This window comes from Streptomyces sp. NPDC037083 (assembly GCF_055606485.1).
The window spans coordinates 58,914-149,684 of the sequence record NZ_JBVJSQ010000004.1; the positions used below are offsets into that span (position 1 = coordinate 58,914).

Genomic DNA, 90,771 nt, shown 5'->3' on the forward strand with positions numbered 1-90,771 from the left:
CGCACTGCCCCTCCTCGCGCTGCCCCTCCTCGCGCTGCCCCTCCTCGCGCTGCCCCTCCTCGCGCTGCCCCTCCTCGCGCTGCCCCTCCTCGCGCTGCCCCTCCTCGCGCTGCCCCCTCCTCGCGCTGCCCCTCCTCGCGCTGCCCGCCCGCTCGCGCTGCCCCCCCCGCTCGCGCGGCTCCTTGTCTCGTCAGCCCTGTCAGTCGTGCCAGCCGTGGGTGCTTCTTCGCCGTGTTCCGGCGGGCGTCACGCCACGTGCTCGCGTGCGTGCAGGGCCGCCGCGACGACCGTGCGGGACTGGTGCTCGACCTGGTGCTCCAAGGGCACCCAGCGGGCCCGGAAGCGGTCGGCGAAGGCATCGCTCCAGGTCTCGACGAGTCGCTCCAGTCGCGGGGCCGCGTGGTCGTCGCTCTCCTGCAGGACCCGCCGCAGCATCGCCGCCGCCCGCAGCGGCAGCCGGCGGGCGAAGGCGTCGACGCTGCCGACGTAGGCCATCGTCGTGTCGGCCGGCGGAGTGTGGGTCCAGTCCGCGGCCAGCCCCGGCGCCAGCTCCAGCGCCCACCTGGCCGCGCGCAGCAGCGGTCCGTCCACGCCCTCCAGCCGCGGCAGCGCCTCGGCGAGGACGCGCTCCACCTCCGTGGCGTCGCGCAGCAGCCGCCTCGCCAGCCGCCGTATCGCCGCGGCCGGGGCGGGATGCGGGGCGGGGTCGTCCACCATGTCGCTCGCCCACATCGGCACCTCCACCACGGCGGTCAGGCCGCCGTACCGGTGCGCGTGGTACCAGGTGCTGCGCCGGGCGTCGTCCGGCATGCTCGGGTAGGCCGCGTCCGCACCCGCGGGCGGCATCACGTGCACGCCGGGCCCGGACGCGGGCCAGCCCGCCGCGTCGGAGGCGCCGGTCTCGACCGGGATGTGCAGCTGGGCGGCGGACTTGGCGAACGGCTCGGCGAGGCCCGGGATGTCCCTCGTCAGCTGCACCCAGCTGCCGCCCAGGTCGGTGCCGTGCAGGGTCACCTGGAGGTAGGGCCGCAGCTCGTCGATGACCCGGGTCAGCGCGCGGGTCTCGGGCGGCAGCCGGTCCGGCGGCAGCACCGCGGGCGACCACTCCGGCTGCTCGGCACCGGCGGGCCGGAAGAAGCCGAGGTGGTACTCCAGCAGGCTGCGCGGCGCCGGGGTCACATGCAGACTCGCGCCGTCGGGATCCGCGCAGAGCAGGAAGTGCCAGGACGTGCCGTCCCGCAACTCCCGCTCGTACAGGACCCGTTCGGCGAGCGCGAGCAGTGTCGAGCCCCCGGTCGGTTCGTTCGCGTGGGCCCCCGCGACGACCAGCACGGCTCGCCGGGCGCGCCCCACGGACAGCAGGTGCAGGGGCCGGCCCGCCCGGGAGACACCCACCTGTCGCAGCGCGCACACGCCGGGCTGGAGCGCGGCCAGGGCCCGTGCAGAGGTGGTCAGTTCGCTCACCGTGGGGTAGCGCAGCTCCGGCAGGAGACTCACCCCCGTATTCGTCCGCCCGGCCTTCGCCTCCGCAGTACCCCACGGCCGCTGTGAACTGTCAAGGACGCCTGGGGGGAGGCTCCGGGGGGCGCTCGGATGCGCGCGCCGGCGGCGGCCGGGGGATCCGGACGGGGAGGGGGAGGGGCGTCCTCTCCCCACGACCGCGACGCGCGTTCAACTCCGTTGACTTCAGATCGAGTTCCACGCCGACACGAGCGCGAAGGGTTCCCCCGACCGGCGCGGGCCCTCGTCCGCCGGCGCCGGCCTCGCCTGTCGGCGCCGGTGGTCGTCCCGGTGGTCCCCGGCGGTCGTTTCGGTGGTCCGGGTGGTCGTCCCGGTTGTCCCGGCGGTCGCCCCGGTGGTCCGGGTGGCCGCCCCGGGGGCCGGGGTGGTCTCATTCCGCCTGTTCCAGCAGGGCCACCGGCAGCTGCTCGAACAGGTCCGCCGCGCGCGCGTGCCCCGTGAACTCCCGGTCCGCGGACAGCACGTCGACCCACCTCCCCGGCGGCAGCGTCAGCCGCGTCTCCCGCCAGCCGCCCGCCTGCGCCAGCCGCAGCGACAGCCGTGTCACGGCCGTGACGACCCGGCCGGAGCGCGCGAACGCCAGACAGTGTTCCGCGGCCGCCCCCTCGGCGCGCAGCGGCTCGTACGCGGCCGACTCGCCGAAAGCCTCCGGCCGCCGGCGGCGCAGGCGCAGCGCGGCCGCGGTCACCGCGCCCTTGGTGCCGGGATCGTCCGGCGGGAACCGCACGGGACGCCGGTTGTCCGGGTCCACCAGTGCCCGGTACTCGCTCTCCGTGCCCTGGTAGAGGTCCGGCACCCCCGGCATCGTCAGGTGCACCAGCGCCGTGCCCAGCACGTTCGCCCGGATGTGCGGTTCCAGCGCGTCGCGCAGCGCGGCCACCCGCTCGCCCGGCTCCCCGCACGGCCCGGCCGCCACGAACGCGGCCACCGCCTCCTCGTACGGCGGCTCCTGCTCCGTCCAGCTCGTGTACAGCCCCGCCTCGCGCACGTGCTTGAGCAGTGCCTCCTGGACGCGCTCCGGGGCCGCGGGGCCGAGCCCGAAGACCGTCTGCCAGGCCGCCCACGCCAGCTGTCCGTCCGGGATCGCCTCCTGCCCGCGCGTGACCTCCTCCAGGAGGTCAGCCCAGCGCTCGGGGCACTCGGTCAGCACGGCGAGCGCGGCGCGCACGTCGGCGCTGCGCTTGGTGTCGTGCGTCGACACCACCGTTCCCGTGACCGGCCAGTCGCGCTGCACGCGCGCGCACCACGCGTGGAAGGCGTCCGGTGACACGCCCGGGTCGCCCGGGTCGCCGCCCACCTCGTTGGCCGCCAGCAGCGGCACGTACCGGTAGAACGCCGTGTCCTCCACCGACTTGGCGCGCAGCGCGGACGACGTCTGCGCGAACCGGGCACGGAACTCCGCCCCCTTGGGCCCCTCCCCGCCCAGCACCAGGCTTCGCACCACGTCGACGGCGCCCGCCTCCTCCGGGACGACGAAGGCCTGCCGGGCCTCCCCCGCCGCCTCCTCGGTGACGACGGCCGCCGGGTCGCCCGAGGTGTAGGGCCGGTAGACCTCCATCCGCACGAGCAGCTCCTCCAGGGCCGTGCGCAGCGCCCAGGGCGCCCGGTCGCGCAGCGCGGGATCGGCCGAGGCCGCGCACACCCGGGACGCCGCACGGGTCAGCCGGTCGGTCTCGGCCGCCAGCTCGTGGCCGACCACCGAGTACGCGGCCCGTCGCACCGTCGCCGCCCAGTCGCCTCCCCGGTCCGTCTGCGGGGCCGCGGAGCGCCGGTAGCGGGTCAGGAGCTCACGGGCCCCCGCCGGGTCCGTGAAGAGGCCGTCGACGCGCCGCAGGGCGTCGTAGCCCGTGGTGCCGGCGACGGGCCACGAGCCGGGCAGGCGCTCGCCGTCCGCCAGGATCTTCTCGACGACCGTCCAGCGGCCGCCGCTCGCCTCGTGCAGCCGCTCCAGGTAGGCGTCGGGGTCGGCGAGGCCGTCGGGGTGGTCGACGCGCAGCCCGTCGACGACGCCCTCGTGCAGCAGCCGCAGGATCGTGCCGTGGGTGGCCTCGAAGACCTCCGGGTCCTCCACCCGCACCCCGATGAGCTCCGAGATGCTGAAGAAGCGCCGGTAGTTCAGCTCGGTGCGGGCCAGCCGCCACCACACCGGGCGGTACCACTGGGCGTCCAGCAGCTGTGGCAGCGGCAGCTCTTCGGTGCCCTCGCGCAGCGGGAGGACGTGATCGTGGTAGCGCAGGACGTCGCCGTCGACGCGCAGGTTCTCCAGCTCCGCCCCGACCGGCCGGCCGAGCACCGGCACCAGCACCTGTCCGCCCTGCGCCGCCCAGTCGATGTCGAACCAGCGCGCGTACGGCGACTTCGGGCCCTCGCGCAGTACCTCCCACAGGGCGCGGTTGTGCCGCGGCGCCATCGCCATGTGGTTCGGCACGATGTCGACGACCAGCCCGAGGCCGTGCTCGCGCGCGGTGCGCGCCAGCGCCCGCAGCCCCTCCTCCCCGCCCAGCTCCGCACGCACCCGCGTCGGGTCCGTGACGTCGTAGCCGTGCGGGGAGCCGGGCACGGCCTCCAGGACCGGCGACAGGTGCAGATGCGAGACCCCCAGCGAGGCCAGGTACGGCACGGCCGCGGCCGCGGCCCCGAACGGGAACGCGGGCTGCAGCTGCAGCCGGTAGGTGGCCGTGGGCGTCACGGGGACAGGGGCGTCACGTCGCTCAGGGGTCATGACCACCTACGTACCCGTCCCGCCGCGTTTCGTGTCACACCCCCACCGGGCGGGTCGGGTCCGCGTCCTGTCCCCGGGCGGCCGGGAACCCCGGTTAGGTCGGCCGCTGCAGCACCGTCATGCTCCGGTCCACCAGCGTCAGCCGGGCCCCGGCCTGCAGCTTCGGGGCCGCCCCCGACGCCACCGCCTGCGGGTTCGCCGTGTCGACGACCACCTGCCACTGCCGCCCGTGGTCCACCGGGACCACGAATTCCAGGGGCTTGGCCGAGGCGTTGAACATCAGCAGGAACGAGTCGTCGGTGATCCGCTCGCCGCGCGCCCCCGGTTCGGAGATCGCGTTGCCGTTCAGGAACACCGACAGCGCGGACGCCTGCGCCCGGTCCCAGTCCCGCTGGGTCATCTCCTTCCCCTCGGGTGTGAACCAGGCGATGTCCGACAGCTCGTCGTGGGTGCCCTCCACCGGCCGCCCGTGGAAGAAGCGGCGCCGCCGGAAGACCGGATGCTCCTTGCGCAGCCACACCAACGCGCGCGTGAAGTCCAGCAGCTCGGCTCCGCCGGCGTCGGCGTCGGGCCACTGGACCCAGGCCAGCTCGCTGTCCTGGCAGTAGGCGTTGTTGTTGCCCTTCTGGGTGCGCCCGAACTCGTCCCCATGGCTGATCATGGGCACGCCCTGGGACAGCATCAGCGTGGCGATGAAGTTGCGCATCTGCCGGGCCCGCAGCCGCAGTACGTCGGGATCGTCGGTGTCGCCCTCGGCGCCGCAGTTCCAGGACCGGTTGTGGCTCTCGCCGTCCCGGTTGTCCTCCCCGTTGGCCTCGTTGTGCTTGTCGTCGTAGGAGACCAGGTCGTGCAGGGTGAACCCGTCGTGGCAGGTCACGAAGTTGATGGAGGCCAGCGGCCGCCGTCCGTCGTCCTGGTACAGGTCGGAGGAGCCGGTCAGCCGGGAGGCGAACTCGCCGACCGCGCGCGCCTCGCCCCGCCACACGTCCCGCACCGTGTCGCGGTACTTGCCGTTCCACTCGGTCCACAGGGGAGGGAAGTTCCCCACCTGGTAGCCGCCCTCGCCGACGTCCCAGGGCTCCGCGATCAGCTTCACCTGAGACACCACCGGATCCTGCTGGACCAGGTCGAAGAACGACGACAGCCGGTCCACCTCGTGGAACTGGCGGGCCAGGGTCGCCGCGAGGTCGAAGCGGAATCCGTCGACGTGCATCTCCAGGACCCAGTACCGCAGCGAGTCCATGATCATCTGGAGTACGTGCGGGGACCGCATGAGCAGCGAGTTGCCGGTCCCCGTGGTGTCCATGTAGTAGCGCGGGTCGTCCGTCAGCCGGTAGTACGACTGGTTGTCGATGCCCCGGAAGGACAGCGTCGGGCCCAGGTGGTTGCCCTCCGCGGTGTGGTTGTAGACCACGTCGAGGATGACCTCGATCCCCGCCTCGTGCAGCGCCCGCACCGCCGACTTGAACTCCAGCACCTGCTGGCCGCGGTCGCCCCAGGAGGCGTACGCGTTGTGCGGGGCGAAGAAACCGATCGTGTTGTAGCCCCAGTAGTTGTTCAGGCCCATGTCGACCAGCCGGTGGTCGTTGACGAACTGGTGCACCGGCATCAGCTCCAGGGCCGTCACCCCGAGCTCGGTCAGATGCTCGATGATCGCCGGGTGCGCCAGCGCCGCGTACGTACCGCGCAGCTCCTCGGGAAGCCCCGGATGGAGCATCGTCAGGCCCTTGACGTGCGCTTCGTAGATCACCGTGTGGTGGTACTCGGTGCGCGGCCTGCGGTCGTCGCCCCAGTCGAAGTAGGGGTTGACCACGACCGACGTCATCGTGTGGGGCGCGGAGTCGAGGTCGTTGCGCCGTTCGGGGGCGTCGAAGTGGTAGCCGTACACCTCCTCGCCCCACCGGATCGACCCGCTGATCGCCTTCGCGTACGGGTCGAGCAGCAGCTTCGCCGAGTTGCACCGCAGCCCGCGACCGGGGTCGTACGGGCCGTGCACCCGGAAGCCGTACCGCTGCCCCGGCATGATGCCCGGCACGTACGCGTGCCGGACGAACGCGTCGCTCTCGCGCAGTTCCACCGCCGTCTCCGAGCCGTCGTCGTGCAGCAGACACAGCTCTACTCGGTCCGCGGCCTCCGTGAAGACCGCGAAGTTCGTGCCGGCGCCGTCGTACGTGGCACCGAGGGGATACGCCTCTCCAGGCCAGACCTGCATGGACAAGACTCTTTCAGGTGTCCAGCCCCGTCGGGGGCGCCTTGGCTTTCGAGTCTCCAGGAAAGTGATGGAACCACTGGTGACTTACGACCCTCTTACCCAATGACCGGTGCATACGACGATCCATGTCGTAGGCCGAACCAGTGGGGCAGACGTACTCCCGGGTAACAGGGGGAGTAGGGGGAGATTGTGCGCACGACGGTGCGCCGCCACCTGGGCAAGGTGGTGGCGGGTACGGCCATCGCGGTGGCCGCGACGGCCGTGATGGTGGGGATCACCCTGCCGGGCACGGCGGGGGCCGACGACGCGGGAGGCGGCAGGGGCGGGCAGAGCACCGGACAGGCGGCCGGGCGGCAGCAGGGCGGCGCGGCGGGGGCCGTGGAGCCCGGCGTCGTCGAGGAGGCGCCCGCCGAGGGCGCCAGGGGCCGGGGCCGCGACCCGCTGACCGACGACGAGATGGCGCGCGTCGAGCGGATCGCGCTCAGCCGCCAGACCTTCAACGCGAGCGAGGACGTGGACGGCGACCGCGGCCCCCAGCGACTCGGCGTGGACCTCGCCGAGCCCGAGGCCGACGAGGTGGACGACCCCGACGCCCCCCGGCGCGCCGAGGTGACGTTCTACGACTACAAGAACGACACCCTGCTCACCCGGACGGTCAACCTCGACACCGGGAAGGTCGAGAGCACCGGCGCCCAGCACGGCGTCCAGCCGCCGCTCGGCGCCGCCGAGCAGAACGAGGCCGCGGCGCTGCTGATCGCCGACCCGCTCGGCGCGGGCCTGAAGGCGGACTACAAGGACGCCACCGGCAAGGAGCTCACCTCCCCGGACCAGCTGCAGCTCGCCAGCATGGTGTACCGGGCGGTGCCGGGCGCCGAGCCCGCCGTCCTCGACGCATGCGGGGAACACCGCTGCGCACGGCTGCTCACCAAGGTCAAGAACGGCCCCTGGATCGACACCCGGTCCCTGGTCGTCGACCTCAGCACCCGCAAGGTCGCCCGGCTCGCCGGCTGAACCGACCGCAGGCCCACCTCTCAGTTCCGTTTTCCGACGTGCCTCCCGCGCGGGGAGGCAAAGGAGTCGTGTCCTCATGCGCGTTCCCGATCCGATGGGCGGCCGGCGGCCGCGGGGTGTCAGCCGTGTCCGCAAGGGGGCCCTCGTCGGCCTCTCGGTGGCCGCGCTGGCCGCCGGCGCGACCGCCGGGGCCGGCCCGGCCGCCGCCCGGCCGAAGGCGGCCCCCGCCGCGGCCGCCGACTGCAGCGCCGCCTACCGCATCGAGCAGAAGCTGTCCACCGGCACGACCTGGCGCATGTGCTGGCGCTTCGAGGCCAAGTCCGGCCTGGTCCTGGAGAAGATCTCCTACCAGCCGCCCGGCGAGGCCAAGCCGATCAGAGTCCTCAACAGCGCCAAGATCGCCCAGATCCACGTGCCGTACGACGACGGCAAGAACGAGTACAACGACATCACCGACTACAACTTCGGCGCGGGGCTGGTGAACATGGCCCCCGCCGAGTGCCCAGGCGGCACCATCAAGACGGTGAAGGTCCCCGACTCGTTCTCCGACAACCCCAACGTCAAGGGCCTGTGCACCACGACCCGCGCGCGGGGCCACGCCTACCGCATGCAGGCCGACACGGGCAACAAGGTCTTCCAGGCCCAGGGCAAGGACCTGCTCATCTACACCGTCAACCAGGTCGGCTGGTACGAGTACATCACCGAGTGGCGCTTCTCCGACGACGGCGCGATCAACATGAACGTCGGCGCCACCGGCAGCCTCTCGCCGGTCGACTACGACGCCGGCGACGACCGCGGCTGGCCGCTGGGCAAGGGCGCCAAGGCCTACGCCACCAGCCACAGCCACAACGTCTTCTGGCGGCTCGACTTCGGTCTGGACGGCAACTCCAACGCCAAGGTGGAGCAGTACGACTCGGTGGTCAGCCCGCCCGCCGGGGCCCAGCAGGGCCCGACCAACAAGACCACCCGCACCGTCGTCGCCAAGGAACTCGCGGGCGACGCCAAGAACATGCGCTGGTGGCGCGTGGTCAGCGCGACAGGCAAGAACAAGGACGGCCACGCCCGCTCCTACGAGTTCGTCCCCGGCGCCACCACCAAGTACTCGGGGCGCGCCTTCACCCAGCACGACGTCTACTTCACGCAGTACAACCAGTGCGAGCAGTACGCCAGCAACAACGTGCGCAACTGCGGCTCCCCGCTGCACGGTTACTCGGTCGACAAGTGGGTGGACGGACAGTCCCTCACCCACCCCGTGGCCTGGGTGAACGTGGGCTTCCACCACATCGCGCGCGACGAGGACCAGCAGCCCATGCCGGTCCACTGGCAGGGCTTCTCCCTGGCCCCCAGGGACGTCACGGCTATGAATCCGCTCACTCCGCCCGCCCTCGCGGGACAGAACGGACGTCCCGACAACGGTAGTTGAGAAACGACCTGTCCATCCGGCTGCACCGCCGGGCGCTCGCGGAGTACCCTTCCTTGATCGTTGGGACGGGGAGAGCTCGGGGGAGCGGAAGGCGGTGCTTGGGTGGGCTCGGGAGGGCTGGAGCTGCCCCCTGGTGACGAGGGTCACGAGGGGGGCTCCGCAGACGTCCCGCCCGGCACGGTGTCCCTGGCCCGGCCGATGGAGACGAACGCCATCGGACCGGAGCTGGACTGGGACGTCGACGCCTGGCGCGAGGTACGCACCCGTGCCCAGCGGGCCGGCCGGGCCTACATCTGGCTGAACCTCGTCGAACAGCGGCTGCGCGCCGTCGTGGCCGCCGTGCTGCGGCCCATCTACGAACCCGTCCACGGCGACGAGTGGGTGGTCGCCGCGGCCGGACCCGCCGGGCAGGAGTGGGTGCAGCGCGCGGTCGCCGTGCGCGAGGTCAGCCGCCGCAAGGGCTATCTGCTCGACCCGGCCGACGACAACGTGATCTCCTTCCTCACGCTGCCGCAGCTGCGCGAGCTGATGGTGCAGCACTGGCCCTGCTTCGAGCCGTACTTCGACGACCGCCGGGACGTCGAACTCGCGCTGGACGAGCTGGAGGTGACCCGCAACGTCGTCTCCCGCAACCGGGCCCTGTCCGAGGCGGTCCTGAGCCAGGCCGAACGGGCCTCCGCGCGACTGCTGGAGATGCTCGGCACCAGCGGCGACGTGCCCTCCGCGCGCCGGCTGCCCGTGGACGCGGTCGAGGACCTCGTCGGCGATCGGTACGCGGACGTGGTCGCCGTCCACACCGACCGGGTGCGGCTGCTGCGGCAGTTCCCCGCCGAGGACATCTTCGACGGCTCCCGCCGCATCGACGCCATCGGCATCGGCCTCAACCTGCTCGTGCAGAACTTCTCCGGCCGCCGGCTGGTCCGGCTCGCCGAGGGCGGTGCCCGCGTCCGGCTGCTGTTCCTCAACCCGGCCTCCAGCGCGGTCAAACGCCGCGAGCGCGAACTCGGCATGAAGCGGGGCGAGTTGAGTCGGGCCGTGGAGATGAACATCCTGCACATGCGCCGGGTCCGCTCCCGGCTGCGCGACCCGGGCGCCTTCCAGATCCAGGTGTACGACGAGACGCCCCGCTTCACCGCCTACCTCGTCGACGGCGACGGAACCGACGGCATCGCCGTGATCCAGTCCTATCTGCGGCGCATGCGCGGTATGGAGGCGCCGGTGCTGGTGCTGCGGGGCGGCCACCGGGTGGTCAAGCCGGGCGAGGCGGACGAAGGCGGTCTTTTCTCGGCATACCGCGAGGAGTTCGAGCTCGCCTGGGCGGATTCGCGACCGGTGTCCTGAATGGCCCGTCTCGTCCCGGGAGTCGGTGCGGTGGTCACGGGGTAAGCGGAACGCGGCCCCCTGATTGTCAGTGGCGCATGCGAGGGTGGAGGCCACTGGGGGAAGCACCACCAAGAAGGGGGGCCACCATGGCCTGGTACCAGGAGCTGCTGATCGGCTTCGACCTGGAGACGACCGGGACGGACCCGCGCGAGGCGCGCATCGTCACGGCAGCCGTGATCGAGGTCAGGGACGGGCAGGTCCTGGGACGCCGCGAGTGGCTGGCGGATCCGGGCGTGGAGATCCCGGCCGACGCCGTGGCCGTCCACGGCATCAGCAACGAGCGGGCCGCCGCCGAGGGCGCCCCCGCCGACCGGGTCGCGGACGCGATCGCGAACGTCCTCGTGGATCACTGGAGGGCCGGCGTCCCGGTCGTGGCCTACAACGCCGCCTTCGACCTCACGCTGCTCTCCGCCGAGCTGCGCCGCCATGGGCTGCCCTCCCTGCGCGAGCGCCTGGGGGGCCAGGAGCCGGCGCCGGTCCTCGACCCGTACACCGTCGACCGCTCGGTCGACCGCTACCGCCGCGGCAAACGCAACCTCGAAGCGGTCTGCGCCGAGTACGGAGTCCCCCTGGACGCCGCCCACGACGCCACCGCCGACGCCCTCGCCGCGGCCCGCCTGGCCTGCGCGATAGCCGTGCGCCACCCCAAGGTCGCGGCCCTCGGCCCGGCGGAGCTGCACCGCCGCCAGATCGAGTGGTACGCCGAGTGGGCGGCGGACTTCCAGAGCTTCCTGCGCCGCAAGGGCGACGCGGACGCGGTGGTGGACGGGGCCTGGCCGATGCGGGAACCGGCGGGAAACACCGCCTGAGGCTGGCGGCGGGGGATGGTCTGTGGCTTCCGGCGGGAGAGACGGGCAGAGGCTCGTGGGAAGACCGTCTGAGGCTCTCGATGGGGCAGACGGACTGAGGCCCGCGTCGGGGAACACCGCCTGAGGCCGGCGGCGGGGCCGGTGTTCGGCGACGGCGTCGGTCGGCTGCTCTCGCCGGCCGAGGCCGTGCGGGACGTGCCCGAGCCGCTCACCGAGCCGACGACCCGGCCGCCCTCACCGCCCACAGGGCGAGCCGGGTCCCTTAGCGGGGTGTGCGGCGGACCGCCACGCCTCCTTACCGCTTCACCGCCCACAGGGCGGGCCGGGTTCCTTCCCGGGGCGTGCGGCGGACCGCCATGCCCGTAGCACCCGGATCAGAACGGATACCACCGCACCCCCTCGTCGCCGTCGCGCAAAGACGCCACCCGGCGTCGGAACTCCGCGAGCGCCTTGGGGTTCGTGGGCGCGTGCTGGGCCACCCAGGCGCAGCTCGCGGTCTCGCGGGCGCCCCGCAGCACCGCACAACCCGCCCACTCCCGCACGTCCCAGCCGTACGCCTCGGTGAAGGAGTCGTAGTCCGCCGCGGGCAGCCCGTACCGGTCGCGGGAGAGCGCCATGACCACCAGGTCGTGCTCGCGCAGATCGGCGGAGACGGTCTCCAGGTCGACCAGGACCGGGCCGTCGGGGCCGATGTGCACATTGCGGGGCAGCGCGTCCCCGTGGATCGGGCCCGGCGTCAGCCGCGGGATGAGCGCGGCGGCGGCCGTCGCGAACCCGTCGCGGCGCTCGCGCAGATACGCGGCGTCCGCCGGGTCGATCGCGTCGCCGGCGAGTCGCAGCCAGCGTTCGACTCCCGACAGCAGGTCGCGCGGCGGCAGCCCGAACGACGGGACGGGCAGGGCGTGCACCAGGCGCAGGAGTTCGGCCAGATCCCGCGGCCCGGCCGGCCGTACGGAGTCGGGCAGCCGGTGCCACACGGTCACCGGCTGGCCCTCCACCAGCAGCGGCTTCGGCTCGGCCGCCCGCACCGCGGGAACGCCCGCGCCGGCCAGCCAGGCCGCGACGTCCAGTTCGCGCCGGGCGCGGTCGAGGAGTTCGGCGTCGCGCCCCACCTTCACCACCAGGTCACCGGCGGCGAACACCGCGTTCTCGCCCAGGGCGAGCAGCCGCGCGTGCGCCGCCGGGCCGGGCAGCACTCCCGCCGCGGCCAGTACATGCCGCGCCCGTGCCTCGTCCATCGTCCGCCTCCGTGTCGTTGTGCGTCCGGCCCACCGCACGCCGTCGGGATCCGGCCATGCGACGGTCAGTGTCGCATTCGCGCAGATCGGACCGCGCGCGCGGTGTCTTGACGGGTACAAGCACCTTCACGACCATGGCGGAGCCCGTCTCAGCCGCGGGAAGGGGGACGTTCTTGGTGTCGTCGGCGCCCGAGAAGGAACGGCCGGTGCGCCTCGCGTCCGGCACCGGCCCGCAGCGCGGCGCCGCCGGCCACGGCGCGTGGTTCCTCGTCCTGCCCGCCCTCATCCCCATCCTGGTGCTGAGCGTCGGCCCGTTGCTGTACGGGATCGTGCTGGCGTTCACCGACGCCCAGTCCGGCCGTACCGCGCCCACCCGGTGGATCGGCGCCCTCAACTTCTCCGACCTGCTGCAGGACACGCTGTTCTGGGAGTCGTTCCGGATCGGCCTGGTCTGGGCGGTCGGCGTGACCGTCCCGCAGTTCCTGCTGGCCCTCGGCCTCGCCCTGCTGCTCGACCAGGACCTGCGGCTGCGCTGGCTGGCCCGCGCCCTCGCGATCGTCCCGTGGGCGATGCCCGAGGTGGTGGTCGGCGTCATGTGGCGGCTCGTCTACAACCCGGACGCCGGCATCCTCAACGAGACCCTGCGCGATCTGGGCCTGGGCGACGGACGGGACTGGCTCAGCGGGCTGGCGACCGCCCTGCCCGCGGTGATCGTCGTGGGCGTGTGGGCGGGCATGCCGCAGACGACGGTCGCCCTGCTCGCCGGCCTGCAGAACACCCCGCGCGAACTGCACGAGGCGGCCGCCGTGGACGGGGCGGGCGCCTGGCGGCGCTTCCGGACGGTCACCTGGCCCGCCCTCAGACCCATCGCCCTCGCCATCACGGCCCTCAACTTCATCTGGAACTTCAACTCCTTCGCCCTGGTCTACGTGCTGACCAACGGCGGGCCCGGCGGCCGGACCCGGCTGCCCATGCTCTTCGCCTACGAAGAGGCCTTCCGTTACGGCCAGTTCGGGTATGCGGCGGCCATGGGCTGTGTGATGGTCGCGGTGGTCTCGGTGTGCCTCGCCCTCTTCCTGGCGGGCCGGATCGCGGGAGGCGACGAACGGTGAGGACCCGACCCGCGGCCCGCGCCGGCCAGTACACGGCGCTGCTCGCCTACCTCGTCTTCCTCGCCTTCCCCTTCCTGTGGCTCCTCTCCGTCGCGTTCAAGCCGCCCCGCGAACTGGGCAGCCTGCACCCCACCTGGATCCCGAAGGACCCCACGCTCGCCAACTTCCGCCAGGCCTTCGACGAACAGCCGCTGCTGCAGGCCGCGTTCAACTCCCTGCTCGCCGCGCTGAGCGCCGCCGTCATCGCCGTCGCGCTCGCCACGCCGATGGCGTACGTCATGGCCCGCAGGCGCACCCGGCTCGCGCGGGCCGCGTCAGGGTGGGTGGTGGTCAGCCAGGCGTTCCCGTTCGTGCTGGTGATCATCCCGCTGTTCCTGGTGCTGAAGAACCTGCGGCTGATCGACTCCGTGCCGGGGCTGGTGATGGTGTACGTGGTGTGGTCGCTGCCGTTCGCGTTGTGGATGCTCGTCGGATACGTCCGGGCCGTCCCCGCAGAACTGGAGGAGGCGGCGGCGATCGACGGCGCGGGCCGGCTGCGGACCCTGGTGTCGGTGACCGCGCCGCTGCTCGCGCCCGGGATCGTGGCGACGGCGCTGTTCGCCTTCATCACGGCGTGGAACGAGTTCTTCTTCGCGCTGGTGTTGCTGAAAACGCCGGAGAAGCAGACGCTGCCGGTCGTGCTGACCCACTTCATCGGGGCGGAGGGAGCGGCCGACCTCGGGCCGCTGGCCGCCGCCGCGTTCCTCGCCACCCTGCCCTCGCTGGTCGTCTTCGCCCTCGTCCAGCGACGGATCACGGGCGGCATGCTCGCCGGGGCGGTGAAGAGCTGATGCGCACGAGAGCGCTGGTCGTGGTCGTCCTGCTGCTCCTCGCGGGCTGCTCCTCAGGCGGCGGGCGCGACGACGGCCCCGTCACCCTGCGCTTCCAGTCCCTGGCCTGGCAGGAGGAGTCCGTCGCGGCCAACAAGGAACTGGTGAAGCAGTGGAACGCGAGCCACCCCGGCATCAAGGTGGATTACGTGCAGGGCAGTTGGGACAGCGTGCACGACCAGCTCCTCACCTCCTTCGAGGGCGGTGAGGCGCCCGACATCATCCACGACGCCTCGGACGACCTCGCCGACTTCGCCTACGGCGGCTACCTCGCCGACCTGACCGGCCTGCTGCCCGCGCGTCTCATGTCGGACATCCCGCGGCGCAGTTGGCAGACCACGACGTTCGGTGACGGCGTCTACGGCGTGCCCTTCCTCCAGGAACCGCGCGTCCTCGTCGCCAACGCGACCTGGCTGAAGGCGTCCGGCGTGCGGATCCCGACCCCCGAACACCCCTGGAGCTGGACGGAGTTCCGTAAGATCACCGCACAGCTCGGCGGCCAGGGAAAGTACGGCGTGGCCTGGCCGCTGAAGGAGCCCGTCTCCGCGACCCTGAACCTCTCCCTGTCGGCGGGCGGGCAGCTGTTCCACCGGGACGCGGACGGCGATGTCACCGTCCGTTTCGAGGCCGGCGACGAGGTCGTCCCGCGCACGATCCACGACCAGGTCGGCCGTGACGGCAGCGCCTCGCCCACCACCTTGGGCAGCGGCGGGTCGGACACCCTGCCCGGTTTCTTCGGGGGCAGGTACGCGATGGTCCCGCTCGGCTTCTCCTACCGTCAGCAGATCGCACAGCAGGCGCCGAAGGGCTTCGACTGGCAGGTCCTGCCCGCCCCGGCGGGCGCCGACGGACTGGCCCAGGGCGTCAGCCCGCAGACGCTGTCGGTCGCGAAGGACAGCCCGCACCAGAAGGAGGCCGTGGCGTTCGTCGACTTCCTGCTGCAGCCGAAGAACATGGTGCGCCTCGCGCTGGGCGACTGGATGCTGCCGACCGGCACGCAGGCGCTCGCCGACCCCGCTCTGCACACCGCGAAGGACGACTGGGCGACCGGCGCCGCGCTCGCCGCGCACCTGCGCCCGGCGCCCGCCCAGTCCGTGCGGGGCTATCCCGAGTGGAAGGACAAGGTCGCCACCCCCGCCTTCCAGGAGTACTACAGCGGGGCGATCGGCCTCGGCGAACTGCGCGAGCGGCTGGAGAAGGACGGCAACCTGGTGCTGGCGCGCTACCAGCGATAGGCGCCCGGCTCGGCGGCCGGCGCGTCCGCCTGCCTCAACTCCTCTGCTCTCGGGAGGGATTGATGGGACCCAGTTCCGGGGTGTGCAAGGAAATCGAGTTGCACGAGACGTCTCGTCTCGCCTACGGTCGCTGTCATGAACGCTCGCCCCGCCCACATCGCCATGTTCTCCATCGCCGCCCACGGCCATGTGAACCCCAGCCTCGAAGTGATCCGCGAACTCGTCGCGCGCGGGCACCGGGTGACGTACGCGATTCCGCCCGTCTTCGCCGACAAGGTCGCCGCCACCGGCGCGGAGGTCAAGCCGTGGCACTCGACGCTGCCCTCGCCGGACGACGACCCCGCCGCCTGGGGAAGCACCCTCCTCGACAACGTGGAGCCCTTCCTGGCCGACGCGATCCAGGCACTGCCCCAGCTGATCGAGGCCTACGAGGGGGACGAACCGGACCTGGTGCTGCACGACATCACCTCCTACCCGGCCCGCGTCCTCGCCCACCGCTGGGCCGTCCCCGCGATCTCCCTCTCGCCCAACCTCGTGGCCTGGGAGGGCTACGAGGAGGAGGTCGCCGAACCGATGTGGGCCGAGCCGAGGCGGACCGAACGCGGAAGGGCCTACTACGCCCGGTTCCATGCCTGGCTCGAGGAGAACGGGATCACCGAGCACCCCGACCGCTTCGCCGGCCGGCCCGCCCGCTCCCTCGTGCTGATCCCCAGGGCGCTCCAGCCCCACGCCGACCGGGTCGACGACAGCGTGTACACGTTCGTCGGAGCCTGCCAGGGCGACCGGGCGGCCGAGGGCGAGTGGAAGCGGCCCGCCGACGCGGAAAGGGTCGTGCTCGTGTCGCTGGGCTCGACCTTCACCGACCGTCCGGACTTCTACCGCGAGTGCGTGAAGGCCTTCGGCGACCTGCCCGGCTGGCGTCTCGTGCTGCAGATCGGCGGGCGCATCGATCCCGCGGTGCTGGGCGCCGTCCCCGGCAACGTCGAAGTGCACGCCTGGGTACCCCAGTTGGCGGTCCTGAAGCAGGCCGACCTGTTCGTCACCCACGCGGGCGCGGGCGGCAGCCAGGAGGGCCTGGCCACGGCCACGCCGATGATCGCCGTACCGCAGGCCGCGGACCAGTTCGGCAACGCCGACGTACTGCAGGGGCTCGGCGTGGCCCGGCGCATCGACACGCCGGACGCCACGGCCGAGGTCCTGCGGGAGACCGCCCTCGCGCTCGTCGGCGACGCCGAGGTGGCCCGTCGGCTCACGGCGATCCGGGCCGGGATGGCGGCCGAGGGCGGCACGCACCGGGCGGCGGACCTCATCGAGGCCGAACTCCCCGGCTGAGAACCCGGGTTGGCCCACCGGATCCACCTACCGGGTTGACCGCCCGGCCTGATCTCCCGGCCTGATCTCCCGTGCCGGCCCCGTCCGGCCTCCATTCCGCCGCCGGCGCAGACGAGGGCTCGTCGACTCCACCGGGAAGTCTACGAGCCCTCGGGTTCAGCGGGGCGCGGTGCGGGTCAGACCCTCAGCCGCTCGCCCTCGTCGTCCCGCGCCGTCGGCGCGATCGCCTCCGGGGCCTCGTCGTGCGTGAGGTCGGGCAGCCAGCGCAGCCACGTCGGCAGGTACCAGTTGCGCTCGCCCAGCAGCGCCATCGCGGCCGGCAGCAGCACGCCCCGGATGATCGTCGCGTCGATCAGGACCGCGGCCGCCAGGCCCACACCCATCTGCTTCATGGACTGCATGGACAGCGTTCCGAAGATCGCGAACACGGCGACCATGATGACGGCGGCGCTGGTGACCACGCCCGCCGTGGTGACCACGCCGTGCTGGATGGCCTCGTTCGTCGAACGCCCGCGCAGCCGCGCCTCACGGATCCGCGAGACCACGAACACGTGGTAGTCCATGGACAGGCCGAACAGGATCACGAAGAGGAACAGCGGCAGCCAGGTGATGATGGCGCCGACGCCCTCCGCGCCCACCAGCGACGCGCCCCAGCCGTGCTGGAAGACGGCCACGAGGATGCCGTAGGCCGCGCCCACCGACAGCAGGTTGAGCACGATCGAGGTGATGGCGATCGTCAGCGAACGGAACGACAGCAGCATCAGCAGGAAGGCGAAGACCACGACGAAGGCGAAGACGGGCGCCACCGCACCGCCCAGCTGGTCGTTGAAGTCCTTCGAACCCGCCACCTGTCCGCTGATCGGCGCCTGCACGCCGTCGACCTTGCCGAGCGTGGCCGGCCGCACCTCGTCGCGCAGCTTGTCCAGGCTCGCGCCCGCCTTGTCCAGGTCGGAGCCGCCGACCAGCGGGACGTACACATAGGCGATGTTCTGCGCGTCGTGCAGCTTGATCTCGACCGGGCCGCGGGAGGCGCCCGAGCTCACCGCCTGCTCCTTGAACTGCGCAAGCGCCGCCTTCACCTCGGCGGAGTTGATGTCGTCCGCCTTGACGACCACCTCGGCCGGCTCGGAGCCGCCCGGGAAGGCCTCGTTGAGCCGGTTGTAGGTCTGCACGATGGGCAGCGAGTCGCCGAACTCCTGGTCCAGGGTGAGCTGCTGGGTCTTCATACCGACCGCGGGCGCGGCGATGGCGAGCAGCGCGCCGGACGCGACGACCAGCGAGACGCCGGGCTTGGCGAGGACGACCTTCAGGACGGCGCTCCAGAACCGGCTGCCCTCGTCGGTCTGCCGGCGGCCGGCGTTCTTACGGCGCCGCTCCGGGTGCAGGAACGGGATCCGGCCCTTCTCCACCCGATGGCCGAGCAGCGACAGCAGCGCCGGCAGCACGGTCACCGAACCGACCATGGCGACCGCGACGACCATCAGGGAGGCCAGTCCCATCGCCTCGAACGTGGCGAGCCCGGTGAACAGCATGCCCGCCATGGCCACGCACACGGTGACACCGGAGACGATCACGGCGCGGCCGCTGGTGGCGGCGGCGATCCGGAGCGCGGTTTCCGGGTCCCGGCCCGCCGCCCGCTCCTCGCGCTCACGGCGCAGGTAGAACAGGCAGTAGTCGACGCCCACGGCCAGACCGACCAGCAGCATCACGGAGCTCGCGGTGTCGTCCATCGGCTGGAAGTGGCTGACGATGCCCATCAGGCCCGTCGTCGCCATGATCGCGGTGATCGCCAGTGCCACCGGCAGCAGCGCCGCGACCAGCGCGCCGAAGGCGATCAGCAGGATGCCCAGCGCCACCGGCACCGCGGAGTACTCCGCCTGCTGGAAGTCGTCGCCGAACGCGTCGTCGAACGTCTTCATCATGCTGGCGCCGCCGATCTCCTCGATCCGCAGCGAGGAGTGGTCCTTGCGCACGCCCTCGACGGCGTCGAGCACGGGCTCCACCCGCTCGCCCGCGGTGTCGGAGTCGCCCCGCATGTCGAACTGGACGAGCGCGCTGCGGCCGTCCTTCGAGATCGTGCCCGTGTCGTACGGCGAGGTCACGTCGGTGACCTCGCCGGTCTTGCCGACGGCCGCCACGACGGCGCTGACGGCGGCCTTGAACTCCGCGTCCGTCGCCTTGACGGAGCCGTCCTTCGACTGGATGAGGACGGTCTCGCCGGCCGGCTCGTCGATGCCGGCGTCCTCGATGATGCGGGCGGCCGTGCGGGTCTCGCCCCCGAGCTGATCGCTCTCCTTGACCTCGACCGTGCCCGCCGCCGAGCCGATCCCCATGGCCAGGACGACGAACAGCACCCAGATGCCCACGGCAGCCCATCGATGGCGGGCGCTCCAGCCGCCGGCCCGCGCGGCGATGCCCCGCACCCGTATGTCTCCGTTACCCATGACGGGTCTGCCCCCTTGTGGTGCGGTGGCAGCCCCCTGCCGCCACCTTTCGATTCAAGATATGGGCCGGATAAAGCCATTTCCTCGTGCTGCCCGGTGAAGTGCGGGGAGCGGTACTCCTCCCCTCGGACCGCGTCGTCTCACCGCTGGGGAGGACAGTGGCCCCTTACATCTAATCGTCGATCTCCGGGATGGCGATCAGGGTGAAGTCGGCGGCGAAGGACGGATTTGTGATGAAGCCCGTTTGTCGAGCACGTCACAGGCCTCTGGAGAAGTGCGTCAGATCTTGATCCGCAGCCCGCCGATCGGCCAGAGTTTCGTCCCGGTCCCGCACCCCGGCCGCGGCCGTCGCGCCCACCCCCACGGGGCACGACGGCCGCCTATGGTGGGCGGATGACGACGACGTACGCGGCACTGCTGCGCGGCATCAACGTAGGCGGCAGCAGAAAGGTCCCGATGGCCGAACTGCGCACGCTGCTCGAGGGACTCGGCCACGGCGACGTGCGCACCTACCTCCAGAGCGGCCAGGCCGTGTTCTCCAGCGCACACGGCGACGAGGAGAGCCTCGCCGCCGATCTCGCGGCCGCCGTCGAGGAACGCTTCGGCTTCGCCGTCGACGTGATCGTCCGCGATCACGCCTATCTGGAAGCGGTCGTCGAAGCCTGTCCGTTCCCGGCCGCCGAGCTGACGGCCAAGCAGCTCCACGTCACCTACTTCTCCGGCCCCGTCGACGAGGAGCGCTACGCCGGTGTCGACCGGGCCGCTCACCGCCCGGAGGAGTTCCGCCTCGGCGACCGCGCCCTGTACCTGTACGCCCCCGAGGGGCTGGGCCGGTCCAAGCTCGCCGAGCAACTGGCCAAGCCGCGCCTCAACAAGGGACTCATCGCCACGACCCGGAACTGGAACACCGTCCTCAAGCTGGTGGAGATGACCCAACCGGCCTCGTGACCGTGCGGGCCCGAGCAACCCGAGTGGGAGGCCGGGCGGATCCCGCGCGGCGGGGTGAGCCGCGGGTCGGCGCCGCGGCGGGTCTCCTCGGGTGCGCGGCGGTCCAGGGGACCACCCGTTGCCGTGCCGGGCGTGGGCACGACTGTGCGAGGCTCGTCCCATGCGCTACATCATCATCGGGGCAGGGGCGATCGGCGGAACGGTGGGCGGCCGGCTGGCGGAGGCCGGGCAGGAGGTCGTCCTGGTCGCGCGCGGCGCGCACCGGGCCGCGCTCGCCGAGGGCGGACTGCGGCTCAGGGTGCCGGAGGGCGAGCAGACGCACCGGCTGCCCGTGGTCGCCGGACCGGACGAACTCGGCTCACTGCGCGCCGACGACGTCCTCGTCCTCGCCGTCAAGACCCAGGACAGCGAAGCGGCGCTCCACGCCTGGGGCCCGGCCCCGGTCGAGGGCGGCGGCACGGCTGCCGAGCGGCTTCCGCTGGTCTGCGCCCAGAACGGAGTGGAGAGCCCGCGGCTGGCCCTGCGCCGCTTCCGGCACGTCTACGCCGTCTGCGTCTGGCTGCCCTCGACCCATGTCGAACCCGGCGTCGTCTCCGCAGCGGGCACCCCGCTCACCGGCATCCTCCACCTCGGCCGGTACCCGCACGGCGCCGACGACACGGCCCGCCGCATCGCCGCCGACCTGGAGAAGGCGCACTTCGAGGCGCCGGTCGTACCGGACGTGGCGCGCTGGCAGTACGCCAAGCTGCTGTCCAACCTCGGCAACGCCCTGGAGGCGGTGAGCGGGCCGGTCGGCGGCCCGTCGGCCGAGGCGTTGTCCGAGCGGGTGCGGGCGGAGGGCGCGGCGGTGCTCGAAGCGGCCGGAATCGCCTACGTGGACGCCGCGGAACAGCGTGCGGCCCGCGGCGACAAGGTCACCCTCGTGCCCCTCGACGGCACGCCCCGGGGCGGCGGATCCTCCTGGCAGTCCCTCAGCCGCGGCGCAGGCAGCATCGAGGCCGACCACCTCAACGGTGAGATCGCACTCCTCGGCCGCCTGCACGGCGTGGCGACCCCGTTGAACGAACTGCTGCAGCGGCTCGCGAACGAGTTCGCCCGGGAGCGGAGGGCACCGGGATCCCTGCCTCTGCCGGACCTGATCCGCCTGGCCGACGCCGCCGAGACATCGGCCGAGGGGGACTGAGCCGACAGCCGGACCCGCTTCCCGGACGGCCTTGTGCACCTCGGGGACGGTCGCACCCGCAGGGAGAACAGCTCGTCGTGTATCCACCCCTGCGCTTTCGGCCCCGCGCAGGCAGGCCGAGCTGTGCGGGGTAAGGACACGCCCCCCACCGCGCTGCCAGGGACATCAGCACCTGCGCGAGCTCGACGCTGCTCGACATGACCGTGCCCGTGGCCGCGGCCAGCCGGGAACTCCCGTACGCATCACCCTGACCGCTGTTCCCCCCCACACGGTCGCCGGCGCGAGCAGGGTCTATCCCGGCTCCCCGTGCCGCACGCGCGGCGGCCCGGTCGCCTGCGCCTCCGCCCCTGCCCGGTCGGTAGGTCTACCTACCTGTCGGCCGCCTGCCCGCCTGCCCGCCTGCCTGTCAGGCCGCCGTGCGTATCTCTCCCCGCCATGCGTCCCGCCCCGCTCGTCGTGCCGCCGGCCCCATGGCGAGCCCCGCCGCCGCGAACAGCACGCCCAGCACCGCCCAGCCGGCCGTGCCGTGCTGGACGGCGGTCACCGTGACCAGGGCCGGGCCCGCCATCATGCCCGCGGACATGCCCGCGCCGAAGACACCCTGGTAGACGCCGTGGGCACGGGCGTCGGCGAGCTCGTAGCCCAGGGTCCAGCCGCCCGCCGCCGAGAGAACCTCGGCGAAGACCTGCACCACCGCGCCGACCGTCAGCGCCAGCACCGCCCACACGGGAGACAGTCCCGCCGAGAGTGCGTACACCGCGCAGGAAACGGCGAGAAGCAGCCCGGCCCAGCCCATCGCCCGCACGGCACTGGTGACTTGGGAAGCGCGGCGGGCGACCCGCACCTGGAGCAGCGCCACCAGCACACAGTTCACGATCATCAGCAGGGCGGCCGTCCAGCGCGGCGCGTCGGTGCGCTCCACGATCCACAGCGGCAGTCCGACCTCGGACAGCGTGTACTGCACGACCAGTACGGCGTTCAGCACCGTCACAGTCAGGAACGGCAGGTCGCGCACCGCCCGCCAGCGGTTCGCGGCCGGGGCGTCGGCGTCGATCGGCGGACGGTCCAGGACGTGCGGTGCGAGCGGCAGCCGAGGCACCAGCAGCGCCGGTCCGGCGAACGACAGGGCGTTGACCAGAATGACGGTCATGTACGCCTCGCGCGTGTCGAGTTGGAGCGCTACAGCGCCGAACAGGCCGCCCACCCCCATGCCGACGTTGGTGACCATCCGCAGATAGGCCCGCGACTCAACCCGCGTCGCCGCGGGCAGCACGTCCGCGTACAGCGCACCCTGCACGCCACGGCTCGCCATCTGCAGCCCGGTCGCGCAGACCACCGTCACCAGGAAGCCGGCGTACGAGTGCACCAGGACGTACGCGGCCGTGGCGATCCCGGTCCCACCCCACAGCAGTGCCCCGACCCGTCGGGCGCCCCATCGGTCCGCAGCGCGACCGGCCGGCACCCCGGCCGCCACGCCGATCAGCCCGGCGACCGTCATGCCCAGCCCGACCGCGGTCGCGTCGAGGCCGACGATCCGGGTGAAGTAGAGGACGCCGAGCGGGAAGTAGAGACCGTTTCCGAGGGAGTTGAGGATCGTCAGCAGCGTGGCCTTGCGCAGGACGGGATCGGCGGGGAGCAGCCCGGCGGCCCGGGTGGCGCGGTCGACCGGGGAGAGTGGGGGACTGTCCTGGTCAGGGGAGGGCGAGGTCGGTGTCGTGGTCATGGCGACAGCCAACCCGGCCGCATTCCCCTGCCGAAATTGATTTAGTCTGGGGCTCAATGGTCGACCACGGAGCCGAGCCGGCAGGGACACTGCGCCCATGCGGAGTCCGCGCCCGTACGGACGACGAGCCGGCGCGGACGATGTTCGCGTGCGGCCCCTGACCGGGAGTGCAGGCGGCCTTTGACCGGGGGTGCACCGTTGATCGAGTTCCGTTTCGCCGTGGACGACCTCGCCGCCACCTCCTTCGCGTACTCCCCGCTCCAGGAGACGGTGTTCTCGCTGCGTTGCCTGCACGACCCCGCCCGCTACCCACACCACCGGCCGTGGCTGCGTCGCATCCGCGCCCATCTGGACTCCCTCGACCGCGAGATGCTCACCGCGCTCGTCGCTCCCTGGCTGTGGGTGCCGGACTTCCTCACCCCGCGCCCCGAACGGGCCAGGCCCGCCTTCGCCGAGGAGATGACCCAACTGCGCTCCACTCCAACGGAGTTCGTCGCCGCCGACTTCCGGGCCACCTACCGGACCGAGCAGGCGCTGCCGCCCGTGGTCGTCCGCGGCCTCGCCGAGCCGGCTGCCCTCCTCGCCCGCTCCGCGGACGCCCTCGACGCCTACTGGCACACCTGCCTCGCCACCGACTGGTGGCCCCGCGTGCAGAGCATCCTGGAGGCCGATCTCGCCTACCGCGGACGGGTGCTGACGGAGCAGGGCGCCGGTGCCCTGCTCTCCGGACTCGACTCTCGGCTCACCTGGACCGGCAGCCATCTCCAGCTGTCCACACAGCACTTCATGATGCCGGCGCCATGGGCCGGCATCGGCATCGCCGGGCGCGGACTGGTGCTGCTGCCCACCCTGTTCGCCCGCGGCGCCCAGCCCTTGATCGACCCCTCGCGGCCCCCGACGCTCATCTATCCCGCGCGAGGCCGCGCCACGCTCTCCGAGGAACCGCCGCCGGTCACCGACGACGCTCTGGTCCGCCTCCTCGGCCGTCCACGGGCCCGCATCCTGCTCCTGCTCGCCGAACCGGCCTCCACGACCGAACTCGCCCACCGCCTGGACGTCACCCCGGGCGCGGTCAGCCAGCACCTCGCGATCCTCTACGACGCGGGACTCCTCAGCCGCACCCGCAACGGCCGCACGGTCCGATACGCCCGCACCCGGCTGGGCGACGAACTCTGCCGCTGACCCGCCGACCCGCTGACCCGCCGGACCGCCGTCCGCCCGCGCCCGGATCCGCCGATTGCCCGCTCGTCCGGCAGGCGCGCGCCGCCAGTCGTCTCGTGCGCAGCCGACGGCCGTCGGCCGGCAACCGAAGCGGCCCGCGGCCAGCAGCCTGCGGCCCGGAGCCGTCAGACAGCCGGCGGCCATCAAGCAGCAGTCGGCAGCCGGCAGCCGGCAACCCGCAGCCCGCGGCCGTCAGGCTCCGACCGCCGCCAGTGCCGGCGTCCGCGCCGAGTCGTAGCGCTCCAGCAGGACCCGCGCCACCTCCGGCGCCGGGCCCAGTACGTCCGCCAGGACGTCCGCCTCGGCCGCGCCCCGCGCGATGCGGTCCGGCAGGAAGCCGGGGGCCAGCACGTACGGCGCCACGGCGATCCGCGAGCACCCCAGCGCGCGCAGCTCGCGCACCGCGTCCTCGGTGCGCGGAAGAGATGCGGAGGCGAACGCAGGCCGCACGGCGCACCAACCGGTACGCCGCCACTCCCGCGCGATTTCTGCGATCACTGCGATCGCCTCCGGGTCCGTGGACCCCGCCGAGGCCAGTACCACCCCGGTCGAGGACTTGTCGGCGGGCGTCAACCCCGCCTCGTACAGCCGCCGTTCGAGGGCGGAGAGCAGCAGCGGAGCGGGGCCGAGCACCGCGGCCTGCCGGATCCGCAGCTGCGGCGGCGCGTCCCGCAGAACCGCGGGGATGTCCGCCTTCGCGTGGAAGGCGCGGGTCAGCAGCAGCGGCAGGGCCACCACCTCACGCACGCCCTCCCTGGCCAGGGTCTCCAGCACCCCCTGCACGGAGGGGATGTTGAAGTCCAGGAATCCGGTCTCCACCCGCAGCCCCGGCCGCAGGGCCCGTACCCGCCGCACCAGGGCGTGGACGGTCGCCGCGTGTCGCGGGTCGCGGCTGCCGTGGGCGATCACCACGAGGACGGGGGAAACCGGCTTCCTGTGCATGGGCTTCAGCTCTTCACCAGCAGGCCGCGGCTGCGCAGCACCCACCGCTCCAGCGGACTGAAGATCAGCAGGTCGATGGCGATGCCGACGAACAGGATGAGCAGGATCGCCTCGAACACCATCGACATGTCACTGGCGTTGCGCCCGTTCTCCAGCAACTGACCCAGGCCGACGCCGAGATCGGGGAAGGACGCGATGATCTCGGCCGCCATCAGCGAACGCCACGAGAACGCCCAGCCCTGCTTCAGACCCGCCACGTATCCCGGCAGCGCGGCCGGCAACGTGATGTGGATCGTTCCCCTGAGTCCTGTCGCGCCCATCGTGCGCCCGGCCCGCAGGAACAGCGGCGGCACCTGGTCGACCCCGGACACCAGCCCGTTGGCGATGGACGGCACCGCGCCGAGCAGGATCACCGCGTACATCATCGAGTTGTTCAGTCCCAGCCACAGCACGGCCGGCGGCACCCATGCCACCGACGGCAGCGACTGCAGACCGGACAGGATCGGCCCGATCGCCGCCCGCACGAACTTCACCCGTGCCACCAGCAGACCCAGCGGGGTACCGATCGCCAGGGCGAACAGGAAGCCGAGCAGACCGCGCGAGACGCTGGTCCAGATGTAGCCGAGCAGCTCGCCTCGGAGCCAGGCGTCCTGCAGCGTGCGCCACACGTCCAGCGGAGAGACCAGCTTCGTCGGATCGTCGACCACCTTGAACGTGATCTGCCAGACGACCAGCAGGAGCGCGGTCGCGATGATGGGCGGCAGCACCTTGTCGACGAACGTCCGGCGGAAGGGGACGCGACCGGTGGGCGCGACCACGTCCAGCGCGTCGAGACCCGCCTCCACACCGGCCAGCTCCGTGGCGGACGGCTTCTTCGTCGCCGTCGCCGTCGCCGTCGTCTTCGTCTCAGTGCTGGCCATGACGGCGGATCTCCCCACGCAGGACTTCGGTGATCTCGATGGACAGTTCCGCCACGGGGGCGTCCTCGATCCGGCGCGGCTGCGGGATGTCGACCGTCCACTCGCGCGCCACCCGGCCCGGCCGGGAAGACAGCAGCACGACCCGCTGAGCGAGCCGCACCGCCTCGCGCACGTTGTGCGTGACGAAGAGAACGGACAGCCCCGTCTCCTCCCAGATCCGGGTCAGCTCGTCGTGCAGCACGTCTCGCGTGATGGCGTCCAGCGCCGCGAACGGCTCGTCCATCAGCAGCAGTTGGCTCTCCTGCGCCAGCGCGCGGGCCATCGCCACGCGCTGCCGCATACCGCCGGAAAGCTCGTGAACCCGCTTTCCGTACGCGCCCTTCAGCCGCACCAGTTCGAGCAGTTCCTCCGCCTTGCCGCGCCGGTCGGGCTTCGCGACCCCCCGCAGCTTGAGTGCGAGCTCGATGTTCTTGCCGGCGGTCAGCCAGGGGAAGAGGGCGTGCTCCTGGAACATCAGCGCCGGACGGCCGTCCGTGGTGATGGTGCCGGCGGAGGGCTCGTCGAGCCCCGCCACCAGGTTCAGCAGTGTGGACTTCCCGCAGCCCGAGGCCCCCAGGAGGGTGACGAACTCGCCGGGAGCGACATCGAGGGTGATGTCGTCCAGGACGAGCTGCTGCCCGCCCGGTCCCGCGAAGGACTTCGAGACGTGCTCAAGGCGTGCCGCGTACTCCACCGATTCAGCGGTCTCGGCGGCCTTGGCGAGGGTCGTGGCCATGGTCGTCACCTCCTGGGAACTCATCGGACTTCGATCAGCCGACGCCGAGACCGGCGTCGTCGACCGCGGGCTCGCCCTCGGCCTTGAGGACCTTGTTCAGGATCGTCAGGTCGTAGATGCCCTTGAGGTCGGGCTTCTCCAGCAGACCCGCCTTGACCGCGTGGTCCGCCTCCGAGTTGAGCGTGGAGGCCAGCGGATCGTTGATGAACTGGATCGACGTCCACGCCGAGTCCAGGACGTTCGTCGGCAGCGCCTTGCCGGAGTCGGCCTCCAGCTGCTTGTTCGCCGCCGCCTTGGCCTTCGCCGGGTTGGCGTTGATCCACTTGTTGGCCTCGACCGAGCCCTTGAGGACGGCCTCGACGACCTTCGGGTGCGCCTTGAGGAACTTCTGCGACACGATGATGTTCGTGATCACGAACTTCTTGTCGGGCCACAGCGACGCCTCGTCGAGGAGGACCTTGCCGCCCTCCGCGACCAGCTTCGACGCGGTCGGCTCCGGCACCCAGGCGCCGTCGATCGAACCGGCCTTGAAGGCGTCGGGCGTCACCTTGTTGTCGCTGCGGACGACCGTGACGTCACCCTTGCCGCTCTGCGCGTCGACCTTCCAGCCCTGCTCCGCGATCCAGTTCAGAAACGCCACGTCCTGCGTGTTTCCGAGCTGAGGCGTCGCGATCTTCTTGCCCTTGACGTCCTTGATGGACTTGATCTTGTCCGGGTTGACGACCAGCTTCACGCCGCCGGACGCCGAACCGCCGATGATGCGCAGGCTCTTGCCGCCGGACTTGGTGTAACCGTTGATGGCCGGCGAGGGGCCGATCCAGCCGATGTCGATGGAACCGGCGTTCAGCGCCTCGATCTCGGACGGGCCGGCGTTGAAGGTGGCGTACGACGCCTTGGTGGCGCCCAGCGCCTTCTGGAAGATGCCCTGCTCACGGCCGACCAGCGCGGTCCCGTGGGTCAGGTTGCCGAAGTAGCCGATCTTGACGGAGTCGAGTCCGTCGATCTTCTCCGATCCGGCGGCGACCTTCTCGTTGGCGTTGTCGTCCTTGGCCTCGGAGCCGTAACCGCAGGCGGCGAGGGCGAGCAGGGGAAGGGCCGCTACGGCGGCGATGCCGCGGCGAAGAAAAGCGTTGTTGCTGGCAGGCACGGGAGGGGTTCCTCTCGTTGGCCCGGCGGTCACGGTCTTTCAGGTCGTGGCCGGGAAATCGGCAAGGGTCTTCGTCGCTTCCGGGACGGCGGGTGGGGGGAGCGGGCGCGCAGGCAGTGCGCGTACGTCACAGCGCACATCGCGCCACCCCGCCCTGCCCGCTGCCGAGGGCGCCGCTGCCGACACGGCCGCCCTCCTTCGCGAACGTCGAGTAGAAATCGGTCGAATTCACGATCAGAAGTCCCAACCGTCGTCGTCGGACTCGTCCTTGACCGGCTCCGGCGCGGCGAACGACTCGCCGACCATGCCCGCGGTGAGGGTGGTGCCGTCGGACGGGTCGATCAGGATGAACGAGCCCGTGCGGCGGGAGTCGGCGTAGGAGTCCACCGGCAGCGGCTCCGCGGTACGGATCTTCACGCGGCCGATGTCGTTGGCGACGAGCTGTCCCGGGTGCGGGTGCAGGGACAGGTCGTCGAGCGTGAGACGGGACGGGATGTCCTTGACGATCGCCTTGACCGTGCGGGTGCCGTGCTTGATCAGCACGCGGTGGCCGACGGTCAGCGGCTGGTCGGCGACATGGCACACGGTCGCCTCGACGTCCTGGGTGGTGGCCGGCGCGTCCTTGGTGGGCACGATCAGGTCGCCGCGCGAGACGTCGACGTCGTCCGCGAGCAGCACGGTCACCGACTGGGTCGTCCACGCCACGTCGACCGGCTCGCCCAGCAGGTCGATGCCGGCGATCGTCGACGTCCGGCCCGACGGCAGCACCGTCACCGGCTCGCCCACCCGGAACGTGCCCGCCGCGATCTGACCGGCGTATCCCCGGTAGTCCGGGTGCTCGGCGGTCTGCGGACGTATCACGTACTGCACGGGAAGGCGGGCGTGGCAGTGCGCCAGATCATGGCTCACGGGAACCGTTTCCAGGTGTTCCAGGAACGTCGGCCCGCCGTACCAGTCCATGTTCGCCGACGGATCCACCACGTTGTCCCCGGCGAGCGCCGAGATCGGGATCGCGGTGACCTCGGGAACGCCCAGCTCGCTCGCGTACGCCGTGAACTCCTCGGCGATCGCCGCGAAGACGGATTCCCGGTACTCGACCAGGTCCATCTTGTTGACGGCGAGCACGACGTGCGGAACCCGCAGCAGGGCCGCGATCGCCGCGTGCCGACGGGTCTGCTCCACGACGCCGTTGCGGGCGTCGACCAGGATCACCGTCAGCTCGGCCGTCGAGGCGCCCGTCACCATGTTGCGGGTGTACTGCACGTGTCCCGGCGTGTCGGCGAGGATGAACCGACGCCGGGGCGTGGCGAAGTAGCGGTAGGCCACGTCGATGGTGATGCCCTGCTCGCGCTCGGCGCGCAGGCCGTCGGTGAGGAGAGCCAGGTCGGGGGCTTCCTGGCCGCGGCTGGCCGAGGCGCGCTCCACGGCCTCCAGCTGGTCGCTGAGGATCGACTTGGAGTCGTGCAGCAGCCGGCCCACCAGGGTGGACTTGCCGTCGTCGACGGAACCGGCGGTGGCGAACCGCAGCAGGGTCGTGGCCGAGAGTTCCTCGGTGATGATGGTGCTCATGCTTAGAAGTACCCCTCGCGCTTGCGGTCTTCCATCGCGGCCTCGGACATCTTGTCGTCGGCGCGGGTCGCGCCGCGCTCGGTCAGCCGGGAGGCGGCGATCTCGGCGATGACGTCGTCCAGCGTCACGGCGTCGGAGTCGACGGCGCCGGTGCAGGACATGTCGCCGACGGTCCGGTACCTCACGAGACGCTTCTCGACGGTTTCACCGTCCTTGGGGCCGCCCCACTCGCCGGCGGTCAGCCACATCCCGCCGCGCTGGAACACCTCCCGCTCGTGCGCGAAGTAGATCTCGGGGAGCTCGATGCCCTCCCGGGCGATGTACTGCCAGACGTCCAGCTCGGTCCAGTTGGAGAGCGGGAAGACGCGCACGTGCTCGCCGGGCGCGTGCCGGCCGTTGTACAGGTTCCACAGCTCGGGCCGCTGCCGGCGCGGGTCCCACTGCGAGAACTCGTCCCGCAGGGAGAACACGCGCTCCTTGGCGCGGGCCTTCTCCTCGTCGCGGCGGCCGCCGCCGAAGACCGCGTCGAACCTCTCGGCCTGGATCTTCTCGGTGAGCGGCAGCGTCTGCAGCGGGTTGCGCGTCCCGTCGGGACGTTCCCTCAGCACCCCGCGGTCGATGTAGTCCTGCACGGAGGCCACATGCAGGCGCAGACCGTGTGCGGCGACCACGCGGTCCCGGTACTCGAGCACCTCCGGGAAGTTGTGACCGGTGTCGACGTGCAGCAGCGAGAAGGGGATCGCGGCGGGCGCGAACGCCTTCAGCGCGAGGTGCAGCATGACGATGGAGTCCTTGCCGCCGGAGAACAGGATCACCGGCCGTTCGAACTCGCCCGCCACCTCACGGAAGATGTGCACCGCCTCGGACTCCAGCGAGTCCAGGTGGCTCAGGGCGTACGGGCTGACCGTGCCCTCCCCGGTCGCGGCGACGGTCGTCGTCATGCCAGTCCCCTCTCGCTGAGCAGGGCGTACACCGACGCCGCGGACTCCTGCACGGTCTGGTCCTGGGACTCGATCCGCAGGTCCGGCGCCTCGGGCGCCTCGTAGGGGTCGTCGACCCCGGTGAGCCCGGTCAGCTCGCCCGCCGCCTGCTTGGCGTACAGGCCCTTCACGTCACGCACCGAGCACACCTCGACCGGGGTCGCCACATGAACCTCCAGGTAGGCGGTTCCGCTCTCCTGGTGGCGCTTGCGCACCGCCTCGCGGCTGTCCGCGTACGGTGCGATCACCGGCACGAGCGTCTTCACGCCGTTACGGGCGAGCAGCTCGGCCAGGAAACCGATGCGCTGCACGTTGACGTGCCGGTCCTCGCGGCTGAAGCCGAGGCCCGCGGAGATGAACTCGCGGATCTCGTCGCCGTCGAGCACCTCGACGCGGTGGCCCTCCTCGCGCAGCCGGCCGGCCAGCTCGTACGCGATGGTGGTCTTGCCGGCGCTCGGCAGACCCGTGAGCCAGACGGTGGCTCCGGTCGTCACGTGGTTCTCCCGGTTCGTAGAAGTGGGGGTGGGTGTGGGGACGTTCGTGGAAGTCGCGGTCATGGCGGTCAGCCGTGCAGCCCGCACTCGGTCTTCGCCCGTCCCGCCCAGCGGCCGGCGCGCGCGTCCTCGCCCTCCAGGACCCGACGGGTGCAGGGTGCGCACCCGACGGACGCGTAACCGTCCATCAACAGGGGGTTGGTCAGGACGCCGTGCTCGGTGACGTACGCGTCCACGTCGTCCTGGGTCCAGCGGGCGATCGGCGAGATCTTGACCTTCTGCCGCTTGTCGTCCCAGCCGACGACCGGGGTGTTCGCCCGGGTCGGCGACTCGTCGCGCCGCAGGCCGGTGGCCCAGGCCCGGTAGGCCTTGAGCCCCTCCTCCAGCGGCTGCACCTTGCGCAGCTTGCAGCACAGGTCGGGATCGCGGTCGTGCAGCTTCGGACCGTACTCGGCGTCCTGCTCGGCGACCGTCCGACGCGGGGTGAGCGTGATGACGTTGACGTCCATCACGGCCTCCACCGCGTCCCGGGTGCCGATGGTCTCGGGGAAGTGGTAACCGGTGTCGAGGAACACCACGTCCACGCCCTTGAGGACACGGGACGCCAGGTGCGCGACCACGGCGTCCTCCATGGACGACGTCACGCAGAACTGCTTGCCGAAGGTGTCCACCGCCCACTGGAGGATCTCCAGGGCGGAGGCGTCCTCCAGGTCGCGGCCGGCCTGCTCGGCCAGCGCCTTCAACTCCTCGGTCGAACGGCCTTCCTGAACGGTCGTCATATCCGGTCCCCTCCCGTGTCGGTGCGCCGAACGCCCCGGGCGAGCAGCCCGAGGAACTTCAGCTGGAATGCGCGGTTGCACGCCGCGCATTCCCAGGCGCCGTGACCGCCTTCCACGGCCTCGCTCGGCCGGAGGTCCTCGTCGCCGCAGTAGGGGCAGTGGAAGGGGGCGGCCCGCTCGCTCATGACAGGGCCTCCTCGCTGGCCCGGGTGGCCCACGCGGCGAACCGCTCGCCGTCCTCGCGCTCGGCCTGGAACCGCTTCAGCACGCGTTCCACGTAGTCCGGCAGCTCGTCCGCGGTGACCTTCAGACCGCGGACCTTGCGGCCGAAGCCGGCTTCCAGGCCGAGGGCGCCGCCCAGGTGGACCTGGTAACCCTCGACCTGCTCGCCCCGGTCGTTGAGGACCAGCTGGCCCTTGAGACCGATGTCCGCGACCTGGATACGGGCGCAGGCGTTCGGGCAGCCGTTGAGGTTGATGGTGATCGGCTCGTCGAACTCCGGGATGCGGCGCTCCAGTTCGTCGATCAGGGTGGAGCCGCGCTGCTTGGTCTCGACGATGGCGAGCTTGCAGTACTCGATGCCGGTGCAGGCCATGGTGCCGCGCCGGAACGGGGAGGGCTTGGCGGTCAGGTCCAGCGCCTCCAGCGCCTCGACCAGCGACTCGACCTGTGCCTCCTCGACATCGAGGACGATCATCTTCTGCTCGACGGTGGTGCGCACCCGGCCCGAGCCGTGCGCCTCGGCGAGCTCCGCGATCTTCGTGAGGGTCGTGCCGTCCACGCGGCCGACGCGCGGGGCGAAACCGACGTAGAAACGGCCGTCCTTCTGGCGGTGCACGCCCACGTGGTCGCGCCAGCGGGCGACCGGCTGGTCGGGGGCGGGACCGTCGACCAGCTTGCGCTTCAGGTACTCGTCCTCCAGCACCTGACGGAACTTCTCCGCGCCCCAGTCGGCGAGCAGGAACTTCAGCCGGGCGCGGTTGCGCAGCCGCCGGTAGCCGTAGTCGCGGAAGATCGAGACGACGCCCTCGTGGACGTCCGGGACCTCGTCCAGCGGGACCCACGCGCCGAGCCGCACGCCGATCTTCGGGTTGGTGGACAGGCCGCCGCCGACCCACACGTCGAAGCCGGGGCCGTGTTCGGGGTGGTTCACGCCGACGAAGGCGACGTCGTTGATCTCGTGCGCCACGTCCAGCAGCGGCGAACCGGAGACCGCGGTCTTGAACTTGCGGGGCAGGTTCGAGAAGGCCGGGTTGCCGACGATGCGGCGGTGCATCTCCTCGATGGCCGGGGTGCCGTCGATGATCTCGTCCGCGGCGATGCCGGCGACGGGCGAGCCGAGGATGGTGCGGGGCGTGTCACCGCAGGCCTCGGTGGTGGACAGGCCGACCGCCTCCAGGCGGTTCCAGATCTCGGGCACGTCCTCGATCCGGATCCAGTGGTACTGGACGTTCTGCCGGTCGGTGATGTCGGCCGTGCCGCGCGCGAACTCCTGCGAGATCTCGCCGATCACGCGCAGCTGCTCGGTGGTCAGCCGACCGCCGTCGATGCGCACGCGCAGCATGAAGTAGCGGTCGTCCAGCTCCTCCGGCTCCAGGATCGCGGTCTTGCCGCCGTCGATCCCGGGCTTGCGCTGGGTGTACAGGCCCCACCAGCGCATGCGGCCGCGCAGGTCGTTGGGGTCGATGGAGTCGAAGCCCCGCTTGGAGTAGATCGTCTCAATGCGTGTCCGCACATTGAGACCGTCGTCGTCCTTCTTGAACTGCTCGTTGCCGTTCAGCGGGGTGTGATGCCCCGCGGCCCACTGGCCCTCGCCGCGGTGACGGCTCACCTTGCGGCGGGGAGTCGCGGCGGCAGGGTTCTGCGGGGTGGCGGCCATGGGTGATACGTCCTTCGGGACAGGCGGGAAGCGGCTCTGACCTGCGCGTACGGGCGCATGGGAGAAACGTGCGCATCATTGCGCAGGTGGGAGGCTCTGGCGGAGACGTCGGCGGTGCTGCGGCTCGTCAGCTCGCCGGACAGATGGCGCTGGACATGCGGCCGAGGTCGACGTGCCGCCGACTCACCAAGGCAATTCCAGTTCCGGACATGGCGAAAGCGTGTCACGGCGATCTGGACACAGTCCAGCTTCGTCCGCGATGCGGACACCCTTGTCCCGACATCCGAGACGAGGGTGGCGTCGATCACATGATCCGCGACACCTCTTGTCCGTGCAGGTCAGTCCGGGTATGGGCGGCCGGTCAGGCGGGCAGGGCGCCAGGCCAGGGGCCCGGCGCGGACACCTCGAGCTGCTCCTCGACCTTGGTGTCGAACAGCTTGAAACCGCGCCGCTGGTAGTTGTCCATCGCGTGCTCGCCGTCCAGGCTGCAGGTGTGCAGCCACACCCGCTTGGTCTGCGGCAGCGCGGGCCAGCGGTCCGTGAGGTCCCACGCCCGGGCTGCTCCGTACGACAGCAGATGACCGCCGATCCGCCGCCCGCGGAAAGCCGGGATCAGACCGAAGTAGACGATCTCCACGACCCCGTCGTCCTGCGGTTCCAGCTCCACGTACCCCGCCGGGGTGCCCCGGTCGTACGCGACCCAGGTCTCGACCCCCGGACGCGCCAGGTGCTCCTGCCACTGCGGGTACGTCCAGCGCAGCCGGTCGATCCAGCGGATGTCCCCGCCCACGGACGCGTACAGGAAACGGCTGAACTCGGGGGAGGGGACCTCGGAGCGTACGATCCTGACGTCGCCCTCGGGCGCGGCGGCCGGGAGGAGGTCGGTCGGGTCGGTCTGCTCCAGGGACCAGGTGGTCACGGGGATGTGGGTCATGCCCGTCAGGGAATCATCTACTCCGTCGTTCTGTCGATCGAGGCCAGCGGCAGTGCGAAGAGCGTCCGGTCCGACTGGGTCCAGACCTCGCCCGTCGCCTCCCAGTAGGAAAGGGACTCCGTCCGAGGGCTCCAGCAGCTGTGCGTCTCCGCGGTGCCGCACACGGCGGCGCTCGCCCCGTCGGTCCTGCCGTCCGCCCCGTCGTCCGGGCCGCCGGCTCCGTCGGCCGTCTGCCGCCACAGAGTTCCGTGCCGGTCCTGTGGGCCGGCGGCGCGGGTCACGTACCAGTGGCCGCCGTAGGACAGCACGCCCCGCACTCCGGTCACCTTCGTCTCGTACGCCTGCGAGGCCCGGACCCGCCCGTCGGCGCCCGTGGCGAGCAGCCCGGCGTGACCGGGGGCGGTGCTGAAGGGGTAGCGCCACAGGCGGGCGCCCCGGTCCCCGTCGTCGAGCGTCCACTCGCCCGCCACCAGGCTGTCCGGCGCGGTGCTGCGGTCGAGCGAAACGGTTGCGGGGTGCGGGGCGTCGGCGCCGCCGCTCAGCTCGTAGGAACCGACGGCCGGCAGCACGAACCGGTAACCGTGTGCCGACCAGCCTCCCGGCACCCGGCCGACCGCGTCCCCGGCGACGGTGGCGCGCTGGACGCGGTTCATGTCGTAGACGTACAGCGCGGCCCGGTCCCCGTCGTCGGCGGTGACCAGCAGCTTGTCCTGGTACCAGACCATCCCGGAGACATGGGAGACCAGTCCCCGGTAGTCCCGTCCGCCGTCGACCGGTACGGCGAGCAGCGCCCAGGCGTAGGAGGGGTGGTTCAGGTCGCCCGCGTTCACGAAGCCGACCCTGGCCAGTCCGCGGTCGGCCGCCGGGCCCCCGCTGCGCGACCACCCGGACAGGATCACCCGGTTCGCGCCCCAGACGCCGTCGTCGTCCGCGTCCCCCGACGTGGTGACCGCGCCCGGCTGCCAGCCCTCGGTGTCGTCCGTGTTCCAGCAGTACGCACGGGTGGCCGAGGGGGAGACGGGCAGGGCTCTGCGTTCGGCGCCCGAGCAGTCGATGGCGTCCCGCAGGGCGCGGTCGGCCTCGTCCAGCACGGCGCTGACGCCGACCGGCCGGCCCATCCCGGCGGCGAGCCGGTCGAGCGCGGCCCGCGGCACCGCATGCTCCCTCAGCTGCAGTTCTGCGGTCTCGGCCGACGCCGTGAGCGGCTTCAGGCCCCCCGGTCCGTCATCGGTGACCGTCGCCTGGGAAACGCTGATCATGGTGGCGGCGGCGGTGAGGGCGAGGGCGGTGCCGGACAGAAACGCCCGCAGTGCCCTGCCTCGCCTGCGTCGGCGATGTCGGCCGCGATGTCTCATTCGTCCTCCCGAGGCGGGCCAACTGCGCCTGATGATCCGTACGTTGACCGAGGAGCAGGTGGGGTGACCCGTAGAGGGATGCTACGGCAGTCGGCCACCCCTGAGGACGAAGTCCGCGCAAATATGCGGAAGACGCCGCCGGAAGCATCCGGGTGAGTCATGGTTGCCGCGGTGCCGACATCCGGTTTCTCACCACCGCGGGCGCGGCCGAGTGGGGCAGCAGGCGCTCAGGATCGGCCGGAAGAAGCACCTCGACCTCGGCATCCTCGCAGAAACGATACGGCCGGTGCTCCAGAAATCCCCCCAGATACCGCCGCACCCGGGACATCTCCGCCCGTACCGTCACCGTCCGGGCCGGGTCGCCGAACATGTCCTCGGCCAGTTCCGCCGCGCTGCGGCCGCCGCGGTGCGCCGCCAGCAGATAGAGCAACTCGGCATGACGGGGACTGAGTTCGTGGGACCACGAGCCGGCCTCCCCCGACACCGTCACCGACCAGCGGCGGGACCGGCTCAGGTCCAGCGCGATCCGCGTCGCGTCGCGCGGCAGCGGCTCGGCGGTCTCGTCCACCGACCGCACCAGCCAACCCCCGGCCAGCGGCTCGATCGAGCACACCCCGAGCGCCGGCAGCCACCGACGGCCCGGCGAGGGCGACTTGGGCAGCGCGATCCGGCTCGCGTACGGCATGCCGGTCACCGCCGCCGTCCAGCCCTCCGCGTCCACCGCCGCCGCCCGGCCGCCCAGCCGGGCCAGCACCGGCGCCGCCACCGCACGCAACCGCTCCAGTGAACTCAGGTGCTTCTCGCGCAACCTGGACTCGGCGAGCTTGGCCACCGAGTCGACCCAGGCGAGGGTGGCCGGATGCATCGTCTCCAGCGGCCCGCTGACGTCGACCACGCCGAGCAGCCGCCCGTTGCGCGGGTCGGTGATCGGGGCGCCCGCACACGTCCAGGCCGTGTGCGAGCGCACGAAGTGCTCGGCGGCGAACACCTGTACGGGTCGGCGCACCACCGCCGGCGTCCCCACGCCGTTGGTGCCGACCACTGCCTCGCCCCAGTCCGCGCCCAGTTCGAAACCGAGCCCGTCGGCCTTGCGCAGCACCGGGTTGCAGCCCTCGCGCCACAGCACGCGGCCCTCCTCGTCGGCGACGACCATGATGTGGTGGGCGACGTCCGCGACCGACAGCAGCCCTTCGCGCAGTACCGGCAGGACCTCCCGCAACGGCGACTCCTCCCGCCGTCGCCGCACCTCGTCGGCGCTGAGCAGACCTGCCCTGAAGTCGTGCTCCGGATCCACGCCGCTGCGCAGCATCCGCTCCCAGGACTGCTCGATCACCGGGCGCGGGGCGACGCGGGCCTGCTGGCCGGCGAGCCGGGCGTCGCGCACCTCGTTGAGCACCCGCGCCGCCCGTGCGGCGTCGACGGCCGCGAGCTGCGGCACGTTCATCGGTGGCATCACCACTGGGCCTCCCGGGGAGCACACAGGCGGACGACCGGGTGTCAAGTTTCCGTGCCGACTGTTTCCGGTCTTGCTGAAGCCCCCCATCTTGCCGTCCGCGCGTGACGGAGGGGCACAGTCCGGTCACAACCACTGACAAGTTGCAACCCCCTGCAACCCTGGTGAACGTCCACAGACTGTTTGAAACTTGAGCCACGCCGTCCCGAGCGGCGATTCTGGCCTCGCAGGGCCATTGCGGCGGGGGTGGTGCCGTGTCGGCGCAGCATCACCCCCGCTTCCTGCTGTCCCCGGATTTCCGCACGTTTCCGCAGGTGCTCCCAGGTCGGAGCGGTCACTGCCGAGGCGCGGCCCGTTCGACGATCGCCGCCAGGTCCAGAGTGTGCGGCAGCGTCCCGAAGGCGGCGCCCCCGTCCCCGCCCAGTCGCGAGGCGCAGAACGCGTCGGCGACCTCCGGCGGCCCGAATCGCACGAGCAGCGCACCCTGGAGCACCAGTGCGAACCGCTCCGCCAGTCGCCGGGCCCGTCCCTCGACGCCGTCCAGATCCGCCAGCTCCGTCAGCAGCCCCTTGATCGCGCCGTCCAGCCGGTGATCGGCCCCGCGCGCCTGCCCCACTTCCTGCAGATAGGCGTTCAGCGCCTCCGGTTCCCGTCGCAGAGCCCGCAGCACGTCCAGCGCCTGGACGTTGCCCGCGCCCTCCCAGACCGAGTTCAGCGGCGACTCGCGCACCAGCCGGGGCATCCCCGACTCCTCCACGTAGCCGTTTCCGCCCAGGCACTCCGACGCCTCCACCACCAGCGGCGCACACCGCTTGGTCACCCAGTACTTGGCCGCCGGAATCGCGATCCGCAGCAGCGCCCGCTCCTGGTCGCCGCCGTCGTCGTAGGCCGCGGCCAGCCGCAGCGCGAGCGTGGTGGCCGCCTCCGACTCGACCGCGAGATCGGCCAGGACGTTGCGCATCAGCGGCTTGTCGACCAGCTTCCCGCCGAACGCCGCACGGTGGGTGCAGTGATGGATCGCCTGCGCCACCGCCTGCCGCATCAGCCCCGCCGACCCGAGCACGCAGTCCACCCGGGTCGCCGCCACCATGTCGATGATGGTGCGGACCCCCCGCCCCTCCTCACCGACCCGGCGCGCCCACGTCCCGTCGAACTCGACCTCGGCGGAGGCGTTGGACCGGTTTCCCAGTTTGTCCTTGAGCCGCTGGAGGCGGAAGACGTTGCGCGTGCCGTCCTCGAGGACGCGAGGGACGAGGAAACACGTCGGCCCGCCGTCGCCCGGCCCCGGGGCCGCCTGGGCCAGCACCAGGAAACCGTCCGACATCGGGGCCGAACAGAACCACTTGTGCCCGGTCAGCTCGTACGTCCCGGCCTCGGCCAGAGGGGTTGCGACCGTCGTGTTCGCCCGTACGTCGCTGCCACCCTGCTTCTCCGTCATCCCCATCCCGAACAGGGCTCCGGCCTTCAGACGGGCCGGACGCAGCTCACGGTCGTAGACCGTGGACGTCAGCCGCGGCTCCCACTCGGCGGCCAGCTCCGGATCCGCGCGCAGCGCGGGCACCGCGGCATGGGTCATCGACAGCGGACAGCAGGTGCCCGCGTCGACCTGCGTCCACACCAGGAACGCGGCCGCCCGCCGCACATGCCCGCCAGGACGCGCCCAGGCGGCCGTCAGATGGGCGCCGACGCCCTTGCCGAGCAGCCGGTGCCAGGCCGGATGGAAGTCCACCTCGTCGACGCGCTCGCCGTACCGGTCGTGCGTACGCAGTTTCGGAGGGTACTGGTCGGCCTGCACCGCCCACTCCTGCAACTGGGCGGATCCGGCGGCCCGGCCGAGCGCCGACAACTCGCCGCGCGCCTCGTCGACCGACTCCGGACCCAGGTGCCGTTCCACGGCCGCCACCAGCGCCTGGTCGGCGCCGTAGACGTCGTACCCGGTCAGGGGCGGGGGCTGGTTGGTCACCGTGTGCGTGATGCCTGCCATGGCCCGAACCTACCCCCGGGTACGGAGGTCATGACCCTCCGGGGCCCGCGCGCCGTGGCCCGGCCCGGTGAGGCAGCCTTGCCGGAGGTGAGTGCAGCCCCGAACGGCGGATACCTTTAGGGCGTGCAGCCAGCAAGTCACTCACCCGAGCAACCCGGGAGCCCCGCAGGGCGTCTCCACCGGGCGCGTGCCCTTTACCGGAACGTCTCCAAGCGGCGGACCGCCTGGCTGCTGTTGAAGGACACCGTCAACTCCTGCATCGAGTACCGCATCCTCGGGCTCGCCGCGGAAGCCGCTTTCTTCACGCTGCTGTCCGTGCCTCCGCTGCTGCTCAGCCTCATCGGTCTGCTCGGGTACGTCGACGACTGGACCGGCACCGACACGATCACCAGCCTGGAGACCAACCTCATCGAGGCCTCCCGCACCGTCCTGTCCGACAAGGGCGTGCGGGAGATCGCCCAGCCGATCCTCGACGACGTGATGAAGGGCGGTCGCCCCGACGTCATCTCCATCGGTTTCCTGTTCGCCCTGTGGTCCGGATCGCGCGCGGTGAACGTCTTCATCGACACCATCACCGTGATGTACGGCCTCGACGGCGTGCGCGGGATCGTCAAGACGCGGCTGGTGGCGTTTCTGCTGTTCGTCGCCGGCCTGCTGATCGGCTCGATCGCGCTGCCGCTGATGGTCGCGGGACCGGACGCGGTGGTGCGGATCGTGCCCTGGTCGACGACCGTGGTGCAGGTGCTGTACTGGCCGGTCGTGATCGTCCTGTCCGTGGCGTTCCTGACGACGCTCTACCACGTCTCCGTGCCCGTGCGGTCCCCGTGGATCGAGGACGTGCCGGGCGCGCTCGTCGCCCTCGCCATGTGGGTGCTGGGCAGCTTCCTGCTGCGGATCTACCTCACGAACACGATCGAGGGCGCCACCATCTACGGCTCCCTCGCCGCCGCCGTCGCCGTACTGCTGTGGATCGGCGTGTCCGCCTTCGCCGTGCTGGTCGGCGCCGCTGTCAACGCCGCGATCGACCGGGTCTGGCCGGCCGCCGCGACCGCCGCCGCCCGCGCCGCCAACGAGCGGCAGCGCCAGGAGGAGGCCGCGGAGTACGTCGCCCGCGTGGCCGCGGCGCGCGCCCACGAGGACGAGGATCCGGACGACCCCGACATGCCGTCGGAGTTCCCCGAGCGATGGTCGCGCTTCCTCCCGCCGGAGGACGTGACGGGACGGTTCCGGGCCCATGTGAAGAGTTCCCCGAAGGCGAATGGCACGGACGCCGGAAACGGGGAGGAAGAGCCCCCGGAGAAGTGATCCGCCCGCAGACGCCGTCTCCCGGAGCGCGGCGGCCCCGGCGGCGGGAATCCGCGGACAAGGAAACCCGGGGGCGGTCCCCGGAAAGTCGCTGCTACGCCTTCCAGACGCCGGTCGCCGCCGCCTCCCTCGCGAACTCCCGGAAGTCGCGCGGCGCACGGCCGAGCACTTCCCGGACCCCGTCCGAGAGCCGGGCGTTGCGCCCGTCCAGCAACGACTCGAACAACTCCACCAGAAACGCCGCCTCCTCCGGCGGCACCCCGAATCCGGTCAACTGCTCACCGTAGCGACGCGCCGGGACCGGCGTGTACGACAGCTCGCGCCCCGCCGCCCGGCCGACCTCCTCGACCGCTTCCCGGAACGTCAGCAGCCGCGGCCCGGACACCTCCAGCGTCCTCCCCACGTACCGGTCGCCGTCGGTGAGCGTCTTCACCACCACGTCGGCGACGTCCCGCAGGTCGACGAACGGCTCCTGGACCTCCCCGCCCGGAAACACCAGCTCCCCGCCCTGCCGCAGCCCCTCCACCAGCGGCCCCTCGCTGAAGTTCTGCGCGAACCACGCGGCTCGTACGACCGTCCAGTCCGCGCCCGACGCCCGCAGCGCCTCCTCGGTGGGCAGCGCCCGCTCCTCGCCCCGCGCGGACAGCAGCACGAGCCGCCGCACCCCGAGCCCGACCGCGTCCCGGCACAGCCGGCAGACGGCGTCGGCGGCGTCCGGGGCGCCCACGTCCGTCGGACACACCAGGTACGCCGCGTCAGCGCCGCGCAGGACGTCCGCCCATGTCGAGCCGTCGTACCAGTCGAACCCCTGGGCCCTCGAAGCCGCTCGCACGGCCATGCCGGCCGCCTCGGCGGCCTGCGCCACCCGGCTGCCCGTGCGCCCGGACGCGCCGGTCACCACCACCGTCGTCCGCCGCGCGGCGCTCTGCTTCCGCGGCATGTCCCGCGCCGTGTCCTGCCTCGTGCTCCGCGTCGTTCGCCGAGCCTGGTCCTGCGCCTGGTCCTGCGCTTGGTCCTGCGCTTGGTCCTGCGTCTGGTTCTGTGTCGTGTTCTGCGTCATGTCCTCAGTCAACTGCCGTGCGCCGCACGGTCCCATCGCTGAACGGCTCGTTCCCATAAGCGCGCGTCTACGCTGGCCGCATGGACGCTCCCCCAGGCTCGGACATGCTCACGCGGGGGGACCCCCTCGCAGGCCTGCTGGAGGGTCCACGCGCGCGTGGCGCCCTCATGATCCGTGCGTGCTTCGACCCCCCGTGGGGCGTGCGGGTCGAGGACCGCGCGCCGCTTACGGTGATGCTCATGGTGCGCGGCGAGGGATGGGTCGTGCCGGACGAGGGGGACGGCGTCCGACTGCGGACCGGCGACCTCGCCATCGCCCGCGGCCCGGCCCCCTACACCTGCGCCGACGCGCCCGGCACGCCTCCGCAGGCGCTGATCCTCCCCGGCGGGCAGTGCGCCTACCCCGACGGACGTCTCCTGAACGGCTCCATGGACCTGGGCGTGCGCACCTGGGGCGACCGCCTCGACGGCTCCACGGTCGTCCTGATCGGCACGTACCTGATGCAGGGCGAGATCAGCGGCCGGCTGCTCGACGCGCTGCCCCCGCTGCTGACCCTCGCCTCCGACGTCTGGCAGTGCCCGCTCACCCCGCTGCTCCTGGAGGAGATCGTCCGCGACGCACCCGGCCAGGAGGTCGTCCTGGACCGCATGCTGGACCTCCTGGTCATCGCCGCGCTGCGGGCCTGGTTCTCCCGCCCGCAGGCGGCGGCGCCGGCCTGGTACCAGGCGCTGGCCGACCCCGTCGTGGGCCGTGTGCTGCGCCTCGTCCAGGACGACCCGGCGCATCCCTGGACGGTCGCCTCCCTGGCCTCCAAGGCGGGCGTCTCCCGGGCGGCCATGGCCCGCCGTTTCACCGACCTCGTGGGCGAGCCCCCGATGACCTACCTCACCGGCCGGCGTCTCGCCCTCGCCGCCGACCGGCTGCGCGACACCGACGAGACGATCGCCGCCATCGCCCGCCAGGTCGGCTACGGCAGCGCGTTCGCCCTGTCCAGCGCCTTCAAACGGGTCTACGGGATCAGCCCGCAGGAACACCGGAGGAGGGCGCCCTAGAAGGCTGGAGGCGGGGCCGACCGGCGAGGCATCGCAGAGACCGTGCCCCGGTGGTCGGCGGCGTAGGCTGGCGCGTGTGTACGAGGAGAGGGCCTCCCGGCTGGCCGGGGCGGTGGTGTGGACGAGCACGCCGTCGACGGAGCCCGCTGCGCACCTCGTGCTGCCCGACGGCTGCATGGACCTGCTGTGGAGCGAGGGAAGGCTCCTGGTCGCCGGACCCGACACCCGGGCGTACGTTCCCGGCGGCCCGCCCGCTCCCTGGGCGGGCGTCCGTTTCTTTCCCGGTTCCGCGCCCGCTCTTCTCGGCGTGCCGGCCCACGAACTGCGCGACCTGCGTGTGGAGTTGGCCGATCTTTGGCCGACGTCGGAGGTTCGGCGGCTGAGCGACCGGATCGCCGCGTCGCCGCACCCCGCGGCGGCCCTGGAGACGCTGGCGCTGGAGCGTGCCGCGCCACCCGAGCCCGCACTGCGCAGACTCGTCACCGCCCTCGCCGCGGGCCGTGCCGTGGCCGCGGCGGCCGACGAACTCGGCCTCGGCGCACGCCAGTTGCACCGGCGGTCCCTGGCCGCCTTCGGCTACGGACCCAAGACGCTGGCCCGGATCCTGCGTCTGCAACGGGCCCTCGGGCTGGCCCGGACGGGCCTGCCGTACGCGGACACCGCGGCGCGATCCGGTTACGCCGACCAGGCCCATCTCTCGCGGGACGTGAGGGAGTTCAGCGGCCTGACGCTCGGTGAACTGCTGTCCCCGGACCGAGGGTCCGACGGATCGTCGCGGTCACGGGACCCGCTGGGGCAAAGGCGCCCGTGAGTCGCGTCGTGGGCGGCCGGTCCCGGGGCTCGGGCCCCTGTCGGGCGGGCCGGCCCCTATCGGGGCAGCGGCGCGAAGAGGTCGACGCCGTTGCCGTCGGGATCGAGCACCACGGCGTACCGCTGGCCCCAGAAGGCGTCCCACGGCTTCAGCTCGCCCCGGTGACCGGCCCCCACGAGCTGCTCGTACACGGTGTCGACCTCGTCCGGTGTGTCGCAGCGCAGCGCCAGTGACATCCGGCTGCCCCCGGACGGCGGCCGCCACCGGGGGTGGAACGAACGGACGGTCTCCTGGGTGTCCAGCAACAGCCGCAGACCCCCGGCAGGTTCGGCCTCGGTGTGCGGCTCGTGCTCGGCGCCCTCCGGGAAGGCGAACCCGAGCCGACGGTAGAAGGTGACGGAGGCGGCCATGTCGGAGACGACCAGGCCGATGGCATCGAGACGTGGACTCATACGGCCACGGTAGGCGGCGCCGGTGGAACCGGTCTTGAAAGAAACGGACACACTACCGGGGTGACCCGATGCCCGCGTCCCACCCGGCGCCACGTCTGCCCTGGGGCTCCCCGGTCGTGCCGTACCAGGTCGGACGAACGTCACCGGCCCGTCGGAGGTCAGACGAACGTCACCGGCCCGTTGGAGGTGTCCAGGGTGAACGAGAAGCCCGCCGGGCCCTCCGTCAGGCGCAGCTCGGTCCCGAGCGCGGTCAGCAGAGGGCGGATCTCATCGGGGTCGGGAGCGGCGGCGGTCAGTTCCAGCAGGGGGGTGGCGGGCAGACCCGACGCGGCAGGGTGGGTCGTGGAGCCCCAGTCGATGAGGAAGGGCACCAGACCGGACGGGTGAGGAGCGCCGCCGTCGGTCAACCGCCACCGGAGCAGGGTGCCGTCGGGACGTCGTCGGCTCATCTCCCGCACGTCGCCGGTGTCGTACCCCCGGGCCCGGGCGGCCGCGACCGCCGCGTCCAGGTCGGGCGGGCTGATCGCCCAGGTGATCGTCCGCGCCGAGGCGAGCCCGTCCACCCCGAAGGGGCGCGCATGCGACGGCGTGGGTTGCTCCGGATCCGGGCCGATGATCTCCAGGTAGGCGCGGTGACCGAGCCCGACCAGGTAGTTGCGGGTCCCGAGTCCCACATGTACCCCGCCCGGTGCGGGGACCACTCCCGTGCGCCGGGTGAACTCGGCAACCGTCGCCGCCAGATCCGGCGTTGCGAGGACGATGTGATCGAGTCGTGCGGGAATGGTGTTCATCCCGCACGAGCCTAGCGCTTGAGCGCGACCTCACGTCCGGTGTGGTGCCCTGAGCAGGGCCGGGGGCGCGTCTTCCACACGGCTCCCGGCCGAACGCAACCGCGCGGGAATCGGCAGACGCAGGAACCGCTCGCGTAGCCCGATGGGAGCGGTCGCCCGTGCGCGACGCATGGCGCACGGTGCCTGGTGGCGGGCGGACGGATGAGGCGCCGACGGACGAGCTCGGGAGGGCGTGGCCGTCAGTCTCGCGGCGGCGCCGTGCTCGCCCGCTGCACGAGCCGGGTGGACAGCTCCGTCCGGGTGCCTTCCGGGCGATCGCCGTCCATCATCCGCACCAGCATCCTCAGCGCCGTCGCCGCCATCTCCGCGAGCGGCTGACGGACGGTGGTCAGGGCCGGGGTGGTCCAGCGGGACTCGGGCAGGTCGTCGAAACCGACCACGCTGATGTCGTGCGGAATCCGCAACCCCCGCTCCGCCAGGGCGCGGTAGACCCCCAGGGCCATGTGGTCGGAGCAGACGAAGACGGCTGTCGGCGGCGCCGGCAGGTCGAGGAGCTCGTGCATGCGCCGGTGCGCGACGGACTCGTCGAAGCCGCCGTCGCGGAGGTACTCGGGGCGGTGCGTGACGCCGGCCGAGGCCAGCGCCGACCGGTAGCCGGCGACCCGTGCGCTGCTGCACATCTTGCGCCTCGGCCCCGCGATCACGGCGATGCGCTCGTGGCCGAGCGCCAGCAGATGTTCGGTCGCCGTCACCCCGCCCTGCCAGTTCGCCGCACCCACCGACACCACCCCGGGCGGAGGCTCGAGAACGGGGTCGATCATCACGAACGGGATGCGGTGCTGCTCCAGCCACGCGTACTGAGAGCCCGTCAACTCGGCCAGGTTGAAGAGGACTCCGGCCGAACCGCGCGAGGTCAGCTTGTCCAGCCAGCCGCGCTGCGGGCGATCGACGCGGGTGCGGGACAGGGCCGCTGAGACGACCACGTCCAGCCCCGCGTCGTGCGCCGCGTCCTCCACCCCGTGCAGCACCGCGCCCGACCAGGAACTGTCCAGCGAGTGCACGACGAGGTCGACCAGCCGGGGTGGCTTGCCCGAGTCGAAGCGGGGTCTGCGCACGTAGCCGAGGCGGTCCAGCGCCTCCGTGACCCGACGCCGGGTCTCGGGAGCGACGTCCTCCCGCCCGTTGACCACCTTCGATGCGGTCGGCACGGACACCCCCGCCTCGCGGGCCACGACCGCCAGGGTCGGCCCCGCCGTCGCGCTCGCACTCGCGGTGCGCACCATCCGGAACCACCTCTCCGGCCCGCCCGAGGGCCAGTGAAAGTTCGACCAGCGCCCTTTCTGAGCCGGTCCAGTGACAGGCGGCCCGCAGAAAGCGCTTGCTATCCTAGGTGCGGTTCGGCGCGGCGGGAAGAGCCGGACCGCCCACGCCTCAGGACGCCTCAGGCCGCCCGCGCATCAGGCCACCCTCGCCAGGTCGGCCTGGCGCACCTCGTGGTCCAGGGGTGCTCCGTCGACCAGTCGCCCGAACTCGTCGACGACGATGCTGCCCAGCCGTTCCAGCTCGTTGCCGAGGGACCCGGCGATGTGAGGGGTCAGGAAGACGTTCGGCAACCGGTACAGGGGCGAGTCGGCAGGCAACGGCTCGGGGTCGGTGACGTCGAGCACCGCGTGCAGCCGACCGGAGACCAGTTCGTCGGTGAGGGCGACATGGTCCACGAGGGCGCCTCGTGACGTGTTGATGAGTACACCGCCGTCCCGGATCAGGGCGAGTCCGGGGCGGTCGAGCATGTGGCGGGTCTCGGGGATGTCCGGCGCGTGCAGGCTGACGATGTCGCTGCGCCGCAGGAGATCCTTCAAGGAGAGCAGCTGCGCGCCGAGTTCGGCGGCTTCGGCCGCGTCCACGTACGGGTCGTGGAGGAGGACGTCGAAGTCGAAGGGGCGCAGCAGTTCCAGGAGGCGCCGTCCCACCCGCGAAGCGCCGATGACGCCGACCCTGCGGCCGAGATTTCCGGTGGCCGCGGTCTCGGCGGGGGCCGGCGGGACGTGGGTGCGACGGAACCGCTCGCGGTGGACCAAGGCGTCCTTGCCGGCGAGCAGAATCATCGCGAGGGTGTATTCGGCCACCGGTACGGCGTTCGCGGTGACCGCGCTGGAGACGGTGACCCCACGTGTCCACAGGGCCTCGCCGACGAGCGGGCGCACCGAGCCCGCGGCGTGCAGCACCGCGCGCAGCCGGGGCGTCGAGGCGAGAGCGCTCGTGTCGAGGCGGGGACAGCCCCAGCCCGTGATCAGGACCTCCGCGTCGGCCAGCGCCGTCGCGGCGGCGGGATCGGAGAAGTCGCGCACGACCAACGCGGGGTCGATCTCGGCCGTCCGGCGCAGTCTGGCCATCACGTGCGGCGGGAACAGCAGGGGGAGGTGCACCGGATCCATGGCGAACACGGCCCTGGGCGGCGGGGCACTGGGCATGACTCTCCCGGGGCGCGTGGGAAACGTTCCTGCAAGCGGTTTCTCACCGTAGGTGTGAGGTGAACGCACGGTCAATCGGTCGGAACGGTCGTCGAAGCCCGAAGCCCGAAGCCCGAAGCCCGAAGCCCGAAGCCCGGGGCCCGAAGCCCGGGGCCCGGGGCCCGGGGCCCGGGGCCCGGGCCCCGGGCCCCGGAGCATGGCGTCCGGAACCTGGAGCCCGGAGCTTGGAGTCCGGAGCCTGGTGCCCGGTCGGCGAATTCGGATGCGTGTCACCCCGGAGGGCGGCGGCGGAGACCGCGGCCGGTCCGCCGGCGGCGGCTGCGACCAGCTTGGTTCCGGCACCCTGACGTACGCCGAACAGCCCCGCGACCGGCTCGTGCGTCGGAATACCGCGCGCTCTTGTGGTGCTCTGGTGTTACCGGCGCGAGAGCGCGGCGAAGGGCTGGTGAGCAGATGGCAGCAGACCGGAATCCAGCGGGCGAGGCCCAGGCGGAGTCGGCCCCCGACCCCGTCGTCAGAACCCCCTACGGGGCGGTACGCGGAAGATACGAGGACCGCGTCGCGGTCTTCCGGGGGATCCCGTACGCGGCGCCCCCTTTCGGACCCCGCCGGTTCCGGCCGCCGGTCCCGCCCGAGCCCTGGGACGGCGTGCGCGACGCGGGCGCCTTCGGCCCTACGTCGCCGAAACCGCCGTACTCCGAGGCCTTCGCCCAGTATCTGTCCGACCCCGCGGTGCCGGGGGACGAGGTCCTCAACCTCAACGTCTGGACGCCCGAGCCCACGTCGGGCGTTCGGCTGCCCGTCCTCGTCTGGCTGCACGGCGGGGCCCTGACCAGGGGATCCTCGGCCGTGCCGGTGTACGACGGAGCCAAGTTCGCCCGGGACGGGATCGTTTTCGTGTCGATCAACTACAGGCTGGGCGTGGAGGGATACGGCCTGTTCCCCGACGCTCCCGCCAACCCCGGCCTGCGCGACCAGCTCGCCGCGCTGGAATGGGTTCACCGGTCGATCCGGGCGTTCGGCGGCGACCCCGACAGGGTCACCCTGGCGGGACAGTCCGCAGGCGCCATCAGCGTCGGCGCACTGATCGCGGCCCCGCAGGCGCAGGGCCTGTTCCGGCGGGCCGTCCTGCAGAGCGGAGCGCCGGAGGCCTCCGCGCGGGACAAGGTGCGGCGCATGGTGCGCCGCATGGCGAGCCGGCTGAAGATCCCCGCCACCGCCGAGGCCTTCGCCGAGGTCGACCGCGACCTGCTGCTGAGCACCCAGGCGGAGGTCGGCAGGCTGAGCAGCCCCGTCCTGGGCGGGCCCGCCTTCGGCATCGTGGTCGACGGCGACCTCGTCCCGCGCGACCCCCTGCGGGCACTCGTCGAGGGGGACGTCGCCTGCGGCATCGACCTGCTCCTGGGCTGGACACGCGACGAGTACCGGCTCTGGCTGGTGCCGGGCGGCCTGCTGGAACGCGTCGACCGTCTGGGCCCCGTCGCTCTCGCCGGCGCCATGGCCCGTTGCCACTGCGGCCACGAGGTGCCGCGGGGCTACCGGGCCCAGCGTCCCGCGGACGGCACCGCCGAGATCGTCGGACAGATGGTCACCGACAAGCTGCTGCGCCTCCCGCTGCAGAAACTGGCCGACGCCCGTCCCGGGGCGTCCTACGTGTACGAGTTCGCCTGGCCCTCGCTCCGGCCCGGTCTCGGCGCCTGCCACGCCCTCGAACTCGGTTTCGTGTTCGACACCGGCGAGACTCCCGAGTCCGCGAAGCTCGCCGGGGACGGGGCGCCGCAGGAACTCGCCGACGCGATGCACGAGGCGTGGACGCGGTTCGCCTCGACAGGCGACCCGGGCTGGGAGGCCTGGGACATGACGCATCCGGTGCGCGTCTTCGGCGAGAGCGACCGGCGGAGGGGTGCGGCCGACGCCACTCCCGAGGAGGTCGACGGCGACCGGGACGCGGCCGACGCCGTTCTCTCCGAGGTCGGCCGCCACCGGGACGCGGCCGACGCCGTTCTCTCCGAGGTCGGCCGCCACTGGGACGCGGCCGACGCCGTTCTCTCCGAGGTCGACGGCGACCGGGATGCGGCCGACGCCAACACCCACGAGACCGACGGCGACCGGGATGCGGTCGACCGTGTCCGTCGGCGCCCGGTCGGCAGCGGCCGGGAGGCCGGCGCTGACGTGCGACGTGAGGTCGGCCGTACCGCGTATACCGCCTACGGCCCGCGCGACCGCGAGCTGGCGCTGTGGACGGCCCCGGCAGCAGGAGCCGTCCTCCCGGGCGAACCCGTCGGCGGGACGGCGGCGACCTCGGACCCGCTGCTCAGCAGGCCTCCACGCGGTGCTGAACTGAGATCAGCGGTGCGGCGGCTGCGTCGCGCCGGGGGAGTCCGGGGGCGCTGACCGTCGTCGGGCCGCCGCCCGGGCCCCGGGGAGACGTGCTCGCCGACCCTTGGACCAGCGGCAGCATCCTCGGATCAGCGGCAGCGGCCGTCGTCCCGAGCGGAGGCCGGCGAGCGGAGAGCGGACGGCGGCCGGTGAAGGGGGCTACGCGGAGGTCAGCGTACGGGCGATCGAGGCGACCGCCTGCGGACCGACCCGGCAGCAGCCGCCGATCAGCCGGGCCCCCGACTCCTGCCAGCCCAGGACCTGTTCGGGAAGGAACGAGGAGCGGCCCTTCCAGGCGCGGGCCTCCGCGTCCCAGGCCTCGCCGCTGTTGGGGTAGACCACCACGGGCTTGCCCGTCACCCGCGCCGCGGTCGCCACGGCGGCGTCCACGTCCTCGGGTGCGCAGCAGTTCACACCGACCGCGATCACCTCGTCAGCCTCGGCGGCCAGGGCGAACGCCTCCTCCAGCGGTTGCCCGGCGCGCGTACGGTCGCCGGCGATCGAGTACGACAGCCACGCCGGCACACCGAGCCCCCGCACCGCACGCAGGAGCGCCTCGGCCTCGTCGGCGTCGGGAACCGTTTCCAGCGCCAGTACGTCGGGCGCGGCCGCGGCCAGCACCTCCAGCCGGGGACGGTGGAAACGCTCCAGCTCCTCGACGCTCAGGCCGTACCGTCCCCGGTACTCGGAACCGTCCGCGAGCATCGCCCCGTACGGCCCCACCGACGCGGCCACCCACAGCGGATGCGCGGCCCCCCTGCGCCGGGCCTGCCGGGCCGCCTCCCGGGCCAGCTCCACACTCAGCGTGAGGAGCCGGGCGGCCTCCTCGTGGTCGATCCCTCGCTTGGCGAAGCCCTCGAACGTGGCCTGGTAGCTGGACGTGATCGCCACGTTCGCGCCCGCCTCGAAGTAGGCGAGATGCGCCTCGGTGATCGCTTCCGGCTGCTCGGCGAGCAGCCGCGCCGACCACAGCTCGTCGCTCAGGTCGTGCCCGGCCGATTCCAGCTGGTTCGACATGCCGCCGTCGAGGACGACGGCTCCGGCGGCGAGGGCTGCGGAGAGGGAGGACTCCGCGAACGGAGCAGGGTGGGCGCTGGTGTCGCTGGTCATGTCACGACGCTAGTCGAAGGGACGGCGGACAGCCCGATCAGTCCATTGTGTGAACAGATTGACCACATCGTGGAATGGCCGCACTGCCGACGTGATCGGGCATACCGTGGGCGGGGCATCGGGCGAGGCTCATCCTCTGCGTGCGGAGTGCCGGCCGCCCCGGTGGCGCGCGCGGCCCAGGGTGCGCCTGTTGGCCGGGACCAGCAGCCCGCCGAGCAGCCCTGCCGCCAGGACGTACGGCCACCAGCCGAACGCGCCCGACTCGGCCGCACCGGCGCGGCGCGTCTCGGCGGTCGCGGCTCCCGGAGCAGCCCGCCCGGGTACGCCTGCCGACAGACCCGTGGCCGTCGCCGACAGGACGACGTCGTTGCCGTCGCCCCCCTTGTAACTGATCCGGTAGACGGTGTCGGAGACTTTCACCTCGGCGCCCTCGCGCAGACCGTCGAAGGTGCCCGTGACGGGTGCGCTCCCGGTGTGGTTCAGGACGGTGATGTCCCCGGGGCGGGTCCCGCCGCCAGGGCCGGAAGTCCGGCCGGACGCCCTGCTGGAAGCCCTACTGGAAGCGGCTCCGGTCGGCTGCGAGGCGGAAGCACTGCCGGAACGGTTCGTCGCGGTGGCCCGACCCGCGGCGGACAGGTCGAGGCCGCCCGCCAGCGTGACCCCGCCGGCCACCTTCAAGGGCCTGTCCGACAGCATCAGTTGCCCCTCCTCGCTCTGCGTGTAGGCGCCGGTGACCGTCAACCCGCCCATGACGACACCCCCGTTCGACACGGCGCCCTTCACGGTTCCCCTGCCGCTGAGGCTGCTCATCACCCGTAGCGCAGGCCCGCCGGTGTCCAGTCGCGCCGCTGCCGACGTCAGCCGGATCGCTCTGCTGTTGGAGAGGGTCGCCCCGTCCTTGAGCGCGAGGGTTCCGCGCGCGACCGTGGTCGTTCCGGTGTAGGTCACCGCGGATCCCGTCAGGGTCGTCGTCGCCGACCCCGACTGGACGAGCGAGCCGCTGCCCCCGAGGCGGGACAGCGAGACCGGTGCCTTCGTGTTGTTCACGACGAGTGTGCCGTCGTTCACGATCCGCCGCCGGTCGCTTCCGGTGAGCAGGGAGCCGTCCCCCTGCGCCGACCCCAGACGCAGAACCGCCCCCTTCTGCACGGTCGTCGATCCGTCGTAGTACTGCGCGGCGGCGAACGTGACGTCGTTTCCCTTCGTCCCGGCGATGACGACGTCGCCCGCGCCCGGCGAGGCCAGCGTGTCGTGGTACTTGCCGCCGCCGATCGCCGCGCCGAGAGTGACCGGCCCGTTGTAGTCGAACGTCAGCAGGGACCGCCGTCCGCCGGCCTCGTGCAGGTTGATGTACACCGTGTCCTTGGTTCCCGGCATGAAGATCCTGTGCGTGGTGCCGTCACCCCACTGCACGTCCGCGCCCTCGATGTTGGTGCCGCGCTTGTTCGACCGGTGCGGCACCGCGCGCCAGTTGAGGTCCGGATCGCTGAGCGAGGGCGCGGTGTCGCCTCCCCGGTCGCTGTAGCTGTACTGGCCGGTGAGGACGACCTTGCTGCCCGGCCGGGTGTGGACGTTGACGTCGCTGCCGTACTGCCGCTGGTAGAAGTCCTGTCGCAGGGTGATCGTCCGGTTCAGCGGGGTGTCGATGATCCAGGAGCCCTGGTTGAGGATGGCCCGGGCGTTGGGCAGCGACACCGGGAACTCGGGGCGGCCGACCGCCATGCCGGTGCCGTTGTCGATGACCCCGGTGAAGGGGTGCGTGCCGGCCAGGTCGAGCGTGCCCCACATGTTGCGAGGCTGGGTGACCAGCCCCGACCCGCTGATGGTGCCGATGTTGAAGGTTCGGGTCAGTGACAGGCGGAGCGTGCCGTCGACGCGGATGTTGAGCTGGTTGAGACGGTAGCCGGGGGTGTCGTACGGGAAGTGCCCGATCAGGCCGGTCCCTCCGCCGGTGCCGTACTGCAGGGTCGTCCCGCGCTCCACCGTGATCGCGGGGGGATCGGGGTTGCTGACCGTCGTGAACGGATGGTTGCCGCCCTGCGTGCGCACCACCTGCCGCCGGCGTGCGGTGGGCAGGGTGAAATCGCTGTCCCTGCTGAGGACGAGAGTCCCCCCGCCGCGGACGGTGAGCGTTCCCTGACCGCGCAGGACACCGTCGTACGTCGTCGTCCCGCCGGGCACGGTCACCGCCGCGTCGCCCGTGAGGGTCACGTCGCGGTCCGCCAGCACGTCGGCGGTGATGTCACGGACCTCGTCGGCCGCGGCCGGGGGAGCGACGGCCAGAAGGGCCGCGACGGCCGCGAGGGCGCCGAAGGCCGCGGCCGAGGTGTGGAAGGGCTTGGTGCGCACACCTCGGAGACGTGTCCCGGCGACCCGGATAACAGAAATCGCTTCACCCGAGTGTCGACGGGGTGTCGGCGCGTCCGGAAAGCCACTGTCCGGCCGGAATCCGCCGGAAAGGGCTTTCCATCAAGTCCCGTCCGACCCGTTGACCTGCCCGTAACCCGCCCTTACCTTTTCGGCGTTCGTCATTCCACATGCCGTTCACAGTCCCGAACATCCCCGAAGGTCCCTCGCTCGCGAGGCGACACCTGCACCCCGACTACCCCTGTGCCCGACCCGTGCGTCCCCCGCCGCGCCGATCCCCGCGACCACCGTCACGGCGACGGCCGGAGGGGCGTACTCGTCGAGCGCCACACCCGGATCCAGACCTCCGGCCGCACGCCGGAGAGCACCCCGACCTCGGCGTCCCCGTCGCCGACACCGTGAAGGAGAGTGCGTCGGATGAGACGTACGTACGCGACCCTGCTCGCCCTCTGTCTGGCGCTGGCCGGCGCGCTCGCCGTCGCGGGCCCTGCCCGGGCGGCAGCCGTGACGGTGGCCAACGGCACCCCGTTCACGGACACTTCGGGCAGCGCGGTGCATGCTCACGGCGGAGGCGTCCTCAAAGTCGGCTCCTACTACTACTGGTTCGGCGAGGACCGCAACGCCGACAACACCTTCCGGTACGTGGACGCCTACCGCTCCACCGACCTGAAGAACTGGGAGTTCCGCAACCACGTCCTGACCCGGTCGAGCGCCCCCGAACTGGCCACCGCCAACATCGAGCGCCCCAAGGTCATGTACAACGCCGCCACCGGCAAGTTCGTGATGTGGATGCACAAGGAGAACGGCGTCGACTACAGCGAGGCCCGGGCCGCCGTCGCGGTGTCGGACACCGTCGACGGGAACTACGCCTGGCAGGGCAGCTTCCGGCCGCTGAACCAGCACATGTCCCGTGACATCACGGTCTTCGTGGACACCGACGGCGCCGGCTACATGGTCTCGGCGGCGCGCGAGAACTACGACCTGCAGATCTACCGGCTCACGGCCGACTACACCGGCATCGCCGGCCTGGTCGCCGATCCCTGGCACGGCGGCCACCGTGAGGCGCCCGCCCTGTTCAAGCGGAACGGCGTCTACTTCATGCTCACCTCGGGAGCGACCGGCTGGAGCCCCAACCAGCAGCAGTACGCGACGGCGACCTCCCTCGCCGGCCCCTGGTCGGCCATGACGAACGTCGGTGACTCGACGGCCTACGGCTCCCAGACCGCCTACGTCCTTCCCGTGCAGGGCAGTTCGGGCACGTCGTACCTCTACCTGGGCGACCGCTGGGGCGACTCCTTCGGCGGCACCGTCAACGACTCCCGCTACGTCTGGCTGCCGCTGACCTTCCCGACCGCCACCACGCTGTCGATGTCCTGGTCCCCCGAAATCACCCTCGACACGGCCGCTGGAACGGTCACCGGCACGAGCGCCACGTACAACACGCTCATCGCCCGGCACAGCGGCAAGTGCGCGGACGTCACCAGCCAGTCCCTCTGGGCGGGAGCGCAGATCAAACAGTACGACTGCAACGGCGGCAACAACCAGAAGTACTGGTTCAAGTCGGTGGGAGGCGGTTACTACCAGTTGGTCGTCAGGAACAGCTCCCTGTGCGTGCAGGAGAACGCGAGCACGGTCAGCCAGGAGGACTGCGTCGCGACGGCCTCCAGTCAGCAGTGGTCGCTGACGACCTCGGGAAGCTACGTCAACGTCAAGTCCCGGGCGAGCGGCGAGTGCCTGGACGTGAACGGCGCGTCCACCGCCAACGGCGCCGTCGTCATCACCTACACGTGCAACGCGGGTGCCAATCAGCAGTGGACGCGCGGTTCGTGAGTGGACGTCAGTTCAGCAGGTCGATCGCGTCGATCGAGGTGCCCGCGCTGAGGTAGGAGGCCGACCCCGAACCGCTCACCACGTTGATCTTCAGTGCGTTGTACCGGCTGGTGTCCGTGAGCCAGGCGCTCGCCGGAACGCTGTAGGTGAACGTGTGGTTGTTGCCCCGGTAGGACCCGTTCGTCAGGGACCGGGTGCTCGGCTGGGTGGGCGGGGAGGGGATGGCCGAGGTCCAGGCGTCGTTCACGACGACCTGCGGCCGCCCGTTGGCGTAGGCCGTCGTCACGCCGATGCGCAGCGTGTGCGCGGCGGCGGCCTGGGCCGCGGTCAGCTTGAAGTGGACGAGCAGACCGCTGTTGACGTCCTTCCAGAGGTAGCACGGAAACGCGGAGGTCTCACTGCCGCTGCCGATCACCACGTTGCCGGTCCAGGCGGCGGCGCGTACGTCCGACGGGTGTGCGTACGTCATGAGGTCGGCGTTCTTGAACCCGCTCGGCGTGCCGGTCCAGTCGTTGATCCGCCAGATCGCACTGGCGTTGCTCGGGTCGTTCGACGACGGGATGGCGATCGAGTTGAGGGTGGTCGTCCCGCCCGCGGACACCGTCACCTGGGTGCTGTGGACCGCCAGCTCGCTCTTGTGGACGGTCAGCGTGTACGTCCCGGGCAGGACCCCCGCGATCGAGAAGTAGCCGTCGGACGATCGTGCCGAACCCCAGTACTGCGCGGACGCGTTGGCGAGCCCGACCGTGTACGGGTAGGCCGTGTCGCGGCCGGTGATGCCGACCCCCGCGACCCGGCCGCGACCGCTCGCGCCGACGTATCCGGAGATGCCGAGCGAGTCGGCCCAGGGCGTGGTCAGGGTCCCCGGGAAGAGCGAGGAGGAGGGCGCGCCGCCGTCCGTGAAGGCGATGACGTAGGGGCCCTGGAGGCCGAAGCGCTGCTCCTCGGTCTGGTTCTGGCCGTAGTACAGGATCTCGTAGAGCCCGCCGCCGTCGGCGCTCTGGTGGCGCAGGAGGGAGCGGTAGAAAGGGCCGCCGGAAGCCTTCTCGTGGTTGCTGCGCACGATCCACAGGCCGACGCCGCCCGACGTCCAGCCGATGTGGTCGTAGTCGATGACGCGCAGCCGGGAGTAGTGCTTGGAACGCGTCTGGCCGTCGGACTTCGCGAAGACGTCGGAGGCCTCGATGGTGCTGCTCGTGTAGGTGTAGGAGTCGGGTTCGTCGTTCAGGAACCGGCCGGCCTTGACGCGCACGATGTAACGGGTCGCGGAGACGGACGCGTCGGCCTTGTTGGTCCACAGGTAGATGTTGTTCTCGCCGCTGCGGGCCGCGTAGTAGTGCTTGAGCGTGCCGTGCGTGACCGAGATCAGGATGGTCGACCCGGACCGCGCGATCGTCACCGTGGAGCTGCCGAGGCCCGACTCGATGTGCGAGTGCATGCCGCCGTAGCCCTGGTATTCGGTGCCCCGGTAGACCAGCGACGTCAGGTCGCCGGTGGTCTTGGCGACCTTGAAGACCAGGGCGGCGCCGGTGTCGACGACGTAGTTCGAGCCGTCGTCGGTGTAGCCGAAGGCGGCCGCGGCGGCCGGCACGGCGAGCGGCCCGGCGAGGGCCGTCGAGCCGGCGGCTGCGGTGCCCAGGACGAAGGTGCGGCGTCGGACCGGCCTGTGGCTCTCGGATCCGGACATGGGGGGTGCCTCCTTCGGGAGGTGTGGGGGTGCGGGTGCCTGAGAGGGTGACAGTTGAATCGATTTCGCGAAAGGGCTTTCACTCGCACGAGGTCGGCAATCCCGGGAAATCGAGCCAAGGGCTAGAAAGCGCTTGCGAGAGGCGGTACCGTCCAGCCGCCAGCCTGTTGCCGTGACGGAGGAGCCGCAAGTGAGACGTTTCAACATCGCCGTACTGGCGGCGCTGACCCTGACCGCCGGTGTGCCGGCCGTACCCGCGGCCGCCCACGGCGGCCGGGCGCCCCTCGGCATCGCCGGCTGCACGGCCGACGCCTGCCACTTCGACGTTCCACCCGGCGTCTACGACGTGAAGGTCGTCCTCGGCGGCGACGGCCCCTCGAGCACCAGCGTCAGCGCGGAGACCCGGCGCGCCGTGCTGCCCGAGACGTCCGCCCCCGCCGGCGCGCGCGTCACCCGCGGCTTCACGGTCGACGTCCGCACCCCCGAGGGCGAGCCGACGGGCGCCGCCGGAACTCCCGGCCTGGATCTGGTGCTCGGCGGTTCGGCGCCGGCGCTCGCCGACATCCGGGTCACCCCCGCCCGGCACGCCCGGCAGATCCTTCTCGTGGGTGACTCCACCGTCTGCGACCAGGCCGCCGACCCGTACACCGGCTGGGGCCAGCAGCTGCCGCAGTACCTGCGCAAGGGCGTCGCCGTCGCCAACTACGCCGATTCCGGCGAGAGTACGGTCACCTATCTGGGGAACCCGCAGCTGTGGGCCACGGTTCAGCCGTTGATCCGTCCCGGCGACCTCGTCCTCGTCCAGCTCGCGCACAACGACAAGACGACCGACGAGGCGACGTACCGGGCGAATCTCGAGACACTGGTGGCGGGTGTGAGGGAGAAGGGCGGGCAGCCGGTCCTGGTGACCCCCATCGTGCGCCGCTGGTTCAACGCCGACGGCACGCTGAACAACGGAATGGCCCTGCTGGTCAACGGACTTGGCGTCGACCATCCGGCGGTGATCCGTTCGGTCGCCGCCGCGCACGGCGTCCCGCTGATCGACCTCACCGCCAGGACCAAGGCGCTGGTGGAGTCCTTGGGCGTCGAGGGCTCCAAGGCGCTCTACCTGTACAACGAGAAGCGCGACAACACGCACACCTCCGTGCACGGCGCGAGGGTCTACGCGGGCCTGGTCCGCGACGAACTCACCGCCCGGCATCTGGTGCCGAAGGGCGCCGTGCGGGTGGGATGAACGCCTGGGGGCGCCTCGACCGGAACCGGGACGCCCCCAGGTCCAGCCGTCCCCAGGCTCCGATCGGGCCGCGAAGGAAAGAAGCGCAGATGCACCTGCCCCCGCCCGATGCCGCACGCAGTCCGCGTACCGGATACACCCGCGCCCACTGGGAAGCGGCCGCCGACACCCTGCTCGCCGCGGTGGAGGCCCATGCCACCGAGGACCGCGCTCTGTACCACTTCCCCGGCGGTCGGGAGAGCTGGTCCGGTCGTCTCTCCGACGGACTGGAGGGATACGCCCGGACGTTTCTGCTGGCAGCCTTCCGCCGCGACGAGACGGCCCTCGAACGGTATGCAGCCGGTCTCGCGGCAGGCGTCTGCGGAGTCTGGCCCCGTATCCAGGACCGGAGCCAGCCCCTCGTCGAGGCCGCATCGATCGCCCTGGCACTGCGCCTGACCCGCCCGCTGCTCTGGGACCGCCTCGACGACCGCGTCAGGCAGCGTACGGCGGCCTGGCTCGGCGAGGCGCTGACCGCCGAGCCCTGGCCCTGCAACTGGGAGCTGTTCCCGGTCACGGTGGGCGGTTTCCTGGAGGCAGTCGGCCACGAGCCGGAGGCCTCCCGCAAGGCGATCGACCGCGGCCTGGAGCGCATCGAGCAGTGGTACGTCGGCGACGGCTGGTACACCGACGGCGCCGGACGGGCCTTCGACTACTACAACGGCTGGGCGATGCACCTCTACCCGGTTCTGCACGCCTGGCTGGCCGACGACCCCGACCTGCTCGGCCTCTACGGCGGCCGTCTCAGGACCCATCTCGGCGACTACGCCCGCCTGTTCGGCGGCGACGGAGCACCCCTGCACCAGGGCCGCTCCCTCACGTACCGCTTCGCGACCACCGCACCCCTCTGGCTGGGCGCGCTGACCGGCCACACCCCGCTGCCCCCCGGCGAGACCCGCCGACTGGCCTCAGGAGCGTTGAAGTACTTCCTGGAGCGGGACGCGGTCGACGAACGCGGCCTGTTGACGCTCGGCTGGCACGGTCCCGACGAGTCCGTTCTGCAGGGCTACTCCGGACCTGCCTCCCCCTACTGGGCGAGCAAGGGCTTCCTCGGCCTGCTGCTCCCGCCGGACCACGAGGTGTGGACGGCACGGGAGGAGGCGGGACCGGCGGAACGGGCCAACGCGGTCACCCCGCTCGCCGGCCCCAACTGGTTGGTCCAGTCGACGAGTTCGGACGGCCTGGTCCGCTTGCACAACCACGGCAGCGAGGACGTCCGCTACGACCCCCACTACACGCGGTTCGCCTATTCGACGGTCACGCGGCCGCGGGCCTCGCCGCCGGACAACTCCGTCACGGTCGGCGGCGATCCGCACCGCGAGGGCATCGCCCCGCTCGGGGTCGGCGAGGGCTGGGCGGCCTCCCGGCATGCGCTGACCTCCGGCGCCGGGGTCACCAGCCTGGTGGTGGCGGACGGCGCGGTGGAGGTGCGAGCCCATCTGGTGACCGACGCGGCGCCGGGGACGGAGGTGCACGTCACCGGTTGGGCGCCGGGCGAGGACGGGGAGGCCCGGGCCGAGGTGCTGCCCGTGTACGGCCTGGCGGGCGCTTCCCGGCTAGTGGGCGCGGTGGGAGAAGGCCCCGCGACGCTCTTCGTCGCGCTGGCCCGCCTCACCGCCGAGCCTGACCCCCTGCCCCTTGCGGACCTGGTGTCCGTGGAGGTGCGAAGGACGGCTGCCGACGACGCGCACGGCGCATACGACCTGAGCGTCCGCTGGCCGACGGGCTCGGAGCAGCACTTCTGTTTCCGCAGCACGGCTTCGGGCGAGGGAACCGGAACGCCCGCCTGGTCGGTGGAGCCGCGGTGAGCCGCGTCGCGTAGGTCCGGACTGCGGCGGAGCCGGTCGGCCGGCCGCGCCTGCTCGGACACCCGTGGTGCGGGTGGCCACAGCGAGGCGATTACCCGGTTGCAGCGCGTAACCGGCGTCCACAACAATCCACGCATGACTTCTGCCATCCGTCATGTGACGATCAACAGTGTGGACGCCTACACCCTCGGCGCCTTCTGGTCCGCGGTGCTCGGCCTGCCTCTCCACGAGGACGACAAGCCGGGGGACGAGGAGGCGCTGATCGAGGGCGCGGGTCTGCTCTTCGTCACGGTCCCGGAGGCCAAGAGGCAGAGGAACCGGATCCACCTCGACCTCCAGCCGCAGGACCGTACCCGCGATGAGGAGGTCGAGCGCCTGCTCGCCCTCGGCGCCACACTCGTCGACGACCGCCGCAGGCCCGACGGCACGGGGTGGGCGGTCCTCGCCGATCCGGAGGGGAACGAGTTCTGCGTCGAGCGCAGTGCGGGGGAGCGGGCCGCTGGATGAGGCGGCGGCAACTCCCGTACGCTCACCGCCCGTCGAGCCGGGTGCCGCTACCGTCACCGTGCCAGGCGAGGACGACTGAAGCTGGGGATTCATGAGCACTTCGATGTGAGCCGCTCCGACCAGTAACCGATCTCGTTGCGCCGCAATGCGCCTGATGCGGCATCAGCTCCCGGGGCGTTCCTCCCGTGGCCAGTGGGTCAGCGCCAGGTGCAGGGCCTCGATCGCCTTGTCCCATGACCGCTGAACATCCCGCGGTGCGCCGAAGCCGCCGCCGGCCTCCAGCAGGCAGTACCCGTGAAAGGTGCTGCGCAGCAGGCGGACGGCGTCGGTGAGGTCGGGTTCGTCCAGGCCGTAGGCGCGGAGCATCCCGTAGGTGATCTCGCCGGTGCGACGCATGGCGGGGGAGTCGGCGGTCAGTTGCCGGTCGAGTTTCTCGTCGATACGGATCTGGGTGGCGGCGTACCGGCCCGGGTGCCGCAGGGCGTATTCCCGGTAGGCCCCGGCGAAGGCGACCAGCGCGTCCTTGCCGGCCAGTCCGACGACGGCTGCGGCGATCCGGTCGATCATCTCTCCCCCGACGAGCAGCGCGAGCCGGGTGCGCAGTTCCCGCAGGTTGCGGACGTGCGAGTACAGACTCGCGTCCTTGACGCCGAAGCGCCGCGCCAGGGCCGAGATGCTGACGTTCTCGAAACCGACCTCGTCGGCCAGCTCGGCGGCGGCTTCGACGAGGCGGTCGGTGGTGAGGCCGACTCGTGGCATGAGGGACCGCCTTGCGCACTGGGAGGCGAGGGTTCAGCCAGGATCCTAAGGCTTCGCAGGTGGCAGAAGCGGACGGTCGGAGGGGCGCCGGAGGTGCGGTGACCCGCGCACCGTCCCACCCGACGCCCCAGGAGGCCTCTCCTCAGCTTCGCCGCCCCGGCAGACCCGTCGCCGGGATCAGCGCCAGGGCCAGTAAGGACGCCGCGGCGAGGTAGGCGATGCGGAATCCCGACGGGCCCGGTCCGGCCGCGCCCAGCACCACGGAGATGAGCGCGGTGCCCGCCGACGCGCACACCTGGGAGTTGATGGCGAGGGCGGTGCTCGCCGCTGCGATGCGCTCCCTCGGCAGGTCACGGGTGGCGGCCGTCATCGTCGGCAACAACACCATCCCGGCGCCGACGCCCATCACCACGGTCGCGCAGGTCAGCCGCCAGGCCGGCACGTCCTCCGTGCCGATCTGCACACCCGTCAGGGCCATGCCGAGGGCGCCCACCGCGATGCCGGTCCGGATCAGCCGTCGCGGCGACGTCCTGTCGACCCTGCGGGCGGCCATCTGCATGGTCGTGCCGACGGCGAGTCCGACCGGGACGCCGAGCAGCCCCGTCGACGTCGCGCTCCAGCCCCTCGCCTGCTGCCAGTACACCGGCCCCAGGAGCATGGATCCGAAGTAGCCGCAGGTGAAGAGAGCCAGTGTGCCGATGGCGACGGCGAAGGTCCGGTTTTCCAGCAGGCGCAGTTCCAACAGTGGTTGAGGCACCCTCAGGGACCGGCGGGCGAAGGTGACCGCCAACAGCGCTCCGGTCAGGGTCGGCGCGAGGACGCCCGGTTCGGCGAAATCGCCTCGCGCGCCGCCGCGCGCCAGACCGAACAGCAGGAGCGCGAGACCCGGGGAGAGCATCAGCAGGCCGGGGACGTCCAGCCTGGGGACCGCTGCCGTTCCCCGCGGCGCGTCGGGGCGCAGCCGCGCGGCGAGTGCCACGGCGAGCACCCCCACCGGCAGGTTGACGAGGAAGACCCACCGCCAGGAAGCGGCGTCCATCAGCCAGCCGCCGAGCACCGGGCCGGCCACCGGGCCGATCAGGACCGGGAGCCCGAGCAACGCCACCGTTCGGCCGAGACGCTCCCGGTCCGCCGCGGTCATCGCCATCGCCATGCCGACGGGCATGAGCAGCCCGCCGCCGAGCCCCTGGATCGCGCGGAAGACGATGAGACTGCCGATGTCCCAGGCGCACGCGGCGAGCAGCGAGCCGAGGGTGAACAGCGTGAGCGCGGTGAGATAGGTCCGCCTGGCGCCGAATCGGGCCATGGCCCAGGCGGTGGTGGGAATGACGGCGGCCAGCGCCAACGTGTAGGCCGTGGCGGTCCACTGGACCGTCTCCAGCGGGGACTCGAACGCTCGGGAGAGGCTGCCGAGGGCGACGTTGACGATCGTGATGTCCAGAACCGACATCACCGAACCGATGATGACGACGACGAGGATGTGCGTGAGCGTGGCCGGTGCGGAGGAGCCGGGCGGGTCCGGCGCCGCTTCGACGTCGCCTGCGTCGTGCGGTCCGCCGGCCCGGGTTGAGGTCATCGCGCCGGCCCTCAGCCCTGGTAGGGGCGGACCGCGCGGGCGGCCCGCAACGTGCGTCCCCACCAGGAGAGTTGGCCGAGCATCCCCTTGGCTGCTCCCGTGCAGACGCCCGCGTCGCGCGGTGTCCCGTCCTCCCCGAGCCCTGACCAGGGGCCGTGCAGACTCACGGCATCACGCACGGTCGTGGCGTGCAACTCGGCGAACACCAGACGCAGTTGCTCGACGGCTCGGATCCCGCCCGCGAGCCCGCCGTAGGAGACGAAGCCGACCGGCTTGGCCTGCCACTGCGGATGGTGCCAGTCGATGAAGTTCTTGAGCGCGGCCGGGAAGCTGTGGTTGTACTCGGGTGTGACGACCACGAACGCGTCCGCCGCGGCCAGGCGCGGTGAGACGTCCTCGAGCACGCTCGCCGTCTCGGGGCTCGGCGTGCCGCCCCAGCCGGGCATGACCAGCGGCAGGTCGATGTCGGCCAGGTCGATGACCTCCAGTTCCAGACCCTCGTGGTCGGCGGCGGTGTCCAGGAACCAGTCGGCGACGGCACGGCCCTGACGTCCCTCGCGGACGCTGCCGACGACGACGGCCACGCGCAGCGGTGCGTCGTGCTCGACTGCGGCTGCTGTGGCTGCTGCGGTCGATGCGGCCACTGCGGATTCGCCGACGGCGGGTGTGTCGGTGACGGGCATGGGTGTCCCCCTGATCTCCTCGCGCCCCTTACGGGGAGGTGCAGCCGCGCGGTGCGGCCTCGCGACAGGTAAACTACAACGTGCGTTGTAAAAAGTGCAACGCTCGTTGTAATTCGTGAGGAGTCGAGGGTGGTCAGCACCAACGAGAGCTGGGTCGAAGAGGCGCGACGCACGGTCTCCCCGCGCAAGCTGGAGAAGCAGATGGCGATCGCGGGCGCGGCCTGCGCGGTCTTCGGCCGCGAGGGGTACGCGCGCGCCTCCGTGGACGCGCTCGCGGCCGAAGCCGGCGTCTCGACGCGCACCCTGTACAACCACTTCCCCGGCGGGAAGGCGCAGCTCTTCGGCGCCGTCGTCACCTGGACGTCCGGTGAGGTCAAGGATGCGCAGCTCGCCCGCCTGCGGGCCGTGTTGGACCCCGAGCGGCCGCCCCGTCCGCAGGACCTGGAGCGCGACCTCGTCGCCCTCGCCCGCGGCTTCGTCGGTCTCATGGCGGACTACCCCAACCACTTCGCCCTGGTCCGTCACATCCATGCCGAGGCGGACCACGTCCCCCCGGAGGTGCTCGACGCATGGCGCGACGCGGGGCCGGGCCCCGTCGGCCGCGCCCTCGCCGAGGCGCTGCAGCAACTGGCCGCCGCCGGACTGCTCGATGTGCACGGTGACGCGGCGCTCGCGGCAGCGCACTTCATGGCTCTGGTCTCCTACTCGATCACCCAGCAGTCCCACTACGGGGTCCTGCCCCTGCCGAAGGAGGAGACCGAGCGCCTGATGACGGGCGGTGTCGCCGCGTTTCTCCGGGCGTACCGGGCCGGCTGACCGAGTCGGCACAGGCCTGTCCGGGATGGCGCGGTGCGGGACACGGCGACCCGGGGACGGCGGAACGGCGTTCCGGCCCGGCGTGCGAAGGGAGGCGCGGCCGGCCGGCGGGGGCCGGTCGGCCGCGGGAGCGGTCATCGCCGTGGCGCAGTCCCGATCACATCGACGGTCCGTCGATCGACCTGGACCGGTCAGTCGGTCGCCGTGAACACGAACGAGAACGTCGCGGGCGCCGGGTTCAGGAAGTACCGCGGCAGCGGGCCCGGGCCGCAGGACTGGGAGCCGAGGCCGTGCTGACCGTGGTCGAGGTTGACCCACACCGTCTCGCCCGGGGTCAGGTCGGTGCGGTGGGCGGCGGCGTCCAGCTGCTCGCTCGTCCAGCGTCGTGCGGTGAACCAGAACTCGGGGTCGCCCTCGACGCGCAGCCCGCCGAGCTCCGCCCAGCGGACGTCGGCACGAGCGCCGTTCTCCTGCGGACGGACGTACGGGGTCTGCATGGCGTCCACCGTCGACTGCCAGCGGCCGATCGCCGCCGCCGACCTGCTGTCCGGATACGCCTCGCCGGGCCCGCCGCCGAACCACGTCACCCGGTCGGCCTCGGACAGCCCGAACCGGACGCCGAGACGGGGGAGCGGCACCGTCCAGTCGCCCTCGGGGGACACCGACACGGTCAGCCGGACACGGTCGCCGTCCGAGGTCCACCTGTAGGCCGTCGACAGCCCCGGCTCCCATCCGGCGGCGGCCACCCGGGTCCGTACCGTCAGCGCGTCGTCGCCGACCTCGACCGCGTCCAGCCGGTGCCGCATCCGGTGCAGGCCCAGCCTGCGCCACAGAGCGCCGTACCGGACGTCCGACTGCCAGGACGCGCCGTCGTCGTTGTCGGTGGTCGCCCGCCACACGTCCAGGCGCAGCCCGGTCACCTCCACCGAGCCGACGGACCTCAGCTCGCCCGTGCGGGCGTCGAAGGACGCCGGGCCCAGGGTGATGAGCCGGTCGCCGACGACCGGCCCGGCGGAGGCGCGCACGGTCGGCAACGCCCGCGCCGACAGGGGAACTTGTCCCCAGGACACGACATGGCCCGCGGGCGCCCAGGCGGTGTCCTCGGCCAGGACGGCCTGGACGGTCCACCGCGTCTCCGCACCGGCCGGGGCGCCGGCCGGCGGCTCCGGCAGCTTCACGTCGGCCGACTCGCCCGCCTCGAGCGCCGGCACGGCGAGATCGCCGGACCCGACGGTCTCGCCGTCCACCTGGAACGCCCAGGTGAAGGCCAGCCCCGAAAGACCGGCGAAATCCTGCTTGTTGGTGATCCGGACCGTTCCGTCGCCGCAGCCGTCGAGGGCGACCGGCTCGATCACCTTCTTGAACTCGACGAGGCCGGGGGAGGGAGTGCGGTCGGGAAAGACCAGGCCGTCGCAGACGAAGTTCCCGTCGTGCAGTTCCTCGCCGAAGTCGCCGCCGTAGGCGTAGCCCAGCTCGGGGTGCTTGACGCCGTGGTCGATCCACTCCCAGACGAAGGCGCCCTGGAGCCGGTCGTGCTCCTCGAAGAGCCGCTGGTAGTCCGCGAGCCCGCCGGGGCCGTTGCCCATGGCGTGCGCGTACTCGCACAGGATGAAGGGGAGTTCGCGTCGCCTGAGCGTGCCGCCGTCCAGGCCCCGTCCCGTCCGCTCCACCTCCTCGTGGGAGGCGTACATGCGGGAGTAGACGTCCGTGTCACGGCAGTCGACGTCGCCTTCGTAGTGCACGAGGCGCGAGGCGTCGCGCGCGTGGATCCACTCGGCCATCGCGGTCAGACCGCGCCCGGTGCCGGCCTCGTTGCCGAGGGACCACATGACGATCGACGGGTGGTTCTTGTCCCTCTCGACCATGCGGGCGGCGCGGTCGAGGAGGGCGGGCGTCCAGCGGTCGTCGTCGACCGGGTTGTCCCGCCAGTCCTGCTCGACGAATCCGTGGGTCTCCAGGTCGCACTCGTCGATCACCCACAGTCCGTACTCGTCGCACAGGTCGAGGAAGGCCGGGTGCGGCGGGTAGTGCGAGGTGCGGACGGCGTTGACGTTGTGCCGCTTCATCAGCAGCACGTCCTCGCGCATCGTCTCCAGGTCGAGGGCGCGGCCCGTCTCGGGATGCCACTCGTGCCGGTTGACGCCCTTGAAGAGGATCGGCCGGCCGTTGACCTTGACCAGGCCGTCCGCCAGCTCGACGGTGCGGAAACCGATGCGCAGGGGCACCCGCTCGCCCTCCGTCACCAGCTCCCCGTCGTACAGCGTCGGCGTCTCCGCCGTCCACGGCCGCACGGGGACGGCGACCGTCTCCCCGGTGGCGACATCGATGTCCAGGGCGGGCACGGTCACCCGCCCGTCGACGTCGGAGTCGACGCGCAGGGCGCCCTCGCCCGTGACGTGGTCGTAGGAGGCGTGCACGAAGAAGTCCAGCGCACTGCCCGCCGGACGGTGCAGCAACGTCACGTCGCGGAAGATGCCCGGCAGCCACCACTGGTCCTGGTCCTCCAGGTACGAGCCCGCCGACCACTGGTGGACCCGGACCGCGAGGACGTTCCCGGTCGGCCGGAGCAGATGCCCGACCGCGAACTCGTGCGCGAGACGCGAGCCCTTGAACTCGCCGATGTCCGTGCCGTTCAGCCAGACCCTGGCGCACGACTCGACGCCGTCGAAACGGAGGACGAAACCGCCTTCGGAGACGTCGGGCCACCCCTCGGGGAGGTCGAAGACCCTCAGGTGGTCGCCGGTCGGGTTCTCGGTCGGCACCCGGGGCGGGTCGACCGGAAAGGGGTAGAGGTGGTTGGTGTAGACGGGCGAGCCGAAAGCCCCGTCGCCCTGCAGCACCCAGTGCCCGGGGACCGTGACCTCGGCCCAGTCCCCGGCGTCGTAGCCCTCCTCGGCGAACGCGTCGTCCTCGGCGTCGGCCGTCGCCGACACACGCAGCCGCCAACGCCCGTTGAGCGAGACGGACTTCGCGTCCGAGGAGGCGTACCAGGCGCGCGGTGGCAGCGCTCCGGCGCCCGGCGAGACGCTCTCGACGTAGTCGGCGGACGGCGGTCCCCCCGCTCGGGCGGAACCGGGCGAGGGGGAGGTGCGAAAGGACATCGGTCTCCTAGGTCAGCCCTTGATGCCGGTCTGCGCGATCCCCTGGACCAGCCAGCGCTGGAGGAAGAGGAACACGAACACCAGGGGCAGGATGGAAAAGGCGGTGGCCATGAAGATCAGATGGAAGACGACGGTCTGGTTGGTCATGTAGTTGGAGAGCGCGACCTGGACGGTCCACGAGCCCGGGTCCTGGCCGATGACCAGCGGCCACAGGAAGGAGTTCCAGCCGTTGATGAAGGTGATGGTCGCCATCGCCGCGAAGAAGTTCAGCGAGTTGGGCACCACGATGCGCCAGTACGCGCCCCAGTAGCCCAGTCCGTCCACGCGCGCCGCCTCCTCCAGCTCCTTGGGGAACCCCAGGAAGTACTGCCGGAACAGGAAGCAGGTGAAACCACTGAACAGGCCCGGGATGATCAGACCCCGGTAGGTGTCCACCCAGCCGAGCGACGACACCAGCACGAAGCTCGGGACGAAGGTGACCGCCGTCGGAACCATCAGCGTGCCCAGGACGGCGTAGAAGACCTTGTTGGCGTGCCGGTACGGGATGCGGGCGAGGCCGTAGCCGGCGAGGGAGCACACCAGGAGGACGCCGACGGTGTGCAGGGTCGCCACCACCGCCGAGTTCCACAGGGACTGGCCGAAGGGGACCGTCTCGTCGGTGAACAGCTCACTGACGTTGCCCCACTGGATGTCGGTGGGGAAGAACTTCCAGTTCTCCCCGGTGATTTCGGCGTCGGTGGAGAGGGCGTTGCGGATCAGCAGGTAGAACGGGACCAGGAAGAAGAATCCGGCGATCCCGGCGGCGATGTAGAGGCCGGTGGAGTTCATGACGCCGCCGCGGCTCTCGCGGCGGGGCATGTCCGACGGCGGCGCGGTGTCGCGTGCCTCGGGCATCGTGGTGGTCACTTGGACTCCTCCCCTCTTCCGAAGCCCAGGAACTTGCCCTGGAGCAGGGTCACGGCGCAGATCAGCACCGTCAGGATGACCGCGCCCGCGCTGCCGGCGCCGTAGTCCTGGCTCTCGCCGAGGGCCTTGTAGTACAGCTCCACCAGGGGCGGACGACCCCAGGTGGTCTTCGACAGGAGGTTGAAGAACTCGTCGAAGGCCTGGTACGCGGCGATGAGCAGCAGCAGGATCACCGCGGTGGACGTGGCACGCAGCTGCGGCAACGTGATGTGACGGAACGTCTGCCAGCCCGGCTTGGCGCCGTCGAGGGCGGCGGCCTCGTAGAGTTCGCCGGGGATGTTCTGCAGCGCCGCCAGGAACAGGATCATGTAGAAACCGGACTGCAGCCACAGCCGTGCCGTGACGATGACGAGCCAGTACCAGGGCGGGTCGGGGTCGACCAGCCAGGCGATGTTCTCGATCCCGAACCAGCCGAGCACCGTGTTCATGAGGCCGAAGCGGACCCCGCTGAAGATGGACATCTTCCAGATCAGCGCGGCGGCGACGTAGCTGCACGCGGTCGGCAGGAAGAAGACCGAACGGAAGAACGCCCGCATGAACCGCAGCCTGTTCACCAGCAGGGCCAGGCCCAGCGACAGCGCCCACGTGGTGGGCACGATGAACGCGGCGAACACGGTGAAGGTGATGAGGGAGCCGACGAAGTCGTCGTTCGTCAGCATGTAGGTGTAGTTCTCGAAGCCGACGAACTTGTCGGGCGTCACGGTGAAGCGGGCCTCGAAGAAGCTGAGCCAGATGCTCCACAGGATCGGGGCGTAGACGAAGATCGCCAGACCGATCAGGAACGGCCCGGTGAACAGCCAGAAGTTGAAGGTGGGGCTGCCCCGCAGACCTCGCCGCGGCTTGGCCCATGAGGCCTGTGCCGGGGTGGGGCGCGCGAGGTCGCGCGTCTTGGTCGTCGACATGGCGTGATCCGTCCCGCGGCCTATCCGAACAGCTTCTTGAGCTCGCGGTTGACGGCCGTGTCGGCCTTGTCGAGCGCGGCCTCCGGGTCCATGTCCTTGCGGACGCTGTTGGCGAAGACGTCCTCGAGGGAGGTGCGCATGGCCTGGGTCCAGCCGATGTTGTCGAAGTGCCCGAACTCGTTGAAGAGCCGGACGCCCTCAGCGGCGTTGCCGGACTTGAGCTTGGTGGCCGTCTGCGCGATCGAGGTGCGCGGCGGAATGTGGAAGCCGAAGGAGGTGGCCCACTCCTCCTGGTACTTCTTCTGGTCGATCCACAGCCACTTGACGTACTCCGTGGCGGCCTCGACGTTCTTGCCCTTGGCGTTGACGAACATCGACCAACCGCCGTTGTAGACCGACTGCTTGCCGGAGTCGATGGTCTTCGGGAAGGGGAAGACGCCCCAGTCGTCGCCGAGCGCCTTCTGGATGGCCGGCATCGCCCACATGCCGCAGAACTGGATGGCGCACAGGCCCTGGTTGAGCGAGGAGGGGTCCCAGGACGCGGTCGGCGCTCCGAGGAGAAGGTTGCCGCTGGTGAACAGCTTGCGCATCTTCTTGATGCCCTCGATGACGCCGTCCGTGTGGTAGGCGATCTCGTTCTTCTCGTTGAGGTGGTCCGCGCCGGCCGACCAGATCATCGTGTCGATGACGCTGTGCAGGTCGTCGCCCATGTACAGGCCCTTGACCTTGCCGGTGGTGAGCTTGGCGGCGGCCTCCGCCAGTTCGTCGAGCGTGGTCGGTACGTCGACCTTGGCCTTCTCCAGCATCGACTTGCGGTAGAAGAAGAACTGGGGGTCGTCGATCATGCGGACGCCGTAGATCTTGCCGTCCACCGTGTGCGACTTGATGTCGGCCGGGTTGAAGTCGTCCTTGACCGGCGTGATGATGTCGGTCAGGTCCGCCACCTGACCGCTCCTGACCAGCTGGATCTGCGGGTGGAACTCGAACAGGTCGGGCGCGCTCTTCGTGAGCAGCGTGGCGAAGAGCTTGCTCTCGAAGTCGGCGCTGGTGATCCACTGCGTGGTCACGTGGGCCTTGTCGTAGGCCTTCGCGTACTTCTTGATGGCCTGTTCGGTGCCCTGCTCGCCGTACGCGTGGAAGAACTGCGTCAGGTTGACGCCCGAACCGGCCCCTCCGCTCCGGCCGTTGTTGCTGCCGCAGGCGGCGAGCGTGCCGGCCGCGGCCATGCCCGCGGCGGCGCGGAAGAGCGAGCGGCGGGACCAGTTGCTGTTGCTCATTGCCGACATGGTGACGTCCTTGTCTCGAGTACGGCTGCGGCTCAACGGCTCAAGCGCCAGGTGGCTCGAATGGCGTTGCGGTGCGGGACGTTAACCTTCGACTAAGGCTTCGGCAAGGGGTTGGACGAAGTCTGTTCGAAGCGTTGCGATCGGTTCGGGATGGCGAACGGACCGGGTTCCGGAGGGAGATGCGGAGAGTTTCGGCGAAGGGGCAACGACGGTGCGGCCAAAGGGAGATGAGGGCCGCCGGTGTCAGGGCCGGCGGCCCTCGGTTCAGGGGCGACGCCGGTTCCGGGCGAACTGCCGCACGGACAGGGCCTCGTGAGCCCGGACGGACCCGCCCTGTCCGTCGGCGCGTGTCACCACCGCCCTCGGGGCGTCGTGCGGACGACGGGAACGCAACCCGGCTAACCGGTTCACGCGGACGGCGTCGTACGACTGCGCACGCTCGCGGAGGCGGTGCGTGCGACGGTCCTCTGCCCGACCGACTGCAGCGCCCCTTCCAGTGCGAAGGTGGCCGCGCCCAGACAGGCCGGGTCGGTGGGGATGGGGCTGAGGACGATCCGGCTGGCGGCCAGCGGCCGCTTCAGCGCGTGCCGCGCCACGGCCTCGCGCACCTCCGCCAGGAGCGGCTCGCCGAGCCGGGCTGCGACCCAGCTGCTCAACACGACCACCTCGGGGTTCAGCACGTTGATCAGGTTGGCGATGCCGGCGCCGAGGTAACGGGCGGTGTCGCGGACGACCTTGACGGCCACCGGTTCGTTCGCCGCGACCGCGACGGCCAGCGCGTCGATGGTGGCCGTCTGGTCCTCGGGGTGCAACAACGGGCTCCGCGGGCTCAGTTCACGCAGGTTCTGCATGATGCCGGGCGCGCCGACGTATGTCTCCACACAGCCGTGGTTGCCGCACCGGCACAGCCGGCCGTCGAGCACGAGCGTGGTGTGACCCCATTCGCCGGCGCTGTTGCTGACCCCCCGGTGCAGTCCGCCGCCGAGCACCAGTCCGGCGCCGACGCCGGTCCCCAGATTGACCACCACGGCGTCCCCGTGTCCCCGCGCCGCCCCGAACCACAGCTCCGCGACCGCCCCGGCGCGCAGCGGGTTGTCCAAGTACAGCGGATACGCGATGTGTTCGGAGAGCAGGTCGAGCAACGGCACGTCGTGCCAGTCCCAGTTGGGCGCGTACTCGGAGACGCCGGTGGCGCGGTCGACCTGCCCCGGCACGCTGACCCCGACGCCGAGCACCCGGGCCGCCTCGACCCCGGCCTGCGCGACCACGGAACCGGCGGCCGTGGCGACATGGCCCACCACTTGCTCCGGGCGGCTCTCGCCGGGCCGCATGTTCTCCTCGGCGCGCGCCAGCACGTTCAGCGCGAGGTCGAAGAGCTCGACGTGGACGTACGTCTCCGCGATGTCCACACCGATCAACGCGCCCCCCGACGCGTTGACGGCCACGAGGCCCCGGGGGCGGCCGCCCGCCGAATCCTCGAACCCGACCTCCGTGATCATGCGGAGGTCCAGCAGCTCGCCGACCAGTGTGGCGACGGTCGCGAGCGAGAGACCGGTCGCGGCGGCGAGCTCCTGCCGGGAGGTGGGCGAGGCGGCGATGATCTGGCGCAGCACTTCGTAGCGGTTCGCGGTGCGGATGTCACGTGATGTGCCGCGCTTCATGGAACGTGTCCCCTCATCCCTTCCGTCCCCGTGCATGCCGGGCGGGCCCACACGGCGACGGCACCGGCGCCGCGCCAGGTTATGGGGTGCCGCAGGGTTCGACAAGGGGTTAGGAAAGGGGCTTTATTAAGTGACGGAAGCCGACCGGACGTCAGTCCCCAGGACGTCCCGCACGAAGGCGTTGGTGAACGTGCCGGCCGGGTCCAGCTCCCGCGCCAGGGCGGCGAAGTCGTCGATCCGGGGGTAGCGTCCGCGCACCGCGGCGGCCGGCAGCGCGAAGACCTTGCCCCAGTGCGGCCGCGGCTCGAACGGCTCCAACGCGGTCTCCACCGCCCGCACCGCCGGCAGCACCGCCGCCGTGTCCTCGACCCAGGTGAAGTGGAGCGCCACGGTGTCCCGGCCGTAGGAAGGGCTCAGCCACTGCTCGTCGGCCGCCACGGTCCGCACCTCGCAGATCTGCAGCACGGGGGCGACCGTCTGCCGGATCCCGTCGAGTGCACGCAGCGCCGCCACGGCATGGCCACGCGGCAGCAGGTACTCGCTCTGCAGCTCGTTTCCGCTGCTCGGGGTGAACTCCGCCCGGAAGTGCGGCAGCCGTTCGTGCCACGGCCCCGGCACCCCGAACTGCTCCGTGCAGTTGACCGCCGGCATCCCCGGGACCGGATGCAGGGCCTCGGTGGCGGGCGCCGCCCACGGGAAGTCCCCGAGCGGCTGATCCGTGCGCCGCTTCAACCACACCTGCCGGAACCCGGGCGCACCCCAGTCGGTGAACAGGCTCACGCTGTACGCGGCGCCCGCCACGGCCTCGAAGTCCAGCCCGTCCAGCGGGAGTTCGGTGAACAGATGCTGCTCCACCCCGTAGGCGGGCTCCAGGTCGAGGGTGAGCGCGGTCACGACCCCGAGGGCGCCCAGTGACGTGACGGAGCCGCCGAAGCGCCGGTCGCCGCGTCCGACGACGACGGTCGAGCCGTCGGCGGTGACGATCTCCACCTCCCGCACCGCGGAGGCCAGCGGACCGTTCGCGACCCCCGACCCGTGCGTGCCGGTCGCCACCGACCCGGCGACGGAGATGTGGGGCAGGGAGGCCATGTTCGCCAGCGCGAGCCCGCGCTCGTGGACCCGGCGCGCCAGCTCGGCGTAGCGCACGCCGCCGCCGACCCGCACGGTCCGGGCCGCCGTGTCGACGTCGACCTCGCCGGTCAGGGCGTCCAGCGACAGCAGCACCCCGTCGCGGCCCGGCTCGGCGATCTCGTTGAACGAGTGCCCGCTGCCCAGCACCCGCACCCGTGCGCTGCGCGCCACGAGCGAGCGCAGCGCGTCCAGGGAGTGCGGGCGGTGCAGTTCCCCGGCGGCGAAGGTGATGTTGCCGGCCCAGTTGGTAACGGTTTCGGTCATGCGACTGCTCGCCCCTCCCGAGGAGATCCAGAACCCGGAATTCCCAGGTGGAACCTACCCTGCCCGCAACACGAGGCCCCCGCCCCCACCACCGCGCCGGCAGGGGCATACCGTGAGGAGTCGTACGCCTGAGCCGGGAGGAGAGACGGATGGGCAGCCGTACCGCGCTGGTCGAGGATCTGATGGAGCGGTTTCCGCATGTTCCGCGGGAGGCCGTCTTCAAGGAGGACCTGCTGCGCGGAGGCGTGGCCTTCGACCCCTCCGCCCTCAGCGACAACGAGTCGGGGGAGGTCAAGCCGAAGTCGTACTTCATCTTCTCGTTCGACCACGGCACCCTGCCCGAGCTCGGCGAGGCCGCGCTGCGCCGCCCGCCCGAGGAGATCATCCTCACGGGAGGCCCCTACGACCTGCGGCGCACGGTCGTCTCGGTCCGTGTGAACCCCTCCTCGCCGTACCGCGTCGCGGCGGACGACGAGGGCCTGCTCGGCCTGTACCTCGACGGCAGGCGCATCGCCGACGTCGGGGTGCCGCCGATGCCGGAGTACTACCGGCACAAGCTCTCCAACGGGAAGTCCGTCATGGAGGTCGCCCCCACCATCCAGTGGGGTTACCTCATCTATCTGACCGTCTTCCGGGTGTGCCAGTACTTCGGCGCCAAGGAGGAGTGCCAGTACTGCGACATCAACCACAACTGGCGCCAGCACAAGGCGGCCGGGCGGCCGTACACGGGTGTGAAGGACGTCGAGGAGGTCCTCGAAGCCCTGGAGATCATCGACCGGTACGACACCCAGAAGGCGTCCACCGCGTACACGCTCACCGGCGGCGCGATCACCAAGACCGTGGCCGGACGCGACGAGGCCGACTTCTACGGTCACTACGCCAAGGCCATCGAGGAGCGCTTCCCGGGCCGCTGGATCGGCAAGGTCGTCGCCCAGGCGCTGCCCCGGGACGACGTGCAGCGCTTCAAGGACTACGGCGTGCAGATCTACCACCCCAACTACGAGGTGTGGGACCGCCGGCTGTTCGAGCTGTACTGCCCGGGCAAGGAGCGCTACGTGGGCCGCGACGAGTGGCACAAGCGCATCCTCGACTCCGCGGAGATCTTCGGCGCGCGCAACGTCATCCCCAACTTCGTCGCCGGAGTCGAGATGGCCGAGCCCTTCGGCTTCACCGGCGTCGACGAGGCCATCGCCTCCACCACGGAGGGCCTGCGCTTCTTCATGTCGCACGGCATCACGCCCCGCTTCACCACCTGGTGCCCCGAGCCCACCACCCCGCTCGGCAAGGCCAACCCGCAGGGCGCGCCGCTGGAGTACCACATCCGGCTGCTGGAGGCCTACCGCGCCACCATGGACGAGTTCGGGCTCTCCTCGCCCCCCGGCTACGGCCCGCCCGGACCCGGCCGCGCGGTGTTCTCCGTGAGCTCTTTCATGGACAGCCTTTCGGCGCAGGACACGGCGACCGTATAGTCCGTCCGCGGAATCGGCGTCGGAAAAAGTGATGCCGGCGTTGAGCACGGAGGGGTCCGCGTCCGTACAAGAGGCCGGAGTGGCGGGCGCGGCCGTCTTCTGCTGCCCTGTCCTGCTGTCCTTACATGACATCTGAACAGGGCGCTTGTCAGTTGTGTTGGAAACGTGAAAAGCTCTGCCCCTGCCGCGAGGTTCCCCCCAACTCCATTGCCGTCATGGTGAGTTGACCTCGCTTGTGGATGCAGGAGACCCATGCCCGACCTGCCGACCCCGAAGGACGCCGCCGAGGCCGCGCTGTTCTCCGAGTGCTGGGACGCCGTCCTGTCGTACGCCGACCTGTGCACCTCCGGCTCGACCGCGGCGAACCAGCTGGCCCGTGAGGCGTTCGCGCTCGGCATACGCGAGGCCCGCGCCGCCGAGGACGGCACCGCACGAGGTGCCGGCCGTCGCTCGTCCCGGCTGCCCCGGATCCCCATGCTGCTGACCGCCGTACGCGCCACGGCGGCCGCCTGGGAGGCCCAGGGCCAGGGCCACAAACTCGACCCCGATCTGCGCCTGTGGCTGAACTCCGGCAAGGCCGCCCGGTACGTCGGGCCACCCCTGAGCCGTCCCATCGCCCTGCGCGGCCTGCGCGACATGCAGGAGCCTGACGCCGCCCTGCTGTGGCTGGCGGAGGTGGAGGCGCTCCCGCTGCACGCCGTCGTCCGCCGCCAGGGCCTGGACCCCGCCGCCGCCGTCGAAGAGCTGAACCAGGTCCGCGGACTGTTCCGGGACCGCTGTCACCGCAACCATCTCGACACTCCGATGGACGCGGAGTGCCGCAGCTACGTCCGGCTGCTGGACGCCGTCACCCGCTCGCCCGCCGCCGACACCCCGGCGGACCTCTCCCGGCATCTCGCCACCTGCGTGGAGTGCGCGGAGGCCGCCGCCTGTCTGCGCCTGCACGGGGGCGGCCTGCCCGCGGCCCTCGCCCAGGGCGTGATCGGCTGGGGCGGCCTCGCCTACCTGGAGCGCCGCCGCCGGGCCGCCGAGGTGCGCCTCGGCCCCGGACGCCCCGACACCTCGGATCCCGAGGGCGCGGCCGCGCGGGCCGCCGCCGGCAAGGCGCGGGTGCGGCGCAACGCGCTCCTCGCCGCCGCCGTCCTCGTCTCGGGGCTGGCCCTCGCCGTGTCGATGATGCCCGGCGACAGCGGCGGTGGCCTCGCCAAGAGCGGCCCCACGGACAGCAGTCCGGTGGCCGGCCGCGGCTCCGTCCCGCCGTCCGCCTCTCCGGCGACCTCCGCCGCGCCGTCCTCGTCCGACCCGGTCCCGTCCGCCAGTGGCACGCCGTCGCCGACCCGCGGCGACGCCGCGAGCAAGCCGGACCCCGAGCCCCAGGGCACCTCCTCGGCCACCGCGGGCGCCGGCGGCAGCGAGGACGAGGCGGCCTGCGAGGTCCGGTACGACCTGGTCAACCAGTGGCCGGACGGCTTCCAGGCCACCGTCACCATCACGACCCTTGACGCCCTCGACACCTGGCGCGTCGCCTGGTCCTTCCGCGACGGCCAGCGGGTGGACCAGATGTGGGACGCGAGCCTCGCCCAGAACGGCTCCCGCGTCACCGCGACCGCCGCCGACTACAACCGGTCCGTCTCGGCGAACGGCACCCTCACCTTCGGGTTCCTGGCCTCCTGGCAGAACAAGAACTCCGCGCCCTACGCCTTCACCCTCAACGGCAGGACGTGCACGGCCTCCTGAGCCCCGCCGCCTGACGAGCACCGCCCCGCCCCGCCCCGCAACGGTCGCGGCGGCGGGCCGGTACGGCTCGCCGCGCGCTTCCCGGGTTCCACCCCGGTGCGCGGCTCTCCTGCGGCCGCCCTGCTCCTGCGGCCGCCCTGCTCCTGCGGCTGCTCCGCCTCCGCCGCCCTCTCCTGCGCCGGAAGCCGGAAAAACGAGTGGCAACCCGCCTCGTGCGTCCCTATCCTGAGCGAGCGTTACGCGGGGGCCGACGGCCCACCGCTGTCAGCCGTACGAGGAACGGGGGGTGTGACCGATGACTGTCGCCACGAGGGGCGCTGTCCGCAGCGGCCAGACGTTCGTTCACTCCACCTCCGCGGTCTCCGGCTGACCACTTCTTCCGCTTTTTTCGTGGGTGCTTTCACTTAGGTGAGCGCTGCCGGGGCTGCCCCCTGTGAAGGGTCTCCCTTGCATTTCTCTTCCTCATCGGTTTCGTCGCACCCTCTCGCCGCCTACGGCTGGGACGAGGGCTGGGAAACCGAGTTCACCCCTTGTGCCGAGCAGAACCTGCTGCCCGGCCGTGTCGTGCGTGTCGATCGAGGCATGTGCGACGTCGTCACCGAGGCCGGCACCGTTCGCGCCGACACCGAGTTCGTCGTGCCCCGCGATCCGATGAAGGTCGTGTGCACGGGGGACTGGGTCGCCGTCGACCCCGCCGGCAGCGATCCGCGATACGTGCGGACGCTCCTCCCGCGCCGTACCGCGTTCGTCCGCTCCACCTCCTCCAAGCGTTCCGAGGGACAGATCCTCGCCGCCAACGTCGACCACGCCGTCGTCGCGATGTCCCTGGCCGTCGAACTCGACCTCGGTCGTGTCGAACGGTTCCTCGCCCTGGCCTGGGAGTCCGGCGCCCAGCCCGTCGTCGTGCTCACCAAGGCCGACCTGGTGCCCGATCCGGTCGCACTGTCCTACCTGGTGGAGGACGTCGTGGCGGGCGCGCCGGGCGTGCCCGTGCTGACCGTCTGCGCCCGGGAGGGCGAGGGCGTCGAGGAACTGGCGGCGCTGCTCGGGCAGGGCACCGCCGTGCTGCTCGGCGCGTCCGGCGCGGGCAAGTCCACGCTCGCCAACGCGCTCGTCGGCGAGGACGTGATGGACGTCCAGGCCACCCGGGACATGGACGGAAAGGGACGGCACACCACCACCACCCGCAACCTGCTGCCGCTGCCCGGCGGGGGCGTCCTCATCGACACGCCCGGGCTGCGCGGCGTCGGCCTCTGGGACGCCGGCACGGGCGTCGGCCAGGTCTTCGCCGAGATCGAGGAGTTCGCCCGGGACTGCCGGTTCCACGACTGCGCGCACGAGTCCGAGCCGGCGTGCGCGGTGCGGGCGGCCGTCGACGACGGAAGTCTGCCGCTGCGGAGGCTGGAGAGCTACCGCAAGCTCGTCCGGGAGAACCAGTGGATCGTCGCCAAGTCCGACGCCCGCATGCGCGCCGACGTCCGCCAGGGATGGAAGCGCAAGCAGGCCGAGGGGAGGGCGGCGGGGGAGGCGAAACGCGGCCGGGGGCCGTGGCGGCCCGCACCGCCCCGGTGACCGCTCCCAGCGGGTTCCCCTGTTTCGCGATCCCCGATGCCACGTCCGATTTCCGCTAGCGGGGTGTGCGTCGCAGGCGAAGACTGGGAGCCATGACGGACCAGGAAACCCGCTACGAGGCGGTCCGCAGCAGGGACGCCCGGTTCGACGGCGAGTTCTTCTTCGCCGTCGCGACCACCGGCATCTACTGCCGGCCCAGCTGCCCCGCCGTGACGCCGAAACGACGCAACGTGCGGTTCTTCGCCACGGCCGCCGCCGCGCAGGGCTCGGGCTTCCGGGCCTGCCGGCGGTGCCGCCCGGACGCCGTACCCGGCTCGGCGGAGTGGAACGCTCGCGCCGACGTCGTCGGCCGGGCCATGCGCCTGATCGGTGACGGAGTCGTCGACCGGGAGGGCGTCGCCGGGCTCGCCGACCGGCTCGGCTACAGCGCCCGCCAGGTGCAGCGACAGCTCACCGCCGAACTCGGCGCGGGGCCGGTCGCCCTCGCCAGGGCGCAGCGCGCCCACACGGCGCGGGTGCTGCTGCAGACGACGGGCCTGCCGGTCACGGAGATCGCCTTCGCGTCCGGGTTCGCCAGCGTGCGCCAGTTCAACGACACGGTCCGTGCCGTGTACGCGGCGACCCCGACCGAGCTGCGGGCGGCCGTACGCGCGCACCGCCGCACCGCCACCCCGGCCGCCGGGATCCCGTTGCGGCTCGCCCACCGGGGCCCGTACCACGCGGGCGCCGTGTTCGACCTGCTGCAGCACGAGGCCGTGGCCGGGGTGGAGGAGGTCTGCGGGCCGACCGGTCGGCGCACCTACCGCCGTACCCTGCGGCTGCCGTACGGCACCGGGATCGTCGCCGTCGACGAGCGGGCGGGCGACCCGGGCCGGGCCTCGGCCGTTCATCCCGGCGGCTGGCTCGACGCGCGGCTGCACCTCACCGATCCCCGCGACCTCACGACCGCGGTCCAGCGGCTGCGCCGGCTGTTCGACCTCGACGCAGACCCGTACGCCGTCGACGAGCGGCTCGGCGCCGACCCGCGGCTCGCCCCGCTGGTCGCCGCCCGACCGGGGCTGCGCTCGCCGGGGGCGGCCGACCCGGAGGAGTACGCGGTGCGGGCGCTCGTCGGGCGGACACGGGCGGAACGACTCGCGCGCGCCTACGGCAAGGCCCTCGACGCCCCCTGCGGGACCCTCACCCACCTCTTCCCCGAGTCGGCCGTCCTGGCGGAGTCCGAGCCCGACGGCCCGCTGGGCGCCCTCGCCGCGGCCCTGGCCGACGGCGCCGTACGGCTGGACCCGGGCGCCGACCGGGACGACGCCCAGGAGGCGTTGTCGGCGCTGCCCGGCCTGGACGCCCGTGCCGTCGCGGCGATTCGCGCCCGCGCGCTCGGCGACCCCGACGTCGCGCCGCCCGGCACGGACGTCCCCGACACCTGGCGCCCCTGGCGCACCTACGCCCTGCACCACCTGCGCGCCGCGGAGGAACGATGACCGACCCCCTGACGAACCCGATGACCGACCCCATGACGGACCCGATGACCGCCCCCGTGACCGAACCGATGACAGCCCCCTTGACCGCCCCGACGACCCGGCTGACGTTCTGGACGCGGGTGGAGAGCCCGCTCGGCACCCTGCTGCTCACGGCCGACGCCGACGGAGCGCTGACCTCCCTGTCCGTGCCCGGGCAGAAGGGCGGGCGGAGCGTGCAGAACGACTGGCGGCACGACCCGGGTCCCTTCCGGGAGGCGCGCGAACAGCTCGACGCCTACTTCGCCGCAGACCTGAAGGAGTTCCGTCTTCCGCTGCGCAGCGACGGCACCGCGTTCCGCGAACGGGTGTGGGCCGCCCTGGACTCCGTCCCCTACGGGGCCACCACGACCTACGGCGAGGTCGCCGCGCGCGTCGGAGCCTCGCGGATGGCCGTACGGGCCGTCGGGGGAGCCGTCGGGGCGAACCCGCTGCTGATCGTGCGGCCCTGCCACCGGGTGATCGGCGCCGACGGCTCGCTCACCGGATACGCGGGCGGGCTGGAACGCAAGGTACGGCTGCTCGCCCTGGAGGGGGTGCTCCCGGAGCCGTCGATCTGACCGCGGGCGAGGTGCGGGGGCCGAAGGTCAGTCGTACGCCCCGGTTCCCGGCCGTCTGACGCGTGCGACCACGCGCGCCCCGCCGTCAGCCCCACAGTTCCGCTCCCAGCCACGCCCCCGCGATCAGCAGGCAGGTGAACAGTTCCGCCAGGACGCTCCAGCCGCCTGAGCGCATCGCTGTGCGCAGGGCCGCGCGGGCCTCGCCGGGGCGGCCCAGGCGGAGGCGTTCGGAGAGGTAGATGCCGCCCATGAAACCGGGGATCGCGCCGAGCACGGGGAACAGAAGGAAGCCGAGGAACGCGCCGAGCCCCGCGTACACCGCCATCCGGGGGGTCGCGCCGCTCGTCCGCAGCCGACGGGGAGGCAGAGCCCAGCGCACCACCTGGGACAGGAACAGGGCGACCGTGGCACCGACCAGAACGAACCACGCGACCGGGCGCGGATCGTCCAGCGCCCACCACAGGACCGCGGCCCACACCAGCCACGACCCCGGCACACCGGGCACCAGCACTCCGCACAGGCCGAGCAGAATGACCAGTCCGACCAGCAGGAGTTCGAAGACTCCCATCTGCCCAGAGTGCCCGAGCCCAAGAGAACACGCAGGTCAAGAGGCAAGGGCGGACGGTCACGCAGGTCTGCGGCGGCGGTCCCGTCACCGCTCCCGGGTCACCCAGCCGCGCTCGTAGGCGTGCCAGCCCAGCTGCAGCCGGGTCGTCACTCCCGTCAGCTCCATCAGTCCCTTCACCCGGCGCTGCACGGTCCGCAGCCCGAGGTCGAGCTGTTTGGCCACGCTCGCGTCGGTCATCCCGGCCAGCAGCAGGGACAGGATCTCCAGGTCGGCTGCGTCGGGGCCGTCCGGGTCCCGCTGGGCGACGCCGGCCGGGCCCACGCGCAACGGCAGCGCCTCCCGCCACACCGACTCGAACAGCCCCGACAGCAGCTCCAGCAGCCCGCTCGCGTGCACCACCAGCGCGGCCGGCTCCGCCGAACGGCCGGTCAGCGGCACCAGGGCGAGCGAGCGGTCGGCGACCACCAGCTTCGTCGGCACCTCGTCCACCACCCGCACCTGCTCGTCCCGGCCCAGCGCGGCGGACAGCTCCGTCATGCCGTTCGGCTGGTCGAGTACGGCCCGCTCCAGGACCACGCGGTACCGCACCCCCCGGGCGGTCGCCTGTTCCTCCGCCTCGTTCTCGCTGCCGGTCACGGCCACCGGGGTGCCGGTGACCAGCGCGCACACCTCTTCGGTCGCTCCGAGCTGAAGCTGCAGGAAGCGCTGGGCGACGGCGGCTGCGCCCGTCACCACCTCGACCAGGTCGTGCACCGCCGGTTCGGTCGCGGTCGCCCGGTACTCCTCGGCGAGCAGGGCGGCCGCCAGCTCCGCCTTCTCCAGTTCGTGGCGCTGCCGGGTGAGCAGAGCGCCCAGGGCCACGCCCGGAGGAGCGGCGACCCAGCGTCCGGGACGGCCCGAGGACTGGGCGGCCAGCCCGTGCTGTTCGAGCCGGCGCAACGCGCGTTCCGTGTCGTGCTCGCCGAGGGCCAGCCGACGGGCGAGGTCGGGTACATCCGCGGCGCCCACCGACACCAGTGCCCGGTATGCCGACTCATGGGTCTCGTCGAGCCCTATCGCTCCCAGCATGGGGTGCGACCCTCCTTCCGACGTGGCCGTGAGTGGCGGGAAACGGCCACGGCGTAAACCCGCCGCCGCACATCATCGCCGTACCGGCGGTCACTCTGCCAAGGTGTGGCCACGGCGTGACCAAGTGATCAACGCTGGTTCTTCACCGCGGATCTCCATGAACGCCGTGCACACTCGGTCCGGCGCGGCCTTCGCGCCGTGCTCCGAGGGCCGCCGGAACGTGATCCGGGCTCTTGACGCGCAGGGGCGCAGTAGGGGACTCGAGCCCGGGTCACCCCGGGTCGCCGGGCGGTTCTCCCGTGGGGGGTGGAACCGCCCGGCGACCTCTCTCGCACCGTGCGCCGCACTGCTGTCCGGACGTCGCTCGGCACACTGTTCGACACCCGTGCCGTGGGGGCATTTTCCGGATGCCCCGTTTTCCTGCGGCCCTCGCGGTGGACAATTGGGGGCATGAGCCAGCAGGGGGGTAGGCCCACCGGTCACGAGGACGACTGGTGGGGGCAGCTGTACGACGACGCCACCGAGGACACGGGGCCGGCGCCCGCCGCCGACTCCCTGGACGACCGGTTCGCCTCGGCCGCCGGAGCGGTGCGCTCCGCGGGCCCGGCGGACGGTGTGCGCTCGGGCGACGGCGTCGGGACAGGGGCCCCAGGAGGCGTTCGGGACCCGGTCGGCCCGGAAACCCCGCTGGTCACACCCGCCCCTGGGGACGATCCCGGAGGCTCCGGCTCCGGCCCTGCCGGTCCGGTGCCGTCGCCCCGCGCGGAACGGCCCGACGTCGGCGCACGGTCGGATTGGTGGACGGCCCAGGGCGCCACGTCGCAGGAGCCGCTCCCGGCGTCCGAGGCCACCGTCCCGCCGCCGAGAAGACGACCGCCCGAGGGGCCCGACGCCGGACGCGACGCCGCCGAACGGTCCGACGACGCCGGCGCGGACATGCGTACGGGCGCCGACGGCACAGCTGCGGCAGGCACAGGACCTGACGCCGACCCGGGAACCGGCGCCGACCCGGGAACCGGCGCCGACCCGGGAACCGGTGTCGCCGACGGGGATCCCACCGACCTCGACGACCGTCGGCCGCAGCGGCATCGCGCACCCTGGGAGCCGCCGTCGGACGCGTCGCCCGGACCCGCGGGCTTCCCGCGCGGCCCGTTGCCGCAGGGGTTCGCCGAGGGGCCGCCCCACGGCCCCGCACCCACCGCGACCGACGGCGACGCGTCACCGCGGACCGCGCCCCCGGCCTCCGAAGCAGCCCAGCGGCCGCCCGTCCCACCCGCGCCGCCCGTCCCACCCGCGCCGTCCGCCTCACCGGCGGAGTCCTCCGCTCCGGCGCCGTCCGCCGAGCCCGCGGCGCCCGCGACCGCTCCGGCCAAACCCGTGGCCGCGCCCGCCGTGCCGGCCGTACCGCCGCCTCCGCCCACATCGCCCCCGCCCACGTCGCCGCCGGTGCCGCCGCACACCCCGCCGCCCCCGAACGCCCCCACCGCCTCCGCCGACGGCCCGGCGCCCTCGTTCAGTCCGGGCGAGCCGTCGTCCGCCCCCGCCCCGGATCGCGCCCCGGATCGTGCCGCGGACGGGGCCCCGGAGGGGTCCCCGGACCTGGTCCTCGACCCCCCACCGCCCGACCATCCCCCCACCGTCCCCGCAATCCCCGCCCTTCCGCCCCTGACGGCCCCGACGGTCTACGTCGGTTCCGGGCCGCCCACCTACGACGCCGAGCCCACCGCCCTGCCGCCCGCCGACCCCGACGATCTGGACGACCTCGTCGCCGACACCGTCCTGGAGGGGGCCCGGTACGGGACCTGTGCGCTGCGGGCCGTTTCCGTGCGGGGTGACTCCGCGCGGTACCGGGGCGAACCGCGCCGTGACTCGCTTCTCACCGCCCGCTTCGGAACGGGCGAGCACGCGCTGATCCTGGTCGCGATGGCGACCGGCGCCAGGGCGACCCCGGGTGCGCATCGGGCGGCCGCCGAGGTGTGCCGGTGGATCGGGCGGGCGGTGGGCCGCAGCCATGTCCGGCTCGCCGAGGACATAAGGGCGGCCCGGCGCGGCGATCTGAAGTCGGGCCTGCACCGGCTCACCGACCGCAGCCTCGGCCGGCTCCGCGCCAGCGCCGCCGAACAGGGACTGGAGCCCGAGGAGTACGCGGCCACCCTGCGCTGCCTGCTGCTGCCCGCCGACCCCGCCTGCCGCACGCGGGTGTTCTTCGGCGTCGGCGACGGCGGACTGTTCCGGCTGCGCGACGGCGTCTGGCAGGACATCGAGCCGCGGGTCGGCGACGTCGCCGGAGAGCCGGTCGTCGGGTTCGGATCCCTCCCCAGCGAGACGCCCGAGGGCGACCGGCTCACCATGGACCTCGGCATCCCCACCCCGCCCAACCCCTACGACCCGGACCCCGGACCGCCCCGGGCTCCCTTCCGCTTCCGTGCCTCCGTAGCCCGGCCGGGTGACACGCTCCTCATGTGCACGGGCGGTCTGGCCGACCCCCTGCGCGGCGAGCCCGAACTCTCCGCCCACCTGACACGACGCTGGTCGGGACCCACTCCGCCCGGCCTCGCCGCCTTCCTCGCCGACACCCAGGTGAGGGTGAAGGGCTACGCCGACGACCGAACGGCCGCGGCCGTCTGGGAGGCGTGAACGAGCCGCCGCGGCCACTGTGGAGGGACCGACCCGAGGAGACCGAAGGGACGCGTCCCCCCATGGCCAAGCAGAACATCGCCGAACAGTTCGTGGACATCCTCGCCCGCGCGGGAGTCAGACGCCTCTACGGAGTCGTGGGGGACAGCCTCAACCCCGTCGTGGACGCGGTCCGGCGCAACCCCGGCATCGACTGGATCCACGTCCGCCACGAGGAGACGGCCGCGTTCGCCGCGGGCGCGGAAGCCCAGATCACCGGGAAACTCGCGGCCTGCGCGGGGTCCTGCGGCCCCGGCAACCTCCACCTCATCAACGGCCTCTACGACGCCCACCGCTCCATGGCGCCCGTGCTCGCCCTCGCCTCCCACATCCCCTCCAGCGAGATCGGCCTCGGCTTCTTCCAGGAGACCCACCCCGACCGGTTGTTCCGTGAGTGCAGCCACTACAGCGAACTCATCTCCAACCCGAAACAGATGCCGCGGCTGCTGCACACCGCGATCCAGCACGCCGTCGGCCGCAGCGGAGTCAGCGTCGTGTCCCTGCCGGGCGACATCGCCGACCGGCCCGCCCCGGAGAAAGCCGTCGAAACCGCTCTCGTCACGACCCGACCCACCGTCCGGCCCGGCGACGCCGAGATCGACGCGTTGGTCGAGATGATCGACGCGGCCGACAAGGTCACCCTCTTCTGCGGCAGCGGAACGGCGGGCGCGCACGCCGAGGTCATGGAGTTCGCCGGAAAGATCAAGTCCCCGGTGGGGCACGCCTTGCGCGGGAAGGAATGGATTCAGTACGACAACCCGTACGACGTCGGGATGAGCGGTCTCCTCGGGTACGGCGCCGCCTACGAGGCCACCCACGAGTGCGATCTGCTGATCCTGCTCGGAACCGATTTCCCCTACAGCGCCTTCCTCCCCGACGACGTGAAGATCGCCCAGGTCGACGTGCGGCCCGAACACCTCGGCCGACGCTCGAAGCTGGACCTCGCGGTATGGGGTGACGTGCGCGAGACCCTGCGCTGTCTCATCCCGCGCGTGCGGGCCAAGGAGAACCGGCGGTTCCTCGACCGGATGCTGAAGAAGCACGCCGACGCGCTGGAGGGCGTCGTGAAGGCGTACACGCGGAAAGTGGAGAAACACGTTCCCATCCACCCGGAGTACGTGGCGGCCGTCCTGGACGAACTCGCCGACGAAGACGCCGTGTTCACCGTCGACACCGGCATGTGCAACGTCTGGGCCGCGCGCTACCTCACCCCCAACGGCCGCCGTCGTGTCATCGGTTCCTTCTCCCACGGATCCATGGCGAACGCGCTGCCCATGGCGATCGGCGCCCAGTTCACCGACCGCCGCCGCCAGGTCGTGTCGATGTCCGGCGACGGCGGTTTCTCCATGCTGATGGGCGACTTCCTGACGCTCGTCCAGTACGACCTGCCCGTGAAGGTCGTCCTGTTCAACAACTCGTCGCTGGGCATGGTCGAGTTGGAGATGCTGGTCGCCGGTCTGCCCTCGTACGGCACGACCAACAAGAACCCCGACTTCGCCGCCGTCGCCCGCGCGTGCGGGGCCCACGGCGTACGCGTCGAGAAGCCCAAGCAACTGGCGGGCGCGCTGAAGGACGCCTTCCGGCACAAGGGTCCGGCCCTGGTCGACGTCGTCACCGACCCCAACGCCCTCTCCATTCCGCCGAAGATCAGAGCCGAGATGGTGACCGGGTTCGCACTGTCCGCCTCGAAGATGGTCCTCGACGGCGGAGTGGGACGGATGCTGCAGATGGCCCGCTCCAACCTGCGCAACATGCCCCGCCCCTAGCCGACGGGCCTCACCACTCCGGCACCTGCCGCGGCGGGCGGGCTGGCGGTCGTTCGCGACGGGAGCCGGCGAGCAGGGCGGACGGCCGGGCGCGGGCGGCCGAGGAACGGACGGCCGAGGAAGGGACGGTGAAGGGCGGACGTCGGGGTCAGTCGGTGGTCCGGACCCACCGGCGCTCCCCGGTGTCCGATCCGTACCAGTAGCGGGGCAGTCCGCCGATGCCGCTCGTGCGGAACGGGCGGCCGTGGTCGTCGACGCGGACCGTGCCGGTACGGCCTTCGGAGGACCAGTCGAGTTCGAGGTACCAGGTGCAGTCGCAGGCCTCGGTCCGCGCCGTGACCAGCAGGACCTCGGGGTCCTCGCTGGACACGTGGTAGGGCAGGCTCACCGCCGGGATGGGCGTGCCGGCGTCGCTGCCCGCGACGGAGTGCGCCACGGGACGGTCCTGGTCGAGGTCGACCGCGAAGTAACGCCTGCTGAGCGAGCCGCCGCACCCGTGGTTCATCGCGTAGTCGGTGCCGGGCGCCGGCGTCGCACGGCCGACGATCCGCACGCGTAACGCCGTCAGGGCGACGGCCGTCGAGCTGCGGGCCTGCACCGAGATCTCCACGTTGGTCTCCCGCCCGTGGACCGCGCCCTGCGCCGCCGCCCAGGGGCCGGCGTCCTGCTCCGTCGGGGGCGGCGGAACCTGTGCCGGCGGCTTGTCGATGACGTAGTCGTGACCGCAGCCCTGCGCCCAGAGGTGCGAGTTCGCGGTCCAGGTCAGCGGTACGCCCGGGGCGGGGGCCGACGCCTTGCCGCGGGCCGGCCCGATGTCCGTGGAGGGCGAGATCGCGTCCGGTACGGGGCCGGGAGGAGACGAGGCGGCGTCGGGCGTGCGGGAGGCGGTCGTACCCGCGGTGGGGGTGGCGGAGTGGCCGGGGGCCGTCAAGGAGGCGGTGGGGGAGCCGGCGGGCCGGGCCGCGCCGTCGGTCACCGAGGGGTGGCTGTCGCCGGGCAGAGCGGACAGCGTGGCCAGCGTGGCGAGGAGCGCGCAGGCGGCACCGACGAGGACGGTGGCGCGGCGGCGACGGTACCAACGGCGGGGCGGGACGTGCGCAGAAGCCCCAATCCTGGCTGCCGTGCCCGCCGCTCCCGTCGTCTCCGGCGGCCCGGCCGTTTCCGCCGTTTCCGCGATGTCCGTTCGCCGCGGTGCCTCCGCGGCCGCCGTGCCTCTGGGGCGCTGTCGTGCCGCGACCGCTCGCAGCCACCGCCGGTGCAGTTCGAGGCGTTCCTCCCGCGTCGCGCCGCAGAACTCCGCCAGCCGCTCCACCGGAGCGAAATCCTGCGGAACCGCTTCTCCCGCGCAGTAGCGGTGCAGGGTCGAGGTGTTCATGCCCAGCCGGCGCGCGAGGGAGCCGTAGCTGCGCTGCGTGCGCCCCTTCAGCTCCGTCAGCAGTGCCGCGAACTCCGCCACATCGGCCACACCGTCGTCGGTCGACACCGTTCCCCCGTGCTCGTCCGGCCCGGGCGGTCATCCCAGGCACCCATAGACCTGCACGTCAGATGGGCTGGGATGGTTCCACCAGGGCCGATCGGGCGAAGACCGTTGCGGTGGGCCGGGCGGACGGCCGATGCTCTTGGTGTCGCACCGACCAGGGCCGGCCGGATCGACCGACCTCGCGGCGACGACCCACACCAGGCACTCACTCTCGGGGGACACCCATGCCCAAGCGCGTCCCGGCCGCCACGCCCGCCGGGCTCACCAGGCTCACCGGCCTCACCGCCCTCACGGCGGCGGGCCTCGCCCTCGCCGCCGTGCTCGCCCCACCGGCGAGTGCCGCCGCTCCGCGGCCCGGCTTCCTCTCGGCCGCGGACCTTCCGCCGCACCCCGGTTCCACCTGGACGGCAGGCAGGATCACCGCCGGCACATCGCCCGACGTCAGGCTGGACCCCTGCCTCGGCGCGGCGTTGAGCCACGCCACGAAGTCCTGGTACCGGGAGTTCCGGACCGACCTCGAGGCGAGCGCCCGTCAGGTCAGCGTCGAGTCGTCGAGCGTCGGCGCGGCGAAGAGCCGGTTCGCGCGGATCAACCAGGACATCAAGTCCTGCGCCGCGCGGATCGAGAAGGACGACCCGGAGGTCGAGGCCGCGCTGAAGGACTACGGGAAGCTCGACGTCGAGGAGGGCGCCCACGTCTACGGCCTGCACACCGAGACCTCCTGGGGCGCGACCGACATCCGGCTCCTGTCGGTCGGCCGGGACGGCACGACGGTGACGGTCGTGGACCGGGGCCAGATGGGCGGCTTCGCCGACGCCCCGGTGAAGGCCTTCAAGAAGACGACCGTCACGGCCGTCAACAAGCTCCGCTGACGTCCGACCCGCGAGACCACTGAGGAAAGCCGAGGCCGCCGCCCTCCCGTCACGGGGGTCGGGAGGGCGGCGGTCTCCTACGACCCGCTCACGTAATGGGACGGACCGGTCGGCCACGGGAAAGACCGCTGAAGGCCTGGAGGACAAGAACCACGCCGACGGCGTCCTGCGTGCCCAGAACGTTCCGCTCGCCTGGAAGGTGGGAATCGAGGGCAGCTAGTCCCTCCGGGCGTGCGTCGAGGGAGTGCCGACCGCGACAGCGTTGGCGAGAGGAGGGCGTGGACGCCGTCGACGCCTCCCACCCGAATCACGGCCACGCCCTCCCACCCGAACCACGGCCACGGCACCCCGGAGCCGCGCCCACGCCCTCCCGCCGGAACCATTCCCTCCCACCGGAACCAGTGGGTTCCGGCCAACCTCGCGAGTTGGGGGAACCGCGTACGGGCAGATCCGCGGCCGGGCCGTCCGGCGGCGCGCGTCGCGGACCTCGGGTCCCGTTCGCACGGGGGTGCTTCGAACGGCCCGGGTGTCCAGCACCGACTGCCCCACGCCTTCCCCGCCTACGACCAGGTCGGTAGAGCCGCTTCCGCAGGCGGGCCGACGCCCGGCGGTCAGCCGGTCTCCCCGGTGTGGGGGTCCCAGGGGGCGTGACGGCCCGGCCGGTGGCCGCCCCGACCGGCTGACGCGCCGGCTCACCTCGGCTCGCGCGGGAAGCGAACGTCCGACGCCGGTCGCGCGGGCGCGCGCGCCGCAGCAGTGCGCCCGCGCCCTCGAGCGACGTTTCCCCGTGCGGGCGCCGGGTCGGTCGCCGTGGGCCTCACGGTCGGGCACCGCTTCCGTCGGGCGGACCGCCGCACGCCTCGAGTCTGCGTCCCCGCAACCGGAATCGGCTCGTCGACCAGGGCTTTCACCTCTCGAAGCCGACCGCTGACGAACCGGTCCCGACCTGCGTCAACGCCGTCGGCCGGCAAGCGTTCGCCGGGCGTGCGTCCCGCGGGCCGCCCGTGCGACCCACGCTTCCCAGGGCGCGCTGGACGCGTCAGGCGTCGCGTGGGGCACTCCCGTCCCACACGCACCGAGGTCCGGTCGTCGGCCCCGGCCTCTTTCCCCGCGGCCCGCACGGTGCCGCCGACCTGACACCTGCCACCGGGGGCGTTTCTTCTGCCCGCCCGAACATGGCCGAACACCCGGTCGTCGACGATTCGACATGACTGGCCCGGTGCCGACCGGGCAAGGATCCCCGTGAACGTGTTCGAGCAGGAGGGAAACCGAACATCGACACGCGGGCGGGGGTCATGGAGAGGCAGGCACGGGGAAGCGGTCCGACGGCGATCGCGGGTACCTCGGTGGCGAGACGGGCGGGGCAGGCCGGGGAGGAGACGACCGGGGAGTCACCGGAGCAGGTTCGGGCGTCGCAGCTCAATCGCAGACTCGGGCGGGCGGACCTGCGGGCGGTGCCCGAGGCGCGCCGGGCGCTGAGGGAGTTGCTGCGGGGCTGGGGGAAGCCGGGCCGGTCGGAGACGGCGGAACTCCTCACCAGCGAACTCGTCACCAACGCGCTCGTGCACACCGACGAAGACGCGGTCCTGACGGCCACCGTCTCACCGTCCGGTCTGCGGGTGGAGGTGCGGGACTTCGTCGCCCGCCGCCCCCGGCCGACCGCGCCGAGCGCCGAGGAAGGGACGCACGGCCGGGGCCTGGTCCTGGTGGAGTCCCTCGCGGACACGTGGGGCGTACGACCACAGGGCGGCGGGAAGGTCGTCTGGTTCGAACTGGGCGCCGGCGCCGCCTGAACGGACGAGGGGCCGCAGGTCACAGCCGCACGTGAAGCCGACGACGGAAGA

68 protein-coding genes and 2 pseudogenes are annotated in these 90,771 nt (G+C 72.0%); 29 read left to right on the forward strand and 41 right to left on the reverse strand.

The window, feature by feature from the left end:
* Positions 1-246: 246 nt before the first annotated feature.
* From ACZ7DE_RS12440 to glgX, 3 genes are all read right to left on the reverse strand, one after another.
* Positions 247-1,497 (reverse strand): M14 family zinc carboxypeptidase, encoded by a 1,251-nt coding sequence (locus tag ACZ7DE_RS12440; protein ID WP_470760233.1) that lies wholly within the window; start codon positions 1,495-1,497, stop codon positions 247-249.
* Between the two features lie 394 nt (positions 1,498-1,891).
* On the reverse strand, positions 1,892-4,243 hold the full coding sequence (gene treY / locus ACZ7DE_RS12445; protein WP_470760235.1) for a malto-oligosyltrehalose synthase: 2,352 nt from the start codon (positions 4,241-4,243) through the stop codon (positions 1,892-1,894).
* 94 nt (positions 4,244-4,337) lie between these two features.
* On the reverse strand, positions 4,338-6,455 hold the full coding sequence (gene glgX, locus ACZ7DE_RS12450) for a glycogen debranching protein GlgX (protein WP_470760237.1): 2,118 nt from the start codon (positions 6,453-6,455) through the stop codon (positions 4,338-4,340).
* A gap of 189 nt (positions 6,456-6,644) precedes the next feature.
* Here glgX and ACZ7DE_RS12455 point away from each other — a divergent pair, with 189 nt between their 5' ends.
* The 4 genes from ACZ7DE_RS12455 to ACZ7DE_RS12470 all read left to right on the forward strand — a co-directional run bounded on the left by ACZ7DE_RS12455 (position 6,645) and on the right by ACZ7DE_RS12470 (position 11,081).
* Positions 6,645-7,466, forward strand: a complete 822-nt coding sequence (locus ACZ7DE_RS12455; RefSeq protein WP_470760239.1) for a Tat pathway signal sequence domain protein — start codon at positions 6,645-6,647, stop codon at positions 7,464-7,466.
* A gap of 94 nt (positions 7,467-7,560) precedes the next feature.
* Positions 7,561-8,889 (forward strand): copper amine oxidase, encoded by a 1,329-nt coding sequence (locus tag ACZ7DE_RS12460; protein ID WP_470761068.1) that lies wholly within the window; start codon positions 7,561-7,563, stop codon positions 8,887-8,889.
* A gap of 102 nt (positions 8,890-8,991) precedes the next feature.
* Entirely contained in the window at positions 8,992-10,230 is a 1,239-nt protein-coding gene (locus tag ACZ7DE_RS12465; RefSeq protein ID WP_470760241.1) for an SAV2148 family HEPN domain-containing protein, read from the forward strand.
* Between the two features lie 128 nt (positions 10,231-10,358).
* Positions 10,359-11,081: an exonuclease domain-containing protein gene (locus ACZ7DE_RS12470; RefSeq protein ID WP_470760243.1), complete on the forward strand. Its 723-nt coding sequence runs from the start codon at positions 10,359-10,361 to the stop codon at positions 11,079-11,081.
* A gap of 374 nt (positions 11,082-11,455) precedes the next feature.
* Here ACZ7DE_RS12470 and ACZ7DE_RS12475 read toward each other — a convergent pair whose 3' ends face one another.
* The gene (locus ACZ7DE_RS12475; RefSeq protein ID WP_470760245.1) at positions 11,456-12,319 is read right to left on the reverse strand and encodes a phosphotransferase enzyme family protein; all 864 of its coding nucleotides are present in this window, start codon (positions 12,317-12,319) and stop codon (positions 11,456-11,458) included.
* A 134-nt stretch (positions 12,320-12,453) separates the two neighbouring features.
* Between ACZ7DE_RS12475 and ACZ7DE_RS12480 the strand changes: the two genes are divergently transcribed.
* The 4 genes and pseudogenes from ACZ7DE_RS12480 (at position 12,454) to mgt (ending at position 16,867) form a co-directional block, all read left to right on the forward strand.
* Positions 12,454-13,431, forward strand: a complete 978-nt coding sequence (locus tag ACZ7DE_RS12480; protein ID WP_470760247.1) for a carbohydrate ABC transporter permease — start codon at positions 12,454-12,456, stop codon at positions 13,429-13,431.
* Positions 13,428-14,261, forward strand: coding sequence for a carbohydrate ABC transporter permease (locus ACZ7DE_RS12485; protein ID WP_470760249.1), 834 nt, complete (start codon positions 13,428-13,430; stop codon positions 14,259-14,261). Before ACZ7DE_RS12480 ends, ACZ7DE_RS12485 begins: the two co-directional genes overlap by 4 nt.
* On the forward strand, positions 14,261-15,535 hold the full coding sequence (locus ACZ7DE_RS12490) for an ABC transporter substrate-binding protein (protein WP_470760250.1): 1,275 nt from the start codon (positions 14,261-14,263) through the stop codon (positions 15,533-15,535). Before ACZ7DE_RS12485 ends, ACZ7DE_RS12490 begins: the two co-directional genes overlap by 1 nt.
* A 62-nt stretch (positions 15,536-15,597) precedes the next feature.
* A pseudogene (mgt, locus tag ACZ7DE_RS12495) lies at positions 15,598-16,867 on the forward strand (macrolide-inactivating glycosyltransferase).
* Between the two features lie 176 nt (positions 16,868-17,043).
* Here mgt and ACZ7DE_RS12500 read toward each other — a convergent pair.
* Entirely contained in the window at positions 17,044-19,311 is a 2,268-nt protein-coding gene (locus ACZ7DE_RS12500) for an MMPL family transporter (protein WP_470760252.1), read from the reverse strand.
* 393 nt (positions 19,312-19,704) lie between these two features.
* Here ACZ7DE_RS12500 and ACZ7DE_RS12505 point away from each other — a divergent pair, with 393 nt between their 5' ends.
* On the forward strand, positions 19,705-20,259 hold the full coding sequence (locus tag ACZ7DE_RS12505; protein WP_470760254.1) for a DUF1697 domain-containing protein: 555 nt from the start codon (positions 19,705-19,707) through the stop codon (positions 20,257-20,259).
* 160 nt (positions 20,260-20,419) lie between these two features.
* Positions 20,420-21,442 carry a ketopantoate reductase family protein gene (locus ACZ7DE_RS12510; RefSeq protein ID WP_470760256.1) on the forward strand — a complete coding sequence of 341 codons (1,023 nt, stop codon included), beginning with the start codon at positions 20,420-20,422 and terminating at the stop codon, positions 21,440-21,442.
* A gap of 406 nt (positions 21,443-21,848) precedes the next feature.
* Here the strand turns inward: ACZ7DE_RS12510 and ACZ7DE_RS12515 are convergent, their stop codons facing one another.
* On the reverse strand, positions 21,849-23,165 hold the full coding sequence (locus ACZ7DE_RS12515) for an MFS transporter (RefSeq protein WP_470760258.1): 1,317 nt from the start codon (positions 23,163-23,165) through the stop codon (positions 21,849-21,851).
* 198 nt (positions 23,166-23,363) lie between these two features.
* Here ACZ7DE_RS12515 and ACZ7DE_RS12520 point away from each other — a divergent pair, with 198 nt between their 5' ends.
* On the forward strand, positions 23,364-24,347 hold the full coding sequence (locus tag ACZ7DE_RS12520; protein ID WP_470760260.1) for an ArsR/SmtB family transcription factor: 984 nt from the start codon (positions 23,364-23,366) through the stop codon (positions 24,345-24,347).
* A gap of 231 nt (positions 24,348-24,578) precedes the next feature.
* Here the strand turns inward: ACZ7DE_RS12520 and ACZ7DE_RS12525 are convergent, their stop codons facing one another.
* The 15 genes from ACZ7DE_RS12525 to ACZ7DE_RS12595 form a co-directional block, all read right to left on the reverse strand.
* Positions 24,579-25,328: a sirohydrochlorin chelatase gene (locus tag ACZ7DE_RS12525; protein WP_470760261.1), complete on the reverse strand. Its 750-nt coding sequence runs from the start codon at positions 25,326-25,328 to the stop codon at positions 24,579-24,581.
* Between the two features lie 5 nt (positions 25,329-25,333).
* Positions 25,334-26,248, reverse strand: a complete 915-nt coding sequence (locus ACZ7DE_RS12530; protein ID WP_470760263.1) for an ABC transporter permease — start codon at positions 26,246-26,248, stop codon at positions 25,334-25,336.
* Positions 26,235-27,047 (reverse strand): ABC transporter ATP-binding protein, encoded by an 813-nt coding sequence (locus tag ACZ7DE_RS12535; RefSeq protein WP_470760265.1) that lies wholly within the window; start codon positions 27,045-27,047, stop codon positions 26,235-26,237. Before ACZ7DE_RS12535 ends, ACZ7DE_RS12530 begins: the two co-directional genes overlap by 14 nt.
* Positions 27,048-27,057: 10 nt before the next feature.
* Positions 27,058-28,170: an aliphatic sulfonate ABC transporter substrate-binding protein gene (locus tag ACZ7DE_RS12540; RefSeq protein ID WP_470760267.1), complete on the reverse strand. Its 1,113-nt coding sequence runs from the start codon at positions 28,168-28,170 to the stop codon at positions 27,058-27,060.
* 234 nt (positions 28,171-28,404) lie between these two features.
* Positions 28,405-29,739 (reverse strand): sulfate adenylyltransferase subunit 1, encoded by a 1,335-nt coding sequence (locus tag ACZ7DE_RS12545; RefSeq protein WP_470760269.1) that lies wholly within the window; start codon positions 29,737-29,739, stop codon positions 28,405-28,407.
* Positions 29,740-29,741: 2 nt separating this feature from the next.
* On the reverse strand, positions 29,742-30,680 hold the full coding sequence (gene cysD / locus ACZ7DE_RS12550) for a sulfate adenylyltransferase subunit CysD (RefSeq protein ID WP_470760271.1): 939 nt from the start codon (positions 30,678-30,680) through the stop codon (positions 29,742-29,744).
* Entirely contained in the window at positions 30,677-31,276 is a 600-nt protein-coding gene (cysC, locus tag ACZ7DE_RS12555; RefSeq protein ID WP_470760273.1) for an adenylyl-sulfate kinase, read from the reverse strand. The genes cysD and cysC overlap by 4 nt, the downstream gene beginning before the upstream one ends.
* 5 nt (positions 31,277-31,281) lie before the next feature.
* On the reverse strand, positions 31,282-31,992 hold the full coding sequence (locus tag ACZ7DE_RS12560; protein WP_470760275.1) for a phosphoadenylyl-sulfate reductase: 711 nt from the start codon (positions 31,990-31,992) through the stop codon (positions 31,282-31,284).
* Complete coding sequence (locus ACZ7DE_RS12565) at positions 31,989-32,177, reverse strand: hypothetical protein (protein ID WP_470760277.1); 189 nt, start codon at positions 32,175-32,177, stop codon at positions 31,989-31,991. The genes ACZ7DE_RS12560 and ACZ7DE_RS12565 overlap by 4 nt, the downstream gene beginning before the upstream one ends.
* On the reverse strand, positions 32,174-33,871 hold the full coding sequence (locus ACZ7DE_RS12570; RefSeq protein ID WP_470760279.1) for a nitrite/sulfite reductase: 1,698 nt from the start codon (positions 33,869-33,871) through the stop codon (positions 32,174-32,176). The genes ACZ7DE_RS12565 and ACZ7DE_RS12570 overlap by 4 nt, the downstream gene beginning before the upstream one ends.
* 127 nt (positions 33,872-33,998) lie before the next feature.
* A complete protein-coding gene (locus ACZ7DE_RS12575) occupies positions 33,999-34,082 on the reverse strand; it encodes a putative leader peptide (RefSeq protein ID WP_309486338.1) in 84 nt (27 codons plus the stop codon).
* Between the two features lie 150 nt (positions 34,083-34,232).
* The gene (locus ACZ7DE_RS12580; protein ID WP_470760281.1) at positions 34,233-34,805 is read right to left on the reverse strand and encodes a GNAT family N-acetyltransferase; all 573 of its coding nucleotides are present in this window, start codon (positions 34,803-34,805) and stop codon (positions 34,233-34,235) included.
* A 17-nt stretch (positions 34,806-34,822) separates the two neighbouring features.
* Complete coding sequence (locus tag ACZ7DE_RS12585; protein WP_470760283.1) at positions 34,823-36,160, reverse strand: hypothetical protein; 1,338 nt, start codon at positions 36,158-36,160, stop codon at positions 34,823-34,825.
* 157 nt (positions 36,161-36,317) lie between these two features.
* The gene (locus tag ACZ7DE_RS12590; protein ID WP_470760284.1) at positions 36,318-37,604 is read right to left on the reverse strand and encodes a helix-turn-helix domain-containing protein; all 1,287 of its coding nucleotides are present in this window, start codon (positions 37,602-37,604) and stop codon (positions 36,318-36,320) included.
* Positions 37,605-37,947: 343 nt separating this feature from the next.
* A complete protein-coding gene (locus ACZ7DE_RS12595) occupies positions 37,948-39,597 on the reverse strand; it encodes an acyl-CoA dehydrogenase family protein (protein ID WP_470760286.1) in 1,650 nt (549 codons plus the stop codon).
* 123 nt (positions 39,598-39,720) lie between these two features.
* Here ACZ7DE_RS12595 and ACZ7DE_RS12600 point away from each other — a divergent pair, with 123 nt between their 5' ends.
* On the forward strand, positions 39,721-40,902 hold the full coding sequence (locus ACZ7DE_RS12600) for a YihY/virulence factor BrkB family protein (RefSeq protein WP_470760288.1): 1,182 nt from the start codon (positions 39,721-39,723) through the stop codon (positions 40,900-40,902).
* A gap of 94 nt (positions 40,903-40,996) precedes the next feature.
* Here ACZ7DE_RS12600 and ACZ7DE_RS12605 read toward each other — a convergent pair whose 3' ends face one another.
* Entirely contained in the window at positions 40,997-41,842 is an 846-nt protein-coding gene (locus ACZ7DE_RS12605; protein WP_470760289.1) for an NmrA family NAD(P)-binding protein, read from the reverse strand.
* A 224-nt stretch (positions 41,843-42,066) separates the two neighbouring features.
* Here ACZ7DE_RS12605 and ACZ7DE_RS12610 point away from each other — a divergent pair, with 224 nt between their 5' ends.
* Positions 42,067-43,014 (forward strand): AraC family transcriptional regulator, encoded by a 948-nt coding sequence (locus tag ACZ7DE_RS12610; RefSeq protein WP_470761070.1) that lies wholly within the window; start codon positions 42,067-42,069, stop codon positions 43,012-43,014.
* A gap of 76 nt (positions 43,015-43,090) precedes the next feature.
* On the forward strand, positions 43,091-43,825 hold the full coding sequence (locus ACZ7DE_RS12615) for a helix-turn-helix domain-containing protein (protein WP_470760291.1): 735 nt from the start codon (positions 43,091-43,093) through the stop codon (positions 43,823-43,825).
* Positions 43,826-43,881: 56 nt separating this feature from the next.
* Here the strand turns inward: ACZ7DE_RS12615 and ACZ7DE_RS12620 are convergent, their stop codons facing one another.
* The 4 genes from ACZ7DE_RS12620 to ACZ7DE_RS12635 all read right to left on the reverse strand — a co-directional run bounded on the left by ACZ7DE_RS12620 (position 43,882) and on the right by ACZ7DE_RS12635 (position 47,539).
* On the reverse strand, positions 43,882-44,277 hold the full coding sequence (locus ACZ7DE_RS12620) for a VOC family protein (protein ID WP_470760293.1): 396 nt from the start codon (positions 44,275-44,277) through the stop codon (positions 43,882-43,884).
* A gap of 158 nt (positions 44,278-44,435) precedes the next feature.
* Positions 44,436-45,068, reverse strand: a complete 633-nt coding sequence (locus ACZ7DE_RS12625; RefSeq protein ID WP_470760295.1) for a VOC family protein — start codon at positions 45,066-45,068, stop codon at positions 44,436-44,438.
* A gap of 239 nt (positions 45,069-45,307) precedes the next feature.
* Positions 45,308-46,351 carry a LacI family DNA-binding transcriptional regulator gene (locus ACZ7DE_RS12630; protein WP_470760297.1) on the reverse strand — a complete coding sequence of 348 codons (1,044 nt, stop codon included), beginning with the start codon at positions 46,349-46,351 and terminating at the stop codon, positions 45,308-45,310.
* 174 nt (positions 46,352-46,525) lie between these two features.
* Entirely contained in the window at positions 46,526-47,539 is a 1,014-nt protein-coding gene (locus ACZ7DE_RS12635) for a hydroxyacid dehydrogenase (RefSeq protein ID WP_470760299.1), read from the reverse strand.
* A gap of 453 nt (positions 47,540-47,992) precedes the next feature.
* Between ACZ7DE_RS12635 and ACZ7DE_RS12640 the strand changes: the two are divergent.
* Positions 47,993-49,486: pseudogene (locus tag ACZ7DE_RS12640) on the forward strand (carboxylesterase/lipase family protein); the annotation flags it as partial.
* A gap of 591 nt (positions 49,487-50,077) precedes the next feature.
* On the opposite strand, the gene mmuM reads toward ACZ7DE_RS12640, so the two are convergent.
* Together mmuM and ACZ7DE_RS12650 are read right to left on the reverse strand one after the other, a co-directional pair.
* A complete protein-coding gene (gene mmuM, locus ACZ7DE_RS12645; RefSeq protein ID WP_470760300.1) occupies positions 50,078-51,028 on the reverse strand; it encodes a homocysteine S-methyltransferase in 951 nt (316 codons plus the stop codon).
* Between the two features lie 129 nt (positions 51,029-51,157).
* On the reverse strand, positions 51,158-53,377 hold the full coding sequence (locus tag ACZ7DE_RS12650; RefSeq protein WP_470760301.1) for an autotransporter: 2,220 nt from the start codon (positions 53,375-53,377) through the stop codon (positions 51,158-51,160).
* Positions 53,378-53,812: 435 nt separating this feature from the next.
* Between ACZ7DE_RS12650 and ACZ7DE_RS12655 the strand changes: the two genes are divergently transcribed.
* Complete coding sequence (locus tag ACZ7DE_RS12655) at positions 53,813-55,225, forward strand: RICIN domain-containing protein (RefSeq protein ID WP_470760302.1); 1,413 nt, start codon at positions 53,813-53,815, stop codon at positions 55,223-55,225.
* A 7-nt stretch (positions 55,226-55,232) separates the two neighbouring features.
* On the opposite strand, the gene ACZ7DE_RS12660 is transcribed toward ACZ7DE_RS12655, so the two are convergent.
* Positions 55,233-56,912, reverse strand: a complete 1,680-nt coding sequence (locus ACZ7DE_RS12660) for a rhamnogalacturonan lyase B N-terminal domain-containing protein (protein WP_470760303.1) — start codon at positions 56,910-56,912, stop codon at positions 55,233-55,235.
* Between the two features lie 190 nt (positions 56,913-57,102).
* On the opposite strand from ACZ7DE_RS12660, the gene ACZ7DE_RS12665 reads away from it, so the two are divergent.
* The 3 genes from ACZ7DE_RS12665 (at position 57,103) to ACZ7DE_RS12675 (ending at position 60,500) form a co-directional block, all read left to right on the forward strand.
* Entirely contained in the window at positions 57,103-58,146 is a 1,044-nt protein-coding gene (locus ACZ7DE_RS12665; protein ID WP_470760304.1) for a rhamnogalacturonan acetylesterase, read from the forward strand.
* A gap of 89 nt (positions 58,147-58,235) precedes the next feature.
* On the forward strand, positions 58,236-59,993 hold the full coding sequence (locus tag ACZ7DE_RS12670; protein WP_470760306.1) for a DUF2264 domain-containing protein: 1,758 nt from the start codon (positions 58,236-58,238) through the stop codon (positions 59,991-59,993).
* 135 nt (positions 59,994-60,128) lie between these two features.
* Entirely contained in the window at positions 60,129-60,500 is a 372-nt protein-coding gene (locus tag ACZ7DE_RS12675) for a VOC family protein (RefSeq protein WP_470760308.1), read from the forward strand.
* A 162-nt stretch (positions 60,501-60,662) separates the two neighbouring features.
* Here the strand turns inward: ACZ7DE_RS12675 and ACZ7DE_RS12680 are convergent, their stop codons facing one another.
* The 3 genes from ACZ7DE_RS12680 to ACZ7DE_RS12690 form a co-directional block, all read right to left on the reverse strand.
* Complete coding sequence (locus tag ACZ7DE_RS12680; RefSeq protein WP_470760310.1) at positions 60,663-61,259, reverse strand: TetR/AcrR family transcriptional regulator; 597 nt, start codon at positions 61,257-61,259, stop codon at positions 60,663-60,665.
* 142 nt (positions 61,260-61,401) lie between these two features.
* Positions 61,402-62,835 carry a DHA2 family efflux MFS transporter permease subunit gene (locus ACZ7DE_RS12685; protein ID WP_470760311.1) on the reverse strand — a complete coding sequence of 478 codons (1,434 nt, stop codon included), beginning with the start codon at positions 62,833-62,835 and terminating at the stop codon, positions 61,402-61,404.
* Positions 62,836-62,846: 11 nt separating this feature from the next.
* Positions 62,847-63,518, reverse strand: a complete 672-nt coding sequence (locus ACZ7DE_RS12690) for an NADPH-dependent FMN reductase (RefSeq protein WP_470760313.1) — start codon at positions 63,516-63,518, stop codon at positions 62,847-62,849.
* Between the two features lie 129 nt (positions 63,519-63,647).
* Here ACZ7DE_RS12690 and ACZ7DE_RS12695 point away from each other — a divergent pair, with 129 nt between their 5' ends.
* Positions 63,648-64,334, forward strand: coding sequence for a TetR/AcrR family transcriptional regulator (locus ACZ7DE_RS12695; RefSeq protein ID WP_470760315.1), 687 nt, complete (start codon positions 63,648-63,650; stop codon positions 64,332-64,334).
* A gap of 191 nt (positions 64,335-64,525) precedes the next feature.
* On the opposite strand, the gene ACZ7DE_RS12700 is transcribed toward ACZ7DE_RS12695, so the two are convergent.
* The 6 genes from ACZ7DE_RS12700 to ACZ7DE_RS12725 form a co-directional block, all read right to left on the reverse strand.
* Positions 64,526-67,435 (reverse strand): glycoside hydrolase family 2 TIM barrel-domain containing protein, encoded by a 2,910-nt coding sequence (locus tag ACZ7DE_RS12700; protein ID WP_470760317.1) that lies wholly within the window; start codon positions 67,433-67,435, stop codon positions 64,526-64,528.
* 12 nt (positions 67,436-67,447) lie between these two features.
* Positions 67,448-68,329, reverse strand: a complete 882-nt coding sequence (locus ACZ7DE_RS12705; RefSeq protein ID WP_470761072.1) for a carbohydrate ABC transporter permease — start codon at positions 68,327-68,329, stop codon at positions 67,448-67,450.
* A gap of 8 nt (positions 68,330-68,337) precedes the next feature.
* Complete coding sequence (locus tag ACZ7DE_RS12710) at positions 68,338-69,303, reverse strand: carbohydrate ABC transporter permease (protein WP_470760319.1); 966 nt, start codon at positions 69,301-69,303, stop codon at positions 68,338-68,340.
* Between the two features lie 20 nt (positions 69,304-69,323).
* Positions 69,324-70,580, reverse strand: coding sequence for an ABC transporter substrate-binding protein (locus ACZ7DE_RS12715; RefSeq protein WP_470760321.1), 1,257 nt, complete (start codon positions 70,578-70,580; stop codon positions 69,324-69,326).
* A gap of 416 nt (positions 70,581-70,996) precedes the next feature.
* Positions 70,997-72,250, reverse strand: coding sequence for an ROK family transcriptional regulator (locus tag ACZ7DE_RS12720; RefSeq protein ID WP_470760323.1), 1,254 nt, complete (start codon positions 72,248-72,250; stop codon positions 70,997-70,999).
* Between the two features lie 126 nt (positions 72,251-72,376).
* Positions 72,377-73,645 (reverse strand): FAD-binding protein, encoded by a 1,269-nt coding sequence (locus ACZ7DE_RS12725; protein ID WP_470760325.1) that lies wholly within the window; start codon positions 73,643-73,645, stop codon positions 72,377-72,379.
* A 149-nt stretch (positions 73,646-73,794) separates the two neighbouring features.
* Between ACZ7DE_RS12725 and ACZ7DE_RS12730 the strand changes: the two genes are divergently transcribed.
* The 5 genes from ACZ7DE_RS12730 to ACZ7DE_RS12750 all read left to right on the forward strand — a co-directional run bounded on the left by ACZ7DE_RS12730 (position 73,795) and on the right by ACZ7DE_RS12750 (position 80,497).
* Positions 73,795-75,114 carry a radical SAM protein gene (locus ACZ7DE_RS12730; RefSeq protein WP_470760327.1) on the forward strand — a complete coding sequence of 440 codons (1,320 nt, stop codon included), beginning with the start codon at positions 73,795-73,797 and terminating at the stop codon, positions 75,112-75,114.
* 252 nt (positions 75,115-75,366) lie between these two features.
* Positions 75,367-76,851 carry a cellulose binding domain-containing protein gene (locus tag ACZ7DE_RS12735; RefSeq protein ID WP_470760329.1) on the forward strand — a complete coding sequence of 495 codons (1,485 nt, stop codon included), beginning with the start codon at positions 75,367-75,369 and terminating at the stop codon, positions 76,849-76,851.
* A 447-nt stretch (positions 76,852-77,298) separates the two neighbouring features.
* Positions 77,299-78,423, forward strand: coding sequence for a ribosome small subunit-dependent GTPase A (gene rsgA, locus ACZ7DE_RS12740; RefSeq protein ID WP_470760330.1), 1,125 nt, complete (start codon positions 77,299-77,301; stop codon positions 78,421-78,423).
* 92 nt (positions 78,424-78,515) lie between these two features.
* Positions 78,516-79,901, forward strand: coding sequence for an AlkA N-terminal domain-containing protein (locus ACZ7DE_RS12745; protein WP_470760332.1), 1,386 nt, complete (start codon positions 78,516-78,518; stop codon positions 79,899-79,901).
* A 68-nt stretch (positions 79,902-79,969) separates the two neighbouring features.
* Positions 79,970-80,497, forward strand: a complete 528-nt coding sequence (locus ACZ7DE_RS12750; RefSeq protein ID WP_470761074.1) for a methylated-DNA--[protein]-cysteine S-methyltransferase — start codon at positions 79,970-79,972, stop codon at positions 80,495-80,497.
* An 85-nt stretch (positions 80,498-80,582) separates the two neighbouring features.
* Here the strand turns inward: ACZ7DE_RS12750 and ACZ7DE_RS12755 are convergent, their stop codons facing one another.
* Both ACZ7DE_RS12755 and ACZ7DE_RS12760 read right to left on the reverse strand, forming a co-directional pair.
* Complete coding sequence (locus tag ACZ7DE_RS12755) at positions 80,583-81,065, reverse strand: DUF456 domain-containing protein (RefSeq protein ID WP_470760334.1); 483 nt, start codon at positions 81,063-81,065, stop codon at positions 80,583-80,585.
* 84 nt (positions 81,066-81,149) lie between these two features.
* Entirely contained in the window at positions 81,150-82,133 is a 984-nt protein-coding gene (locus tag ACZ7DE_RS12760) for a helix-turn-helix domain-containing protein (RefSeq protein WP_470760336.1), read from the reverse strand.
* Between the two features lie 1,152 nt (positions 82,134-83,285).
* Here ACZ7DE_RS12760 and ACZ7DE_RS12765 point away from each other — a divergent pair.
* Both ACZ7DE_RS12765 and ACZ7DE_RS12770 read left to right on the forward strand, forming a co-directional pair.
* Positions 83,286-84,770, forward strand: a complete 1,485-nt coding sequence (locus ACZ7DE_RS12765) for a PP2C family serine/threonine-protein phosphatase (RefSeq protein ID WP_470761076.1) — start codon at positions 83,286-83,288, stop codon at positions 84,768-84,770.
* Between the two features lie 62 nt (positions 84,771-84,832).
* Positions 84,833-86,575 (forward strand): pyruvate dehydrogenase, encoded by a 1,743-nt coding sequence (locus ACZ7DE_RS12770; RefSeq protein WP_470760338.1) that lies wholly within the window; start codon positions 84,833-84,835, stop codon positions 86,573-86,575.
* 148 nt (positions 86,576-86,723) lie between these two features.
* Here ACZ7DE_RS12770 and ACZ7DE_RS12775 read toward each other — a convergent pair whose 3' ends face one another.
* Positions 86,724-88,058 (reverse strand): helix-turn-helix domain-containing protein, encoded by a 1,335-nt coding sequence (locus tag ACZ7DE_RS12775; protein WP_470760340.1) that lies wholly within the window; start codon positions 88,056-88,058, stop codon positions 86,724-86,726.
* A gap of 221 nt (positions 88,059-88,279) precedes the next feature.
* Here ACZ7DE_RS12775 and ACZ7DE_RS12780 point away from each other — a divergent pair, with 221 nt between their 5' ends.
* Both ACZ7DE_RS12780 and ACZ7DE_RS12785 read left to right on the forward strand, forming a co-directional pair.
* Positions 88,280-88,927, forward strand: coding sequence for a hypothetical protein (locus ACZ7DE_RS12780; protein ID WP_470760342.1), 648 nt, complete (start codon positions 88,280-88,282; stop codon positions 88,925-88,927).
* Between the two features lie 1,295 nt (positions 88,928-90,222).
* Positions 90,223-90,720 carry an ATP-binding protein gene (locus ACZ7DE_RS12785; protein ID WP_470760344.1) on the forward strand — a complete coding sequence of 166 codons (498 nt, stop codon included), beginning with the start codon at positions 90,223-90,225 and terminating at the stop codon, positions 90,718-90,720.
* The last annotated feature ends 51 nt before the right edge of the window (positions 90,721-90,771 follow it).

Bases quoted from the DNA above. Each gene is read 5' to 3' on its own strand.
- ACZ7DE_RS12530 (WP_470760263.1), bottom strand. From the start codon at position 26,248: ATGGCCAGCACTGAGACGAAGACGACGGCGACGGCGACGGCGACGAAG.
- ACZ7DE_RS12745 (WP_470760332.1), top strand. From the start codon at position 78,516: ATGACGGACCAGGAAACCCGCTACGAGGCGGTCCGCAGCAGGGACGCC.
- ACZ7DE_RS12570 (WP_470760279.1), bottom strand. From the start codon at position 33,871: ATGGCCGCCACCCCGCAGAACCCTGCCGCCGCGACTCCCCGCCGCAAG.
- ACZ7DE_RS12730 (WP_470760327.1), top strand. From the start codon at position 73,795: ATGGGCAGCCGTACCGCGCTGGTCGAGGATCTGATGGAGCGGTTTCCG.
- ACZ7DE_RS12630 (WP_470760297.1), bottom strand. From the start codon at position 46,351: ATGGTGCGCACCGCGAGTGCGAGCGCGACGGCGGGGCCGACCCTGGCG.
- ACZ7DE_RS12525 (WP_470760261.1), bottom strand. From the start codon at position 25,328: ATGCACAGGAAGCCGGTTTCCCCCGTCCTCGTGGTGATCGCCCACGGC.
- ACZ7DE_RS12545 (WP_470760269.1), bottom strand. From the start codon at position 29,739: ATGAGCACCATCATCACCGAGGAACTCTCGGCCACGACCCTGCTGCGG.
- ACZ7DE_RS12605 (WP_470760289.1), bottom strand. From the start codon at position 41,842: ATGCCGCGGAAGCAGAGCGCCGCGCGGCGGACGACGGTGGTGGTGACC.
- ACZ7DE_RS12780 (WP_470760342.1), top strand. From the start codon at position 88,280: ATGCCCAAGCGCGTCCCGGCCGCCACGCCCGCCGGGCTCACCAGGCTC.
- ACZ7DE_RS12680 (WP_470760310.1), bottom strand. From the start codon at position 61,259: ATGCCACGAGTCGGCCTCACCACCGACCGCCTCGTCGAAGCCGCCGCC.
- cysC (WP_470760273.1), bottom strand. From the start codon at position 31,276: ATGACCGCGACTTCCACGAACGTCCCCACACCCACCCCCACTTCTACG.
- ACZ7DE_RS12755 (WP_470760334.1), bottom strand. From the start codon at position 81,065: ATGGGAGTCTTCGAACTCCTGCTGGTCGGACTGGTCATTCTGCTCGGC.
- ACZ7DE_RS12560 (WP_470760275.1), bottom strand. From the start codon at position 31,992: ATGACGACCGTTCAGGAAGGCCGTTCGACCGAGGAGTTGAAGGCGCTG.
- ACZ7DE_RS12585 (WP_470760283.1), bottom strand. From the start codon at position 36,160: ATGAGACATCGCGGCCGACATCGCCGACGCAGGCGAGGCAGGGCACTG.
- ACZ7DE_RS12610 (WP_470761070.1), top strand. From the start codon at position 42,067: ATGCTCACGCGGGGGGACCCCCTCGCAGGCCTGCTGGAGGGTCCACGC.
- ACZ7DE_RS12660 (WP_470760303.1), bottom strand. From the start codon at position 56,912: ATGTCCGGATCCGAGAGCCACAGGCCGGTCCGACGCCGCACCTTCGTC.
- ACZ7DE_RS12635 (WP_470760299.1), bottom strand. From the start codon at position 47,539: ATGCCCAGTGCCCCGCCGCCCAGGGCCGTGTTCGCCATGGATCCGGTG.
- ACZ7DE_RS12725 (WP_470760325.1), bottom strand. From the start codon at position 73,645: ATGACCGAAACCGTTACCAACTGGGCCGGCAACATCACCTTCGCCGCC.
- ACZ7DE_RS12700 (WP_470760317.1), bottom strand. From the start codon at position 67,435: ATGTCCTTTCGCACCTCCCCCTCGCCCGGTTCCGCCCGAGCGGGGGGA.
- ACZ7DE_RS12515 (WP_470760258.1), bottom strand. From the start codon at position 23,165: ATGACCACGACACCGACCTCGCCCTCCCCTGACCAGGACAGTCCCCCA.
- ACZ7DE_RS12785 (WP_470760344.1), top strand. From the start codon at position 90,223: ATGGAGAGGCAGGCACGGGGAAGCGGTCCGACGGCGATCGCGGGTACC.
- ACZ7DE_RS12720 (WP_470760323.1), bottom strand. From the start codon at position 72,250: ATGAAGCGCGGCACATCACGTGACATCCGCACCGCGAACCGCTACGAA.
- ACZ7DE_RS12535 (WP_470760265.1), bottom strand. From the start codon at position 27,047: ATGAGTTCCCAGGAGGTGACGACCATGGCCACGACCCTCGCCAAGGCC.
- ACZ7DE_RS12685 (WP_470760311.1), bottom strand. From the start codon at position 62,835: ATGACCTCAACCCGGGCCGGCGGACCGCACGACGCAGGCGACGTCGAA.
- ACZ7DE_RS12595 (WP_470760286.1), bottom strand. From the start codon at position 39,597: ATGGCAGGCATCACGCACACGGTGACCAACCAGCCCCCGCCCCTGACC.
- ACZ7DE_RS12690 (WP_470760313.1), bottom strand. From the start codon at position 63,518: ATGCCCGTCACCGACACACCCGCCGTCGGCGAATCCGCAGTGGCCGCA.
- ACZ7DE_RS12470 (WP_470760243.1), top strand. From the start codon at position 10,359: ATGGCCTGGTACCAGGAGCTGCTGATCGGCTTCGACCTGGAGACGACC.
- ACZ7DE_RS12750 (WP_470761074.1), top strand. From the start codon at position 79,970: ATGACAGCCCCCTTGACCGCCCCGACGACCCGGCTGACGTTCTGGACG.
- ACZ7DE_RS12625 (WP_470760295.1), bottom strand. From the start codon at position 45,068: ATGAACACCATTCCCGCACGACTCGATCACATCGTCCTCGCAACGCCG.
- ACZ7DE_RS12475 (WP_470760245.1), bottom strand. From the start codon at position 12,319: ATGGACGAGGCACGGGCGCGGCATGTACTGGCCGCGGCGGGAGTGCTG.
- ACZ7DE_RS12670 (WP_470760306.1), top strand. From the start codon at position 58,236: ATGCACCTGCCCCCGCCCGATGCCGCACGCAGTCCGCGTACCGGATAC.
- ACZ7DE_RS12460 (WP_470761068.1), top strand. From the start codon at position 7,561: ATGGGCGGCCGGCGGCCGCGGGGTGTCAGCCGTGTCCGCAAGGGGGCC.
- ACZ7DE_RS12770 (WP_470760338.1), top strand. From the start codon at position 84,833: ATGGCCAAGCAGAACATCGCCGAACAGTTCGTGGACATCCTCGCCCGC.
- ACZ7DE_RS12735 (WP_470760329.1), top strand. From the start codon at position 75,367: ATGCCCGACCTGCCGACCCCGAAGGACGCCGCCGAGGCCGCGCTGTTC.
- ACZ7DE_RS12710 (WP_470760319.1), bottom strand. From the start codon at position 69,303: ATGTCGACGACCAAGACGCGCGACCTCGCGCGCCCCACCCCGGCACAG.
- ACZ7DE_RS12655 (WP_470760302.1), top strand. From the start codon at position 53,813: ATGAGACGTACGTACGCGACCCTGCTCGCCCTCTGTCTGGCGCTGGCC.
- ACZ7DE_RS12705 (WP_470761072.1), bottom strand. From the start codon at position 68,329: ATGCCCGAGGCACGCGACACCGCGCCGCCGTCGGACATGCCCCGCCGC.
- ACZ7DE_RS12590 (WP_470760284.1), bottom strand. From the start codon at position 37,604: ATGAACGTGCCGCAGCTCGCGGCCGTCGACGCCGCACGGGCGGCGCGG.
- treY (WP_470760235.1), bottom strand. From the start codon at position 4,243: ATGACCCCTGAGCGACGTGACGCCCCTGTCCCCGTGACGCCCACGGCC.
- ACZ7DE_RS12580 (WP_470760281.1), bottom strand. From the start codon at position 34,805: ATGACCCACATCCCCGTGACCACCTGGTCCCTGGAGCAGACCGACCCG.
- ACZ7DE_RS12565 (WP_470760277.1), bottom strand. From the start codon at position 32,177: ATGAGCGAGCGGGCCGCCCCCTTCCACTGCCCCTACTGCGGCGACGAG.
- ACZ7DE_RS12675 (WP_470760308.1), top strand. From the start codon at position 60,129: ATGACTTCTGCCATCCGTCATGTGACGATCAACAGTGTGGACGCCTAC.
- glgX (WP_470760237.1), bottom strand. From the start codon at position 6,455: ATGCAGGTCTGGCCTGGAGAGGCGTATCCCCTCGGTGCCACGTACGAC.
- ACZ7DE_RS12490 (WP_470760250.1), top strand. From the start codon at position 14,261: ATGCGCACGAGAGCGCTGGTCGTGGTCGTCCTGCTGCTCCTCGCGGGC.
- ACZ7DE_RS12575 (WP_309486338.1), bottom strand. From the start codon at position 34,082: ATGTCCGGAACTGGAATTGCCTTGGTGAGTCGGCGGCACGTCGACCTC.
- ACZ7DE_RS12760 (WP_470760336.1), bottom strand. From the start codon at position 82,133: ATGCTGGGAGCGATAGGGCTCGACGAGACCCATGAGTCGGCATACCGG.
- ACZ7DE_RS12505 (WP_470760254.1), top strand. From the start codon at position 19,705: ATGACGACGACGTACGCGGCACTGCTGCGCGGCATCAACGTAGGCGGC.
- cysD (WP_470760271.1), bottom strand. From the start codon at position 30,680: ATGACGACGACCGTCGCCGCGACCGGGGAGGGCACGGTCAGCCCGTAC.
- ACZ7DE_RS12715 (WP_470760321.1), bottom strand. From the start codon at position 70,580: ATGAGCAACAGCAACTGGTCCCGCCGCTCGCTCTTCCGCGCCGCCGCG.
- ACZ7DE_RS12510 (WP_470760256.1), top strand. From the start codon at position 20,420: ATGCGCTACATCATCATCGGGGCAGGGGCGATCGGCGGAACGGTGGGC.
- ACZ7DE_RS12620 (WP_470760293.1), bottom strand. From the start codon at position 44,277: ATGAGTCCACGTCTCGATGCCATCGGCCTGGTCGTCTCCGACATGGCC.
- mmuM (WP_470760300.1), bottom strand. From the start codon at position 51,028: ATGACCAGCGACACCAGCGCCCACCCTGCTCCGTTCGCGGAGTCCTCC.
- ACZ7DE_RS12500 (WP_470760252.1), bottom strand. From the start codon at position 19,311: ATGGGTAACGGAGACATACGGGTGCGGGGCATCGCCGCGCGGGCCGGC.
- ACZ7DE_RS12480 (WP_470760247.1), top strand. From the start codon at position 12,454: ATGGCGGAGCCCGTCTCAGCCGCGGGAAGGGGGACGTTCTTGGTGTCG.